The organism is Rhodoplanes sp. P11, from assembly GCF_964266735.1.
GTDB lineage: Bacteria > Pseudomonadota > Alphaproteobacteria > Rhizobiales > Xanthobacteraceae > Rhodoplanes > Rhodoplanes serenus.
On the sequence record NZ_CAXWGY010000001.1, the window covers coordinates 1468763 to 1576898 of the forward strand.

The 108136-nt window shown below is 69.5% G+C and carries 126 protein-coding genes and 2 tRNA genes (2 of these 128 cut by a window edge); 81 read left to right on the plus strand and 47 right to left on the minus strand.

All coding sequences use genetic code 11. The features are described from left to right. The 3 genes from ACFQUV_RS06495 to ACFQUV_RS06505 all read right to left on the minus strand — a co-directional run. A protein-coding gene (locus ACFQUV_RS06495) for a histidine phosphatase family protein (RefSeq protein WP_129609746.1) crosses the window boundary here: on the minus strand, positions 1-305 show its start. It extends 349 nt beyond the left edge of the window; 305 of the gene's 654 nt are visible here — the first part of the coding sequence; it begins with the start codon at positions 303-305; its stop codon lies off the left edge, out of view. Between the two features lie 14 nt (positions 306-319). Then, positions 320-1411 carry an inositol-3-phosphate synthase gene (locus ACFQUV_RS06500; RefSeq protein ID WP_129609744.1) on the minus strand — a complete coding sequence of 364 codons (1092 nt, stop codon included), beginning with the start codon at positions 1409-1411 and terminating at the stop codon, positions 320-322. A 168-nt stretch (positions 1412-1579) separates the two neighbouring features. Next, positions 1580-2545: a glycosyltransferase family 9 protein gene (locus ACFQUV_RS06505; RefSeq protein ID WP_129609742.1), complete on the minus strand. Its 966-nt coding sequence runs from the start codon at positions 2543-2545 to the stop codon at positions 1580-1582. A 114-nt stretch (positions 2546-2659) separates the two neighbouring features. Between ACFQUV_RS06505 and ACFQUV_RS06510 the strand changes: the two genes are divergently transcribed. Next, entirely contained in the window at positions 2660-2941 is a 282-nt protein-coding gene (locus ACFQUV_RS06510; RefSeq protein ID WP_111385346.1) for a hypothetical protein, read from the plus strand. Then, complete coding sequence (locus tag ACFQUV_RS06515) at positions 2938-3267, plus strand: hypothetical protein (protein ID WP_129609740.1); 330 nt, start codon at positions 2938-2940, stop codon at positions 3265-3267. The genes ACFQUV_RS06510 and ACFQUV_RS06515 overlap by 4 nt, the downstream gene beginning before the upstream one ends. A 113-nt stretch (positions 3268-3380) precedes the next feature. Here the strand turns inward: ACFQUV_RS06515 and ACFQUV_RS06520 are convergent, their stop codons facing one another. Then, entirely contained in the window at positions 3381-6920 is a 3540-nt protein-coding gene (locus tag ACFQUV_RS06520; RefSeq protein ID WP_378394406.1) for an FAD-dependent oxidoreductase, read from the minus strand. A gap of 386 nt (positions 6921-7306) precedes the next feature. Between ACFQUV_RS06520 and ACFQUV_RS06525 the strand changes: the two genes are divergently transcribed. Beyond that, entirely contained in the window at positions 7307-8068 is a 762-nt protein-coding gene (locus tag ACFQUV_RS06525; RefSeq protein ID WP_378394408.1) for a GntR family transcriptional regulator, read from the plus strand. Positions 8069-8345: 277 nt separating this feature from the next. Here the strand turns inward: ACFQUV_RS06525 and ACFQUV_RS06530 are convergent, their stop codons facing one another. The 3 genes from ACFQUV_RS06530 to ACFQUV_RS06540 all read right to left on the minus strand — a co-directional run bounded on the left by ACFQUV_RS06530 (position 8346) and on the right by ACFQUV_RS06540 (position 9812). Continuing rightward, on the minus strand, positions 8346-8642 hold the full coding sequence (locus ACFQUV_RS06530) for a helix-turn-helix transcriptional regulator (protein WP_129607869.1): 297 nt from the start codon (positions 8640-8642) through the stop codon (positions 8346-8348). Between the two features lie 331 nt (positions 8643-8973). After that, positions 8974-9156 carry a hypothetical protein gene (locus ACFQUV_RS06535; RefSeq protein WP_129607868.1) on the minus strand — a complete coding sequence of 61 codons (183 nt, stop codon included), beginning with the start codon at positions 9154-9156 and terminating at the stop codon, positions 8974-8976. 77 nt (positions 9157-9233) lie between these two features. Beyond that, entirely contained in the window at positions 9234-9812 is a 579-nt protein-coding gene (locus ACFQUV_RS06540) for an HPF/RaiA family ribosome-associated protein (protein ID WP_129607867.1), read from the minus strand. 195 nt (positions 9813-10007) lie between these two features. Between ACFQUV_RS06540 and ACFQUV_RS06545 the strand changes: the two genes are divergently transcribed. Beyond that, the gene (locus tag ACFQUV_RS06545) at positions 10008-11093 is read left to right on the plus strand and encodes a DNA topoisomerase IB (RefSeq protein WP_129607866.1); all 1086 of its coding nucleotides are present in this window, start codon (positions 10008-10010) and stop codon (positions 11091-11093) included. A 221-nt stretch (positions 11094-11314) separates the two neighbouring features. Here ACFQUV_RS06545 and ACFQUV_RS06550 read toward each other — a convergent pair whose 3' ends face one another. Beyond that, complete coding sequence (locus ACFQUV_RS06550; protein ID WP_129607865.1) at positions 11315-11572, minus strand: hypothetical protein; 258 nt, start codon at positions 11570-11572, stop codon at positions 11315-11317. A 294-nt stretch (positions 11573-11866) separates the two neighbouring features. Next, positions 11867-12313: a hypothetical protein gene (locus tag ACFQUV_RS06555; protein WP_129607864.1), complete on the minus strand. Its 447-nt coding sequence runs from the start codon at positions 12311-12313 to the stop codon at positions 11867-11869. Positions 12314-12910: 597 nt separating this feature from the next. Here ACFQUV_RS06555 and ACFQUV_RS06560 point away from each other — a divergent pair. The 6 genes from ACFQUV_RS06560 to ACFQUV_RS06585 all read left to right on the plus strand — a co-directional run bounded on the left by ACFQUV_RS06560 (position 12911) and on the right by ACFQUV_RS06585 (position 18594). Next, on the plus strand, positions 12911-13687 hold the full coding sequence (locus ACFQUV_RS06560; RefSeq protein ID WP_165363776.1) for a Crp/Fnr family transcriptional regulator: 777 nt from the start codon (positions 12911-12913) through the stop codon (positions 13685-13687). A 131-nt stretch (positions 13688-13818) separates the two neighbouring features. Further along, positions 13819-15060, plus strand: coding sequence for an ABC transporter substrate-binding protein (locus ACFQUV_RS06565; protein ID WP_207211337.1), 1242 nt, complete (start codon positions 13819-13821; stop codon positions 15058-15060). A gap of 237 nt (positions 15061-15297) precedes the next feature. After that, on the plus strand, positions 15298-16167 hold the full coding sequence (locus ACFQUV_RS06570; protein ID WP_111385999.1) for a branched-chain amino acid ABC transporter permease: 870 nt from the start codon (positions 15298-15300) through the stop codon (positions 16165-16167). After that, positions 16164-17165: a branched-chain amino acid ABC transporter permease gene (locus tag ACFQUV_RS06575; RefSeq protein ID WP_129607374.1), complete on the plus strand. Its 1002-nt coding sequence runs from the start codon at positions 16164-16166 to the stop codon at positions 17163-17165. The genes ACFQUV_RS06570 and ACFQUV_RS06575 overlap by 4 nt, the downstream gene beginning before the upstream one ends. After that, a complete protein-coding gene (locus ACFQUV_RS06580) occupies positions 17162-17890 on the plus strand; it encodes an ABC transporter ATP-binding protein (protein ID WP_129607375.1) in 729 nt (242 codons plus the stop codon). The genes ACFQUV_RS06575 and ACFQUV_RS06580 overlap by 4 nt, the downstream gene beginning before the upstream one ends. Next, positions 17890-18594, plus strand: a complete 705-nt coding sequence (locus tag ACFQUV_RS06585) for an ABC transporter ATP-binding protein (RefSeq protein WP_111386002.1) — start codon at positions 17890-17892, stop codon at positions 18592-18594. The genes ACFQUV_RS06580 and ACFQUV_RS06585 overlap by 1 nt, the downstream gene beginning before the upstream one ends. A 45-nt stretch (positions 18595-18639) precedes the next feature. On the opposite strand, the gene ACFQUV_RS06590 is transcribed toward ACFQUV_RS06585, so the two are convergent. The 7 genes from ACFQUV_RS06590 to galE all read right to left on the minus strand — a co-directional run bounded on the left by ACFQUV_RS06590 (position 18640) and on the right by galE (position 24126). Further along, complete coding sequence (locus ACFQUV_RS06590; protein WP_129607376.1) at positions 18640-19347, minus strand: fumarylacetoacetate hydrolase family protein; 708 nt, start codon at positions 19345-19347, stop codon at positions 18640-18642. 91 nt (positions 19348-19438) lie between these two features. After that, on the minus strand, positions 19439-19894 hold the full coding sequence (locus ACFQUV_RS06595; protein WP_129607377.1) for a hypothetical protein: 456 nt from the start codon (positions 19892-19894) through the stop codon (positions 19439-19441). A gap of 175 nt (positions 19895-20069) precedes the next feature. After that, the gene (locus tag ACFQUV_RS06600) at positions 20070-20537 is read right to left on the minus strand and encodes an NUDIX hydrolase (protein WP_244601426.1); all 468 of its coding nucleotides are present in this window, start codon (positions 20535-20537) and stop codon (positions 20070-20072) included. 10 nt (positions 20538-20547) lie between these two features. Next, positions 20548-21552 carry an inorganic phosphate transporter gene (locus ACFQUV_RS06605; RefSeq protein WP_129607378.1) on the minus strand — a complete coding sequence of 335 codons (1005 nt, stop codon included), beginning with the start codon at positions 21550-21552 and terminating at the stop codon, positions 20548-20550. Between the two features lie 10 nt (positions 21553-21562). Beyond that, positions 21563-22210, minus strand: a complete 648-nt coding sequence (locus tag ACFQUV_RS06610) for a DUF47 domain-containing protein (protein WP_111388133.1) — start codon at positions 22208-22210, stop codon at positions 21563-21565. 267 nt (positions 22211-22477) lie between these two features. After that, complete coding sequence (locus ACFQUV_RS06615; protein WP_129607379.1) at positions 22478-23020, minus strand: heme-binding protein; 543 nt, start codon at positions 23018-23020, stop codon at positions 22478-22480. A 119-nt stretch (positions 23021-23139) separates the two neighbouring features. Beyond that, positions 23140-24126 carry a UDP-glucose 4-epimerase GalE gene (galE, locus tag ACFQUV_RS06620; protein ID WP_129607380.1) on the minus strand — a complete coding sequence of 329 codons (987 nt, stop codon included), beginning with the start codon at positions 24124-24126 and terminating at the stop codon, positions 23140-23142. Between the two features lie 155 nt (positions 24127-24281). Here galE and waaC point away from each other — a divergent pair, with 155 nt between their 5' ends. Continuing rightward, positions 24282-25247 (plus strand): lipopolysaccharide heptosyltransferase I, encoded by a 966-nt coding sequence (waaC, locus tag ACFQUV_RS06625; RefSeq protein ID WP_129607381.1) that lies wholly within the window; start codon positions 24282-24284, stop codon positions 25245-25247. Between the two features lie 51 nt (positions 25248-25298). Here waaC and pobA read toward each other — a convergent pair whose 3' ends face one another. Genes pobA through ACFQUV_RS06640 form a run of 3 tightly spaced genes read right to left on the minus strand, consistent with a single transcriptional unit; the run spans position 25299 to position 27817 of the window. Continuing rightward, the gene (pobA, locus tag ACFQUV_RS06630; RefSeq protein WP_378394417.1) at positions 25299-26552 is read right to left on the minus strand and encodes a 4-hydroxybenzoate 3-monooxygenase; all 1254 of its coding nucleotides are present in this window, start codon (positions 26550-26552) and stop codon (positions 25299-25301) included. A gap of 10 nt (positions 26553-26562) precedes the next feature. Next, positions 26563-27405, minus strand: a complete 843-nt coding sequence (locus ACFQUV_RS06635) for a class III extradiol dioxygenase family protein (protein WP_129607765.1) — start codon at positions 27403-27405, stop codon at positions 26563-26565. Between the two features lie 31 nt (positions 27406-27436). Further along, positions 27437-27817 (minus strand): protocatechuate 3,4-dioxygenase, encoded by a 381-nt coding sequence (locus ACFQUV_RS06640; RefSeq protein WP_111385492.1) that lies wholly within the window; start codon positions 27815-27817, stop codon positions 27437-27439. 98 nt (positions 27818-27915) lie between these two features. Here ACFQUV_RS06640 and ACFQUV_RS06645 point away from each other — a divergent pair, with 98 nt between their 5' ends. From ACFQUV_RS06645 to ACFQUV_RS06655, 3 genes are all read left to right on the plus strand, one after another. Further along, on the plus strand, positions 27916-28857 hold the full coding sequence (locus ACFQUV_RS06645) for a LysR family transcriptional regulator (protein ID WP_129607764.1): 942 nt from the start codon (positions 27916-27918) through the stop codon (positions 28855-28857). A 160-nt stretch (positions 28858-29017) separates the two neighbouring features. Next, the gene (locus ACFQUV_RS06650) at positions 29018-32230 is read left to right on the plus strand and encodes a 4Fe-4S double cluster binding domain-containing protein (RefSeq protein WP_129607763.1); all 3213 of its coding nucleotides are present in this window, start codon (positions 29018-29020) and stop codon (positions 32228-32230) included. A gap of 182 nt (positions 32231-32412) precedes the next feature. After that, positions 32413-33399, plus strand: coding sequence for a tripartite tricarboxylate transporter substrate binding protein (locus ACFQUV_RS06655; RefSeq protein ID WP_129607762.1), 987 nt, complete (start codon positions 32413-32415; stop codon positions 33397-33399). A gap of 206 nt (positions 33400-33605) precedes the next feature. Here ACFQUV_RS06655 and ACFQUV_RS06660 read toward each other — a convergent pair. From ACFQUV_RS06660 to gph, 3 genes are all read right to left on the minus strand, one after another. After that, positions 33606-33680, minus strand: a tRNA-Val gene (locus tag ACFQUV_RS06660). A 75-nt stretch (positions 33681-33755) separates the two neighbouring features. Continuing rightward, complete coding sequence (locus ACFQUV_RS06665) at positions 33756-34289, minus strand: hypothetical protein (protein ID WP_155478837.1); 534 nt, start codon at positions 34287-34289, stop codon at positions 33756-33758. Between the two features lie 101 nt (positions 34290-34390). Further along, on the minus strand, positions 34391-35101 hold the full coding sequence (gene gph, locus ACFQUV_RS06670; protein WP_378394421.1) for a phosphoglycolate phosphatase: 711 nt from the start codon (positions 35099-35101) through the stop codon (positions 34391-34393). A 272-nt stretch (positions 35102-35373) separates the two neighbouring features. On the opposite strand from gph, the gene rpiA reads away from it, so the two are divergent. The 7 genes from rpiA (at position 35374) to ACFQUV_RS06705 (ending at position 41932) form a co-directional block, all read left to right on the plus strand. Continuing rightward, positions 35374-36078, plus strand: a complete 705-nt coding sequence (gene rpiA / locus ACFQUV_RS06675; protein ID WP_129607561.1) for a ribose-5-phosphate isomerase RpiA — start codon at positions 35374-35376, stop codon at positions 36076-36078. 15 nt (positions 36079-36093) lie between these two features. After that, complete coding sequence (locus tag ACFQUV_RS06680; RefSeq protein ID WP_165363755.1) at positions 36094-36633, plus strand: DUF2059 domain-containing protein; 540 nt, start codon at positions 36094-36096, stop codon at positions 36631-36633. Then, positions 36630-38021 carry a glutathione-disulfide reductase gene (gor, locus tag ACFQUV_RS06685; RefSeq protein ID WP_129607565.1) on the plus strand — a complete coding sequence of 464 codons (1392 nt, stop codon included), beginning with the start codon at positions 36630-36632 and terminating at the stop codon, positions 38019-38021. Before ACFQUV_RS06680 ends, gor begins: the two co-directional genes overlap by 4 nt. Positions 38022-38164: 143 nt before the next feature. Further along, positions 38165-38419: a type II toxin-antitoxin system VapB family antitoxin gene (locus ACFQUV_RS06690; RefSeq protein WP_129607567.1), complete on the plus strand. Its 255-nt coding sequence runs from the start codon at positions 38165-38167 to the stop codon at positions 38417-38419. Beyond that, entirely contained in the window at positions 38416-38835 is a 420-nt protein-coding gene (locus ACFQUV_RS06695; RefSeq protein WP_129607569.1) for a type II toxin-antitoxin system VapC family toxin, read from the plus strand. Before ACFQUV_RS06690 ends, ACFQUV_RS06695 begins: the two co-directional genes overlap by 4 nt. Before the next feature lie 195 nt (positions 38836-39030). After that, on the plus strand, positions 39031-40419 hold the full coding sequence (locus tag ACFQUV_RS06700) for a class II 3-deoxy-7-phosphoheptulonate synthase (protein ID WP_129607571.1): 1389 nt from the start codon (positions 39031-39033) through the stop codon (positions 40417-40419). Between the two features lie 208 nt (positions 40420-40627). Then, positions 40628-41932, plus strand: coding sequence for a hypothetical protein (locus ACFQUV_RS06705; protein ID WP_129607573.1), 1305 nt, complete (start codon positions 40628-40630; stop codon positions 41930-41932). 195 nt (positions 41933-42127) lie between these two features. On the opposite strand, the gene ACFQUV_RS06710 is transcribed toward ACFQUV_RS06705, so the two are convergent. Continuing rightward, a complete protein-coding gene (locus ACFQUV_RS06710) occupies positions 42128-42427 on the minus strand; it encodes an HU family DNA-binding protein (RefSeq protein ID WP_111388314.1) in 300 nt (99 codons plus the stop codon). A 363-nt stretch (positions 42428-42790) separates the two neighbouring features. Between ACFQUV_RS06710 and ACFQUV_RS06715 the strand changes: the two genes are divergently transcribed. Then, positions 42791-42867: transfer RNA gene (locus ACFQUV_RS06715), tRNA-Asp, on the plus strand. Positions 42868-42959: 92 nt separating this feature from the next. Here the strand turns inward: ACFQUV_RS06715 and ACFQUV_RS06720 are convergent. Genes ACFQUV_RS06720 through ACFQUV_RS06740 form a run of 5 tightly spaced genes read right to left on the minus strand, consistent with a single transcriptional unit; the run spans position 42960 to position 45081 of the window. Continuing rightward, positions 42960-44168, minus strand: coding sequence for a hypothetical protein (locus tag ACFQUV_RS06720; RefSeq protein WP_129607576.1), 1209 nt, complete (start codon positions 44166-44168; stop codon positions 42960-42962). 21 nt (positions 44169-44189) lie between these two features. Beyond that, positions 44190-44480, minus strand: coding sequence for a hypothetical protein (locus ACFQUV_RS06725; protein WP_129607577.1), 291 nt, complete (start codon positions 44478-44480; stop codon positions 44190-44192). After that, positions 44477-44605 carry a hypothetical protein gene (locus ACFQUV_RS06730; protein WP_280176741.1) on the minus strand — a complete coding sequence of 43 codons (129 nt, stop codon included), beginning with the start codon at positions 44603-44605 and terminating at the stop codon, positions 44477-44479. Before ACFQUV_RS06730 ends, ACFQUV_RS06725 begins: the two co-directional genes overlap by 4 nt. Next, positions 44602-44865, minus strand: coding sequence for a phosphopantetheine-binding protein (locus tag ACFQUV_RS06735; protein WP_129607579.1), 264 nt, complete (start codon positions 44863-44865; stop codon positions 44602-44604). Before ACFQUV_RS06735 ends, ACFQUV_RS06730 begins: the two co-directional genes overlap by 4 nt. Positions 44866-44874: 9 nt before the next feature. After that, positions 44875-45081, minus strand: a complete 207-nt coding sequence (locus tag ACFQUV_RS06740) for a hypothetical protein (RefSeq protein ID WP_129607581.1) — start codon at positions 45079-45081, stop codon at positions 44875-44877. On the opposite strand from ACFQUV_RS06740, the gene ACFQUV_RS06745 reads away from it, so the two are divergent. Then, on the plus strand, positions 45080-45400 hold the full coding sequence (locus ACFQUV_RS06745; RefSeq protein ID WP_159373864.1) for a hypothetical protein: 321 nt from the start codon (positions 45080-45082) through the stop codon (positions 45398-45400). The two genes, ACFQUV_RS06740 and ACFQUV_RS06745, sit on opposite strands and share 2 nt — an antisense overlap. A 14-nt stretch (positions 45401-45414) precedes the next feature. Here the strand turns inward: ACFQUV_RS06745 and ACFQUV_RS06750 are convergent, their stop codons facing one another. The 8 genes from ACFQUV_RS06750 to ACFQUV_RS06785 all read right to left on the minus strand — a co-directional run bounded on the left by ACFQUV_RS06750 (position 45415) and on the right by ACFQUV_RS06785 (position 48846). Continuing rightward, complete coding sequence (locus ACFQUV_RS06750) at positions 45415-45735, minus strand: hypothetical protein (RefSeq protein WP_129608016.1); 321 nt, start codon at positions 45733-45735, stop codon at positions 45415-45417. After that, positions 45728-46105, minus strand: a complete 378-nt coding sequence (locus ACFQUV_RS06755) for a hypothetical protein (RefSeq protein ID WP_129608015.1) — start codon at positions 46103-46105, stop codon at positions 45728-45730. The genes ACFQUV_RS06750 and ACFQUV_RS06755 overlap by 8 nt, the downstream gene beginning before the upstream one ends. After that, positions 46102-46503, minus strand: coding sequence for a hypothetical protein (locus tag ACFQUV_RS06760; protein WP_129608018.1), 402 nt, complete (start codon positions 46501-46503; stop codon positions 46102-46104). The genes ACFQUV_RS06755 and ACFQUV_RS06760 overlap by 4 nt, the downstream gene beginning before the upstream one ends. Positions 46504-46508: 5 nt before the next feature. Continuing rightward, positions 46509-46847 carry a hypothetical protein gene (locus ACFQUV_RS06765; protein WP_129608019.1) on the minus strand — a complete coding sequence of 113 codons (339 nt, stop codon included), beginning with the start codon at positions 46845-46847 and terminating at the stop codon, positions 46509-46511. A gap of 129 nt (positions 46848-46976) precedes the next feature. Then, positions 46977-47183 carry a hypothetical protein gene (locus ACFQUV_RS06770; RefSeq protein WP_129608020.1) on the minus strand — a complete coding sequence of 69 codons (207 nt, stop codon included), beginning with the start codon at positions 47181-47183 and terminating at the stop codon, positions 46977-46979. A gap of 478 nt (positions 47184-47661) precedes the next feature. Further along, a complete protein-coding gene (locus tag ACFQUV_RS06775) occupies positions 47662-47886 on the minus strand; it encodes a hypothetical protein (protein WP_129608021.1) in 225 nt (74 codons plus the stop codon). Next, on the minus strand, positions 47883-48200 hold the full coding sequence (locus ACFQUV_RS06780; protein WP_129608022.1) for a hypothetical protein: 318 nt from the start codon (positions 48198-48200) through the stop codon (positions 47883-47885). Before ACFQUV_RS06780 ends, ACFQUV_RS06775 begins: the two co-directional genes overlap by 4 nt. Before the next feature lie 34 nt (positions 48201-48234). Further along, positions 48235-48846 carry an XRE family transcriptional regulator gene (locus ACFQUV_RS06785; protein ID WP_207211385.1) on the minus strand — a complete coding sequence of 204 codons (612 nt, stop codon included), beginning with the start codon at positions 48844-48846 and terminating at the stop codon, positions 48235-48237. 73 nt (positions 48847-48919) lie between these two features. On the opposite strand from ACFQUV_RS06785, the gene ACFQUV_RS06790 reads away from it, so the two are divergent. From ACFQUV_RS06790 to ACFQUV_RS06940, 31 genes are all read left to right on the plus strand, one after another. After that, complete coding sequence (locus tag ACFQUV_RS06790; RefSeq protein WP_159373862.1) at positions 48920-49159, plus strand: hypothetical protein; 240 nt, start codon at positions 48920-48922, stop codon at positions 49157-49159. Beyond that, positions 49156-49317, plus strand: a complete 162-nt coding sequence (locus ACFQUV_RS06795) for a hypothetical protein (protein WP_159373861.1) — start codon at positions 49156-49158, stop codon at positions 49315-49317. Before ACFQUV_RS06790 ends, ACFQUV_RS06795 begins: the two co-directional genes overlap by 4 nt. Next, positions 49314-49445: a hypothetical protein gene (locus tag ACFQUV_RS06800; RefSeq protein WP_280176744.1), complete on the plus strand. Its 132-nt coding sequence runs from the start codon at positions 49314-49316 to the stop codon at positions 49443-49445. Before ACFQUV_RS06795 ends, ACFQUV_RS06800 begins: the two co-directional genes overlap by 4 nt. A gap of 316 nt (positions 49446-49761) precedes the next feature. Further along, positions 49762-50157 carry a hypothetical protein gene (locus ACFQUV_RS06805; RefSeq protein ID WP_129608023.1) on the plus strand — a complete coding sequence of 132 codons (396 nt, stop codon included), beginning with the start codon at positions 49762-49764 and terminating at the stop codon, positions 50155-50157. A 32-nt stretch (positions 50158-50189) separates the two neighbouring features. Continuing rightward, a complete protein-coding gene (locus ACFQUV_RS06810) occupies positions 50190-50618 on the plus strand; it encodes a VRR-NUC domain-containing protein (protein WP_129608024.1) in 429 nt (142 codons plus the stop codon). A gap of 75 nt (positions 50619-50693) precedes the next feature. After that, positions 50694-51470 (plus strand): ATP-binding protein, encoded by a 777-nt coding sequence (locus ACFQUV_RS06815; protein ID WP_129608025.1) that lies wholly within the window; start codon positions 50694-50696, stop codon positions 51468-51470. Between the two features lie 6 nt (positions 51471-51476). Continuing rightward, positions 51477-52046 (plus strand): DUF669 domain-containing protein, encoded by a 570-nt coding sequence (locus ACFQUV_RS06820; protein ID WP_129608026.1) that lies wholly within the window; start codon positions 51477-51479, stop codon positions 52044-52046. 32 nt (positions 52047-52078) lie between these two features. Next, positions 52079-52369: a hypothetical protein gene (locus tag ACFQUV_RS06825; RefSeq protein WP_129608027.1), complete on the plus strand. Its 291-nt coding sequence runs from the start codon at positions 52079-52081 to the stop codon at positions 52367-52369. Positions 52370-52464: 95 nt separating this feature from the next. Then, a complete protein-coding gene (locus ACFQUV_RS06830; protein ID WP_129608028.1) occupies positions 52465-53424 on the plus strand; it encodes an oxidoreductase in 960 nt (319 codons plus the stop codon). Next, complete coding sequence (locus tag ACFQUV_RS06835) at positions 53421-54836, plus strand: helicase-related protein (protein WP_244595254.1); 1416 nt, start codon at positions 53421-53423, stop codon at positions 54834-54836. The genes ACFQUV_RS06830 and ACFQUV_RS06835 overlap by 4 nt, the downstream gene beginning before the upstream one ends. Continuing rightward, positions 54833-55717, plus strand: coding sequence for a DNA cytosine methyltransferase (locus ACFQUV_RS06840; protein ID WP_244601479.1), 885 nt, complete (start codon positions 54833-54835; stop codon positions 55715-55717). The genes ACFQUV_RS06835 and ACFQUV_RS06840 overlap by 4 nt, the downstream gene beginning before the upstream one ends. Beyond that, the gene (locus ACFQUV_RS06845; RefSeq protein WP_129608029.1) at positions 55710-56609 is read left to right on the plus strand and encodes a site-specific DNA-methyltransferase; all 900 of its coding nucleotides are present in this window, start codon (positions 55710-55712) and stop codon (positions 56607-56609) included. The genes ACFQUV_RS06840 and ACFQUV_RS06845 overlap by 8 nt, the downstream gene beginning before the upstream one ends. Further along, entirely contained in the window at positions 56606-56917 is a 312-nt protein-coding gene (locus ACFQUV_RS06850; RefSeq protein WP_129608030.1) for a hypothetical protein, read from the plus strand. The genes ACFQUV_RS06845 and ACFQUV_RS06850 overlap by 4 nt, the downstream gene beginning before the upstream one ends. After that, entirely contained in the window at positions 56914-57111 is a 198-nt protein-coding gene (locus ACFQUV_RS06855; RefSeq protein ID WP_129608031.1) for a hypothetical protein, read from the plus strand. The genes ACFQUV_RS06850 and ACFQUV_RS06855 overlap by 4 nt, the downstream gene beginning before the upstream one ends. Beyond that, positions 57108-58730 carry a DEAD/DEAH box helicase gene (locus ACFQUV_RS06860; RefSeq protein WP_129608032.1) on the plus strand — a complete coding sequence of 541 codons (1623 nt, stop codon included), beginning with the start codon at positions 57108-57110 and terminating at the stop codon, positions 58728-58730. Before ACFQUV_RS06855 ends, ACFQUV_RS06860 begins: the two co-directional genes overlap by 4 nt. Next, complete coding sequence (locus ACFQUV_RS06865; protein ID WP_129608033.1) at positions 58727-58918, plus strand: helix-turn-helix domain-containing protein; 192 nt, start codon at positions 58727-58729, stop codon at positions 58916-58918. The genes ACFQUV_RS06860 and ACFQUV_RS06865 overlap by 4 nt, the downstream gene beginning before the upstream one ends. Beyond that, entirely contained in the window at positions 58915-59232 is a 318-nt protein-coding gene (locus tag ACFQUV_RS06870; RefSeq protein WP_129608034.1) for a hypothetical protein, read from the plus strand. The genes ACFQUV_RS06865 and ACFQUV_RS06870 overlap by 4 nt, the downstream gene beginning before the upstream one ends. Positions 59233-59240: 8 nt before the next feature. Beyond that, positions 59241-61421 carry an AAA family ATPase gene (locus ACFQUV_RS06875; RefSeq protein ID WP_159373857.1) on the plus strand — a complete coding sequence of 727 codons (2181 nt, stop codon included), beginning with the start codon at positions 59241-59243 and terminating at the stop codon, positions 61419-61421. A 199-nt stretch (positions 61422-61620) separates the two neighbouring features. Next, positions 61621-61989: a hypothetical protein gene (locus ACFQUV_RS06880; protein WP_129608036.1), complete on the plus strand. Its 369-nt coding sequence runs from the start codon at positions 61621-61623 to the stop codon at positions 61987-61989. Next, complete coding sequence (locus ACFQUV_RS06885; RefSeq protein ID WP_378394437.1) at positions 61986-62615, plus strand: transcription termination/antitermination NusG family protein; 630 nt, start codon at positions 61986-61988, stop codon at positions 62613-62615. Before ACFQUV_RS06880 ends, ACFQUV_RS06885 begins: the two co-directional genes overlap by 4 nt. A 211-nt stretch (positions 62616-62826) precedes the next feature. Next, positions 62827-63297, plus strand: a complete 471-nt coding sequence (locus ACFQUV_RS06890; protein WP_129608038.1) for a tRNA isopentenyl-2-thiomethyl-A-37 hydroxylase MiaE — start codon at positions 62827-62829, stop codon at positions 63295-63297. After that, the gene (locus ACFQUV_RS06895) at positions 63233-64558 is read left to right on the plus strand and encodes a DNA-packaging protein (RefSeq protein ID WP_207211388.1); all 1326 of its coding nucleotides are present in this window, start codon (positions 63233-63235) and stop codon (positions 64556-64558) included. The genes ACFQUV_RS06890 and ACFQUV_RS06895 overlap by 65 nt, the downstream gene beginning before the upstream one ends. After that, positions 64558-65934, plus strand: coding sequence for a DUF1073 domain-containing protein (locus ACFQUV_RS06900; RefSeq protein WP_129608039.1), 1377 nt, complete (start codon positions 64558-64560; stop codon positions 65932-65934). Before ACFQUV_RS06895 ends, ACFQUV_RS06900 begins: the two co-directional genes overlap by 1 nt. Positions 65935-65937: 3 nt before the next feature. Beyond that, positions 65938-67032, plus strand: a complete 1095-nt coding sequence (locus ACFQUV_RS06905) for a DUF2213 domain-containing protein (RefSeq protein ID WP_129608040.1) — start codon at positions 65938-65940, stop codon at positions 67030-67032. Beyond that, positions 67032-67478, plus strand: a complete 447-nt coding sequence (locus ACFQUV_RS06910) for a DUF2190 family protein (protein ID WP_129608041.1) — start codon at positions 67032-67034, stop codon at positions 67476-67478. Before ACFQUV_RS06905 ends, ACFQUV_RS06910 begins: the two co-directional genes overlap by 1 nt. Before the next feature lie 14 nt (positions 67479-67492). Next, positions 67493-68443: a DUF2184 domain-containing protein gene (locus tag ACFQUV_RS06915; RefSeq protein ID WP_129608042.1), complete on the plus strand. Its 951-nt coding sequence runs from the start codon at positions 67493-67495 to the stop codon at positions 68441-68443. Positions 68444-68446: 3 nt separating this feature from the next. Beyond that, positions 68447-68677, plus strand: coding sequence for a hypothetical protein (locus ACFQUV_RS06920; protein WP_129608043.1), 231 nt, complete (start codon positions 68447-68449; stop codon positions 68675-68677). Positions 68678-68680: 3 nt separating this feature from the next. Continuing rightward, the gene (locus tag ACFQUV_RS06925) at positions 68681-69154 is read left to right on the plus strand and encodes a DnaT-like ssDNA-binding protein (protein ID WP_129608044.1); all 474 of its coding nucleotides are present in this window, start codon (positions 68681-68683) and stop codon (positions 69152-69154) included. After that, positions 69154-69516 carry a hypothetical protein gene (locus ACFQUV_RS06930; RefSeq protein WP_129608045.1) on the plus strand — a complete coding sequence of 121 codons (363 nt, stop codon included), beginning with the start codon at positions 69154-69156 and terminating at the stop codon, positions 69514-69516. The genes ACFQUV_RS06925 and ACFQUV_RS06930 overlap by 1 nt, the downstream gene beginning before the upstream one ends. Continuing rightward, positions 69516-70631 carry a phage minor head protein gene (locus ACFQUV_RS06935; RefSeq protein WP_129608046.1) on the plus strand — a complete coding sequence of 372 codons (1116 nt, stop codon included), beginning with the start codon at positions 69516-69518 and terminating at the stop codon, positions 70629-70631. Before ACFQUV_RS06930 ends, ACFQUV_RS06935 begins: the two co-directional genes overlap by 1 nt. A 10-nt stretch (positions 70632-70641) precedes the next feature. Beyond that, the gene (locus ACFQUV_RS06940; protein ID WP_129608047.1) at positions 70642-71091 is read left to right on the plus strand and encodes an HK97 gp10 family phage protein; all 450 of its coding nucleotides are present in this window, start codon (positions 70642-70644) and stop codon (positions 71089-71091) included. 4 nt (positions 71092-71095) lie between these two features. On the opposite strand, the gene ACFQUV_RS06945 is transcribed toward ACFQUV_RS06940, so the two are convergent. After that, the gene (locus ACFQUV_RS06945; protein WP_129608048.1) at positions 71096-71620 is read right to left on the minus strand and encodes a hypothetical protein; all 525 of its coding nucleotides are present in this window, start codon (positions 71618-71620) and stop codon (positions 71096-71098) included. A gap of 644 nt (positions 71621-72264) precedes the next feature. On the opposite strand from ACFQUV_RS06945, the gene ACFQUV_RS06950 reads away from it, so the two are divergent. The 9 genes from ACFQUV_RS06950 to ACFQUV_RS06990 all read left to right on the plus strand — a co-directional run bounded on the left by ACFQUV_RS06950 (position 72265) and on the right by ACFQUV_RS06990 (position 76865). After that, a complete protein-coding gene (locus ACFQUV_RS06950; protein WP_129608050.1) occupies positions 72265-72720 on the plus strand; it encodes a hypothetical protein in 456 nt (151 codons plus the stop codon). A gap of 139 nt (positions 72721-72859) precedes the next feature. Then, positions 72860-73480 carry a hypothetical protein gene (locus tag ACFQUV_RS06955; protein WP_129608051.1) on the plus strand — a complete coding sequence of 207 codons (621 nt, stop codon included), beginning with the start codon at positions 72860-72862 and terminating at the stop codon, positions 73478-73480. Further along, on the plus strand, positions 73477-73923 hold the full coding sequence (locus ACFQUV_RS06960) for a hypothetical protein (RefSeq protein ID WP_129608052.1): 447 nt from the start codon (positions 73477-73479) through the stop codon (positions 73921-73923). The genes ACFQUV_RS06955 and ACFQUV_RS06960 overlap by 4 nt, the downstream gene beginning before the upstream one ends. Before the next feature lie 384 nt (positions 73924-74307). Beyond that, positions 74308-74763, plus strand: a complete 456-nt coding sequence (locus tag ACFQUV_RS06965) for a DUF2513 domain-containing protein (RefSeq protein WP_129608053.1) — start codon at positions 74308-74310, stop codon at positions 74761-74763. Positions 74764-74924: 161 nt separating this feature from the next. After that, positions 74925-75377 carry a phage tail terminator-like protein gene (locus tag ACFQUV_RS06970; protein ID WP_129608054.1) on the plus strand — a complete coding sequence of 151 codons (453 nt, stop codon included), beginning with the start codon at positions 74925-74927 and terminating at the stop codon, positions 75375-75377. A 72-nt stretch (positions 75378-75449) separates the two neighbouring features. Continuing rightward, positions 75450-75866 (plus strand): hypothetical protein, encoded by a 417-nt coding sequence (locus ACFQUV_RS06975; RefSeq protein ID WP_129608055.1) that lies wholly within the window; start codon positions 75450-75452, stop codon positions 75864-75866. A gap of 11 nt (positions 75867-75877) precedes the next feature. Further along, positions 75878-76294: a hypothetical protein gene (locus ACFQUV_RS06980; RefSeq protein WP_129608056.1), complete on the plus strand. Its 417-nt coding sequence runs from the start codon at positions 75878-75880 to the stop codon at positions 76292-76294. Then, a complete protein-coding gene (locus ACFQUV_RS06985; protein WP_129608057.1) occupies positions 76291-76638 on the plus strand; it encodes a hypothetical protein in 348 nt (115 codons plus the stop codon). The genes ACFQUV_RS06980 and ACFQUV_RS06985 overlap by 4 nt, the downstream gene beginning before the upstream one ends. A gap of 98 nt (positions 76639-76736) precedes the next feature. Next, positions 76737-76865 carry a hypothetical protein gene (locus ACFQUV_RS06990; RefSeq protein ID WP_280176745.1) on the plus strand — a complete coding sequence of 43 codons (129 nt, stop codon included), beginning with the start codon at positions 76737-76739 and terminating at the stop codon, positions 76863-76865. Between the two features lie 7 nt (positions 76866-76872). On the opposite strand, the gene ACFQUV_RS06995 is transcribed toward ACFQUV_RS06990, so the two are convergent. Continuing rightward, positions 76873-77190: a hypothetical protein gene (locus ACFQUV_RS06995; RefSeq protein ID WP_129608058.1), complete on the minus strand. Its 318-nt coding sequence runs from the start codon at positions 77188-77190 to the stop codon at positions 76873-76875. A 68-nt stretch (positions 77191-77258) separates the two neighbouring features. Here ACFQUV_RS06995 and ACFQUV_RS07000 point away from each other — a divergent pair, with 68 nt between their 5' ends. From ACFQUV_RS07000 to ACFQUV_RS07055, 12 genes are all read left to right on the plus strand, one after another. Continuing rightward, positions 77259-80168 (plus strand): phage tail length tape measure family protein, encoded by a 2910-nt coding sequence (locus ACFQUV_RS07000; RefSeq protein WP_129608059.1) that lies wholly within the window; start codon positions 77259-77261, stop codon positions 80166-80168. Positions 80169-80171: 3 nt separating this feature from the next. Then, positions 80172-80546, plus strand: a complete 375-nt coding sequence (locus tag ACFQUV_RS07005; protein ID WP_129608060.1) for a hypothetical protein — start codon at positions 80172-80174, stop codon at positions 80544-80546. Positions 80547-80548: 2 nt separating this feature from the next. Further along, the gene (locus tag ACFQUV_RS07010) at positions 80549-81052 is read left to right on the plus strand and encodes a DUF1833 family protein (RefSeq protein ID WP_129608061.1); all 504 of its coding nucleotides are present in this window, start codon (positions 80549-80551) and stop codon (positions 81050-81052) included. Further along, positions 81049-81465 carry a glycoside hydrolase gene (locus ACFQUV_RS07015; RefSeq protein ID WP_129608062.1) on the plus strand — a complete coding sequence of 139 codons (417 nt, stop codon included), beginning with the start codon at positions 81049-81051 and terminating at the stop codon, positions 81463-81465. Before ACFQUV_RS07010 ends, ACFQUV_RS07015 begins: the two co-directional genes overlap by 4 nt. A gap of 2 nt (positions 81466-81467) precedes the next feature. Beyond that, positions 81468-85379: a host specificity factor TipJ family phage tail protein gene (locus ACFQUV_RS07020; RefSeq protein ID WP_129608063.1), complete on the plus strand. Its 3912-nt coding sequence runs from the start codon at positions 81468-81470 to the stop codon at positions 85377-85379. Beyond that, complete coding sequence (locus ACFQUV_RS07025; protein ID WP_129608064.1) at positions 85376-85576, plus strand: hypothetical protein; 201 nt, start codon at positions 85376-85378, stop codon at positions 85574-85576. The genes ACFQUV_RS07020 and ACFQUV_RS07025 overlap by 4 nt, the downstream gene beginning before the upstream one ends. 3 nt (positions 85577-85579) lie before the next feature. Continuing rightward, positions 85580-86842: a hypothetical protein gene (locus ACFQUV_RS07030; protein ID WP_129608065.1), complete on the plus strand. Its 1263-nt coding sequence runs from the start codon at positions 85580-85582 to the stop codon at positions 86840-86842. Continuing rightward, positions 86839-87390 (plus strand): DUF4376 domain-containing protein, encoded by a 552-nt coding sequence (locus ACFQUV_RS07035; RefSeq protein ID WP_129608066.1) that lies wholly within the window; start codon positions 86839-86841, stop codon positions 87388-87390. Before ACFQUV_RS07030 ends, ACFQUV_RS07035 begins: the two co-directional genes overlap by 4 nt. Before the next feature lie 73 nt (positions 87391-87463). Further along, positions 87464-88789, plus strand: a complete 1326-nt coding sequence (locus ACFQUV_RS07040) for a hypothetical protein (protein ID WP_129608067.1) — start codon at positions 87464-87466, stop codon at positions 88787-88789. Between the two features lie 40 nt (positions 88790-88829). Next, positions 88830-89171: a hypothetical protein gene (locus tag ACFQUV_RS07045; protein ID WP_129608068.1), complete on the plus strand. Its 342-nt coding sequence runs from the start codon at positions 88830-88832 to the stop codon at positions 89169-89171. A 428-nt stretch (positions 89172-89599) separates the two neighbouring features. Then, positions 89600-90469 (plus strand): ImuA family protein, encoded by an 870-nt coding sequence (locus ACFQUV_RS07050; protein WP_129608069.1) that lies wholly within the window; start codon positions 89600-89602, stop codon positions 90467-90469. Continuing rightward, positions 90435-91940: a DNA polymerase Y family protein gene (locus ACFQUV_RS07055; RefSeq protein WP_371851677.1), complete on the plus strand. Its 1506-nt coding sequence runs from the start codon at positions 90435-90437 to the stop codon at positions 91938-91940. Before ACFQUV_RS07050 ends, ACFQUV_RS07055 begins: the two co-directional genes overlap by 35 nt. Before the next feature lie 37 nt (positions 91941-91977). Here ACFQUV_RS07055 and ACFQUV_RS07060 read toward each other — a convergent pair whose 3' ends face one another. Genes ACFQUV_RS07060 through ACFQUV_RS07070 form a run of 3 tightly spaced genes read right to left on the minus strand, consistent with a single transcriptional unit; the run spans position 91978 to position 92857 of the window. Beyond that, positions 91978-92391 (minus strand): type II toxin-antitoxin system HicB family antitoxin, encoded by a 414-nt coding sequence (locus ACFQUV_RS07060; protein WP_129608070.1) that lies wholly within the window; start codon positions 92389-92391, stop codon positions 91978-91980. Positions 92392-92400: 9 nt separating this feature from the next. Further along, entirely contained in the window at positions 92401-92592 is a 192-nt protein-coding gene (locus ACFQUV_RS07065) for a type II toxin-antitoxin system HicA family toxin (RefSeq protein WP_111383927.1), read from the minus strand. Positions 92593-92641: 49 nt separating this feature from the next. Continuing rightward, the gene (locus ACFQUV_RS07070; RefSeq protein ID WP_129608071.1) at positions 92642-92857 is read right to left on the minus strand and encodes a hypothetical protein; all 216 of its coding nucleotides are present in this window, start codon (positions 92855-92857) and stop codon (positions 92642-92644) included. Between ACFQUV_RS07070 and ACFQUV_RS07075 the strand changes: the two genes are divergently transcribed. After that, positions 92856-96281 (plus strand): error-prone DNA polymerase, encoded by a 3426-nt coding sequence (locus ACFQUV_RS07075; protein WP_129608072.1) that lies wholly within the window; start codon positions 92856-92858, stop codon positions 96279-96281. The two genes, ACFQUV_RS07070 and ACFQUV_RS07075, sit on opposite strands and share 2 nt — an antisense overlap. Positions 96282-96704: 423 nt before the next feature. On the opposite strand, the gene ACFQUV_RS07080 is transcribed toward ACFQUV_RS07075, so the two are convergent. The 3 genes from ACFQUV_RS07080 to ACFQUV_RS07090 are packed head-to-tail and all read right to left on the minus strand — an operon-like array spanning position 96705 to position 99363. After that, a complete protein-coding gene (locus tag ACFQUV_RS07080; protein WP_129608073.1) occupies positions 96705-97514 on the minus strand; it encodes an ABC transporter ATP-binding protein in 810 nt (269 codons plus the stop codon). An 8-nt stretch (positions 97515-97522) separates the two neighbouring features. Continuing rightward, positions 97523-98347 carry an ABC transporter permease gene (locus tag ACFQUV_RS07085; protein ID WP_129608074.1) on the minus strand — a complete coding sequence of 275 codons (825 nt, stop codon included), beginning with the start codon at positions 98345-98347 and terminating at the stop codon, positions 97523-97525. After that, a complete protein-coding gene (locus ACFQUV_RS07090; protein ID WP_129608075.1) occupies positions 98344-99363 on the minus strand; it encodes an ABC transporter substrate-binding protein in 1020 nt (339 codons plus the stop codon). Before ACFQUV_RS07090 ends, ACFQUV_RS07085 begins: the two co-directional genes overlap by 4 nt. Positions 99364-99635: 272 nt before the next feature. On the opposite strand from ACFQUV_RS07090, the gene ACFQUV_RS07095 reads away from it, so the two are divergent. From ACFQUV_RS07095 to nusB, 3 genes are read left to right on the plus strand one after another with little or no spacing between them, the layout of a single operon-like run. Next, positions 99636-100259 (plus strand): riboflavin synthase, encoded by a 624-nt coding sequence (locus ACFQUV_RS07095; protein WP_111388176.1) that lies wholly within the window; start codon positions 99636-99638, stop codon positions 100257-100259. A 60-nt stretch (positions 100260-100319) separates the two neighbouring features. After that, positions 100320-100826: a 6,7-dimethyl-8-ribityllumazine synthase gene (gene ribH, locus ACFQUV_RS07100; protein WP_111388175.1), complete on the plus strand. Its 507-nt coding sequence runs from the start codon at positions 100320-100322 to the stop codon at positions 100824-100826. Beyond that, positions 100826-101329: a transcription antitermination factor NusB gene (nusB, locus tag ACFQUV_RS07105; protein ID WP_111388174.1), complete on the plus strand. Its 504-nt coding sequence runs from the start codon at positions 100826-100828 to the stop codon at positions 101327-101329. The genes ribH and nusB overlap by 1 nt, the downstream gene beginning before the upstream one ends. A gap of 31 nt (positions 101330-101360) precedes the next feature. Here nusB and ACFQUV_RS07110 read toward each other — a convergent pair whose 3' ends face one another. Then, on the minus strand, positions 101361-101771 hold the full coding sequence (locus ACFQUV_RS07110; protein WP_378394454.1) for a hypothetical protein: 411 nt from the start codon (positions 101769-101771) through the stop codon (positions 101361-101363). Positions 101772-102080: 309 nt separating this feature from the next. On the opposite strand from ACFQUV_RS07110, the gene ACFQUV_RS07115 reads away from it, so the two are divergent. After that, positions 102081-102662, plus strand: coding sequence for a TetR/AcrR family transcriptional regulator (locus ACFQUV_RS07115; RefSeq protein ID WP_129608077.1), 582 nt, complete (start codon positions 102081-102083; stop codon positions 102660-102662). A gap of 430 nt (positions 102663-103092) precedes the next feature. Here the strand turns inward: ACFQUV_RS07115 and phbB are convergent, their stop codons facing one another. Further along, a complete protein-coding gene (gene phbB, locus ACFQUV_RS07120) occupies positions 103093-103827 on the minus strand; it encodes an acetoacetyl-CoA reductase (protein ID WP_111387689.1) in 735 nt (244 codons plus the stop codon). A gap of 625 nt (positions 103828-104452) precedes the next feature. On the opposite strand from phbB, the gene ACFQUV_RS07125 reads away from it, so the two are divergent. Next, positions 104453-106483, plus strand: coding sequence for a methyl-accepting chemotaxis protein (locus ACFQUV_RS07125; protein ID WP_129608078.1), 2031 nt, complete (start codon positions 104453-104455; stop codon positions 106481-106483). Between the two features lie 96 nt (positions 106484-106579). On the opposite strand, the gene ACFQUV_RS07130 is transcribed toward ACFQUV_RS07125, so the two are convergent. Then, on the minus strand, positions 106580-108136 hold the 3' portion of the coding sequence (locus ACFQUV_RS07130; protein WP_129608079.1) for a hypothetical protein. 477 nt of this gene lie beyond the right edge of the window; only the last 1557 of its 2034 coding nucleotides appear in the window; its start codon lies beyond the right edge, outside the window; it ends in the stop codon at positions 106580-106582.

The window sequence follows — 108136 nt, forward strand, 5'->3', positions numbered from 1 at the left end:
GCGGGATCGCCGGCCAGCTCGTCGAAGCTGCGCCCGGTCCACGTGCCGAAATCGATCTCGTCGAGATCGAGCGACAGCACGACGGGCGCACCGCTTGCAGCGGCAATCGGGCCGGCGGTCTCGCGGGCGCGCTCGCGTGGGCTGACGTGAACGGCGGTCAGACGCTCGCCGGTCAGCCGCAGCGCCACCCGCTCGGCCTGACGACGGCCCTGGGCCGACAGGCCGACGCCCGGCGTGCGCCCGACCAACACCCGGTCGAGGAGGCCGTGAGCGGCATGGCGCACCAGGAAGAACGTCGTGGTCATGAGCGAGCGGATGATCAATCCTCGCCGGCGATGAAGCGGTCGAGACGATTGCGGGCCTCGTGGTCGGTGAACTGGACGGGCGGCGATTTCATGAAGTAGCTGGACGGTGCCTCCAGGGCGCCGCCGATGCCGCGGTCGAGAGCGAGCTTGGCGCAGCGCACCGCGTCGATCACGACGCCGGCCGAGTTGGGTGAATCCCACACCTCCAGCTTCAGCTCGACATTGAGCGCCGTGCCGCCGAAGCCGACCCCCTCCATGCGGATGTGAGCGAACTTGCGGTCTTCCAGCCACGCGACATGGTCGCTCGGCCCGATATGGATGTCCTCGGGGGCCATCGGCACGTCGAGCTGGCTCGTCACGGCGCGCGTCTTGGAGATCTTCTTGGAGTCGAGTCGCTCGCGTTCCAGCATGTTCTTGAAGTCGGCATTTCCGCCGAAGTTGAGCTGATAGGTGCGGGCGAGCCGCACGCCGCGCTCGCCGAACAGGTTGGCGAGCACGCGGTGCACGATGGTGGCGCCCACCTGGCTCTTGACGTCGTCGCCGATCAGCGGCACGCCGCGCGCCGCGAAGCGACGCCGCCAGTTGTCGTTGGAGGCGATGAACACCGGGATGCAGTTGACGAAGGCGCAGCCGGCATCGAGCGCCTGCGCGGCGTAGAACTCGGTCGCCTGCTGGGAGCCGACCGGCAGATAGGAGACCAGCACGTCGGTGCGGCTCTGCTTCAGCACGGCGCCGATATCAGCTTCCGGCTCGGGCGAGTCCGGCACGTCGTCGGTCAGCCAACGGCCGATGCCGTCGAGGGTGCGGCCGCGCATCACGGTGACGCCGAGCGGCGCCACCTCGGCGAAGCGGCAGGTGTTGTTGGGACGCACATGGATCGCCTCGGCGACGTCGCGACCGACCTTGCCGGCATGGATATCGAAGGCGGCCGACACCTCGACGTCACCGATCCGGTAGCCGCCGAGCTCGGGATGCATGAGGCCGGCGATCGGCTCGTTGCCGGAGGCGTCGCGGTAATGGGAGAGGCCTTGCACGAAGGCGGATGCACAGTTGCCGACACCGACGAGGCCGACGCGAACTTTGCGGGAGGACGCGGGACAAGTCATCGGATGGTCCGGGGTCGGGAGGTCCGGGGCATGGTGTCGTCCGCTGGAGGGCTGCGATACGGCGCGAAGCCTGTGTACGGTTCGCCAACGCCGGCCTGGATTGTTGGTTCCCGGAGTCGTGAGACCCACCATGGCCGCGAAGATGATGAAACATCTTCATCTTCTTCTTCATTGCTGCGAAGTCGGCGAGGTGCCGACGGGTCGCATCAGCATGGCTTCGAGTGTCGCCAATGCGTCGGTCCAGCCGCCGCCGGGCGGCACCCGCACCAGCCGCATGGTCGGATACCAGGGTGTGTCGGTGCGGTGTCGCATCCAGCGCCAATCGCTCTCCTGGGACAGCAGCGTGATGCAGGGCCGCCCGAGCGCGCCGGCGAGATGCGCCGCCATGGTGTCGACCGACACCACGAGATCGAGTCCGGCCATGCGGGCAGCCGTCTCGATCACGTCGTCACTGCCGATGTCGTCCGCCGCGAGAGTGCGGCGCTCGTCGTCGGGCAGACCGCGCTGGAGCACGAGGGGCGTGATGCCGGCGCGGGCGAGACGCACGAACAGCCGCGCCATCAGCGGCGTCGGCACCGAGCGGTCCGGGTTCCAGCCGCCGGCCCGCCAGACGAAGCCGACGCGCCGCGTCGCGTTGTCATGCGGCCCGCCATCGGGCAGTGAGGCAGGCCGTGGCGCCGCCAGGTAGGGCACCGGACCGAGCCCCTCGGGCGTCACCCGCAGCGCGTGAGCTAGCTCCATGATCTCGATGTCGACGTCGTAATCCACCTCCGGCGTGCCGTCGTGCAGCGGCAGCACGGCGTCGACGCCCGGAGCGCCGGCGACGAGCTGCGCCAGAGCGGGCTGCACCCAGACTGTGACATGGGCCGCGATGCGGCGCAGCGGCGCCGCGAAGCGGATGAACTGCAAGGTGTCCCCGAGGCCGTGGTAGCAGCGGACCAGCACGCGGCGTCCGGCCAGCGGCTCACCCGTCCACACGTATTGAAGATGGCGCGGCCAGTGCCAGCACGGCTCGCCGCGAGCGCGATGCTCCGCCACCACCGCGTCGCTGATCGCCCAGGCGGCGGCGAAGTCGCCACGCCGCATGGCCGCCATCCAGGGGTCGCGATCGTCATGACAGGACAGCGCCTCCATGGCGGCTCCTCGCTCGTCGCAGCATTGCATCGTCGGGCGTGGAACACACGAGCGCGGCCGACGGTTTCGCAAGCGACGGCGCGGATGCGCCGAACTCGTTTCAGGAGTACTCCGATGTCTCAGGGAAAGGTGACGACCGACCACACGGCGATCCGCCGCTGGGCGGAGCAGCGCGGCGGGCATCCCGCAACCGTGAAGGGGACTGAAAGCGGCGGCGAGCATGCCGGCATCCTGCGGCTCGACTTCGAGCCCAAGGAGGACAAGCTCGATCCGCTGAGCTGGGAGGAGTTCTTCGACAAGTTCGAGGAGGCGGAGCTCGCCTTCCTGCATCAGGACAAGACCGCGGACGGCAAGGTCTCGCGCTTCCACAAGTTCGTCAGCCGGTCCGGCACATGAACGAGGCGGCGCTGCACGACCGGCTGGCGGCCGCCTACAACCTGATCGGAGCGGCACTGCGTGGCGGCCGGCCGGATTTCATCCGACTGACGGACGAACTGGCCGTGCTGTTCGATCCCAAGGGTCCGTTCAACACCCCGACCGGCAACCTCGCGCTGCCGCCCGAGATCGGCCGTGCCGTCGTCGACATCCGCCAGGTGATGGAGCGGTTCCGCGATGCGAGCGCCGAGTCCGGCGAGGACGCGGTGCGCGAGATCTGGGCGGTGCTGAGCCGGCCCACCGTGGTGGCGACGCTGAAGGATCGCGAGGCGTTCAAGCCGGGCTGACCGGCGGCGGCTCGCCGTCCGGGCTGGCGCCGCCGGTCGCCGAGCGGCGGCGGTGCCCGTTCGCTTCGAACGGGCCGCCGCGCGCCGTCATACAAATGCAGGCCGCTTCACATTCAGTCCGCCGTGTGGCCGCGCAGGTCGAGACGGCGCAGTGCGCGGTCGATCCACAGCTTGGTCAGCTTCTCCTGGGTGCCGTTCTGCGACAGCCGGCCGCGCAGGTTGGCGAAGTCGACGTGATCGAGCTCCTGGTCCTGGTTGGCGCAGGAGAACACGATGGTCTCGGTGCCGGTCGCCGGGTCCTTGTGGACCTGGAGGCACTGGGCGCAGATCTCCTTCATCATGCACTGCATCGGCGAGTTGATGGAGCCGATCGCCTTGTGGCCGGGCTTGAGATGCGCCGCCAGCATGCCGTGGCGGGCGCGGGCGACCGCCGCCATCATGCCGTCGGAGCCGATGGCGACGACGCGGTCGACGTCGCCGAGATCGATCGGCCGATCGCCGAGCGCGCCGGTCGCGTAGGCCTCGAGCGCCGCCACCATGTTGCCGACGAACGCCTTGTCCTGCGGCCGCTCGGGCGTGAAGCCGGGCGCCTCGTCGCAGCACCACACGATGGCGTCGGAGGCGCGCTCGATCTCGGCCACCTTGTAGCGGTCGCGCATCTGCTTGTAGCCGGCGAAGTAGAGCACTTTTCCGCCGCGGGCGCGCGCGGCCTCGCCGATCGAGAACAGCACCGCGTTGCCGAGGCCGCCGCCGATCAGCAGCACGGTCTCGCCGGGCTCGATCTCGGTCGGGGCGCCGGTCGGCCCCATCAGGATCACCGGCTCGCCGGGACGCAGCGTGGCGCACAGGTCGGACGAGCCGCCCATCTCCAGCACGATGGTGGCGAGCAGGCCGGCGTCGCGGTCGACCCAGGCGCCGGTCAGCGCCAGGCCCTCCATGGCGAGGCTGGTGTCGTCGACCCGCGTCGCAAAGCTCTCGTAGTTCTGGAGCCGGTAGAACTGGCCGGGCTGGAAGGCGCGGGCCGCCGCCGGTGCCTTCACCACCACTTCGACGATGGTCGGGGTGAGACGGTTGACCTGATGGATCACGGCACGCAGATCGTGATCGAACCCGCCGAACAAGGCGTCGCGCGGCACCGGCGGGGTGTCGAGCCGGTCGAGCAGGCGGGCCACCACCGGGAAGCCCTGCTTGGCGCTCGCCATCGCCTTCACGACATTGCCGGCGAAGGACGGATGCAGGTCGCCGAAGAAGCTGACGGCGCGACCGTCGGCCCGCATCTCGGTCAGCACATGGGCGACCGTCGGCTTGGCGATGCGCTCCGGCGTCACCGTCTCGCCGTCCTCGCTGCGCGCACGGAAGTACTTGCCGTCCAGCACCATGCTGTCGGGCTCCTCGCGCGCCAGCGTGACGTTGGGCTGGGTGCCGGCGGCCACCACGATGGTGCGGGCCGGCAGCACCACCTCGCGCTCGCCCTCGACGTCGCCTTGGCGGTCGAGCTTCAGCGCGGCGGCGTGGCCGGCGGCGTCCAGCACCACCTCGGTGGGGGCGAGGCGCTCCGCGAAGCGGATGCCTTCCTCCATCGCCTTGGCGATCTCCTCGTGGTTCAGCGTGTAGCTCGGTGCGTCGACCATGCGACGGCGATAGGCCACCGTGACGCCGCCCCACGACTGCACGAGGGCGGCGAGCCGCGGCGGCCGGTTCTCGCGCGCCGCGGTCTCGCGCTCGCTGCGGATGGCACGGGCGTGGGCGATGAACTCGTCGGCGATCGCCGCCTCGGCGGGCGTCCAGCCGGCGCGCACCTGGGCCTCGCTGCGCTCGGCCGCCAGCGCCTCGTAGCGAGCCAGGAACTTCTCCACCTGGAGCGGATAGTAGGCCAGCGCCTCGGTCGCCGTGTCGATCGCCGTCAGGCCGCCGCCGATCACCACCACCGGCAGGCGGATCTGGAGATTGGCGATGGAGTCCGGCTTGGCGGCGCCGGTCAGCTGCAACGCCATCAGGAAGTCGGACGCCTGCCGGACTCCGGGCGCGAGGCCGTTCTTCATCGCCACCACGGTCGGCTTGCCGGCCCCGGTGCACAGGGCGACGTGATCGAAGCCGAGCCCGAACGCCTGCTCGATCCCGAGCGTGCCGCCGAAGCGGATGCCGCCATACATACGGAACGCCGCCCGGCGCTCCAGCAGAAGCCGGATCAGCTTGAGGTAATTCTTGTTCCAGCGCACCGTGATGCCGTACTCGGCGACGCCGCCGAAACCGGCCATCACCCGCGTGCCGAGGTTTTCCTCCAACTCGGCGACATCGCGGATCGGGCGGAACGGCACCCGCGTGCCCCTGGCGTCAATGCCGGAGAGGTCGGGCGCCAGCGGCTCGATCTTGAGGCCGTCGATGGCGGCGACGCCGTGGCCGTCGTTCATCAGATGATGCGCGAGGGTGAAGCCCGCCGGCCCGAGGCCGACCACCAGAACGGTGCGGCCGGAGTCGGGCTTCGGCAGCGGCCGGCGCAGGTTCAGCGGGTTCCAACGGGTGAGCAGCGAATAGATCTCGAAGCCGAAGGGCAGCGCCAGCACGTCCTTGAGGGTGCGTGTCTCGATCTGCGGGATGTCGACCGGCTCCTGCTTCTGATAGATGCACGCCTTCATGCAGTCGTTACAGATGCGGTGGCCGGTCGCCGCGCACATCGGGTTGTCGATGGCGACGATCGCCAGGGCGCCGACCGAGTGGCCGCCGGCCTTGACGAGGTTCATTTCGGAGATGCGCTCCTCCAGCGGGCAGCCGGCGAGCGGCACGCCGAAGTCGTTGCGGCGGAAGCTGCCGGTCTTCTCCTTCAGGCCGCGGGCGCAGCTGTCCTTGCCCTGGTTGTGGCACCAGATGCAGTAGTTGGCCTGGTCGAGCGCGCCGGAGAGATCCATGCCGGCGTCGGTGAGGGCAAAGCCCTCGCGGAAGCGCCGGTGATGATCCGGCAGCTTGAACATGGTGACGCCGTCGACGACTTCGGTCTCGACCGGCACGAGCCGCATCGGATCAGTCTTGCCCGGCGCCTTGAACAGCACGCTGCCGTGGTGGCGGTGCTGGCCCGCCGCGGTGTGGGATGCCCACGCGGCATAGCGGGCCGCGAGGTCGAGGGCATCGGCGTTCTCCGCCTCTTGGTCGAGGCGGGCGGCGACGAACGTGGCAAAGCGCAGATCGTCCCACGGGGCGCCCAGCATCTCCTCGACGGCGCCGAGCAGGGCGTCGCCGTCGAACGCCGCGGCGGCGGCCGGGCCGTACTTCTTGGCGGCACGGCGCTGCACGAACAGGCGCTTCACGGTGTAGAGCGGAGCCAGGCGATCGTGGCGCGCCTGGAGGGCACGCACCTCGGCTCCGATCCCGAACAGCTCGGCGACGAAATCCTCCACATGCGGGGCGAGGGCCACCAGGAGATCGGATTCGTCCTTGGCGGTCAGCGCGTCGGGGGTGGCGCGGGCCGTCATCAGACGATCGTGCAGGGCGATATCGGCCTCGGCGAGCCAGGCCACGAAGGCGGCATCGAGCCGGCCGAGCCCCTCGCGCCGGTAGAGGTCCTCGAAGGCGAGGCCGTGGGCCAGGCGGAGCGGGGCGTCGGCTGCGGTGGGCGGGGGGGTGAGCGGGGTCGCAGCGGTGTCGATCGTTGCACTCATGTGGCCGTATCGTCCTGGGCGGGCCGCGCTCCGCGGCCATCGGCAGTGTATAGGGAGAGGCCGCGCCTATAGCACACTTTCGCCGGTGGGAGCGTCCGAACCGCATCACCCGCCCGCGGTGGTAATCCTGGATGGTTCGGTCTCTCCCCCCGTGATAGGACTAATAGCGCGGAAGAAGAATTAGGTGTCTATATGCTCGGCCGAGCAGACGTCCGCGGGCGTTTGCAGCTGGTCTCGGACGCGGGACCCGCCGCCGTTTCGGCGCCACCGAGCGCGCGTCCGGGCGATATATGCGATGAGGACCGCGCGGTCGAAACGTGCAGAACGTGATCACTCACGTCGGCACGACCGATTTAGTTCGGCCGCGGGCCATGCTGGGTCGCCCCATGAACGATACCGAATCCGAACTCTCCTTCGATGTTCCGCCGCTGGTTTCGCTCTCCCGACAGATCGAGGTGCATCTCGAACGCCTGATCCTGCAAGGCACGCTCAAGAGCGGTCAGCGGCTGTCCGAGCCGGACATCGCCAAGCGGTTCCGCACCAGCCGGTCGCCGGTTCGCGAGGCGCTGCGGCGGTTGGAGCAGGTCGGCCTGGTGGTCATCGAGCCGCGGCGCGGTGCCTCCGTGAAGGCGCCGAGCGAGCGCGACATCGCCGACATGCTGGCGATCCGGGAGGCGCTCGAAGGAATGGCGGCGCGGCTCGCGGCCGAGCGCGCCGACGCCGCCGACATCGCCCGTCTCCAGGCGTGCGTGGAGGAGGTGGTGGCGGACGGCGAGGACCCCGGCGATCTGCTGGTCCGTTTTCACGAGGTGCTGGTGGACGCGGCCTGCAACGTTCCGCTGCGGACCATGCTGCGCGGCTCGCTCAACCTGTTCCGCATGGTGCGGGCCACCTCGGCCGACCATCGCGCCCGCCTCGCATTGGCCGCCAACGAGCACTTCACCATCCTGGATGCCATCGTGGCGCGCGACCCGGACGCTGCCGAGAAGGCCGCCCGGCAGCACATCCGCACCCTGCGGCAGCATATCCTCGGGGCGGGGACGATGCCGCCGGCCGACGACGGGGCAGAGGGGACGGGTGGGGCGTGGAGCAACGGCGAGCGGCGCACGGGGCGTTCGTCCGGGATCGAGGCGTCACCGTCCGAGTAAGACGGCCGCCGGCGGCGGGCGTCGCGGCTGGGGGCGCGGTGGGGCATGCGCCCCGTCCTCGGCCGGTACCGGGAGGCTCGTAGCCGGGAGGCTCGTATCCTTGATCGCGTGACTTTCGCCCGGATCGAGCGAAGCCGATCCGGAGGAGTCCTCGCCATGTGGGCTGGGTAGATTCCAGGGTTCGCTCTGCTCGCCTCGCTGGCAGGCTCCCGCCCGCGGGACAATGGCGGTCGGCGTCCGCGCGCCGCACAGGCCCGACGGGCGGTGCTGGCGCTCCTCAGCGGCTGCGGCGCTGGGGCTTGCAGAACGAGCGGTGCAGTGCCGCGATGATCTCGCGCACCTCCGGCCGGGCCAGCGAATAATAGACGTTCTTGCCGTCGCGGCGGGTCTCGACCAGATCGTCGGCGCGCAGCCGCGCGAGCTGCTGGGACACCGCGGGCTGGCGGAGCTTGACGGTCTGCTCGATCTCGCTGACCGACTTCTCGCCCTCGGTCAGCATGCAAAGAATGATCAGTCGCGCCTCGTGCGACAGCGCCTTGAGGAATTCGCTCGCCTCGCGCGCATTGGCCCGCATGGTGTTGAAGTCGACGGCGGGGCCGGAAGCGGGGGCTCGCGTCTTGCGACCGGCCGGAGCTTGGCGACCGATGGGCGTCTGAATGTTCATCGAGCGGTCCTGTCTCGCTGTCCAGGCGGGCCGACGGCTGAGGTCGTCCTCCCGGACCGCGGGGGCGCCGACGACTTCAGCGGCCGCTGATCCTACGGCGCAACCATCTCTCCAAATAACACGGCGAGGCCGGCTTGTCAGCGCATCCCGCGCCGGCGGCATGGAGGCATGCCGGCGACGCAGGGGATGCCCGTCCGAGTTTCCAAACGATCTCCGAGTCGCGTTCTCGCGCGGTCCCGCTTCAGTCGTTGGTCCCGCCCGCCGGTCGGCGCCCGGTCGGCGCCACTTTGTCCTGACGCTGCGTCTGCTGGGACCGCTGCCCGGGCTCCTTCCACGGCTCGCGGGTGCCCTGCTGGCCGCTGCGGTCGCGGTTCTTGGGGTCGGGGTGGGGCGGAGGGCTCTTGGGGTCCTGGTTCTCGCTCACGGCAGCGTCCTCGGTTCGAGCGTGATGTCTCGGACCGTCCCGGCGCCGGAGGGCGCCGGGCGCTGTCGCGGCCAAGCTCAGTCGGGGGTCTTCACCCGCACCTTGGTGGCGATCGGTCCCGAGTCACCAACGCCCTCGACATAGTAGAGTTCGTCGCCGCGCCCGAGTGCGTCGAAGTCGCCCGCCAGAACGCTGTTGCGGTGGAAGTAGAGCAGGCTGCCCTCCGAGGTGACGAGATAGCCGAAGTCCTGGTCCGGCTGCACCTCCGCCACCTGCCCGAGGCGCTGGTTCTGGATGTCGCTGTAGGGCGCGTTGGTGCGGCCCTGGCGCTGCTCCTTGAGGCCGACGAGCTGACGCTCGGCGATCCGGAACGCCTCGGTGATGGCCTTCTGGAGATCGGGGCGCTGATACTTGCGCTGGAGGTGCTCGGGCTCGTGGCTGACGACGAGGTCGGCGCGCCCCGGAATCCCGATCTCGATGCGCACCACCGGCGGGATCGACGTCCCGTTCGACTTGGCGCGTTGGTCGACCCGCACCCGACAGGAGGTGATGCGATCGAACAACCGCTCGAGGTCCGAGACCCGGTTGCGGATCATCGTCTCCGCCCAGTCAGAGGAATCGATGTTGTGGAAGGCGATCTCGACGGGAACTTGCATTGGTCACCTGACCGTCGGTGAGATTGAAAAAAACGGCGAGTCACAATGCTCCAATGTAGGTGGTCCGGAGCCGTATTGCCAGGACGGCAGGGCGTGCGCTGCACGCTCGCCCGGTCGGCCGGGTGTGATCCGCCCGGAACCAGGATGACGCGATCGGCATTGATTTTCCACTAAGAACAACAACCGGGTGGCGTGATGCCCAGCTCTTCCGTGGAAGCCCTCGCGTCGGCCGCCGACGGCGACGTCACCGTGTCGCGTGGTCGCGGCGAACGCCTGCTCGGCCGGCTCGGGCTCGAGCGGGTCGGCGCCGAGGATCTGACGATCCGCCGGGTGCGCTGCGGTCGCGGCTATATCTACCGCACCGCCGACGGCCGGCGCGTGAGGGACCCGGAGGCGCTCGCTCGCTTCGCCGCCCTGGCGGTGCCGCCCGCCTATCGCGACGTGCGTTTCGCCGACAATCCGCGGGCCCATCTCCAGGCGATCGGGCGCGACGACGCCGGGCGGCTCCAGTATCGCTACCATCCCGATTGGGCGACGGTGCGCGAGCGGCGTAAGGCGCAGCGTCTGCTCCGCCTGGTGCAGCGCCTTCCGGTGGTGCGCCGCGCCGTCACCCGCCATCTCGCGGCGGCTCAGCCCTCGCGGGCCTTCGCGCTCGCCAGCGCGGTCGAGCTGATCGCCTGCACGGCGATCCGAGCCGGCGACGAATCCTATGCGCGCCAGCGCGGCACCCGCGGCGCCGCCACGCTGCTGAAGTCCAATGTCCGGGTCGAGGGCGACACCGTCGTGCTCACCTTCCGGGCCAAGGGTGGCAAGCCGGTCCACAAGGAGGTGGTGGCGCCGCGCCTCGCCGCCGCGGTCCGCCGCCTGCTCGGGCTCCCTGGCCGCCGCCTGTTCCAGTACCGGGACGAGAGCGGCGCCGTGCGGATCGTGCGGCGCGAGGACATCAACGCCTTCCTGCGCGAGATCGCCGGCGTGCGTATCTCGCTGAAGGACTTCCGCACCCTGTGCGCCTCCGCCATGGTGCTGGAGATGCTCGCCCGGACGGTGCCGGCGACGAGCGCGCGCGGCCGCCGCCGGCAGGTGCTGGACGCGGTGCGCAGCGCCGCCGATGCGCTCGCCAACACGCCGGCGATCTGCCGCAAGAGCTACGTTCACGAGACGGTGGTGACCGCCTTCGAGGCCGGCGTGCTGGAAGGCTTCGCGGCGACCGTGAAAGGCTGCCGCACGGCGGCGCGGCGCGAGCAGCTCGTGGCCCAGGTGCTGGCCGGGGCGGCGGGCTGATCAGGGCAGGCGGGTTACGGCGGGGCTGAGCGCGGCGGGTCGAATGGCCGGGCGCGCCGGTGCGTCACGGCGAGAGTCGAAACGCCCGTCACGACTTTCGTCAGGATGTGTGTCGGGATGCCAGGCTGGCCCGGTCCGTGACGGGCCGACGAATCGAGCGCAACCTCAGATCGAGCGCGAGCTGAAATCGACGCGACCGCGGATCGAGACGGCGGGGGGCGTCAGGCTTGCCCCTGGTCGGCGATGATGTTGATGCGCTCGGCCGGAATGAGACCGAACAGCTTGCGCGCGATCGCGCCGCGCACCCGGTGCACCGGCAGGGTGCCGTAGGGGCGCCACACGGTGACCTTGGGGGTCAGCCGGCCGTCGCGGCCGTTCCAGCTGACCAGATACTCCGAGATCAAGCCACGCCGCTTGATCGCCTCGAGAAAGCGTACGATCTCGTCGTGTCCGTGAAGCTGATGCTCGCGTACGAACATGGCAGTCTCGCTCGCAATCGCGTTGTGATCCATTACCACACCACAGTTTCGCAGGCGCGCAAAGTCATTTTCGCAGATGCGAAGATTTTCCAAAGGGTGCCAGAGACGTAGCGCTGTCCCCGATGGCGGGAGGGGTAGAATGGCCCGGTGGAATGGGCCGTCGGTGGCTGCCACGGTCAACGCCGCAGCCACGCCGAGGTTCGAGACGCGGCGCACAAAGACGGGCCGCCGGGTGTGTCCCGGCGACCCGTCTCGCGACACGCGAGGAGGCGGAGGACCGCTCTTGGTGGGCCGTCAGACGATGGCCCGGTCGGGTTGCGTGGCCGGGGCGGACGTCTCGTCGGCCGCCTGATCGTGGTGATGCTCCTCGCCAGTCGTCGCGCCGGCCGGGAGCTGGAGCACCGTCGCCGCCTGGCCTTCGCACAGGCGGGTCAGTAGCACCACCTGGCCGCTCGGGAACTCGAGCGCGTCATGATGCTCGTAAGGGTTGTCCATGTTGATCTGGCGGAAGCGGGCGACCCGCTCGCGCAGCTTGCGGCTCGGGAAGAAGCCGAGGGCGTGATCGCACTCGACGTCGTGCTCGAAGGCGAGCTCGGTTCCCGGCAGGATGCAGACGGCCACGTTCGGCACCCCGACCTCGGAGAAGCCCCGGGTGATCGAATTGTTGAACTTGGTCGTCACCAGCTGGTCGCCGACCTTGGCGGCCCGTGTCGCGACATGTTGCAGGCTGTAGTCGCACATCGATGGACACTCCTTTCGAGAGCGGGCGAGGGCGGCTCGCGGGCACGGCCCTCGCGTGAACCGGATCGACGGATCGCGCTGCGGCAAAGACACCGCCGCGCGACGCCTCGGTCCGGTGCGGTCGGCTGGCTGCCGGTCGTCCGGCGAGCCTCCTGCAATCGAAAGTACGGCCCGGCGGGTGCCGTTCCGGGCGCAAAAAAATATCACGACGTTGTCGTGGGTTAATGAATGTTCTTTTTGCGATCCATACCAATGATTTCGATGTCGGACTCGCGATTTCGTGATGTGCGGTCGCGGACGTCTCTTCAAGTCGCGCGTTGCGGACCTGGTTCCTTTGGTCCGAGACTTTGTCGTCACCGCGACCGACCGATTTCGTCTTGGATGTTGTTATCGCGATGCAGCAACATCTGCCGGCATTGCTCGTCGAGCGCTTCGCGACGGGCCGGCCGGCACCGCCGCCCCGGCCGCCTGGCCCGGCGCTCCGGCATCGCCTCGGAACCAGCGGGCGGCCGTGCGGTTCCCCATCGATCGGGGCCGGAGCCCCGCGCCGTCCGTCCGCGCCCGCCGGCCACCGGCGGCCGCGCCCGAAGGATCGCCATGGCCGCTGCCGCCGGCAAGCCGCAGATGGGCGACCGCAGGCCGCACGAGATCCTGTGGCTGCGCTTGTCGAGCTTCGCCCCTCTGTCCGCCGAGGAGCGGTCGATCATCCGCCAGAGCTGCGCGGCCGCCGCCTTCGTGCCGGCCGGAACCGCGCTGCACCGCGAGGGAGAGCCGCTGCACAAGCCGAGTGCGCTGCTCGCGGGCTGGGCCTGCCGGCTGCGCCTCCTCGCCGACGGCCGCCGCCAGATCTTCGACTTCCTGCTGCCCGGCGACCTGTTCGGTCACCCCGGCCTGCTCGATGGCCCCCCGCTCCCGGGCGCCTGCGCGGCGAGCTCGGCCGTCACCCTGACGGCGGTGTCGCTCGCCGGAACCGGCTGCCTGTTCGAGATGGTGCGCGAGCCCGAGCGCTTTCCCGGCCTGGCGCGGGCCTGGGCCGCCGCGCAGGCGCGGCAGGAAGCGTATCTGCTCAACCATGTGGTGCGTCTCGGCCGGCAGAGCGCCTATGAGCGCCTCGCCCACCTGCTGGTGGAGCTGGGCCATCGGCTCGACGAGATCGGTTATCCGCTCGGCTCGTTCGTGCCAATGCCGCTCACCCAGGAGACGCTCGCCGATGCGCTCGGCCTGAGCGTGGTGCATGTCAACCGCACGCTGCAACAGCTTCGACGCGAGCGGCTGATCGAGCTGAAAGCCGCCTCCCTGCGGCTGATCGACCCGCCGGCGCTGGCCGCCATCGCGGATTTCCGTCTGCCCCGCACGCTGTCGTCACCCGGGTGACCCGAGCTGCCGTCGCCTTCGGTCTCGCGGCCCCGCCGCGCCACCGAAGAGGCGCTTGCCCGCCCTCGGCCCGCCCCCTACGATCCGCGCCGAATTCGCAAGAGACGGTCGTTTTCAGGAGGATGGTTCGCATGCGTTCGGAGACCCGGGTCCGGCCCAGCCGGCGGCAAGTGTTGGGCGGCGCCGTGGCCGCCGGGGCGATGCTGGCGGCGCCCGCCGTGGTGCGGGCCCAGGCCAAGGCCCTCAAGGTGGCGGTGCTGCTGCCGCGGTCCGGGCTGCTCGCCGCCGCCGGCCAGGCCTGCCATCGGGGCGCCGTGGTGTCGCCCAAGGTGCTGGCCGATTTCGGCTATGCGGTCGAGCTGATCAATGTCGACTTCGAATCCAATGTCGACGTGGCGCGGACCCAGACCGAGCGGGCCATTGCCGAGGGGGCCAACTGCGTGGTCGGCGCCTTCGAGTCCGGCGCCACCCTGGCGATCGCCCAGGTCTGCGAGCAGCGCCAGGTGCCGCTGGTGATCAACATCGGCTCGGTGCCGCAGCTCACCGAGCAGGGCTACAAGTATCTGGTCCGCAACTTCCAGACCAACCCGCAGCTCGTCAGCGGCGGCCTGCGGCTGGTGAAGGACCTGATGGCGGCCACCAGCGTGCCGTTCAAGAACGCCGTGTTCGTGCACGCCAACGACACCTTCGGCACCGCCCAGCGGGCCGCCATGGACCGGCTGTTCCCGGCCGCCCAGATGCCGTTCCCGCTGCTCGAGTCGATCGCCTACGATCCCAAGGCGCAGGATCTCGCCGTCGAGGTCACCAAGATCCGCGCGCTCGCGCCCGAGCTGGTGCTGGTCACCACCCGCTCGTCCGACGCCATCAAGCTGGTGCGCGACATGGTGCGCCAGCGCTTCGAGCCCAAGGCGATCGTGTCGCCCGGCTCGCCCGGCCTCTACGACGAGGAGTTCTATCAGGCGCTCGGCCCGCTCGCCGATTTCCATCTCTACAATCTGCCGTGGGCGAACCCGAAGGCACAGATGACCCAGGCGCTCGCCGCCGCCTTCAAGACGGCGCATCCGACCAACCGTTTCGAGGTCGACTGCTTCAACGCCGGCTTCACCTTCGAGGGCATCATGGTGGCGGCCGACGCCTTCAAGCGGGCCGGCAGCACCGACGGCAAGGCCCTGATGGAGGCCGTGAAGGCCACCAACATCGCCGAGCATGTGATGACCGGCGGGCCGATCCAGTTCGACGAGAAGGGGCAGAACAACAACATCCAGGCCGCCGTGGTGCAGAACCGCAACCGCACCCCGACCGTCGTACTGCCGCCCGAGATCGCCGTCTCGGCGCCGGTGCTGCCGATGCCGTCCTGGCAGGGACGGTCCTGATCGGGCTGGGCGCCGCCGGCCCGTGACCGGCGGCGCCCGATCGGTTGCGTGGCGTCGGCAGGGCAGGGTGCCCTCCCGGCCGCATTGTCGCTGGCCGCGAACGGAGGTTGCGCGCCGTCACCGACCTGAGGTAACTCGTCGCGATCCGGCACCTGTCTGTGGCGGCGGCCTCCGGCCGCCCGCCCGGGGAGGTGTACGCGCGTCTTCACTCCGATCCGGTGATCCCGTCCACCCCCGATGCTGTCGATCTGGCTCAACGTCGTCGTCCAGGGCGTCCTCACCGGCCTTCTCTACGGCCTCATGGCGCTCGGCCTGTCGGCCATCTTCGGCGTGGTGCGGCTGGTCAACTTCGCCCATGGCGAGTTCGCCGTGGTGGCCATGTACGCGGCCTTCGTGCTGTTCCGGGCGTGGGGCGTCGATCCGCTGTGGTCGATGCTGCCGATCGCGGCGGTGTTCTTCGTCGTCGGCTTCGCGCTTCAGCGCACGTTGATCAACGCCTTCGTGGGACGGCCCGACTATCAGCAGTTCATCCTGCTGGTCGGCGTCGCCATCGTGCTGGTCAACGGGCTGCTGATCGTGTTCGGGCCCGACGCGCAGCCGGCCAATCTGCCCTACGCCTTCGACAGCTACCTGGTCGGGCCGCTGATCATCGACAAGGTGCGCGTCTACGCCGCCGTGGCGGCGCTTGCCGTGTGCGCGGCGCTGTTCGGCTTCTTCCGCTTCACCCGCACCGGCACGGCGATCCGCGCCTGCGCCGACAATCTGGTCGGCGCCGCCGTGGTGGGGCTCGACGTGCGGCGCCTCTATGCGGTGACGTTCGGCATCGGCCTCGCCTGCGTCGGGGCGGCCGGTGCCCTGATGGTGACCATCGCGGACCCGGTGCCGGGCCTCGGGCCCGCCTACACGCTGCTCGCTTTCACCATCGTGATCATCGGCGGTCTGGGCTCGATGGCGGGTGCGCTCGTCGCCGGCCTGCTGATCGGCGTCTCCGAGGCGGTGGCCGGCTTCCTGATCGCACCATCGATGAAGAGCATGTTCTCGTTCGCGCTGCTGATCGCCGTGCTGGTGCTCCGCCCGCAGGGCCTGCTCGGGAAGAAGCCGGCATGATCTCGCTCTGGCGCGACATGAACCGCCGCGGCCAGGTGGTGCTGGTGGTCGCCGTCGTGGCGATGCTGCTCGCTCCCGTGGTGGCCACGCGCTACCTGCTCTCGGTGCTGACGCTCATCCTCTACTTCGTCTATGTCGGGCAGGCGTGGAACCTGATGATGGGCTATGCCGGTCAGCTCTCGCTCGGCCACGCCCTCTATGTCGGGCTCGGCGGCTACGTGGCGGCCGGCCTGTGGGTGCATTTCGGCATCGGCCCGTGGCTCGGTGTGATCCCGGCGGTGGCCATCGCGGCCGCCTTCGGGGCGTTCATCGGCTGGCTCGCCTTCCGGTTCGGCATCGAAGGTGTCTACTTCTCGCTGCTGACCATCGCGTTCGCCGAGTTCACCCGCATCGGCTTCGATCATATCGGCCCGCTCGGCGGCGCCGGCGGCCTGTTCATCCCGTATCAGGAGAGCCGGCTCGGCGAGTGGTGGAATCTGCGCGGCGGCCAGCTCTTCTTCTACTATCTCGCCTTCGTGCTGGCGGGCGCCGCGGTGCTGCTCACCGCCTGGCTGGCGCGCTCGCGCCTCGGCCACCAGTGGATGGCGATCCGCGAGGACGAGACGGCGGCGCGTGCGCTCGGCATCGACGTGTTCCGCGCCAAGATGAAGGCGGTGCTGATCTCGTCCGCCATGACGGCCGTCGGCGGCGTGTTCTACGCCTTCTATTACAACAACCTGTTCCCGGCGCAGGTGTTCGAGATGAGCCGGTCGATCGAGCTGATCCTCGGCCCCATCGTGGGTGGGCTCGGCACCGTGTTCGGCCCGGTGATCGGCGCCTTCGTGCTCACCCCGCTCGGCGAGCTGCTGATTGCCGTCACCGACAAGGTCGGCCTCAATGCGCCCGGCGCCAAGGCGATCTTCTTCGGCCTCGTGTTGATGATCATCATCTACCTGGTGCCCGGCGGCGTGTGGCCCTGGCTGTCGCGCCGGCTCGGCCTGGTGAGGCGCCGCTCGTGACCGCGCTCCTCCAGGTCTCCGACGTCGGCAAGCGCTTCCGCGGCCTGGTGGCGGTGGACCGGGTGTCGTTCACGGTGGCGGCCGGCGAGATCTTCGCCGTCATCGGCCCCAACGGGGCCGGCAAGACGACGCTGTTCAACATGATCGCCGGCGTGCTGAAGCCCAATCAGGGCACCATCGCGTTTCGTGGCGAGCGCATCGACGGGCTGACCCCGGATGCGGTCTGCCGCCGCGGCGTCGCCCGCACGTTCCAGATCGTGCGGCCGTTCCCGGCCCTGACGGTCGAGGACAACGTGGTGATCGGCGCGATCCTGCACCGCACCGACATGGAGGCGGCCCGCCGCCACGCCCGCGACGTGCTGGCGACCCTCGATCTCCACGACAAGCGCGACATCGTCGCCTCGTCGCTGACGCTGCCGGACCGCAAGCGGCTGGAGCTCGCCCGTGCGCTCGCCACCGATCCGAAGCTGCTGCTGCTCGACGAGGTGATGGCCGGGCTGCGGCCCACCGAGACCGACCGCATGGTCGACATCCTGCGTCGCATCAACCGCGAGATGGGCACCACCATCCTGCTGATCGAGCACGTCATGCGCGCCGTGATGGCGCTCGCCGGCCACATGCTGGTGCTGCATCACGGCGCCCCGATCGCGCAAGGCAAGCCCGAGGAGGTGGTGCGCGACGCCAAGGTGATCTCCTCCTATCTCGGCGCGGAGGCCGCTCCCTGATGCTCCAGGTGCGCGATCTCGACGTGCATTACGGCGACGCCCAGGCGCTCGACCGCGTCTCCTTCGACGTCGCCGAGGGCAGCATCGTCGCCATCGTGGGCGCCAACGGCGCCGGCAAGACCTCGCTGATCCGCACCATCGCGGGCATGATCCGGCCGACCCACGGCCGCATCGGCTATCGCGGCGCCGACATCGCCGGCCTGCCGAGCCACCGGGTGTGCAATCTCGGCATCGGCCAGGTGGCGGAGGGGCGGCAGGTGTTCCCCACCCTGACGGTCGCCGAGAATCTCGACATGGGGGCGCTGCTGCCGCGCGCCCGCGCGCACCGCGACCGCCAGCTCGCCCGCGTCTTCGCGATGTTCCCGATCCTCGAGGAGCGGCTGAAGCAGACCGCCGGCACGCTGTCGGGCGGCGAGCAGCAGATGCTGGCGATCGGCCGCTGCCTGATGGGCCTGCCCGATCTCGTGATGTTCGACGAGCCGTCGCTCGGGCTCGCCCCGGCGATCGTCCACGAGATGCTGCGCACGATCCGTGCGCTCAATCACGAAGGGCTCACCTGCGTGCTGGTCGAGCAGAACGTCGCATTGTCGCTCAAGCTCGCCGACCGCGCCTATGTGCTGGAGAACGGCCGCATCACCCTCGCCGGCACCGGCGAGGAGCTGTTGGCCGACGACCGCGTCCGGCAGGCGTATCTCGGCATGTGAGCGGCGGCTTCCCGTCTCCCCGGCGGGAGAGGGAAGCCGGGGGCGTCACCTCAGCGGCTCGCCGATCGTCACGCCGAGCGTGCCGACACCCTCGATCGCGCAGTCCAGCCGGTCGCCCGGCACGGTGGCGGCGACGCCGGCCGGGGTGCCGGTCAGGATGATGTCGCCCGGCGCGAGCGCCACCATCTCGGACAGCTTGGCGATCACCTCGGGAACGTTCCAGATCATCTGCGAAAGGTCGCCATCCTGGCGTAGCGTGCCGTTGCACGACAGGGTGATGCGGCCCTTGCTCGGATGCCCGATCGCGGTCGCGGGCTTCAGCGCGCCGCACGGCGCCGAGGCGTCGAACGCCTTGCCGATCTCCCACGGCCGCTGAATCTTCCGCGCCGCCATCTGGAGGTCGCGGCGGGTGAGATCGATGCCGACCGCATAGCCGAAGACGAGATCGAGCGCCTTGTCGGCGGGGATGTTGCGGCCGCCACCCTTGAGCGCGACCACCAGCTCGACCTCGTGATGCAGGTCGGCGGTCAGCGGCGGGTAGGGGATGGTGGCGCCATCCGGCGCCACCGCATCGGCCGGCTTGGCGAAGAAGAAGGGCGGCTCGCGCTCGTCGTTCCCCAGCTCGCGGATGTGCTCGAGATAGTTGCGGCCGACGCACCACACCCGGCGAACCGGAAACAGCGCGTCCGAGCCGGCGATGGCCAGCGCTGTCTGGGGCGGAGGATCGATGACGTAGCTCGCCTGGGCGCTCATGTGGGATCTCTGCGAGGAGGAGGGTGGGAGGGCCGACCCGACCACGACGGCACGGGCCGAAGATCCGGCCATACCACAGGCGCATCACCCGTCAATGTCGGGTCCCGGGGGCCGCGGCGGGGCCGTCCGGCTCGCCCTGGCGGGACACCTGGCGCAGCCGCCAGGCCAGGAACTCGCCGTAGAGGGCGGCGCGCTCGTCGGCGGTGAGCGGCCGTCCGGCCGGGCTCGGCGCCGCGTGCCTTGCCGGAAGGGGGTGCGCCACCGGGACGAGCGGGTCGGCCGCCGCCGTGCCGGTGGCCGGCAGCGCCCCGGTGGTGTCGGTGGAGCGCGCCGCGGGCTCGCGGTCGCGCAGATACCAGCATTTGCGATTGGTGGCGCGGTCGAGCCGGTAGAACCAGTGGCGCCCGGCGGTCGCGGTGCCGTCGGGGGCGGCGAGGCATTCGGGCGTCGCGGCCGCAGAGCGGACCGGCGAGCCGGCGAGCGGCAGCACCGCGGCCGCGAACATGAGAAGGCCGGCGAGGCCGGCCGACCGGACGGGTCGGACCATCACGAAACTCCGCACACCCGCCAGACCGTAGCGCGACCGCAGCCGGATCGGCGCAGCCGCGGCAGCCCGGCGGTGGCCGGACCCTGGCACCGATCGGGGACGGATCTGCGGCCCAATTGGGCAATCATCTCGGCAAAGGTGGCGCCGCTGCCTCAATCGGCGGCAGCACTGCCCGTCAATCCTCGTCGGGCTCGTCGTCCGGCACCAGCTGGTCGAACTGGCGCAACAGCCGGCGCAGGCCCGTCTCCTCGACGGCCCGGGCCGCCTCCGGCAGGGGAAACCAGCGGATCTCCCGCTGCCCCTTTTCGCGCCAGCGCTTGCGCTGGCCGGTGACGGCGAGCGGAAACACCTCGACCAGGCAGCGCGCCGTGGTGCCGTTCTTGAGCCGCTTGTCGTAGCGGTAGGAGCCGATCGGTTCCGGCCCGGTCTCGCCGACGACGCCCGCCTCCTCCAGCGCCTCGCGGGCGGCCGAGAGGTGCGGCTTGGCGCCCCGAATCGGCCAGCCCTTGGGGACGATCCACCGCCGCGTCTCGCGGGACGTCACCAGCATCACCTCGATCTCGCCGTCCTCGTTGCGGCGATACGGCACCGCCGCATATTGCAGCGAGCGCTTGGGGGCCGGGGAGGAGCGTCGAGTGGGCAATTCGGGTACCTTACAGAAACAGGCCGCAGAGGAGATAAAAGGCGGCGCCGATCAGGCCGGACGCCGGCATGGTGACCACCCATGCAATAACGATGCTGCCGGCAATATGCCACCGCACCGACGACACCCGGCGGGCGGCGCCGACGCCGACGATGGCGCCCGTGATGGTGTGGGTGGTGGAGACCGGGATGCCGAGCCCGGTCGCCATGAACAGCGTGATGGCGCCGCCGGTCTCGGCGCAGAAGCCTTGCAGCGGCGTCAGCCGGGTGATGCGCGACCCCATGGTGTGGACGATCCGCCAGCCGCCGAACAGGGTGCCGAGCCCCATGGCGGCCTGGCAGGTGATCACCACCCAGAACGGAACGTGAAAGCCGCCCTCCATGTAGCCTTGCGAGTAGAGCAGCACCGCGATGATGCCCATGGTCTTCTGGGCATCGTTGCCGCCGTGCCCGAGCGAGTACAGCGAGGCGGAGACGAATTGCAGGCTGCGGAAGGCGTTGTCGACCGAGAACGGGGTCTGGCGCACGAGCAGCCAGGACACGATCAGCATCAGCAGCAGCGCCAGCGAGAAGCCGACCAGCGGCGACAGCACGATGGCGGCGGCGGTCTTGCCGAAGCCGCTCCACACCACGACGCCGGCTCCGGCCTTGGTGATGGCGGCGCCGAGCAGGCCGCCGATGAGCGCGTGCGAGCTCGAAGACGGGATGCCGAACAGCCAGGTGATGACGTTCCAGGCGATGGCGCCCATCAGCGCCCCGAACACCACGCGCGGATCGATCACGCCGGCGTCGACGATGCCGGTGCCGATGGTCTGGGCGACGTGCAGGCCGAAGAACAGGAAGGCGATGAAGTTGAAGAACGCCGCCCAGGCGACGGCGTATTGGGGCCGCAGCACCCGGGTCGACACGATGGTGGCGATCGAGTTCGCCGCGTCGTGCAGGCCGTTCAGGAAATCGAACAGCAGCGCCACGCCGATCAGGCCGATCAGCAGCGGCAGCGCGAGGGTCGCGTCCATCCCGGCGGCCTCACACCTGCTCGACGACGATGTCGCTGATCTTGTTGGCGACGTCCTCGAAGCGGTCGACCACCTTCTCGAGATGGCTGTAGACCTCGATGCCGACGATGAAGGCCATCGGGTCGGATTGCCGGTGGGCCTGGAACAGTGCCTTGCGGCCGTGGTCGTGCAGCTGGTCGGCCCGCTCCTCGATGCGGGTGATCTCCTCGGTGAGCGTGTTGATGGCCGCGACGTTCTTGTCGATGGTGCGCAGCAGCGGCACCACCCGCCGGGTCAGCTCCGCGGCTTGCAGGATGATGGTCCCCATCTCGACCATGGCGGGCTCGAAGCGGTCGACCTCGTAGAGGGTGATCACCTTGGCGGTCTGGTGCATCTGGTCGATGGCGTCGTCCATGGAGGAGATCAGGCCCTGGATGTCGCCGCGGTCGAACGGGGTGATGAAGCTGCGCCGCACCGCCAGCAGCACCCCGCGGGTGATGTCGTCGGCCTCGGTCTCGCGCTCGACGATCAGCCGCACGTAGTGGGGGATGCGGTCGCCGCCCTCGGTGAGCAGCCCGCGCAGCGCCTCGGCGCCGGCCACCACGGTCTCGGCGTGTCGGACGAAGAGATCGAAGAAGCGCTCTTCCTTGGGCATGAGCGCCTGAAACCAGCCGAGCATTCGGAGCCTCGTAGATGGGCGGCCCGGGCGGCCGGCGGGAGCGGTCGGTCCGGAGCGCGCGTCGTCGGGCCGACCCACGACGGTCGGCCTCGCGGGTGAGCTATGGACGCGAACGGCGTGGGAGTCAGCCCAAATATGACAAGGCTGTGACGGCCCGGGAGGCAGAGCGGCGCCGGGCGCGGGGCTCTGTGATGACTGGGTATCTAATCGCAACCTTTGGTTGCGTGACCGCGCCTGCTTGGGAGTGCTGCGAGGCCGCGCCTTGGCTCAAAAGTCGAGCCGGTCGCGGACCGCCTCGATGCCGGCCTTGGCGCAGCCGTCGTCGGCCTCGCCGCTCGGCGCCCCGGAGACGCCGACCGCCCCCACCATGCTGCCGCCGCCCTCGACCGGCACGCCGCCGCCCAGGATGATGACGCCCGGGACGCTGCGCACGCCGGCCTGCGGCGATCCGGGTGGGGTCGCCGCCACGAGGTCGCTGGTGCTGGTGCGGAACGACACCGCGGTCCACGCCTTGCCGGTCGCCGTCGCCGGCGTGTGCGGCCCGGCGAGCCGATCGCGCAGCACCACCTGGGCGACGCCTGCGCGGTCGACCACCGCGACGGCGACCTGGTAGCCGCGCTGGCGGCACTCGGCGAGCGCCGCGCGGGCGAGGTCGAGCGCCGTCTCCGGGCTCATCATGCGGACGGTGACGAGCGCGTCCTGATCGCGCGACGGCTGGGCGGCGGCCGGGTCGGTCGCGGGCGGAGCGGCGATCAGCAGGGCAGCGAGCGGCAGGGTAGCGAGCAGCGAGCGGGCGAGTGGGCGGATCATGATGGCGTTCCCGGCGTGTTCTTGGTTGCAGGACCTCCATCCTAGGTGCCGCGATCGCCGCTGGCCACCCGGTCGATCAGCTCTGGAGGGGCGGCCCGGTGCCGCTCCGCCGAACTCCGTCAGCCGCCGCGGGCCGAGAGCTTGCGCTGCCAGGCGAGCGCATGGGCGACGATCTCGTCGAGATCGTCGTGGCGCGGCTGCCAGCCGAGCCGGGCGCGGATGCGATCCGACGAGGCGACGATCTCGGCCGGGTCGCCCGGGCGGCGCGGTGCCGTGTCGACGCGGACGTCGACGCCTGCGACCCGCTTCACCGTCTCGATCACCTCCAGCACCGAGAAGCCGCGGCCGTAGCCGCAATTGAACGTCGTCGAGGCGCCGCCGCCGCGCAGATGCCGCAGCGCGTCGGCATGCGCCGCGACCAGGTCGGTGACGTGGATGTAGTCGCGTACGCAGGTGCCGTCGCGGGTCGGATAATCGGTGCCGTACACGTCCATCTTGGGCCGCAGGCCGAGCGCCGTCTCGACCGCGACCTTGATCAGATGGGTGGCGTCGCGCGTCGATTGGCCGATGCGCAGCGCCGGATCGGCGCCGGCGACGTTGAAGTAGCGCAGGATGACATGGCCGAGCCCGTGCGCCGCCGAGGCGTCGCGCAGCATGGTCTCGGTCATCAGCTTGGACGCGCCGTAGGGCGACATCGGCGCCGGCGCATCGTCCTCGCCGACCGGAACGCGGGCCGGGTTGCCGTAGACGGCGGCCGTGGAGGAGAAGATGAAGTGCTCGACGCCGCCCTCGACGGCGCATTCGATCATGCTGCGCGAGTTGGCGGTGTTGTTCTTGTAATAGGCGAGCGGCCGGCTGACCGATTCCGGCACCACCAGCGAGGCGGCGAAATGGATGATCGCCTCGACGTCGTGCTCGGCGATCAGCCGCGACACCAGCGCCTGGTCGCCGGTGTCGCCGGCCACGAAGGGCACGTCCTCGGGCACGGCCCAGCGGAAGCCGGTCGACAGATTGTCGAGCACCACCACGCGCTCGCCGGCGTCGCGCAGCGCCAGCACCATGTGGCTGCCGATATAGCCGGCGCCGCCGGTCACGAGAACACTCATTCGCCCCTCCTGGCCGGGACGGACCTGTCCGCCTTCGGACTCGTCCAGCCCCACACCGGCCGGCCACCCGCTTCCTATGCCGGTCTCGCGCGCGGGTGACAACGGTCCCCCCCTGTACTAGAAAACCGCGCCCCGCCGCAGCGATTTCACACCTCATGGTCGACATCCTGTTCATCAAGACCTCCTCGCTCGGCGACGTGGTGCACAACATGCCGGCTGTCACCGATGCGCGCCGTCACCGCCCGGCGGTTCGCCTCGCGTGGGTGGTCGAGGAGGCGTTCGCGCCGCTCGCCCGCCTGCATCCCGGGGTCGACGAGGTGATCCCGGTGGCCTGGCGGCGCTGGCGGCGGCAGCTCGGGCGGGCCGCCACCTGGCGCGAGATCGGCCGCTTCGTGGCACGGCTGCGGGCGCGCTCCTACGACACCGTGATCGACACCCAGGGCCTGGTGCGTACCGCGGTGATCACCCGGCTCGTCCGCGGTCCCCGCCACGGCTACGATCGGCGCAGCGTGCGCGAGGCGCTGGCGAGCGCGAGCTACGACGTCCGCCACGCGGTGGGGCGCGAGCTGCATGCGGTCGACCGCAACCGTCTGCTGACCGGCCGGGCGCTCGGCTATGCGCCGGAGGGACCGATCGACTACGGGCTCGACCGCGCCACGCTGGCGCCGGTCGGCGGGGCAGGGGCGCCTTATGCGGTGCTGCTGCACGCCACCGCCCGTCCCGAGAAGGAATGGCCCGAGGACCACTGGGTGGCGCTGGGGCGGTCGCTGGCGGCGCGCGGGCTCGAGCTGGTGCTGCCCTGGGGCACCGAGGCCGAGGCGGCGCGGGCGCGCCGGCTCGCCGCCGCATTGCCGGGCGCCCGGGTGCCCGACCGCCGGCCGCTCGACGAGGTGGCGCGGCTGATCGCCGGTGCCACCGTGGTGGTCGGCGTCGATACCGGGCTCCTGCATCTCGCCGCGGCGCTCGGCGTGCCGCTGGTGTCGATCTTCGTCGGCAGCGAGCCGATGCTGACCGGGCCGACCGGAACCGGGCCGATCGTGACGCTCGGCCGCGACGGCGGCCGCTGCGCGGTCGCCGAGGTCGAGGCCGCCGTAGCGCGAGTGCTGCCGGCGGGCCGCTGAGGCGGCGTGCCGCCGCAATGGCGTGCCGCCGCGGTGGCGTGCTGCCGTCGCTCAGGTTTCCAGAGGCAGGCCGATATACTGCTCGGCCAAGGCCGCCTGGGCGGTCGGCGAGGCACACAGGTGATCGAACTCGTTCTGATTCACCCGGGTGTCGAAGCCGTCCTGCTCGGGGAAGACATGCAGGAGCCGCGTCAGCCACCAGGACAGCCGCTCCGCCCCCCAGACCCGCCGCAACGCAGTCTCCGAGTAGGAATCGAGCCAGCGATCGTCGCCGGCCTTGAAGTGGGCGACGAGGGCGCGCTGGAGATAGAACACGTCCGAGACGGCAAGATTGAGCCCCTTGGCCCCGGTCGGCGGCACGATGTGGGCGGCATCGCCGGCCAGGAACAGCCGTCCATAGCGCATCGGCTCGGCCACGAAGCTGCGCAGCGGTGCGATCGACTTCTCGATCGACGGCCCGGTGGCGATGCGGTCGGCGAGCGGCTTGGGAAACCGGGCCTTCAGCTCGGCCCAGAATCGGTCGTCCGGCCAGTCGGCCAGATCGGTGCCGATCGGGCACTGGACGTAGTAGCGCGACAGCATCGGCGAGCGCTGGGAGGCGAGCGCGAAGCCGCGCTCGTGCTGGGCATAGATGATGTCGTCGAGCGGCGGCGTCTCCGACATGATGCCGAGCCAGCCGAACGGATAGGCGCGCTCGAAGGTGCGCAGGACGTCGGCCGGGATGCTCTGCCGCGAGACGCCGTGGAAGCCGTCGCAGCCCGCCACGACGTCGCAGTCGATGCGGTGAGCGATGCCGTCCCGGGTGAAGGTGACGAAGGGGGAGTCGCTGGTGACGTCGTGCAGGCGGACATCGGCGGCGCCCTCGACGAGCTCGCCGCCGCGCCTCTCGTAGGCCGCATAGAGATCCTGGGTGATGGCGGTCTGGCCGTACGCCATCATCTTGCGGCCGGTGTGCTTGTGAGTGTCGATGAGGAACGGCGCCCGATCCTGCCAGGCGATCACGGTGCCGTCGTGCGGCTTGCCCTCGCGATCCATGCGGTCGCCGAGCCCGACATCGCGCAGGAGCCGAACGGTGCCCTCCTCCAGCACGCCGGCGCGGATGCGCGACAGGACGTGCGCCTTGGTCTGGCGCTCCACCACGATGCTGTCGACGCCGCCGAGATGCAGCATGTGCGAGAGGAGGAGGCCGGCGGGGCCGCCGCCGATCACGGCGACCCGGGTGCGGCGGCGGACCGCCGCTCCCGTGTGGCGGCGCGATGGTCGCGGGGCGGCCGGGGAGGCGGGGGAGCTGCCGTTCTGCGCCATGGCTGGATCGCTAGGCGGCCGCGAGCGAGATGAGGCCCATGCCGGTCGTCATCGGGGCGTAGTAGTTGAGGTGCTTGCGCTCGACCGCACCGCCCGCCAGGGCGCCGCGCATGACCAGCCACATGATCAGCTCGACCGACTCGGCCCCGGCCGCCGCCATGATCTCTTCGTGCGTCATCCGGCACAGCTCCTCCGGATCACGCGCGATCAGGTCGAGCCAGCGGCGATCGAACGCTTCGCTGAGATGGCCGAAGCGCTCGCCATGGAGCTGATGCGACATGCCGCCGGTGCCGACGACGACCACCTTGAGGTCCTCCGGATAGGAGGCGACGGCGCGGCCGATGGCCTGTCCGAGCCGGAAGCAGCGGCGCGCCGTCGGCAGCGGATGCTGGATGACGTTGACGACGATCGGCACCACCCGAACGGCCCAGTCGGGATCGTGCGAGAACAGCAGCGGCAGCGGCGCCATCATGCCGTGGTCGACCTTCATCTCCTGACAGACGGTCAGATCGAACTCGTCGTAGATCACGGCCTTGGCGATGTGCCAGGACAGGTCGGCGTCACCCTTCACGGGCGGCAGCGGCCGGGTGCCGAAGCCTTCGTCGGCCTGCTCGTAGATGTCGCGGACGCCGATCGCGAAGGTCGGCACGCGATCGAGGCTGAAGTCGGAGCCGTGATCGTTGTAGACCACGATGGCGACGTCCGGCCTCACCGTGTCGCGCAGCCATTCCCTCACGGGCACGTAGCCGTCGAAGAGCGGCTTCCAATCCGGGTCCTCGAACTTGCGGCCGTCGTAGGCGGGGCCGAAGCTCGGCACGTGGCTGCTGCCGATTCCGGCGACGATCTTGGCCATGCCTGGTCTCTCCCTGTTGCTCGCCGGCCGGTCAGCGCGCGCCCTTGGCGCCGCGCGTCTCGAGGAACTGCTCGTAGGTCTCGCCGCGCATCTGCGCGCCCATGTGGTACAGGCCGGAGCCGGTGGCGGCGCCGAGCTTGTAGATGTAGTAGATGTTGCCGCCGTGGTGCTTGGTGAGCGCCAGCCAGTCGCGTCGACGGATCGCGTCCTTCTGGGCCTCCGTCAGGCCGTATCGCGCCATGTAGGCTTCTTCATCCTTCTTGAAGGCTTCCCGGTTCTGCGGGTCCGTCAGCGAGTAGGCGAGCTTGTTCAGCTCGAAGCCGACGCGCGACCGTGTGTGGTCGAAGATGTAGGTGCCGGGAATGCCCCAGTCGCTGAGGCCGTCTTGCGGTCCATCCTTCTTCTCGTCCATCTGCGGTCCTCCGTGAGACGCTGCCCGCGCTTGACAGAAGCCTAACGGCGGTCCCTACACTGAGCCATTCCCGCAACGGAATTCGTCGAATTCTCCTCATGAATGATGGCGACATCAGCCTGCGCCACCTCAAGCTGCTCGCGCTTCTGTTGGAGGTGCGCAGCCTCACCAAGGCGGCCGTCATCCTGGAGACCACGCAGCCGACGGTGAGCAAGATGCTGGCGCGGCTGCGTGCACATTTCGGTGATCCGCTGCTGGTGCGCGTCGGGCTGGGGATGGAGCCGACGCCGCGCGCCGCCGAGCTCGCCGAGCCGCTGCGGGGGCTGCTCGCGGTATCTGATCACCTCAAATCGGCGACCGCTGCTTTCGACCCGGCGACGTCCACCCGTGAGTTCCGCGTGCTGGTCAGCGAGGTCGGCATGGTGCATCTCGTGCCGCAGATCATGACCGCGCTCGAGCGCGCCGGTGGTGGCCTGCGGTTACGCGCGGTTCCGCTCGATGCGCGCCATGTCTCCGCCAAGCTGGAGAGCGGCGAGGCGGACGTGGCGCTCGGCACCTTTCCGGGCGAGATCGGCGGTCTCCAGCGCCAGAAGCTCTATGTCGATCCCTATGTCAGTGTCGTGCGCCGCGATCATCCGCGCCGCGATCTGCTGTCGCGGCTCGATGCCTTCCTGGCGGAGCGCCACATCCTGGTCACCGGCTCCAGCATCGGACACGCGGCGCACCAGCAGCTCGAGCGCGAGATGACCGCACGGCTCGCGCCCGAGAGCATCCGGCTCCGCGTGCCGAACTTCGTGAGCTGTGCGTTCGTGGCGAGCCGGACCGAGGCGATCGGCACCATGCCGGCACGGCTCGCCTCCTATCTGATCGGAGATCTGCCGCTCGCCGTCATCGAGCCGCCGTTCCCGCTGCCGCGCATCGAGATCTCGCAGGTGTGGCACGAGCGCGTCCATCACGACGCGGGGCATCGCTGGCTGCGTGGCCGCATCTTCCAACTGTTCCGGTCGCGCCGCCGCGGCGAGGCCGACTGCGATCCCTGACAATTCCATCCGCGCATTCGATCCATTCCAAACGGCGTCTCGGCAAGTTCGCGGCGCTCGGAAATCATCTCTCCCGCAGTGGACGCGGGCATTGTGCCTATGCGGTCGCCAGCGCGGTGGCGGCTCGCGTCCCGGACCGCGAAGGTCGGGACCAGGATCGATGCAGCTCTTCTCGCATGCGAAGCGTCCGGTGCATCTCGGGCCGTATCCGTCCGAACGGCTCGGCCGCACCACCGAGATGCCGGATCTCGGGCGGGTCGCCGGCGACGGCACGTTGAGCCCGACCGGCGGGGCGGGCGGACTCGCGGACGCGATGAGCGAGTTTCTCTGCGCGCTCGATGCCGTGCGGCAGGGCGACCGCAATGCGGCCGCGGCCGAGATTCCGGACGATCCCGACGAGCGGGCGCGTCACCTCAAGGCGGCCGGCTACTTTCTCGACAGCGCGCTGGTCGGGATTTGCCGCCTCGACGCGGTCCACCGGCTCCCCCGCCGCATCGAGCATCCGGACTTGCGCACCGTTTCCTACCAGGCCTCCGAGGAGAAGCTCCGTCTGCGCTTCAATCCGAGCGCGGTGATACGGCAGATGCAGCGGTCCTTGGTCCTGACCGATGCCGGCATCGCGCATCACACCCACGCGATCGTGTTCATGGTCGAGCATCCGCGCGATCCGGCGGTCGACGAGCCGGGGGCGGAGTGGATCGTCGGCTTGCAGGGCTGGCGCGCCGCCCTGCGCAGCGCCGAGACCGCGACGGTGCTGGCCAACTACCTGCGCATCCTCGGCTACGATGCGTGCAGCCACTCGGCGACGACGACCGATGTCGATCTGAACCGGCTCGCGGTGTCGGCCGGGCTCGGGCGCGTGACGAGCCGGGGCACCGTGGTCAATCCGTTCATCGGCAGCCGCTTCGGCCTCGCCGCCGTGACCACCACGATGGCGCTGGCGCCGGATGCACCATTGCGTCGCCAGAGCCTCGGCGATCGCCTGCGGGCCCAGGGGCCGGGCTGGTGGATCGGCTGGGCGAGCCCGAAGACGGCGCGCAACCGCCTGGAGTTCGCCCGGCGCGCCTTCAAGGACAGCCGCTTCCCGGTGGAGACACTGAAGCGGGTCGATCGTCCGACCACGTTCATCGACGAGGAGCGCATCCCGCGCAGCCCGAAGAGCAGCGAGTTCTTCCTGCGCGCCGCCTTCGGGGATCTGGGCAAGGCGGCGCAGGACGCCTCCAAGGACGGCTTCTCGGTCGCCAAGGCGCCGCTCGCCGCCGCACTGCGGCTCGCCCTCAACGTCTATTCGCTGCTCCAGCGCGGCGAGCCGGCGGGCGCGCCGGCGGCGGGCCACGACGATCCCGTCCGCAATGCCGACACCGTCAAGGCCACCATGCACTGGCTCGGCGCCGACCTCGCCGGCGTGTCGCGTGCGCCCGCCTGGGTCTGGTACTCGCACCGCCAGGACGGGACCGAGATGCCGGTCGCGCATCCGCTCGCGGTCTCGGTGATGATCGACCAGGGCCACGAGACCATGGAGGGGGCCTCCGGCGACGATTGGATTTCCAGCGCCCAGTCGATGCGCACCTACATGCGGGCCGGTCTCGTCTGCGGCGTCGTCGGCCGGCATCTGCGCCGCCTCGGCTTCTCGGCGACGGCCCATTCGGCCGCCGACAGCGACGTGATCCAGACGCCGCTGGTGCTGCTCGCCGGTCTCGGTGAGGTCAGTCGCATCGGCGACATCATCCTCAACCCATTCCTCGGGCCGCGGCAGAAGACCGGCATTCTGACCACCGACTTTCCGATGCGTCCCGACAAGCCGATCGACTTCGGCTTGCAGACGTTCTGCGGCTCCTGCAACAAGTGCGCGCGCGAATGCCCCTCGGGCGCGATCTCGTCCGGCCCCAAGGTGATGTTCAACGGCTACGAGATCTGGAAGGCCGACGTCGAGAAGTGCACGCGCTATCGCATGACCAACATGGGCGGCTCGATGTGCGGCCGCTGCATGAAGACCTGCCCGTGGAATCTCGCCGGGCTGGTCCGCGAGGCGCCGTTCCGCTGGGCCGCCATGAATCTGCCGTGGGCGGCGCGGTGGATCGCCCGCCTGGACGACGCGCTCGGTCGCGGGCGCATCAACCCGGCCAAGAAATGGTGGTGGGACGTCACCAACGACGGCACCGGCAAGATCGTGCAGGCGGCGGAGACCAACCGGCGTGGACTGAACACGCATATCGATCTGAAGTACGAGGACCAGACGCTCGCGGCCTATCCGGCGCCATTGGTGCCGCCGCCGCTGCCGGCGCCGTTCCCGATCGATCGCGAAGCCGGCATCGCCGCCTACCGGCAGCTCCTCAGCCCGCAGGAGCACCAGGATCGGCTCGCCCGCGGCGAGACCGAAGGGCTGGTGCCCGGCCCGCGCCCGCTCGACGGGGCGCCGCCCGTCATCGTCGCCGAGGTCGGCCGTCGCTGGACCAGCTCCGCCGACGGCAAGATCGATCTGTTCGAGATCGTGTCGCGCGACGGCGCGCCGCTGCCGCCGTTCGAGGCCGGCGCCCATATCGACGTGACGGTGACGCCCCAGTACATCCGCCAGTTCAGCCTGGCCGGTGATCCGGCCGACACCAGCCGGTATCTGGTCGGCGTGCTGCGCGAGGATCTGGGCCGCGGCGGCTCGATCAAGATCCATCAGATGCTCAAGCCCGGCACCCCGGTGGTGATCTCGCGCCCGCGCAATCATTTCCCGTTGGTCCGTGATGCGCGCCGTCATCTTCTGCTCGCCGGCGGCATCGGCGTCACCCCGTTGGTCGCCATGGGCCACGCACTGCACCGCGCGGGCGCCGACTTCACTTTATATTACAAGGCGCGGACCCGCGCCCAGGCGGCGTTCGTCGCCGAGCTCGAAGCCGTGCCGTGGGTCCGGCGGGTACATTTCCGGTTCAGTGACGAATGCCGGCTGAACGTCGCCGACGTGCTGACCGGCTATCGGCCGGGCGATCATCTCTACACCTGCGGACCGGCTGCGTTCATGGATGCGGTGTTCGGGGCGGCGCTGGCCCTCGGCTGGCACGAGGATGCGCTGCATCGCGAGTACTTCTCGGTCCCCGAGGCCAAGGCGTACGACAACCACCCGTTCACGCTGGAGCTGAAGCGGACCGGGCGGTCCATCGTGGTGCCGGCCGACAAGGCGGCCACCGCGGCGCTGCGCGAGGCCGGCGTCACGGTCGACGTCAAGTGCAGCGACGGGCTGTGCGGCGTCTGCAAGGTGCCGTGTCTGGACGGGGAGATCGAGCATCGCGATTACGTGCTCAGCAAGAGCCAGCGAGCCACTCACATGATCCTGTGCTGTTCGCGGGCGAAGCAGCCGGACGGAACCATCGTGGTGGATCTGTAGCGGGCGACGGAGGTGAGCGGCGGCGCCTTGGCGCCGCCGAGACATGTCCGGGTCGGTGATCCGGGCGCCTAGACGAGCCGGCGGCGCACGACGCTCCTCTGGGGCGCCGGGCGGGCGCCGTCGTACGGGCGTCGTCGTGACGATCATCGAAAATCAAACAACACTGAAAGGGAGGACTCACGATGACAGCAACGCGGATCTCGAGGCGTCGGTTCATCGCCGCCGGGGCAGGGCTGATGGCGCTCTCCGCCGCGCCGGCAAGGGCTTCGCCGCTCGCCGGCAAGACCATCCGGATCGTCTACCCGTTCGCGGCCGGCAACACCGGCGATGCGGTGGCCCGCATCCTGGCGGACCAGCTCCAGCGCAGCCTGGGTGCGGTGGTGTTCGTCGAGAATCGTGCCGGCGCCGCCGGCCGCACCGGCACCCAGTCGGTGATTCGGTCGGAGCCCGACGGCACCACGCTGCTGCTGGCGCCGCTGCCGGTCATCTCCATCTATCCGCACTCCTACGACAGGCTCGGCTACGATCCGTTCACCGAGCTACAGCCGATCTCCCAGGTCGTGCTGTTCGACATCGCCTTCGTGTCGGGGCCGAAGCCCGGCTTCGACTCGCTGAAGAGCCTAATTGCGTGGGTGCGCGCCAATCCGTCGGCGGCGAGCTACGGCTCGTCGGGCGCCGGTGGCATCTCCCATCTGTTCGCGGTGCTGTTCGCCCAGCACAACAAGCTCGACATGAAGCATGTCGGCTATCGGGGCTCCGCCCCCGCCGTGAACGATGTGATTGCCGGGCACATCCCGTTTGCCTCGGTAGCTTCGGGCGACTGCATCGAGCTGCACAAGGCCGGCACCGTCCGCATGCTCGGGGTCTCCGGCCCGAAGCGCCTCGCCGTGCTACCCGACGTGCCGACTTTCACCGAGGGCGGCATCCCGATCGACGGCACCGCCTGGTACAGCCTCTACGCCCCGACCGGAACGCCGGCCCCGGTCGTCACGGCGCTGCATCGCGGTGTGGCGGATGCCATGCAGGTGGCGGCGGCGCGCGAGCGACTCCAGGCGCTCGGCACGACCCCGGTCGGCAGCTCGCCCGAGGAGCTGGCGCGCATTCAGGTGGAAGCCAGCAAGTACTGGGAGCCGGCCGTCCGTGCATCGGGGTTTCGCCCGGATCACTGAGCCGATTCCGGCTGATCGAATACGCCTCGATGCCGGGGTGTGGCACCCGGATCGGCGCTCGCGCCGTCCGGGATCAGGCGTTGCCGCGAACCTGGATTCAGCAAAATGCGCGTGGACGTCGTCGCCGGGTTGTCGACCGCCGCACGAAATGCGGCGTCCAGCTCGACATGAAACGTTGGCGATTTTGTTGGCGGGCCTGAAAAAAGTGGTGGGCGCTGTAGGGATTGAACCTACGACCTCTCCCGTGTGAAGGGAACGCTCTCCCGCTGAGCTAAGCGCCCGACCGTTGCGGCGAAGTAATGCCCGAAGCCGGGCCTGTCAAGCCGATCCGCCGCCGCGTCGATCAGCCCGGTGGATCATTGCGGCGGCAGCGGGGTCGCCGGCGCCACGGTGGCAGGGGCCGGCGCCGCGGCGGGGGCAGGAGCCGGTGCCGGCGCGGTCCGCGGCGTGCGCGCCGCCGTCGGCTGCGAGGCGCGCGGCCGCTGGGTGTTGGGCCGGCGCTTCTGGGGGGGCGGCGGCACGGCGGCGAGCTCGACATAGACCGGATTCGGCTCGAGCTGCACCGAAGCGGCGGCGAACTCCGGGTCGCCCTGGCCGGACTCGGCCCGCACGGTGCGCACCGGCACGGTCTGCGGCTGATAGCCCGGCAGCGTGAAGGTGACGGCGATCTCGCCGACCAGCGGCACCGGCAAGGCGCACGGCGTGCGGCAGGTGGCGCCGCTCGACAGGCGCGCCTCGGCGCCGGGCGGATCGCTCTCCAGGTTCAAGGCCGCGGTCGCGGGTCCCCCGATGCCGAAGCTCGGGATCTGGAAGCTCGACAGCGATTCGCATCCGGCGAGCAGGATGCCCCCGGCCGCGACCGCCAAAACTCGGTACAACAGGCTGTTCATGGTCCGGCGTCCCCCAACGCCGCCTGCGACATTAGGGACGCCGAGCCCTCGGCGCAACCGCTCCCATTCGGGGAGGTGCCTCGGTGGGTGGGGCGGGGCGGCTAGCCGGAATAGGTGGGGGTGCCGGCGGTCGTGTCCAGCAGGGCCGCGACGGCGTCCGGCAGCTCGGCGTAGTGGCCGATCACCCGGTCGGGACCGAGGCTCGCGATCGGCACCTCGGTGTAGCCGAAGTCGACGGCCACCACCGGCACGCCGCTCGCCCGGGCGGTAAGGATGTCGGTGCCCGAATCGCCGACCATCACGGTGCGGGCCGGGTCGCCGCCCGCCGCCGCGATGGTGCCGAGCAGCGCCTGCGGGTCGGGCTTCATCACCGCGAAGGTGTCCTGGCCGCAGATGGCGCGGAAGCGGCCGGCGAGGCCGAGCGCGTCGAGGAGCTTGCGCGACAGCCGCTCCAGCTTGTTGGTGCACACCGCGAAGCGGCAGCCGGCTCCGTCGAGCGCGTCGAGCGCGTCGATCACCCCCGGAAAGGGGCGCGACAGATCGGCGATCCGCTCCGCATAGGCGTCCACATAGACGGCGTAGAGGCGGTCGATCGCGGCGCTCCCGCAGTCGCGCCCCTGCGCCGCGAGGCCGCGCTCGATCAAGAGCCGGGCGCCGCCGCCGATGAACCGCCGGGCCTCGTCGAACGGCACCGCCGTGATCCCCTCGCGCACCAGGAGGCCGTTGAGGGTGTCGATCAGATCCGGCGCGGTGTCCACCAGGGTGCCGTCCAGGTCGAACACGACGAGCGGGGCGGGGGCGGGCTGATGCATGCGCGATCTCACGGGTCCTGCGATCTCACGGGTCCTGCGCGCTCACGGGTCCGGCGCGGCACGGCCGGCCCTCGCGGGCCTTAGCCCGGTCCGGCGGCGCGGCGCAAGGGACACTCTGGCACAGCAGCTCGGCGGGCGAGTGACGGCTTGCCGGGGGCGGCGCTTGCGACATGGCGGGGCCGGCCACACCGTGCTCGGCTCTAGGCGGAGCGGCGGATCGGGGCTACATAGCGGGCGCGCCCCCTGTCACGAGCCTCCGACGCGCTGCACCCATGTCCGCCGATTCCCTCAAGCGCGAGGCCGCCGCCCGCGCCCTCGATTTCGTCGAGCCCGGCATGCGCCTGGGGCTCGGCACCGGCTCCACCGCCAAGCACTTCGTCGCCCTGCTGGGCGAGCGGGTGCGGGCTGGCCTCGACGTGGTCGGCGTGCCGACCTCGGAGGCGACCCGGGCCGACGCCGAGGCGGCCGGAATCCGGCTCGCCACCTTGGACGAGGTCCCGGCGCTCGACCTGACGGTCGACGGCGCCGACGAGATCGCCCCCGATCTCAGCGCCATCAAGGGTGGTGGCGGGGCCTTGCTGCGTGAGAAGATCGTGGCGGCCGCCTCGGCCCGCATGATCGTGATCGCCGACGAGGCCAAGTGGGTCGACACCCTCGGCCGCTTTCCGCTGCCTGTCGAGGTGGTGCCGTTCGGCCTCACCCCCACCTTGCGCGCCGTCGAGGCGGCCGCGCAGGCCGCCGGCTGCCCCGGCCCGGCGCGCCTGCGGCGCACCGCCGAGGGCCACGCTTTCGTCACGGACGGCGGGCACTTCATTCTCGACTTGGCGCTCGGCCGCATCGCCGACCCGGCCGGGCTGGCCGATCGGCTCGCCGCGGTGCCCGGCGTGGTGGAGCACGGACTGTTCATCGGGCTGGTGCGGCTGGCGGTGATCGCCGGCGCCTCCGGCGTTCGCATCGAAACCGCACCATCGTTCTAGACAGGGGGAACTCCCATGAAGCTCGTTTCGATCCTCCGCGCCGCCGTGGTGGCCGGGCTCGCCGTGGGCGTGGTGGCGGTTGCGCCGGCGCACGCCCAGCAGGGCGGCGCCCAGCCGGCGGCCACGCAGGCGGCTCCCTCGGCCTCGGCGATCGCCGCGGCGCGCGAGCTGATCTCCATCAAGGGCGGCTCGGTGATGTTCGACCCGATCGTCACCGGCGTGATCGAGTTCGTGAAGAACACCTTTGTGCCGACCAACCCGCAGCTCGCCGGCGAGCTCGGCGAGGTCGCCGTGAAGCTGCGCAAGGACTACGACGCCAAGCGCGCCGAGCTGCTCGGCGAGGTCGCCCGGATCTATGCCCAGCGCTTCACCGAGAGCGAGCTGAAGGAGCTGGTCGCCTTCTACAAGTCGCCGGTCGGCAAGAAGATGGCGTCTGACGAGCCCGCCATCATCGACGAGAGCCTGAAGAAGGCGCAGTCGTGGGCCGACACTTTCTCGGCCGAGGTGATGACCCGGTTCCGCGAGGAGATGAAGAAGAAGGGCCACGACCTGTGAGCGCGCCGGACCGCCGCGTCGATCTCTTCGTCATCGGGGCGGGCTCGGGCGGCGTCCGCGCGGCCCGCATCGCAGCCGGCTATGGCGCCCGCGTGATGGTGGCCGAGGAGTATCGTGTCGGCGGCACCTGCGTGATCCGCGGCTGCGTGCCGAAGAAGCTGCTCGTCTATGCGTCGCGCTTCGGCCACGCGTTCGAGGACGCCGCCGGCTTCGGCTGGAGCGTGGCGGCACCGGCGTTCGACTGGGCGACCCTGATCGCCAACAAGGACCGCGAGATCGCCCGCCTGGAGGCCGCCTACACAGCGACGCTCGGCAAGGCGGGTGTCGATCTCGTCAAGAGCCGCGCCGTGCTGGAGGATGCCCATACGGTGCGGTTGGAGGCGACCGGAGAGCGCGTGCGCGCCGAGCATGTCCTGATCGCCACCGGAGCGGTGCCGCATCTCGGCCCGGCGATCCCCGGCATCGAGCATGTGATCTCGTCCAACGAGGCGCTGCATCTGGACACGTTGCCGACCCGCGTGCTGGTGCAGGGCGGCGGTTACATCGCGGTGGAGTTCGCGTCGATCTTCGCCGGCCTCGGCTCGCAGGTGACGCTGGTCTATCGCGGCGAGAACATCCTGCGCGGCTTCGACGACGACGTTCGCCAGCATGTGCGGGAGGAGTTCGAGAAGCGCGGCGTGCAGGTGATCACCGGCAACACCGTGGCGGCGGTCGAGGCGTCGGGCCGGCACTACACGGCGCATCTCTCGGGCGGCCTCCAGGTCGCCGCCGACACCGTGATGTTCGCCATCGGCCGGCCGCCGAATGTGCGCGGCCTCGGGCTGGAGACCGTCGGGGTGCGGCTCGCGCCCAATGGCGGCATCGCGGTCGACGACTATTCGGCCACCTCGGTGCCCGGCATCTGGGCGGTCGGCGACGTGACCAACCGGGTCAACCTCACCCCGGTGGCGATCCGCGAGGGCCACGCCTTCGCCGACACGGTGTTCGGCGGCAAGCCCACCAAGGCCGACCACGCCAGCATCCCGACTGCGGTGTTCACCGAGCCGGAGGTGGGGGTCATCGGGCTCACCGAGGCGCAGGCGCGGGAGCAGATCGGCGACGTCGACATCTACCGCACCCGCTTCCGGCCCATGAAGGCGACCCTGTCGGGCCGTGACACCGCGGTGCTGCTGAAGCTCGTGGTCGATGCCGCGACCGACCGGGTGGTCGGCTGCCACATCGTCGGCGAGGGGGCGGGCGAGATGATCCAGCTCGTCGGCATCGCGGTGCGGATGGGCGCCACCAAGGCCGACTTCGACGCCACCATGGCGGTGCATCCGACCGCCGCCGAGGAGCTGGTGACCATGCGGCAGCCGACCGTCCGCCACCGCCGCGAGGCGGCCGAGTAGGGGGCGGCCGGTCGGCGCTGGAGCGGGCGCGCGCACGGCCCGTTTCGGAGTGTCGGACGCAGAGGGCGATCAATCGAGGTGCAACCGTTGCTGCATGGAGGCCTGCCCCCTACATTGAACGGAGGCAACCGGCGGAGCCGTCCATGGGCTTGAACATCGACACCGACGAGGCGTCCCGCTTGGCCGAGGAGCTGGTGCGGCTCACCGGCGAGAACATCACCGAGGCGGTGACCACCGCGCTGCGCGAGCGGCTGGAGCGGGTTCGCGGCGGGTCCGGCGAGGGGCTGTCGGAGCGGCTGCTGGCGATCGCCAAGGAAACGGGCCCCCTTTGGAAGGAGCCGTACCGCTCGCTGGATCACGGCGATCTGCTCTACGACGAGAACGGATTGTTCAAGTGATCGTCGATACATCCGCGCTGATCGCGATCCTGAAGGACGAACCCGACGCCCGGCGATACACGGATGCGATCGAGGCGGCGCCGGTTCGCCGCTTGTCAGCAGCCAGCTACGTCGAGGCTGGTGTGGTCGCCGATCGAAACGACAATCCCGTCATCGCGCGTCGGCTCGACGAGATCCTGGCTGCTGCGGCCGTTGTTATCGAGCCGCTCACGCAAGCCCAGGCCCGCCTCGCACGCGAAGCTTATCGCACCTTCGGCAAAGGCAGCGGCCATCCGGCGAAGCTGAACCTCGGCGACTGCTTCAGCTATGCGCTGGCCAAGGCGACCGGCGAGCCGCTGCTGTTCAAGGGGCAGGATTTCGCCCGGACCGATATCGCGCCGGCCCTGGCGGGCGGCCCGGTCTCGCAACCCGATTGACCTCGCGCCTGGATCGGATTCCGCCCCAGAGGTCTTTGCGTGTTCGCATTGTCGACGGCGAGCCGGCGCCCACTTTGCCGGACGATCCTCTAACCCCGCTCTGGCCCCGCGCCGCCGGGGTCGTGTATAAGGCCCCCCGCGCGGCAGAACACTCCCCGGGACGACACCCGGCCCGCGCCCGACGAGGACGAGACCATGGCCGAGCGGTGGACCCCCGAAAGCTGGCGCCGGAAGCCGATTCAGCAGGTGCCGGACTACCCGGACGCGGGCGCCTTGGCGGCCGTCGAGACGCAGCTCGCCAAGTTTCCGCCGCTGGTGTTCGCCGGGGAGGCGCGCAGCCTCAAGCGGCAGCTTGCGCAGGTGGCGGCCGGCGAGTGTTTCCTGCTCCAGGGCGGCGATTGTGCCGAGAGCTTCGCCGAGCACGGCGCCAACAACATCCGCGACTTCTTCCGCGTCTTCCTTCAGATGGCCGTGGTGCTCACCTATGCGGGCGCGTCGCCGGTGGTGAAGGTCGGCCGCATCGCCGGTCAGTTCGCCAAGCCGCGCTCCTCGCCGACGGAGACGCGCGACGGCGTCACCCTGCCGAGCTATCGCGGCGACATCGTCAACGACAATGCGTTCACGCCCGAGGGGCGCACCCCCGATCCGCGTCGGCAGATCGAGGCGTACCGGCAGTCGGCCGCCACCCTCAACCTGCTGCGTGCCTTCGCGCAGGGCGGCTACGCCAACCTGGCCAGCGTGCACCAGTGGATGCTCGGCTTCGTCAAAGACAGTCCGCAGTCGCGCCGCTACATGGAGCTGGCCGATCGCATCTCCGAGGCGCTCGGCTTCATGCAGGCGTGCGGCCTCGATCTCGCGCGCCATCCGGAGCTGCGCACCACCGAGCTGTACACTAGCCACGAGGCGCTGCTGCTCGGCTACGAGGAGGCGCTGACCCGGATCGACTCGACCAGCGGCGACTGGTACTGCACGTCCGGCCACATGCTGTGGATCGGCGACCGCACCCGCCAGCTCGATCACGCCCATGTCGAGTTCCTGCGCGGCATCAAGAATCCGATCGGCCTCAAATGCGGCCCGTCGATGAAGCCCGACGACCTGATGCGGCTGATCGAGGTGCTCGATCCGGAGAACGAGCCCGGTCGCCTGACCTTGATCGCCCGCATGGGCGCCGACCGTGTCGGCGATCTGCTGCCGCCGCTGGTGCGCGCCGTGCAGCGCGAGAAGCGCCGGGTGATCTGGTCGTGCGATCCGATGCACGCCAACACGATCTCGTCGGGGTCCGGCTACAAGACTCGGCCGTTCGACCGCATTCTCCAGGAGGTGAAGGGCTTCTTCGCCGTGCATGCGGCCGAGGGCACGATCGCGGGCGGCGTCCATCTGGAGATGACCGGGCAGAACGTCACCGAATGCACCGGCGGGGCGCGGGCGATTTCCGACGAGGACCTCAACGATCGTTATCACACCTTCTGCGATCCGCGGCTCAACGCCGAGCAGTCGATCGACATCGCCTTCCTGATCGCCGAGCTTCTGAAGAAGGAGCGCATCGGCCGTGGCGTGCCGCTGCCGGTCGCGGCAGGCCAGTAGGTCGGGCGTCCACCCCCGGCGGGACGGTCCCGCCGGGCCGCGTCGTGGCGCCTTAATGGTCTCTTAACCGCGCTCGCGAAGTCGCGGCCGACAGCGGCCGGAAACGACAACGAATCGATAACAAGTCGGTTCAGATTGTCTCCGTCCGGACGTGCCGACGGGGGGCCGCGTGTCGAAGGACGGGAGCATCCGCGGACGAGTCGCGGCGATGGCCATCGCCGCGACCGTCACCGCATCGATGGCATCGGCGGCCGAGTGGCCGCGGCTGCCGCCCGACCCGCCCGACGTGGCCACCGTCTGGGACCCGGGCCCGCGCTGGCCGACCCTTCCGCCTGGCCACGACGAGGCCGCGGCGGCCGCCCGAGCGGCGCCGCCGCGACCAGCCCGCCCGAAGACCCGGCCGGCCGTGGAGACCGCCGGTGATCTCGGCCCGCAGTGGCCGCGGATCGAGACGACCGCGACCACCGCCGAGGCAGCCGCGCCGGACACCGACAAGCCCGAGACCACCGGCGCCTTCACGCCGGTTCCGGCTGCGCCGGCCCGGCGCGCCGCCGTGACGCCTCCGGCCGCCGCGGTCCCGGTCTATCGGCCGACCTATCCGGTGCCGGCCGCCGTGGTGGCGCGGCCGTTCGTCATCGAGGTGGGGGGCCGCTACTGGTACTCGAGCGGCAAGGCCGATTTCGGCTTCCGGAACGGCTATCCCGGTTACGGCGATCCGACCTCGACGCTCGACTGGCGTGACACCGCCGGGCACGCCGGCGAGGTGTTCGGCCGCGTCGACCATCGGCCGACCGGCTTCTTCGTGAAGGGGCTGATCGGCGCCGGCACGCTCGGCGGCGGCACCATCGTGGACCGCGACTTCTTCGCCGGGCAGGTCCTGTTCTCCGACACGTCGAGCGACATCCGCGGCGACAGCCTCAACTACGGCATCGTCGATGCGGGCTGGTCCTTCGACGTGCCGGGGGCCCGGTTCCGGGTCGGCGGCTTCGTCGGCTGGCACTACTGGCGCGAGAGCCTGACCGCCTATGGGCTGACCTGCAATCCGGATCAGGTCGGCGGCGTGGTCTGCGGGCCGCCGGGCTCGGTGCAGGCGCCCTCTACGACCGCGGTGCTCGCCTACGAGCCGACCTGGCAGGCGCTGCGGCTCGGGATCGACGGGCGCTGGACGTTCATGCCGGGCTGGTCGGTGTCGGGCGAGGTGGCCTACATGCCGATCGCCCATCTGGAGAACAAGGACAGCCACCTGCTGCGGCAGGACTTCGGCCCCGGCGGGCTCGGGCCTGCTCCCAATATCATCTCGCGCTCGTCACAAGGGCGCGGCGTCGCGGCCGAGGTGTTCCTGAACTACGCGGTGACGCCGGCGATCGAGATCGGTGTGGGAGGCCGCTTCTGGGGGCTCAATGCCGATACGGGCACCGTGGCGTTCGGCCCGAGCTTCGCGTCGCGCTTCGATCTCACCAAGTTCGAGCAGCAACGCTACGGGCTGCTGGTGCAGGCGAAAGGGCGATTCTGAACAGCCCTGAAAAGACGCTCTCGCGTCTCGAAATAACCGCGTCTCGAAATAAGCGCGTCTCGAAATAAGCGCGTCTCGAATAACCGCGTCTCGCACGATCCAGTCTGGCCGTGTCCAGTCGCGTGGCCTCTGCGGCCGAGCCGCCGCCAGCCGGAGCGCGTTGACGCGCCCGGCCGCGCGGCGATCGACGACGTTTCAGATCGCGTCCTTGAGCTCCTTGGCGGCCCGGAAGGCGACCTTCTTGCTCGCCTTGATCTTGATCGGCTCGCCGGTGGCCGGATTGCGGCCCATGCGGGCGGCGCGCTTCTTGACCTGGAGGATGCCGAGGCCGCCGATGCGCAGGCGATCACCCTTCTTCAGGTGCTTCACCGCGAGGGCGACGAAGTCGTTGAGGATCGCCTCGGACTGCTTCTTGGCGATCTCGTGGTTGCCGGCGATGGTCGCGGCGATGTGCTTGAGCGTGACGGTCGGGGTCGGCGTCGCTGCCTTGGCCATCGGAAGTTCCTCCTCTGCTGGAACGATGGACGCTGAAACTGCCCGTCACATAGACGATTCTCGGGTCTTGGAAACCGGCGAATCGGAGAAACGCCCATGTTTTGTGGCTTTCCGGCATGCCAGGTGGCGGATGACCCCGTCCCGCAGGCATTTCGCGCCACTCTTTCGGCCTTGCCCGCGACCGCAGGCCGCGGCCGGACGGCGGGCGTCGGGGTCACGCCGAGGGGGCCGAAAGCGGTTCGAGCCCCATGACATCGGCCTCGGCCGCGGGTCCGTCGCCCACCTGTCCACCGGCCCGCAGGAGCGTGCGAGAGGTGCTTGACTTCGGTCGGGGAGGGCCCTATTGCAGCGGCTCCGAAGTCCGGGGGCGTAGCTCAGTTGGTTAGAGCGCCGGCCTGTCACGCCGGAGGTCGCGGGTTCGAGCCCCGTCGCTCCCGCCAGTCTTTTCAGAGACTTGGCATAATCTCCCTAGACTTCGTGACACTCTTCGCAGCCGAGCCGTGACACTTTCGTCCGGATTTCGTTCGCGGCCTCAGTCCCCTTTCCTCAGCCGTGCCCGACCGAGCGCCCTCGCGTCGTCGACGCGCCGCACGCTCGGCACGTTCACGGGCGTGTAGGTTTTCCGCAGCCGCGCAGAGGCGTGGATGGTGTTCGCCATCTTGTTCGACAGGTCCTCGACGCGGGCGCCGCCGGCGTCGGCCTCGACAGCGCCGGAACGCCGCATGTCGGCGAACTGTCGGGTCTCGCCAAGCCCGAACAGCGCGGTGCGCACGGCCCGGAAATCCTTGTCCGCCTTGTCCTTGGTGTAAGGCTGGGGCCCCCATCGGCGCCCACCTCGCGGTCCCGGCTCGCTACCGGCCGTCCGGAACAGAGGTGCAGTGTCCAGGAGATCGACGCCGAGAGACCGCAGATAGGCCGACAGGATGGCGTCGGACCATTGCGACAGCGTGCCGGCGGCCGCCCGGCCGGTCTTGGCGCGATCGACGAAGAACACGGCGCCGCCCGCGTCCCGGGCCATCTGGCCGGCCGTGAGGCGCCGCGCGTCGCCCGGCGATAGCATCGTGTCCCAGGTCACGGCCATCAGCGCGGCGAGCCCTGGCTTGCCGGTCCGCCACGCCCGCTGGACGAGACGCAGCACCTCCCGATTCGTCCACACCGCCTGGCGGGGTGGCGGCGCCGTGTTGGTGATGGCGAGGCTCGGGTCGGCGTGGATATCGCAATACCCCATGCGCGCCATGCGCTTCCATAGCGCCCGCCAGACCTTAACGACGCGGTGGCGCTCGGCCGCCGACACCCGGTGCTCGATCTTGGGCAGCAGCCCTGCCGCCTCGCCGGTCGCCGGGTCGATAAACAGGAAGTCCTCCGGCTCGATCCTGGCCGGGTTCACGTCGCCGAAGGCGGGGTCGAGCCACTTCCAGGCGCGGGGCCAATCGTCGCGCGCCTCATGGGCGCGATCCCACGCGATCCCTTTCGCCTTGCGTTCCGCCGCCCGCAGCGCCATCGCGCGCTCGTACGCTTCGCCGACGCTGCCGGCCGGATGAATATGCCGCGGCGCCGGCGCGAGCCCCCGACGCACCAGGTCCCAGTCGTCGTTGAGGGCAAGCGCCCGGGCCTTGTCCTCTGCCGTCAGGGCTGTCCCGAAGGTCTCCAGCCGGAAGCCCAGAGACCGCATCTTACGGGTCGGCCGCCAGCGCCAGCGACCGTTCACGAAGACGAGGTATCGCACCTTGTCCTTGCCCATGCCTACGGCGACCCTCGTCGATCACAACCTGGCAATGCGCTCCCGGATGGATGCGCGATCGTTCACCAAGCCCTCCGGGCTGGTCAAGTCGTCGAGCCGGCTGCGCCGGTCCATCCAGGCGTCGATCGCCTTGAGGTCGTAATTCCCGGTCGTCGGATCGGCAGCTGGGAACCCGCGGCGCCGCAGGGCCGGCAGCAACTCGCGGAACCGATCGGGCGTGAGGTGCAGGCGCCGCGCCGCCTTCTCGGGCGGTATGTCGCGCGGGTCGACGCGCATCCGAACCGATGACGCAGCAGGGCGACCCATCGTCACCCACCCCTCATGTGGCGCACCGCCTCGTCGCGCGCCGCGTTCAGCTCGTCAACACGGAGGTCGCGCGCGGCCGCCGTTGCGATCGGCGAGTCATCCAGCCAGGCGAGCGGGTGGGCAGTGGTCATGCCGGCACCGCCGGCTGCACCGCGCCGATCAATTCGCCGATCGTGATCCCGGCGTGCATCAGGTCGTCACGCATCTCGATGCCAAGCGCGTCCTCCATGCCGATCGCGATGTGAAGCAGGTCCAGGTCGTCGGCGCCGAGATCGGACAGCTTCGTCGCGGCGGCGAGCGCCTCGGGCTCGATCGCGATGCCACTCTCGGCGAGGACGTCGGCAACGACGCGGCGGATGCGGCTCTCGATGGTCTCGGTCGCGCGGCACATGCGCCTCTCCTAGGTCGCGCTCGGCGGGTCGGAGTCGGTGTCGTGACGGATCGACCACGACGGCGAGTGCGGATCGATCCGGCGGCTGCGCGCCGGGCGGCGGACGATCTCGACCTGCCGCCGCTCGACGAGCGACACCACGTCGGCGCGGTGGCCGTCGGGCCGGCGCTGCGGCGGCCGGTGCATCGACGACGTGATGAGATGGATGTCAGCCATGGGCGGCATCTCGCTCGTCGGCGGCGGCCGGCTCTGGCTGGCCCGCGAGGGCGGCGCGGGCGACAGCCTGCAAATCCGCATAGAATGCCCACGGATCTCCGATTGGTGTCCCTACGAGCGGCGCTTCAATCGTTTTCAGCGCCGCCCTGAGCGCGTCGCGCTCGGCGGTCAGCCGCTCCAGCCGATCGGCGGCCACGCCGATGGTATCCGCCGCGCCGCGCAGTTCGACCGCGATCGTGTCAGTGTCGCGGCCCGGGAGTGGGCCAATCCTCTGATCAATCTGATCAGCTCGCGCCCGCAGGCGGTCCACCTGTGCTAACAGGGTTGCTCTCATCACCGGCCATCTACCCTGTCAATAGCCGCACGGGCTGCTCGAACGATAAAACGCTCGTCGCTGTTGTCGTAGTTCTCGACCACCATGCGTGCGATCAGCAAGAGATCCGGCGCGCTGGCGATCAGGCGGGCGTTGGCCTGCTGCTCTCCGGCGCCGATCGGCAGATCAAGGTCGTCATGGTCATCAAGATCGTCTCGACACACCATCGCGATGCAGCGCCACTCGTGAGGCTCCTTGCCGGCCTCGACGATCCAGAGGGCTTCGGAGCCAAGCGGATCTTCGGCCGTCCAAGGTCCCGGCGTGTGCATCGTCTCACCCATGATCTGCGTCCCTCTCATTGACGACGTCCGGTTCTGGCCGCCCCGCAAGGGCGGCATACAGCGCCTCGTCCTCATCATGGCCGACAGGGCCGGAGCCCCACACGCGATCGCGATGCCTGACGATCGCGACGCGTAGCGCGTCGCGCTCGGCGGTGAGGCGCTCCATTTCGTCGCGCGCCGAGTCACGTTCGGCTTCCAGCCGTCCCATTTCGATCTGCGCATCGGCGATCTCGTCCTGTGCATCGTCGATCTCGTCGGTCAGTCGCTCCAGCCGCTCGGCGGCGGCGAGCCGCGTCGGCGACGGGAGGGCACGCAGCCGCGACACGATCTCGGCGGTGGTCAGTGTAGTGGTCACGGCGTCATCGCTCATGACCGCACCCTCATCGTCCAGGCGTCGTCGGCCGCGGAGAGTTCGGCCGCCTCCTTGCTCGCGGCCCATGCGAGCCGTTCCCGGATCTCGTCGCCGAGCGCGGCGAACAGGCTCGCCTCAATCCAATCAAACAGCGCGGCCGCCAGAAACTCGTCATGCCGCGGCCGATCCATGTGCCAGCGCTCGAACGCGCCGACCGCGGAGGCGCCGGGCGGATCGATGTGCACGCACACCAGCTCGCCGTCGACGGGATCGTCATTGCAGAGCGCGATGGTGGCGCGCCCCGTGATGCACGACAGCGCCGCACCGGGCGGTGCGCCGCGGACACCGCGGCCGCGGCGGCAGCCGACGGTCAGCGGCACGTCCTCGAACTCGATCTCGATCTCGGGTCGGTACATCCCCATCACTCCGCGGCGAGCCGAGCCCGGTCGGTCGCCGGCAGCGCCGAGGGCTCCAGGTTGGCGAGGTTGGTGAGGCGGACGAACCGCTTGGCCCACGACGCGTGGCGGGGATCGACCCGCAGGACGATCGTGGTGCGCTCGCCGCACGGCCCGACGATGTCGAGATGGACGTTATAGAGCGGGCGGCCAAGCGAGGTTCCGGTGCGCTCCAGCCGCGCCGTGGCGCGCTGGACGTTGCAGATACCGATCGGCATGCGGGTCTCCCGGTGGCGCGGCCGCAGCGCGGCGGCGGTCATGGCGGCTTGCAGGATGGCGTTGGGCGTGCGGCGGTCAGCGGTCATGACCGGCCTCACAGCACGCACAGGGCGATGGCGGGGACGGCGAGCAGGATCGCGATGGTCGGCCGGCGAGCGCCAAGCTGAACGGCGCGCTCGACCAGAGAGGCGGTGCTGGCGAACATGGTGCGATCCTCAGCCCCAGAGCGCCTTGCGCGCCGCCTTCACCTCGGCCCATGCCGAGATGATCGACGCGAGGTCGGTGCCTGCGTCCAGCACCTGCTCCAGGGCGCGCTCGGCGCGCTCCAGGCGGCCATCGAGCCGCTCGGCGATTTCATCGTCGTCAGTGCGCCGGCGGACGGCTCCGGCGGAGGCGTAGGAGATGCGGTCGGTGCTGCTCATCTGCGATCCTCCTGAGCGGGGATGGCGGGGCCGGAGCCCCGCCCCGGTCCTCACTTCTTCATCGCGGCCAGGTCGCGGATGAGCTGGGCCAGGGCCTGCTCGATGCCGAGCGGCTGGGCGGTGTAGGTCGGCTTGGTCTGGGTGGTGGTCATCGGTGTCTCCCCTCGGTTTCGATGAGGAGATGGTACAATACGTACCCAGCAAGTCAAGTACAAAACGTACCCACAGCGGCGAAAATTTGTTATCCTGCGTTGTCAGACCCTGAGACGATGGCTACGGAGAAAGAGGTGTGCGTCAGAATGAGGCTGGCACGATGCCCTCGGCATCAAAGCTGGGGGCAAAGAAGATGCGACAGAACGCCGGCCGAGCTGGCGGCCCTGCCGTTACCGGTCATCAAGGATATTCTCGTCAAGGCTGCCACGAAATGGGCGCTCGACAAGCTGGGGCTGCAATGAAACCGCTCGCGCTCGACTTGGTGCTATTTCCGGGCGATCCAAGGCGGCAGGTCGAGCTTGTCGACCATCTCGTTGATCTCGCGCTTCCCGGCCTCAATCATCGCTTGCTTCACCCCGGCATACGTGCCGAACGCGCGCCCACATCCCTGACAGACGAGAATGTCGTCGTCGTTGGGCGGGTTGTCGCCGTCGACCACGACGGGGTGCTTGCAGTCGACGCAGTGAAAGGTTAGGCGATCGACGGTCATCTTCCTTTCCTTTCCATTTGCTTCTGCATTTCAAGCGCGACTAAGGCTCTGGTATTAAAAACATCTTGGTCCGACGCGCCAGTCAAAGACTGCCATCGCTTCCAATCAGCATTATTCCAACCGGACATAACATTCGCCCTTTGGCGCCAGATGCAATCTTTTAGCGCCTGACCGTCCGTCACTCCTGAATCTCGGCACGCTTTTTCGTAACTGTTAATCGGCTGACTTTCTCTGTCACTGGTTTGTGCAACGATAATCCACGCAACCGTAGCCGCAACTATAACGGCGACAAGAGATTTACGAAGTGATGGCATCGTGCATCTCCATTGATTTCGCCAAATTATAAAATTACCTCGGGACCATATGCTTGACCTTCGCGGCCCACTCAACGGCGACGTCGAGGATTGGCGGCTCAAACTGTGAGATCAGGTGGAAGAGCCCCTTTGTTCGGCTGCGCTGAACCTTTTTGATCAGCACCCGATCGTCAGCTAGGCCGACAACGCACAGCTTCCCGATCAAGTCTGGAGTGATCGGCCGACGCACGTCGTCGTAGAAGACGAGCCATCGATCGAAAAAAGAGCCGAGGCTGTCGCCGCGGATCTCGACCGCGACGGTGTTCGGGCCGGCACCGTCTGGCGCATCGACGCGGTCGAGCTCGCCCTGACTGCCGGCGAAAAAGTACGCCTCAGCACCGGCACCGACATAGCCGACAAGGGGCACCATTACCGGGGCGCGATTGGCGGGAGACTGAGGCTCCTCGCCACTGACCAGCCAGATCCATGAGACGCCAAACGCCTTGGCGTACTCTTTCGCCTCCTCGACGCCGAAATCACGCAGCCCGCCCTCGCGGGCCTTGTAGGTGTTTTCGTTCCATCGGTGCCGCTTCGCGGCCTCCCGTGGGCTCTTCAGCCCAGCGTTTTCGCGCGCCTGCTTCAGGCGATCGGCTCGGTCCGTCTGCATAGACAGTGTGTACCCAATTATCTGGGTACATTTCGTCTTGCAGGACGGTGGGTACTTATGGTACCCATTCGATATGAGCAGCTTTCGTGACCTCATCAACGCCTACGGGCTGGCCGATTTCGCGGACGACGTTGGCGTTCAGCCGAACACTGCGAAGCAGATGCGCCAGCGGAATTCTGTTGCTCCTGAGTATTGGGACGCATGGGTTCGTGGTGCTCGACGCCGAGGGCTGGACATCACCCTCGAAAAGCTCGCGCAGGCGGCCGCCCATCGCCGCTCCCAAGCCCGCGCCACCGAAAGAGCCGCGTCATGAGCTGCATCGACTTCGATTGGCTGCACATCGCGCTCCTGCTGATCGTCGCCGTCGAGACTTGGGCGTTGATCACCGCGATCCGCATCGGTTGGGCGGTCGAGAAGCAGGTCGGCTGGCAATACATCGCCGACGAAGCGAAGAGGAGGGCCGCGCCATGACCGTCGGCCCGAACCCTTGGTCCAATGTCGCTCCGGACCGCGCCACCACGATCGCGCTCACCGCCTATGTGCTCGCGGTCGGCACACTGCTCGCCGTCGCGCTCGCCGTGCTGTGGGGCGCGGCATGATCAATCCGCGCACGATATCGGCGGTCGTGCGTGCCGGCGGCGCCGGTCAGGGCTCCATCCCCGCGACCGGCGCCGCATCCCGTTCTGTTGCGCACCTGTCCCCGTCTCCCTCGGGTGCGCCCGGAGCCGGGCGGCTCGCCGCCGTCCCGCGACCGCTCGGCTCCGGTCTCTTTGTCTCCCCTGTCGTGATCAGCATTTGCTCGTCTCTCTGCAACGGCGCCCGGCAAGGCGCGCGCGTGACCCTCTCGTCGTGGTCACCATCGCAGAGGGGCTTGCGCGAATGCGGTCAGTTTTTGCCCGAAAACGGACAATGCCGATGAACGCCGCGACCGACGTTCTCGACACCACGCGGACCATGGCGACTGAGCTGGTTGCCCGCGCCGAGCGCGAAACCGGCTCGCGCATGACGGCTTATCGCCGCGTCGCAGCTGGTCTCGGCGTGTCTGCCTCCTGGGTGAGGAAGTTCGTCGCTGGCGATCCGGCAACCCGCGTGTCGCTGGTCGCCGGGATCAACATCCTGAACCAGTACAGACGCCTGTGCGAACGGATCGAGGCGAAGGCAGAACAAGAGCGTGCGCGCACCCACGCCCTGCTGGAGGAATTCGATGCGGCTACCGCGCGCGCTCTGGATGTGGTGGCGATGGTTCAGGCGCCGGAAGCGCGCCGAGCGGATGGTGCGGAGCGTGGCCCGAGACAGGGAGTGACGCCGTGACCGCTCGCCGCTCCGCGATGTCCGAGACCACGATGCAACAGCACGTCGTCAAGCTGCTGGAAGCCTACGGGCGGCCGGACATCGAGTGGCATCACGTGCCGAACGGTGAGCATCGTGCGCCGCGCACGGCGGGTCGGCTCAAGACGCTCGGCACACATGCCGGCGTCGCCGACCTGATGCTGACGATCGACGGTCGATCCTATGCGGTCGAGCTGAAGACCGTGACGGGCCGCCAGTCTGCGGCGCAACAGCGCTGGCAGGAGCGGTTCGAGCGCGCCGGCGGTCTCTACTTCGTCGCGCGCGGGCTCGACCAAGCCATCGCCGTATTGACCGGCATCGGCGCGTTCCGCGCCGGCATCACCATCATCTCTGCTCCCGACGGGAGTGGGGTGCGCACGCGGCTCGGGGCCGAGGCCCCGGCCGCCACCCGATCACCAAGAGCGGCCGGGGTGCCCGCGTAGCGGGCCGCGTGGCACCGCCGACTGTCGCCCCGGTCCTCCGGACCAGCCAGGCAGCGGCCCACGAAGGAGACGGACATGGCAATCTCGATCAACGACCTCAGGAGGGTGCAGGCCACACAGCCGCCCCGCGTTCTGATCTACGGTCCGCCCGGCATGGGCAAGACGACGCTGGCGAGCGAGTTCCCTGCGCCGGTGTTCCTCCAGGTCGAGGACGGAACGCCCGGCGACCTGGAGCTTGCCAGCTTCGGCCGCCTGACCAGCCTCGACGAGGTGATGGACGCGATCGGCGCGCTCTACACCGAGGAGCACGACGGCCAGACCCTGGTAATCGACTCGCTCGACAAGCTGGAGCCGCTGATCTGGGCGAAGGTCTGCCAGGACAACAACTGGCAGAGCATCGAGACGCCTGGCTACGGCAAGGGCTACGTGGCGGCCGACAGCTATTGGCGCGATCTCATCGAAGGCGCCAATGCGCTCCGTCGCGACAAGGGCATGGGCGTCGCCTACATCGCGCATTCGACGATCGAGACCGTGAACGACCCGATGACGGCGGCCTACAGCCGCTTCGACATCCGGCTCCACAAGCGGGCGGTGGGCATCTTCCAGGACGAGGTGGATGCGATCCTGTTCCTGAACCAGGACGTGACGATCAAGGCCGACGACCCGAAGGCGAAGCAGGGGGCCGGAACGCGAGTGCGCGCCGACGGCGGCGGCAACCGCTGGATCTACGCGGCGCCGCGGCCGATGTTCGTGGCCAAGAACCGCTACGGCATCCCCGACAAGCTGATGTACGAGCGCGGCAAGGGCTACGCCGCGCTCGCCCCTCATTTCCCCAACACCGCTGCGGAGTGACGCACCATGGTCGAGTTCCTGGAGACGTTCGATCCGAACGAGGTGCCGGAGGACGATCGCAGCTTCGATCCGATCCCGGCCGGCGAATACCTGATGCAGGTGATCGAGTCGGAGATCAAGTCGACCAAGAGCGGCAGCGGCGAGCAGCTCGTCCTGACCCTGGAGGTGGTCGAGGGGCCTTGTGCCAACCGGCGCGTCTGGGACCGGCTCAACATCCGCAACCAGAACGCCGACGCCCAACGCATCGCGCAACGGTCGCTGGCTGACCTCTGTCTCGCGGTGGGCGTGATGTCGCTCCGCGACACGGAGGATCTGCACTTCAAGCCGTTCATCGGCAAGGTCACGATCAAGACGGACAAGAGCGGTCAGTACGGCCCGCAAAACGCGGTTCGCTACAAGCCGCGCGGCGGCCAGCCGCCGGCCGGGAAGTCGGCGCCGCAGGGTCAGAGTGCGGCGCGCCCTTCGTCTGCCCCGAGTGCCGGCAGCGGCCAGTCGGCGGGCCGGACCTCGCTTGCGACGACTGCATCCCCTTCTAGGGCCGCCGCCGGCGGCGGTTCGCGTCCCTGGTCGCGCTGATCCGCTCCCACCACATCCAACGGGAAATCACCATGCCGATCGAGAAGACCACCTTCGTCACCACGTCCGGCGGCGATCGCCTCAACTTCTCCGCCGCCGACGGCGGCAAGCTCAAGGTCGAGATCGTGAGGGGCGGAGACGTCGACGACACCGCCACGCTCGACCGCGACGACCTGGTGGCGCTGCTCCGGGAGTTCTTCCCGCAGCAACGCAAGCCGCGGGAGAAGGCCAGCGCCGTCGCGCCTGCGAACGGCTCGGGCCGCAGGCTCGGTCGTGGGCTGCCGCGCGCCGACATGCCGATCGGCGCCGCCTCCGCGGGCTGACCCGGGCGGGCGGCCCGGACAGGCGCCAACCACGACCGGGCCGCCCATTCCACCCTCCGATCGGATGAACCGCCTTCGGGCGGCACGGGATTATCATGCCTGAGCTCCCGCAGCCAATTTCTCACACCGTCGAGGTGCTCTATGCCGCGCTCGTGGCGCGCGCCCGCCAGGGCGACAGCCGCGGCGTCCCGATGGGCGCCGCCGCCAACGAATGCGACCGGGCCGTGTGGTACGGCCTGCGCTGGGCCGCGGCGCCGGAGCGGCTCGATGGGCCGCGACAGCGCCGGTTCGAGACCGGCCGTCGTGAGGAAGATCGCCTGCTCGACGATCTGGAGGCGGCCGGCGTCGCGGTCGTCCGGCTTGATCCGGCGACCGGCCGGCAGTTCGCCGTCCCGCTCGCCCACGGCTGGCTGCGCGGCAAGATGGACGGCCGCGCCGTCGGACTGCCCGAGGCCCCCAAGACCGAGCACGTGGTCGAGACCAAGTCCCACAACGATCGCTCGTTCAAGGAGCTGGTGAAGCACGCACCCCCGAAAGGCGAGGGGTTGCGCCGCGCCAAGCCGGAGCACTTCACACAGTGCCAGCTCTACATGCACGCGACGGGGCTGCGCCGCGCGCTCTACCTCGCCGTCAACAAGAACACCGACGAGCTGTACGCGGAGCGTGTCGAGTACGACGCCGAATTCGCGCTCCGGGTCGAGTCGCGCGTCGCCCGGCTCGCCGGCACGGACCGAGCGCCGCCGCGCCTGCACGACGACCCCGCCAGCAAGGCGGCGTTCGCCTGCCAATGGTGCCCGGCACTCGCGCTCTGCCATGAGCGCGCTTTCGCCCGCCAGAACTGCCGAACCTGCCTCTCGGCCGCGTTCGAGGACGGCGCGATCGTCCGCTGTGCCCAGACGGGCCGTGAGCGCAGCTACGATGAGCAGCAGGCCGGCTGCTCGGCGCATCTCTACCTGCCCGATCTGATCCCGGGCGAGCAGATCGATGCCGGCGAGCGGTGGGTCAAGTATCGGCTCTCTGACGGGCGCGAGTGGATCGACGGGAGGGTGGCATGAACGACCTCTCCGCCTACCGCAACTTCATCGCGTCGAAGCGGGTCGCCTTCGCAGGTGACGGTCTGAGCGTCGTCCCGCCGCTCAACTCCGCCATGTTCCCGCATCAGGCACACTCGACCGAATTCGCGCTGCGCAAGGGCCGCGCCGCGCTGTTCCTCGACACCGGCCTCGGCAAGAGCCTCTGCGCGCTCGACTGGGGCCGCGTCGTCGTCGAACACACCAACAAGCCCGTGCTCATGCTGGCGCCGCTCGCCGTGGCGCAGCAACACGCCCGCGAGGCCGAGAAGTTCGGGATCGACGCCGCCGTGGTCCGATCGGGCGACGAGGTCGGCGCGAAGCGCATCTACATCACGAACTACGACCGCCTCGACAGGTTCGACGCAGGCCGCTTCGCCGGCATCATCCTGGACGAGTCGAGCATCCTCAAGAACTTCGCCGGCCGGACGTGCCGCGCCCTGATCGAAACGTTCGCCAGGACCCCGTTCCGGCTGGCCTGCACCGCGACGCCGGCCCCAAACGACCATACCGAGGTGGGCACCCATTCCGAGTTCCTCGGTGCGATGCGGCGCGACGAGATGCTGCCGATCTGGTTCATCAACGACACTGCCGACACGGGGACCTGGAGAATCAAAGGCCACGCCCGCGCCGATTTCTGGTCGTGGGTGGCGAGCTGGTCGCGTTGCGTCGGGCGGCCGAGCGATCTCGGCTTCGACGACGCCGGCTTCGCTTTGCCAGAGATCACGATCACCCACCATGAGGTGCGGGCCGATCGGATGACCGATGCCGGCGAGGAGCGCAATGGCAAACTGGCCGGGCAGGGTAGGCTGTTCCGCATCCCGGACACCTCAGCGACGAGCATCCACCACGAGAAGCGCCTGACCATCGAGCAGCGCGCCGACCGAGTCGCCGAGTTGCTCGCCTCCGATCCGACCGAGGCGTGGATCGTCTGGGTCGACACCGACTACGAAGCCGACGCCGTGATGGCGCGGCTTCCCGGCGCGATGGAAGTCCGCGGCGGCATGAAGGTCGAGGAGAAGGAGCGCCGGCTCGTCGCATTCTCGGAGGGGCGCGAGCGGGTGATTGTCACCAAGCCCAGCATCGCCGGGTTCGGCCTCAACTGGCAGCATTGCGCGCTCCAGTGCTTCGCCGGCATCTCGTTCAGCTACGAGGCATTCTATCAGGCGATCCGGCGAAGCTGGCGGTTCGGCCAGCGGAGGCCCGTTCAGATTCACGTCGTCTGCGCCGATACCGAGCGCGCGATCTGGGCCGTGGTCGAGCGCAAGTCCGGCGACCACGAGGCGATGAAGCGAGAGATGGTCGCTGCGATGCGGCGATCGGTGCGCGAAGAGCAGAGCCGGAAGCTGTATCAGCCCGATCAGGAGGCGCGTCTGCCGACGTGGCTCTGCGCGTGACCTACTACAACGAGATCGACCCGTTCGCCGCGGCGTGGCTGCGCAACCTGATCAGCGCCGGTCACATCACTGATGGCGTGGTCGACGAGAGGAGCATTCGCGATGTCAGACCCGCCGATCTCGACGGCTGCGAGCGCGCTCACTTCTTCGCCGGCATCGCCGGATGGGATCTCGCCTTGCAGCTCGCTGGATGGCCAGACGATGCGCCTGTCTGGACCGGATCATGTCCATGCCAGCCATTCAGCTCGGCAGGACGCGGACGCGGCACCGCCGACGACCGCCACTTCTGGCCCGTGTGGTTCGATCTCATCCGCGAATGCCGACCTCCGATCATCTTTGGAGAGCAGGTGGCTGCCGCCATCCGGCACGGCTGGCTCGATCTTGTTTTCGATGACCTGGAAGGAACTGGTTACGCCTGCCGGGCGGCGATTGCCCCGGCTTGCAGCGTCGGCGCGCCGCACATCAGAGAACGGCTGTGGTGGGTGGCCTACGCCGACACGGCAGGACGCCGCGAGCAGCGGCGCGGCGGGCTACTCGACAGAGAGCGGACGGCACAGCGGGACGACGCTGACGGACGCTGCGCGCTTCGCCGGATGGGCGACGCCGGCGGCGCGGGACTGGCGGGATGGCCGCGCGAGCTCGGAGACGATGGAGCGCAACGCGCGACCGCTCAACGAGCAGGCTGTTGGTCTGATCTCGTCTGGCTCCCCTGCACCGACGGAAAAGCGCGGCCAACTCAACCCGGCCTTCAGCCGCTGGCTCATGGGGCTACCGGACGAGTGGGACGACTGCGCGCCTACGGCAACGCCATCGTCCCGCAAGTCGCGGCAGCGTTCATCTCAGCCGCGATCAAGATCATCAACGAGGCCCGCCATGCCTAACGTCTTCGCCCAGGAAATCACCGATCGCTACAGCGCATACCACGCCGACTGCGTCGAGATCGTGTCTGGTCTTCCGACCGAGAGCGTCGGGTTCTCGATCTACAGCCCGCCGTTCGCGCATTTGTTCATCTACAGCGACAGCGAGCGTGACATGGGCAACGTGAAGAACGAGGCCGAGTTCTTCACGCAGTACGGGTTCCTGCTCGCGCAGCTTCACCGCGTCACCAAGCCGGGCCGGTTGACCGCTGTTCACTGCTCGGACCTGCCGCGAACCAAGACGACGCATGGCGAGGTCGGCATCTACGACATGCCGGGCGACATCATCCGTGCGCACATCGCGGCCGGCTGGACGTACCACAGCCGAATCACGGTGTGGAAGGACCCCGTCGTCGAAATGCAGCGGACCAAGGCGCTCGGGCTGCTCTACAAGCAGTTGCAGAAGGACAGCACGCGGTCGCGCCAGGGGATGCCTGATTACGTGCTGGTGTTCCGCAAGACACCGAGCGACGAAAAGTCGGCCGACCCGGTCGGCCAGGACGCCGCGCATTTCCCGGTCACGCAGTGGCAGGACTGGGCCAGCCCGGTCTGGATGGACATCAACCAGACCAACGTCCTCAACGTGCGCGCCGCACGTGAAGACAAGGACGAGAAGCACCTTTGTCCGTTGCAGCTTGACCTGATCGAGCGTGCCATTCGGCTCTGGTCCAATCCCGGCGACGTCGTGCTGTCTCCGTTCATGGGGATCGGCAGCGAGGGTTACATGGCGCTGCGCTGCGGGCGCCGCTTCATTGGCGCCGAACTCAAGGAGAGCTATTTCCGGCAGGCCGTGCGCAACCTTCAGGCCCGCGAGGCGGAGACCTTCGCCGGCGACCTGCTGTCGAGCGCGTCATGACCCGCGCAATCCTTCCCGAGCGGCGCGCGGTCGAGACATTCGACCTAAGGCACGACAGCATGTCGTTCACCGTGTCGATCGGGTTCTATGACGACGGTAGGCCCGGAGAGGTGTTCGTCACCGGCACCAAGGCCGGGTCTGGCGTCGAGGCGGTCAGCCGTGACGGCGCCATCCTGATCAGCTTGGCGCTCCAGCATGGCGTGCCGGTCGACGTGATCAGGCACGCCGTCACGCGGACGGCTGGCGACGAGCCGAGCAGCATCATCGGGGCCGTGGTGGATCGGCTGGTCCAGGAGGTCGGATCGTGAATCCGCTGGAAAGAAGGATCGAGGCCGCACTTGATGCTTGGTTCGAAGGCGAGGGATGGCGCCTGGAGGTGCGCCGCGCGACTGGCGATCACGTCGCGACGAGTTGGTATGAGACGGATGAGGGTGAGGACAGTGGACCGACCGTCAACCTCACCGAGTGCGCACGTCGTGTAGCCGAGGAGGTGGGCCGGTGATCGAATTGCGCCCGTACCAACGTGCCGCGATCGATGCCCTGTGGGATTTCTGGGGGCGCGGCGGCGGCAACCCACTCGTCGAGATGGCGACTGGCACCGGCAAGTCGGTGGTCATCGCCACGCTGGTCCGCGAGCTGATCGAGACCTATCCGGACATGCGGGTGCTGATGCTCGTCCATGTCAGGGAGCTGGTCGCCCAGAACTTTCAGGCGCTGGTGCGGACGTGGCCGCAGGCGCCGGCCGGCATCAACTCGGCCGGGCTCGGCCGCCGCGATCGGTTCTCGCAGGTGCTGTTCGCCTCGATTCAGTCGGTGCAGCGCGACGACTGCCACTCGATCGGCAAGCGCGACATCGTGCTGGTCGACGAAGCGCATTTAATTCCGCGCGCCGGCGACGGCATGTACCAGAAGCTGCTCGGCAGACTTCGGGACGGCGTCCCCGACATGCGGATCGCCGGGTTCACCGCGACGCCGTACCGGCTCGACAGCGGGCGGCTCGACCGCGGCGAGGGGCGACTGTTCGATCAGATCGCCTACAGCTACGGGATCGGTCGCGGCATCGACGACGGTTACCTGTCGCAGCTGGTCAGCAAGGCGACGGCGACCGCGCTCGATACCCGTGGCGTCGCACGGCGGGGCGGCGAGTTCGTCGCCGGCGCGCTGGAGGTCGCGGTCGACAAGGACTGGATCACCCGCGCCGCGGTCGACGAGATCGTGACGTTCGGCGCCGACCGGCGGTCCTGGTTGGTGTTCTGCTCTGGAGTGCAGCACGCCGCGCACGTCGCCGAGGAAATCAGATCGCGCGGCGTCTCGTGCGCCGCGGTGACCGGCGAGACGCCGAGCGGCGAGCGCGACCGGCTGATCGCAGCGTTCAAGGCCGGGCAAATCAGGTGCCTCACCAACGCGATGGTGTTGACCACCGGATTCGATGCCCCGCAGGTCGACCTCGTCGCGATGCTGCGTCCAACCCTATCGACCGGTCTCTACGTCCAGATCGTCGGCCGCGGAACGCGGCTGGCCGACGGGAAAGAGAACTGTCTGATCCTGGATTTCGCCGGCAACGTCCGTCGCCACGGACCGGTCGACGCGGTCGAGCCCGGAGCGGGGCCGAAGGGTGGCGAAGGCGATGGCGAGGCCGAGGTGCGGGCCAAGGAGTGCCCGGAGTGCGCGACGCTGGTGGCGCTCAACGCGCGGGCCTGCCCGACCTGCGGACACGAATGGCCGGTGCGCGACGAGCCGAAGCACGAGGCGACGGCCGATGCCGAGACCGCGATCATCTCGCGCGGCGCACCGGCATGGGTCGCGGTCGACGCGGTCAAGTACTACCGGCACGAGAAGTATGGAAGTCCGCCGAGCATGCGGGTCGAGTATCTGGCCGGCATGACGGTCCACCGCGAGTGGGTGTGCTTCCAGCATGTCGGATTCGCGCGATCGAAAGCAGAATCTTGGTGGATACGAGCAATCGCAGGACACGGGCTGATGTCGCCGCCGCGCACCACCGACGAGGCCCTGTCGCGGCTCGCCGAGCTGCGCTGTCCGGCCGCGATCCAGGTGCGGCCGAGCGGGAAGTATTTCGAGGTGGTCGGGCGGCGCTACGAGCAGCGGGAGAGGGCGGCGTGATGAACGGTCGGCGTTATGGCGATAGGCAGACGCGCCGCCGCGAGGCCGACGAGCGCGCGGCGAAGATCGTCGAGCTGGTGAAGCGCGGCGTCGCACAGAAGGCGATCGCCGAACGCCTCGGTGTGACCACCCGGACCATCCAGGTCGCCGTCGCCGATGCGAAGCTGCGCGGGGAGTTGCCGGCGTGACCATCCCGGCCCACCGCCTCAATTGCCCCGACGTGTGCTTCGTCTGCGCGCGGCGCGCGGCCGGCGGCGGGGTCGGTAGGCCCGGCCGCATCGGCTGGCTCTGCACCGACTGCCCGCCCAAGATCGGAAGGATCGCGATGGCCACCAAGTTCGACATCTACGAGGAGCGCGCCTGCAAGGCGGTCGCCGAGCAGCTCCCGGCTACGAACTTCACCTTCCCGGCCGACGAGTTGCCGGACTTCGTGCGCTGGATCGTGGAAGAGTTCGGCGAGGCGATCCGCCGTGAGCTGGAGAGCGGCGAGCCGCCGTTCTGAGGTGCGATGTGGCCGAGCGCATCGAATTTGACGCGGACGTGGTGCGCTCTCACATCGAGATGCTGCACGAGCTAGCGGCCGGCATCGACGGCATTTTGCCGCTGTGCGTCTATGGCGAGAACCCAGACACCAAGCGCAAGCTCGCCATCGTGCAGCACTTCCTGGTCGGCGACGTCGAGGGCATGACGGCGGCGGCGCTCGCCTATGCCGGTCACCCGGATGCCAACGTCTATGCGCCGCTCGCCGTAATGCGCCGCAATCTCGGCCGCGGCGAGAAGGGGTCGGAGCGCGACGTCATCGCCACACTCGGCGCAGTGACCGATGACGATGCCGACGCCGGGCGCTCGGCTCGGTCGCCGGTCGGGCCAAATTACGTCCTCCAAACCTCTGCCGTGCCGGCGGCGAACCGCCAGGGCTTCATCCTGTTCGATCGCGCCTTGCCGCTGGCCGAAGCCAAGCCGCTCCTGGAGGCGCTGTCCAGAGCCAGCGGCGGCGATCACGGCACCAAGGATGCGAGTCACGTCTGGCGCGTCCCGGGCACCGCCAATTGGCCGAACGCCAAGAAGGTGAGGGAGCGGGGCCGGCCGCGTGACCCGCAGCCGGTGACCGTCCTGCAGCCGTGGGACGGCACCCTGACCAGCGTGGACGATCTGCGGCGCGTGCTCGGAGCGTCGCCCGGTGGAGAAAGACCACAGGCGAACGGCCTCGGTCCGGCCGCACCGGCCCGCGACGTCGCCGAGATCATGTCCAGGCTCGGCGCCGGCCTCCGGAAGTTGATCAAGGCGCCTCCGATCGAGGGGGAGGACCGATCCGAGACGATCGCCTCCGTCATCGCCTCCATGATCCGGGCCGGCCTGTCCGATGCCGAGATCGTCGCCGTGATCGAGGTGCACCCGGAAGGGATCGGCGCCAAGCACGCGGACCGCGACGATCTCGGCAAGGAGGTCGCGCGATGCCGGGAGAAATTCGGCGCCGCCGAGGCGCTCGGCAAGACGCTGACCGAACAGCTCCTGGCTGGCCGCCCCGCTCCGTCAGCGGCGGCGCCGCAAGACGAATTCGACGCCACGCCGTGGACGGCGACCGACCCGAAGCGGTTGCCGCGCCGCCAATGGCTCTACGGCCGGCACTACATCCGCCAGTTCGTCACCGCGACCATCTCGCCTGGCGGCATCGGGAAGACCTCGCTGGTGCTCGCCGAGGCCGTCGCCATGGTCACAGGCCGGCCGATCCTCGGCGTCCCGGTAGAGTCCACGTCGCGGGTGTGGGTGTGGAACGGCGAAGACCCGATGGAGGAGCTGCAGCGCAGGATACTCGCGATCTGCCTGCACTACGGCATCAGCCAATCCGAGCTGGACGGGCTGTTCCTGGACAGCGGACGCAGCCGTGAAATCTGCATCGCCAAGGAGCTGCGTGGCGGCGCCGTCGTCAGCGTGCCCGACTACGACAAGGTCCTGGCGTCGGTCGAGCGGAATCGCATCGACGTGGTCGTCATCGATCCGTTCGTGTCGAGCCATCGCGTCAACGAGAACGACAACAACTCGATCGACCTCGTGGCGAAGGCATGGGCCAGGATTGCCGACGAGGCGAACTGCTCGGTCGAACTCGTCCACCATGCCAGGAAGACGGGGGGCGACGAGGTCACGGTCGAGCACGCCCGTGGCGCCGTCGCCCTGATCTCGGCCGCGCGGTCGGCGCGCGCGCTCAACAGCATGTCCGAGGACGAGGAGGCGAAGATCGGGCACCAGGCGCTCGGCGGCGTGCGGAAGCAGTTCTTCCGGATCGACAACGGCAAGGCGAACCTCGCCCTGCCGCCGAACCGATCGCGCTGGATCAAGATGGAGACCGTGACGCTGCCGAACGGATCGGGCGGGCTGATCGACGACGGTGACGAGGTTGGCGTGCCGACGCCATGGGAGTGGCCGGATGCGTTCGAGGGGGTGACGGCCGATCACCTCGAGGAGGCAAAGCGACGGATCGGCCGTGAGCCGAAGTGGCGAGAGGATGCCCAGTCGTCGAACTGGGTTGGACATGCAATCGGCGACCTGTTCGGGGTGGTAAGCGGGGAGAAGGATGGCCGGAACAAGCTCAAGAGTATCCTGAAGGGATGGATCGCCAGCGGCGCGCTGAGGGTCGTCGAGGCGCCCGACGACATGCGCCACATGCGGCGATGGGTGGTTGTCGGAGATTAGTAATGGCGAATCCTAAGGGCGCGTCACCCTGACGCTTCAAGGTGACGCAAGGTGACGCAGGGTGACGCGGAAAATCGGAAAATTTGCGTCACCTTGGTGGTTTAAGGTGACGCAGGCAAAAATAATTAAAAATCAATTAGTTATACGTTACAAACCGCCGTTTGCGTCACCTTGCATTTCCGCCCCTTTAGGGGGCGGAATGCAGAAGGTGACGCAGTGGCGCAAGGTGGCGCAAGAAAAGCGGAACAGGAGCACGATGAAAATCGCAGCGGTCCAAGCCAACCAGGTCGGGGCTCTGCTCTGCCCCCGATGCGGGTTCCATTGCCTGCATCACGGACGGGTCACGATCTTCGAGCGGCAGCGGGAGGACTCGGACGACCTCGTCATGACGGTCGTCGATCGGTCCGGGACGGCAACGTCCGTCGCTGATGCCAGATCGGACAACCCAAGCGACCGACGCCACGGTCTCGCGATCGCGTTCGAGTGCGAGGGATGCGGCGAAGGAATCGAACTGACCATCGCCCAGCACAAGGGCGAAACACACCTCGCATGGCGCCTCTCCCCTTGACCCCTTCGCTCGCCCTCTGCCACCTTCTCGCCGCGCACCCCACGACCGTCGGGAGCCTCACCGAGAGGCACCCGGCGATGAAGACCAACACCACCGAAATTCCGACGCCTGCGGCAGGCGAGCACAGCCATTGGCTCGTCGCTCTCATCGAGCCGCAGCGCGAACGCAGCGTTCGCGCGTGGCTGTGGGAGCAGTCCGGCATTCCGAGCTGGCTGCCGGTCGAGCGGGTGATCCGTCGGCGCGGCGTCAAGCAGGTCAAGACCGCGATCGATCAGCCGCTGCTCCCCGGCTACCTGCTCATCCCAGCCCTCTATTTCGAGCACGCCACGTTGAGCATGGCCCGCGGCTTTCGCGGCTTCATGCACTACGAGCGCCAGGATGCCACGCCGCGCCTGGTCCTGATCTGTGACGCGCTACTCGGCCCACTCCGGGCGATCGAAACGAACCTGAGCGACCCGACCACCCGGAGAAAGTACCGGCCCGGCCAAGTCGTGGAATGGCTCGAAACGACGCTGCGGGGCTCGCTGACCACCGTCGTGGCGCTGGAGGCTCACGACCACGTCAGGGTCGAGTTCGGCGGGCTCGGCACCGCCGTGGTGCCGGAAGACTTCATCGGGCCGACTTGACCGGCTCGGGTGGACGGGTGCATAAGCGAATCGCTCGTCAGGCGTGGGACATCGCCTCCGAGCCGGCCACGGGCACCGGCTCAGGCACTCGGGATCACCCGAGTAAGACTGCCGCGCACATCAGAAAATCAACAGTTTTGCCCCACATCTGATCGGATGTGGGGCCGATCGCGTTTGGAGCGCTCCCGTGGCCCGGCCGTCGAAGTTCAGCATGGCTGTGGCCGAGGAGATTTGCGAGGCGATCGCCGGTGGCGCCGCTCTGCATCTCCTCGCAGAGGCAAAGACGAACTGGCCGCACGAGCGGACCATCTATAGGTGGCTGGAAAGCAACGAAGAATTCCGCCAGATGTACGCCCGCGCGCGCGAGCGTCAGGCCGACCGACTCGCTGCCGAGATTCTCACGATCGCCGACAATCCGCAGGAAGGCGAGAAGGTCGAGATCACCGACAAGGGTGAGAAGATCATCCGCGGCGACATGATCGAGCACCGGCGCTTGCAGGTCGACGCCAGAAAGTGGGCGGCCGCGAAGCTGGCGCCGAAGAAGTACGGCGATCGCGTCGCGACCGAGCTGACCGGCCGCGACGGCGGGCCGATCGAGACCCAGGATGTGAGCGCCCGTGAGCTCGTCGAAGGCCGCCTCGCTCGCCTCGCTGCCGGCGGCGGATCGGGCGAGGGTTCTTGACGGCCTGACGCCGGCGCAGCTCGACGAGCTGCTGCACGACTGGATGTTCTGGGCGCGGCCCGAGCAGATCGCGCCGCCCGGCGACTGGCTCACCTGGGTGATCCTGGCGGGCCGCGGCTTCGGCAAGACGCGGGCCGGCGCCGAGTGGGTGCGGTCCTGTGTCTGCGGCGCGACGCCGCTCGGCCGGGGCGCCTACCAGCGGATCGCGCTGATCGCCGAGACGGCGGCCGACGCCCGCGACGTGATGGTGGAGGGCGACAGCGGCATCCTGGCCGTCCACCCGCCGGCATTCCGGCCCTGCTACGAGCCGAGCAAGCGCCGCTTGACCTGGCGGAACGGCGCGGTGGCGACGCTGTTCAATGCGACCGAGCCGGACCAGCTTCGCGGCCCGCAATTCGACGTCGCCTGGTGTGACGAGCTCGCGAAGTGGGCCTACGCCCGCGAGACCTGGGACATGCTGCAGTTCGGGCTTCGGCTCGGAACCCGGCCGCGCCAGCTCGTCACCACGACGCCGCGGCCGATCCCGGTGCTGAAAGAGGTGCTGGCGTCGCCGTCGACCGTGGTGACGCGCGGCCGGACGCGCGACAACGCCGCGAACCTTGCGCCGGCCTTCATGGCGTCGATCCAGGAGCGCTACGCCGGCACCCGGCTCGGCCGGCAGGAGCTCGACGCCGAGATCCTCGACGACGTGCCTGGCGCGCTGTGGACGCGGGCCATGATCGACGCGGCGCGAGTCAGGCAGGCGCCGGAGCTGATCCGCGTCGTGGTCGCGGTCGATCCGAGCGGCACCAAGGGCCAGAGCGACGACGGTGACGAGATCGGCATCGTTGTGGCCGGCAAGGGCGCGGACGGCATGGCCTACGTCCTCGCGGACCGGACCTGCAAGCTGTCGCCCGACGGATGGGGGCGACGTGCGGTCGAGGCCTATCGTGAGCTCAAGGCGGACCGGATCGTGGCGGAACGGAATTTCGGCGGCGCCATGGTCGAGCACGTGATCAGGACCGTGGACCGCACCGTGTCGTTCCGCGAGGTGACGGCGAGCCGGGGCAAGGTTGCCCGGGCCGAGCCGGTCGCCGCGCTCTACGAGCAGGGCAAGGTCCGCCATGTCGGCGCGTTCCCCGCGCTCGAGGATCAGATGTGCGCATTCACCCCTGAGGGGTTCATCGGCGACGGGTCGCCGGACCGGGCCGACGCGCTGGTGTGGGCCATGACCGAGCTGATGATCACCGGATCGCACTACGGGATGCTCAGGGCACTCTGATGTGGCTCCGTGACCGCCTCACCAACCTGGTGTCCGCGCTGGGCACCGGGAAGGACAAGAGCATCCACAGCACGTTCACCGCGCCGCTGCTCACGCCGGCCGAGCTGAACGCGATGCATCGCGGCGACTGGCTGGCGCGCAAGATCGTCGACATCATCCCGCACGACATGACGCGGGAGTGGCGCGACTGGCAGGCCGAGGACGACGAGATCGAGGCGATCGAGGAGGCGGAGCGCGCCCTCGGCGTGCAGCAGAAGGTCGCCGAGGCGTTGCAGCGGGCGCGCCTGCTCGGCGGCGCTGGCCTCTATGTCGGCACCGACGACGCCGATGTCGCCGAGGAGCTGCGGCCCGACCGGAGCGGTGCCGGCGGCATCCGCTATCTGCATGTGCTCAGCCGCGAGGAGCTGACGGCTGGCGAGATCGTCCACGACGTGCTGTCGCCGTTCTATGGCCGGCCGGCCTGGTACGAGATGCGGGCGGCGACGGGCACATCGGTGCGCATCCACCCGTCGCGGGTGATCGCGTTCGTGGGCGCGCCGATCCTCGACCGCCTGACCGCCGTGGCGGATGGCTGGGGCGATTCCGTGTTGCAGGTCGTCTACGACGCGGTGCAGAACGCCGCATCGTCGCAGCAGCACATCGCCGGCTTGATCCCGGAGGCCAAGGTCGACGTCATCAAGGTGCCGGGGCTTTCCGACACGCTGTCGACCGCCCAGGGCACCGCGCTCCTCACTCAGCGGTTCGCATTGATGAACCAGCTCAAGAGCACCATCAATGCGGTGCTGCTCGAGGGCGATGGCGAGAGCGGCGAGACATGGGAGCAGAAGACCATCAACTTCGCTCAGTTCCCTGAGCTGATGCGGTTGTATTTGCAGATCGCCGCAGGCGCCGCGGATGTCCCGGTGACGCGGTTGCTCGGTCAGTCTCCGGCAGGGCTCAACGCGACGGGCGAGAGCGACATCCGCAACTACTACGACAATCTGCGGTCCCGGCAGCAGGTCGAGCTGCGGCCGACGCTGGCGCCGCTCGACGAGATGCTGATCCGCCATGCGCTCGGCACGCGGCCGCCCGAGGTCCACTATCGCTGGGCGCCGCTCTGGCAGATGGATGAGGCGCAGCGCGCCGAGATCGCCAGCAAGAAGGCGAGCACCACCAAGGTCTATGTCGACTCGGGCCTGATCCCGCTCGATGCGCTGGCCAAGGCGACGATCAATCAGCTCGTCGAGGACGGCACCTATCCGGGCCTGGAGGAGGCGATCGATGAGAGCCCGGAGGAGCCGGGCGCTTCGCCGAGCGATGAAGAAGCCGCGGCCGAAGAAATGAACGGGCAGCAGCCTGACCAGGCGCAGCCGCAGGGCGCGACCGCGGAGACCTGATCCATGCACCTCACCGATCGTGTGTCCCTCGGAGATGTCCGCATCACCGGGGACGGCTACCTCGTGACCGACGCGCGGATCGCGCGGACCGGCATCCAGATCTACGCCGGCCGCGAGGTCGGGCGCCCCGACCTTGATCGCGTGCGCGTCTACCGGCCCGAGGCGGAGGTCTTCGCCCGCGACGCGCTCGCCTCGCTCGCTCACCGGCCCGTCACCCTCGACCATCCGGATGAAGCGGTCACGGCCAAGAACTGGCGCCGGCACAGCGTCGGGATTACGGGCGACGAGGTGGCGCGAGACGGCACGTTCGTCCGCGTCCCCATGGTGCTGATGGACGCTGCCGCGATCTCGGCCGTGCAGGACGGTAAGCGCGAGCTGTCCTGCGGCTACACCTGCGACCTGAAGTTCGATGCCGGCAAGACGCCCGAAGGCGAAGCGTACGACGCGGTCCAGACCAACATCCGAGCCAACCACCTGGCCATCGTGTCCGCGGGCCGGGCTGGTTCCGACTGTCGCATCGGCGACGACGCGGACGAGGAGCAGGGCATGACCCTCCAGAAGGTGACCGTCGACGGCATCACCGTCGAGATGTCGGACACGGCCGCGCAGGTCGTGTCCAAAGTGCAGAAGCAGCTCGCCGATGCCACCGCGGCGCTGGCCAAGGCGAACACCGACCACGCCGCGGCGATCGCCGCGAAGGACGGCGATCTCGCCAAGAAGGACGCCGAGATCGACGCGCTCAAGGGCAAGGTGCTCGACGCCGCGGCGCTCGACGCCGCTGTGCGGGCCCGAGGCGACCTCGTCGCCAAGGCCAAGGCGATCGCGCCCGGCGTCGTCACCGACGGCAAGAGCGACGCGGAGATCCGGCATGCCGTGGTCGCCGCCAAGATCGGCGACGCGGCGATCAAGGACAAGCCGGCTGCCTACATCGACGCCCGGTTCGACATCCTGGCCGAAGGCGTGAAGCCCGCCGATCCGGTCCGTGATGCCCTGCGCAGCGGCCCGGCGCCGGCCGCCCAGACCACCGACGCCGCCTATACCAGCATGGTCACCGGCCTCCAGGACGCCTGGAAGGGCCAACAGAAAGGAGCCGCGTGATGCCGACGATCCAGAGCAGCTACGCCGCCACGCATGCCGCCGCGGTCGAGGGCATGGTGGCCAATTCCGAGCCCGCCGTCATCGTGTCGCGCCTGGTCGAGACCGCGGCCGGCATCGGCTTCGGCAAGATCGCCCAGCGCGGCACCGCCGACAACCAGATCAAGGTATCGTCGGCCTCGCCGAAATATCTCGGCATCACGGTGCTCGATCCGACCCAGACCGGCGCGACGCCCGACCTCTATCCGCAGGGCGCCACCGCCGCCGTGATGACCAAGGGCGTCATCTGGGTGCAGGCCACGGTCGCGGTCGCGGCGGGTGATCCGGTCTACTTCGTGCCGGCCACCGGCGCGTTCACCAACGTGTCGAGCGGCAACCAGGCGATCGCGAACGCGGTGTTCGACTCGTCGACCAGCGGCGCCGGGCTCGCCAAGGTCCGCCTCGGCTGACAGGAGCACCTGACATGAACATCCTCACCATGGACGCTCCGCAGCGCGCGCTGGCGTTCCTCGTCCAGCAGGCGGCGCTGATCGAGCCGCAGGTCTACGCGATCCGCTACCAGGACATCCAATATCCTGGCCTGATCCCGGTCGACACCTCGGCGCCGGAGTGGATCAACTCCGTCACCTACTTCTCGATGGACTCGGTCGGCGCCGCCGCCTGGTTCTCGGGCAAGGCGCAGGACATCAACAACGTCGAGCTGCTGCGCGAGAAGTTCGAGACCACGGTCAGCATGGCGGCGATCGGCTATCGCTACGACCTGGAGGAGCTGGGCAAGGCGCAGCTCCTCGGCATGAACCTCTCGACCGACAAGGCCAATGCGGCCCGCCGCGTCGCCGAGGAGTTCATCGACAAGGTCGCGATCACCGGCGACGCCGCGAAGGGCCTGACCGGCCTCGTCAACGCCTCGACCCCGACCGCCACCACGGCGCCGGCCGACGGCACCGGCTCGGCCACGACGTTCGCGAGCAAGACGCCGGACCAGGTGCTGCGCGACATCAACGGCCAGCTCACCGGCATCTTCACCGGCTCGCTCGGCACCGAGATCGCCGACACCATCCTGCTGCCCTATGCGGTGCTGCTCGATCTTTCGACCCGGCGGATCGACACGGTCAACCAGACCACCATTCTGGAGTGGGTCGAGCGCAACAACATCTACACCCGCACCACGGGGCAGACGCTCACCATTCGCGGCGTGTTCGGCTATCTCGACACGGCTGGTGCCGGCTCCACCAAGCGCCTGGTCGCCTACCGGCGCAGCCCCGAGGTGCTGAAGATGCACCTGCCGATGCCGTTCCGGTTCCTCCCCGCGTGGCAGGTCGGGCCGATCCTGTACGAGGTTCCCGGCATCTTCCGGCTCGGCGGCGTCGATATCCGGCGGCCGGCCAGCGTGCGGTATCTGGACGGGATCTGAGCCATGCGGATCACCAACACCCAAGCCGGACCGCGCGGCGTCAACACGACGGCCGGCGTCGTTCTCCTCGGCCCCGGCGAGGCGCGCGACCTCGACCTGCCGGACGCCGAGCTGGCGGTGGCGCGCCGGACCGGATGGTTCGCGTTCGGCGAGCCGGAGCCGGAGCCGGAGCCGGCCGCGCCGGCCGCGGCCGCCCCGCAGCATGGCGGCGACAAGAAGCCCCGGAAGAGCTGACCCATGGCCTACTACGGCACCGAGGCGGGCCTGGCGGCGTATGCGGCATTGGTCGGCGCGAGCGTGCCGGCCGGCGCCGTACTGCCGGCCTTGGTGCGCGCCTCGGCCTACATCGACGGCCGGTACGGGCGCCGCTTCGTCGGCATCCGGGCCGGCGGTTACGCGCAGGCACTGGCCTGGCCGCGCACCGGAGCCGTGACCCGCGAGGGCTTCGCGGTGCCGGACGGCGCCGTGCCGCCGGCGGTCGAGAACGCCGCCTACGAGGCGGCGCTGCGCGAACTCGCCGCGCCCGGTTCGCTGTCGCCGGACCATGTCGCGGCCGAGCAGGTGAAGCGCGAGAAGGTGGGGCCGCTGGAGACCGAATACCGCGACGTCACGGCGCTCGGCGCCGACGCGATCCGGCCCGTCGTCACCATCATCGACGAGATGCTGGCCGACCTGCTCTTCACGCCGTTGCCTGGCGTCCTGGTCATCTGATGGCAGCCTTCGACTACGCCCGCAGCCGCGCCACCGCGGATCGCCTGATCGCGCGGTTCGGCCAGGCTGGCGCCGTTCGCCGCTCCGGCGCGCCGTCCGGCGATCCGTGGAACCCGACGCCGGGACCGGCGACCGATCACCCCTGCACACTCGTCGTGCTCGACTACGAGGCGCGGGAGATCGACGGCACGCTGATCCGCGCCACCGATCGCAAGGTGCTGGTCGCGGCCGGCGGCCTCGCGGTCGAGCCGAGCGCGGCCGACCGGATCGTGATCGCCGGCACCGCGCTGGAGATCGTCCGGGTCAGCCCGCTCGCGCCGGGCGGGACCATCGTGATGTACGAGATCCAGGCTCGCGGCTGATGGCCAGCAACAGAGGCATCGAGGCCCTGGTCGAGCAGTGGGACCCGGTGTTGCGCCGGGCATTCTTGGCGGCCATTGCCGCCATTCAGGACCGTGTGCAGGTCTCGCTGGTCGCCGAGCTGCTGGAGCGCGGCGACATCATCGGCGCGATCGAGACGGTCGGGCTCGACCCGGTGGCGTTCCGGCCACTCGATGCCGCGATCATGCAGGCGTTCGAGGCGGGCGGTTCGGACACCGCAGATCGCATCCCTGCGCTGCGGCAGCCGAGCGGACATCGCCTCCAGGTCCGGTTCGATGTGCGCAACCCGCGCGCCGAGACGTGGTTGCGCGAGCACTCGTCGGCGCTGGTCACCGAGATCATCGCCGACCAGCGGCAGGCGATCCGGCAGCACCTGACTGCCGGCATGGAGCGGGGCGACAACCCGCGCACCGTCGCGGTCGACCTGGTCGGCCGGATCAATCCGGCGACCGGCCGTCGCGAGGGCGGGGCGATCGGCCTCACGGCCGCACAGGAGGAGTGGTGCCGGCGCTACGCGGCCGAGCTGGCGAGCGGCGACCGGGCGGCGCTGACCCGGGCTCTGCGGGATCGCCGGTTCGACAGGACGGTCGAGAAGGCGCTGCGCGAGGGCGCGCCGCTCGATCCCGGCACGATCGCGAAGATGGTCGCCGCCTATCGCAACCGGGCCCTGAAGTACCGCGCCGACGTGATCGGGCGGACCGAGGCGATGCGGGCGCTGCATCGCTCTCAGATCGAGGCATTCGAGCAGGCGATCGGGCTCGGCCAGGTCGACGAGGCCGCGGTCACGAAGGTGTGGCGGTCGTCGTCCGACGCGCGGGTGCGCGACAGCCACCGGGCGCTGCACGGCAAGGCGGTCGGGTTTCGGGCGGCGTTCGTGTCGCCCTCCGGGGCGCGATTGCAGTTTCCGGGCGACCCGGACGCGCCGGCGAGCGAGACAGTGCAGTGCCGCTGCTGGATGAGCGTCAGGATCGATCACCTTGCTGCTGCGGTGGCGGCGGAGCGGGGCGGGGTAGAGCCGGTGGCGCCCGCGGCGCCGGTCGGTCCGCGCGCGATCGTCGGTGCCGACGGCACTCTGATCGGCATGCGGCCAGAGTAATCTGCCTCTCATGACCGTCCAGAACCTCAACTTCGCCGCCGAGGTGTCCGCCTGGGTCCGCGAGACCGAGGCGCGCATGACGGCGGTGTTTCGCCAGTCGGCGCAGGAGGTCATAGAGGAGATGCAGACCCCGGTGGGCGAGGGCGGCCGGATGCCGGTCGACACCGGGTTCCTGCGGTCGAGCCTTCAGGTGTCGCTCAACGCAGATCCCGTGCCGGCGACCCGCGAGAACCCCGGCGGCATCCACGGCGCGCCCGACGCAGCATCGCTGGTGATCGGCGGTGCGGAACTCGGAGACCGGATCGTGGCGTCCTACAGCGCCAACTATGCGCGTCACGTCGAATATGGCGCGCGCGGCCGCCCGCCCCGCGGCTTCGTGCGGGGCGCCGCTCAGCAGTGGCAGAGCATCGTCCGTCGGGTCGCCCAGCGCCTCAAGGATCGGGTGGCAGCCGGTCGGTAGGCCGTTAACGCTTCGTCTTGCGGGTCTTCGGCTTCTCTGGCGCAGGAGGTTCAGCGGGCGTTGGCGATGCTGTCAGTCGGAGGAATGCCACAACGACGCTCGTCACTCCGGTCCCGAGGAATAAGGCGGCAATGTACGGGTATTGGAGCCACAATGAGAAGATGGCACAGCCGAGCTGCGCAGCGATCAGAAGTCCGCCAATGACGAGACCAAGGATGCGAAATCGATCATTGCGATGTCGGCAATCATCGACATTGCGGATCATCGCTTCTTGTTCGTTCTCGACGAGCTTGAGAAATCGATCGGCTGCCCCTGGGTGGTTCTTTTCCCATCCCGCAACGACAGGCCATGGCGGGATCGATCCAGAATACTCGACGCTGAGGGATGCGGCGACCTCGATGGTCTGCTCTTTGATGTCCGGAGGAAGCCGACGAACTTGCTCCGGAAGGCGCTCTTCAATTGCCTTCCGGAGTTCTGCGGGCACGCTAGGGAGTCGGTCTGAATTCGGCGGGTCAAGCGGCTCGTTCATGTGCGGGTGCTTTGGTATGGACCACCCGGCGCATATGGCCTCCGACGTTCCGCCACGCCTGTTCCGTTGACGCCCCGAAATCCTGGTGGCGCAGCTTCGGCGGCTTAAGCGTGAACAGAAGCGGCGACGCCATACCGGCGTACAGCCCCGCCAAAAATGCGGAGACCAACGACTGGTGGAGGTCTCGAAGGTCTTCGCCTTGCATGGCTCGATTGATGGCTCGCTTCATAGCAGCGCTCCGGTTGCGGCTAGATTGCCATCGAAGATTTACGGAACATTGCACCTCGGCATGTACACCGCAAGTGCGTCAGATCAGCATCGGTTCCGTCAATTGGTCCGGCAGCTACGGTATCGTTCGACTCATCTGCCGATTTTGGGCTTCAACGCCTGTTCGAGCAACCGCCGGATCGCCTCGGGTCGGCCCGGAAGATCGGGCTGAACGCGGCGCCAAGCGTCGAGGGCGGCGAGGAAATCGGGCTGAAGACGAACAAGGACAGGCTCTCCAGTGGAAGCCGGTCGCTTTCGTCTTGATTTCGTGATTTCACCAGTTGACTTCATGGTGCGATCTTGATATCACGAAATTAGCGGGCCGCCAAGGTGCTGGAACACCAAGGCGGCCCTGACCCGAACCACGGAGCGATCCCATGGCCCAGGCTGCGCCTTCTTTACGCCTTTCGACCCTGTTCTGCGACCCCTTCGTCGCGTCGGCCTTCGCCCGCGCCGAGCGCGACGGGCACGAGCCGGCCGCCGCGGTCACCAAGCCCGCGCCGATCCTGCCCGATGCCGGCGACCGGCTTCGGCCGATGCCGGTCACGGCCGACAACATGGTCCCGACGCTGGACGTCAGCGACTTCGTGATGGTCGCGCCGATGGACGGGTTCGCCGGCAACGGCATCTACGTGCTGGACATGCTCGGTGCGCCGAAGTTGTGCCGCATCACGCGCGTCTCCAGCGATCGCGTGCTCGTCAGCCACGACCACCAGAACTACCCGAGCAGCGAGGTATCGCGCGCGACGATCGATGCGCTGATCATCGCCAAGGCCGTCTGCAAGATCGAGATGCTCGACCGGATGGTGACGCCGGACGCGCTGGTGTTCTGACCTGATCTGACAATTCGAGTTCCCCCGAGGCCAAGGGGGTTAGGCGCGATCAACGGGACCTCCTTCGGCCCCGGTGTTCGCGAGAGCGACCCACTGCGCCTGTGGCTTGGCCGGCCGGGCGCCGAAGGAGACTGATCAGATGAGTGACGCAAGAACGGTGGTGATCCAACCGCCGAAGTTCGAGATGGCCGACATCAGGATCGTCGGCGTTAGCCCATACGTTCAGAACAAGTTCGGCCACAAGATGCTGCAACAGATGGCCGAAAAGCAGCGTGCCGGCTCGCAGGCGAAGAAGGGCAGGGCGCGCGAGGCGAAGGACTTCCAAGCCACATACGAGGCGGCGATCCATCGCAGCCGCGATGGCTGGATCGGCATTCCCGCGCCATCGTTTCGGAACGCGATGATCTCGGCGTGCCGCATCATCGGCTTCAAGATGACGCTGGCGAAGCTCAGCGTGTTCGTTGAGGCCGACGGGTTCGACGCCGAGGATGGGACGCCGCTGGTCAAGATCATCGGCGAGCCGCGCGTTCACGAGGGCATGGTTCGCAACGCCACCGGCGTCCCGGACATCCGCTGGCGCCCGATGTGGGAGCAGTGGGCCGCGACGGTGCGCGTTCGGTGGGATGCTTCTCAGTTCTCGGCGCAAGACGTCGTCAATCTCCTCGCTCGCGTCGGCGCTCAGGTCGGCATTGGCGAGGGGCGCCCCGACAGCAAGAACAGCGCTGGCATGGGCTGGGGTCTCTTCGAGGTGCAGGCATGACAACGCGCGCTCAGAAGGAGCAGCTTCAGCGTGAGCTGGATCTGATCCGTGGCAACAAGGAAATGCTCGATCCGAAGGATGTGGTCGAGTGGGCCGAGAAGAACCCCGACTCTGCGCTGTATGCCAGTTTCGAATGGCGCGACGACGAGGCGGCGAAGCAGTATCGGCTGTGGCAAGCGCGTCGCCTGATCGCGCTCCACGTCGTCACCGAGACGGGAGAGCGGAAGACGGTGTCACTGACCGTCGACCGCTCGAACGGCGGCGGCTATCGGCAGATCGAGGACGTCGTGCGCGTTCCGGCGCTTCGTGAGACGATGCTGCGTGACGCTCTCTCCGAGCTTCGGCGTGTGCGAGCGAAGTACGAGAGCCTCGTCGAGCTGGCGGCGGTGTTCGCCGAGATCGACAAGGTGAACGAGCAGTTCGCCACCAAGGACGTGGCGTAACGATTGAGTTTGGCACGGCAGGCGAGGCACGGAAACGCAGGGCTTGGCATGGTGAGGTCAGGCCCGCTAAGGCAGGCGTGGAATGGCGCGTCGGCGCGCGGAGACGCATGGCGGGGCGAGCTACGGCATGGTGTGGCGGAGTACGGCACGGCCCGGACTGGCTTGGTCAGACAAGGCAAGGCAGGGCAGGCAAGGCAGGTGAGGCACGGCACGGAATGGCGCGTCGAGGTGCGGCTTGGCTTGGCGAGGCTCGGCAGGCAAGGCAGGCACGGCCCGGAATGGCTCGGCATGTCGCGGCTAGGTGAGCCGTGGATTGGATCGGCTAGGCCGGCATCAGGAGAGGTCAGGTTGTCCTGACCTCTCCATCTTCCATTGAGAAAAACGATGACCGATTCCGCTTCCGTTCGCGTTGCCGAGACTGGCGACGTCTATACGATTTCCCTGGATACGCTCCGGGGGATCAAAGTGCGGCGCGACATGGAGATGGTGCGGAAGGTCATGCTCGCCATCGAGGCGAAGACCGACCTCACGCCACGCGAGATCAAGATCGACGGTGAGGACGATCTGGTTGTTGGGCACCATATCGAGCTTCTGTTTGCCGCGGGAATGATCGACGGACTCGAGAGTCGGGTCATTGGGCGGCCTTACGCCTTCATTCTCGTGCGCGATCTGACCTGGGAAGGTCACGACTTCGTCGCGTCACTCAAGAACGACACGGTCTGGAATCAGCTCAAGACGAAGCTCTCTGCGGCCGAGCTGGCGTCGCTGCCGCTTTCCGTCATCAAGTCCGTCGCGACGGCGGCTGTGGAGCATTGGGCGAAGACGAGGCTGGGGCTGTAGAGCCCTCCTTCTCCTCCTCCCTCACCATCGCAAACACGAGACCGGCTTGCAGCAGCCGCAGCGCCTTCCTCGCCGCTTCAAGCGCGGTGCGACCGCGCACGGTCGTGGCGTCGCGCTCCCCCAATGCTTCGATCGCGGCGTGAAGCGCATCGTGAACTTGGTTGTCGGACAGCTTTTCGGACATAGCCGCGGACCGTAGCACGATGGCGAACCATCCGGAAACGATCATCGGCCTTGCGCTGTTCGACCGCCTGCGGACCATGCCGGGCGTGCTGCCGATCGCCTGGCCGAACGTGCCGTTCACCCCACCGGACGACCAGCGTTATCTGCGGGTCTACGTGCTGCCCGGCCAGCCAGAGGGCATCGACCTGAGCGGCCGTCACATCCGCCGCGGCGGGATGTTGCAGGTCTCGGTGTGCTGGCCGGCCGGTGCCGGCATCACCGCCCCGCGAGAGGTGGCCGGAGCCATCGCCGATCGGTTCGCGCTCGGCACCATCATCGAGCGCGGTGGGCTGCGCATCCGGATCAGTCGGCCGCCCCGCATCGCTGGTGAGCTGATCGAGGACGTGGTCGTGCAGGTGCCGATCACGGCTCATTACGACGTTTTGTCCTAACCCCTCAAAGGAGGCGACGAAATGGCCCTGCAATCCGTTGCGGGTTCGCGGTTCTATATCGGGTCCGCGCCCATGGAGCCCGCGTCGAATCTCAATGCCGCGAGCTTCTCCGGCGTGACCTGGTCCGAGGTCGGCAAGTGGAACACCGCCGGCCCGCTCGGAGAGGAGTCGTCCGCGATAACCTACGACCTGATCGGCGACGACATTCAGCAGACCGTCGCCGGCACCGAGACGCCGCCCGCGATCGATCAGACCTTCGGGCTCGACTACGGTGATCCGGGGCAGGTCGCGATCGTCGCGGCGCGCAAGTCCAAGGCCAACTATCCGTTCAAGGTGACCTTCGGCGACGGAACGACGACCCCGACCACGCGGCTGTTCGTCGGCATCGTGCTGACCGCCCGCGAGGAGATGGGCCAGAGCAACAGCGTCAAGCAGCTCGTCACCTCGATCCGCCGCAATTCGAACCTCGTCCGCGTCGCGGCGACCTGAGGAGCCACATCATGGCCGACATCTCGATCACCGCCACGGCCGTCGTCGCCGGGTCCGACGCCGTCACGGCGCAGGGCACGGCCGGTGCCACCATCACGGCCGGGCAGGCGGTCTACATCGACGCCAACGGCGTCCTTCAGCTTGCCGACTGCGACGCCGGCACGGCCGGCAACATCGCGCGCTCGCCGGTCGGCATCGCGCTCAACGGCGGCGCGACCGGCCAGCCGATCGTCTACATGAAGGCCGGCGATCTCACACTGAACGCCGCGCTCACCAAGGGTGCCCGCTACTACCTGTCGGCCACGGCCGGCGGCATCGCGCCCGAGGCCGACATGACCGGCAGCGGCAAGGACGTGGTGCTGCTCGGCATCGCCCGCTCGACCACCGTGCTCGCGGTGCGCATGCTCAACTTGGGGATCACGCTGTGAAGGACTCTCGGATCACTGCCGGCGAGGTCGGCATCACCCTGGCCGGCTCGCCTGCGACGCTGCGGCCCACGCTCGGGGCCGGCATCGCCATCAACCAGATGTTCGGTAACCTCCAGGAGGCGCACCGCCGGGTGCAGGCGCTCGACCTGGAGGCGACAGGGTTCATCGTCGCCAAGGCGATCGGTGCCCGCGACGGCGACATCAAGTCCGTCACCGAGAAGGTGTTCGCGACCGGGTTGCAGGACCTGCGCCTCCCGGTGATGCAGTACATCGCGATGCTGACCAACGGTGGCAAGCCGATCAATCCGGAGCCCGACGAGGGAAACGGCGAGGCGACGAGCTGACGTTCGCGCAGTACTGCGAATGGCTGTTCGGCGTCGCCACCGGCTGGCTCGGATGGACGCCGGACGCCGCGCTCGCCGCCAACATGGAGCACATCCGGATGGCCCACGACGGCCGTTACGACATGCTCAAGGCGATCTTCGGCAGCGAAGAGAAGGTCGAGACCAGGAGAGCCCAGACGCCGGTGTCGGAGCTGACCGCCGAGACGTTCGACGCTTGGATGGGGTGAGAGGCGTTCAGCGCGTCATGGAGATTGGGACGATCGACACGGGTTTTCCCGGCATGTGAATGCACGCGAAGAAAGCTTTAGCGTGTTGACCAGCGGCGTTGAACTCGATCTCGACTCCGAGGGCTTCTGGACCGCGGTTGTCGACCTTCATTTCTTTTGGAAGTTCGGCAATTCTGCTCGATGTGACTACTAGACCTTGCACTCGCGGTAGTTGTTCGGCTGCGGAAAGAATACAGCGAAGCTGACCGTCGTATGGCGGTCTGTCCTGCGCAAATGCAGCGCATGAGCAGATCAATGCAGCCAAGAAAACGGTCGCCCTCAGCATCGTTTCAGCTCCCAAAAGAGCGCCAAGCCTAACTCCTCTCGCCAGCTCTCGCAACGTCAGGTAGCCCAATGGACAATGTGGCCAGCCTCGGCCTGTCGATCGAATCCGGCCCGGTCCGGAGCGCGACCGCCGATCTCGCCAAGTTCGAGCGATCCGGCGTCGCCGCCGCGGCCGCCGCATCGGCGTTCGAACGCGCGATGGACAAGGGCGGGCAGGCGGTCGATGGCTGGGCCAGGAAGGCGCAGCAAGCGGCGAGGCTCGCCGACGAGATCAACCGCAAGCTCAGCGTCAAGGATTCGTTCGGTGGCGCCGCCAGGGCGGCCGACATCGCCGCCTATGGGTCCGAACTCGACCGGCTCCGGGCCAAGTTCAATCCGCTGTTCGGCGCGCAGCAGCAGTATCGATCGGCGCTCATCGAGATCGGGCAGGCGGCTCGGGTCGGTGCGATCAGCGAGCGTGAGCGTGCTGCGGCGATCGAGCGGACCAAGGCAGCCTTCGCCGCGCAGGTCGTCGCGATCCGCGGTGTTGATCAGGCGACCACGGGGCTCGCCCGGTCGCTCGGCCTGAGCCGTGGCGCGATGCAGCAGCTCACGCCGCAGATCAACGACATCGTCCAGGGGCTGATGCTCGGCGTCTCGCCGATGCAAATCATGATGCAGCAAGGGCCGCAAGTCGTGCAGGCCCTCCAGATGAGCGAAGGCGGGCTGGCGCGGTTCGGCAAGGGAATGCTCGCGCTGATCACCCCGGCCCGTCTCGCGGCTGGCGGCATCCTCGCGATTGGCGCCGCAGCGGCGACCGCGGCGGTGCAGTGGGGTGAGGCGCAACGCTCGATGTCCCTGGCGCTGGTCGGAGCCGGCCGGGCGTCGGGCGCGACCATCGGCGGGCTCAGCCAGCTCGCCAACGACAACGCCTCGCTGTTCGGCCTGTCGGTGAGCGAGGCGCGGGAGCTTGCAACCGCTCTGGCCGCCACCGGCAAAGTTGGCGCGGCAGCGATCGGACCGATCGTGAGCCTCGGACACGACATCGCGAAGGTCTATGGCATCGACGCGAGCGACGCGGCGAAAATGCTGGCCAAGGCGTTCTCTGACCCTGCTCAGGGGGCCAACCAGCTCAACCAGCGCCTCGGCTTCATGGATGCGGCGATGCAGCGGAACATCGCGAACTTGCAGGCGCAGAACCGCCTCTTCGACGCGCAGATGATGCTCTATGCCGGCGTGAAGTCGGGCCTCGATGGCGTCGGGCAAAGCATTTCGACCAGCACGAAGTTCTGGACCGCGCTCGGGAACACGGTCAGCAATGCGTGGGGCAAGCTCGGTGAGTTTGCTGCCCGCACGACCGGCATCGGGCTGACTCGCGGGCTGGATGAGCAGATCGACGCCACCAAGGCGCGCATCGCAGAGCTTGAGGCTCTGATGGCTCGCCGATCTGATGCGGTGAACCGAAAACTCGGTACGGTCAGCGCGCTCGAACGCGAGCGTAAAGAGCTGGAACGGTTGACCGGCGAATGGCAACGGTACTGGCAGAGCGTCGAGGACGCTCAGTCGCGGCGAGACTCGCTTGTGACGATTGGTGCCGTGAATCGACTTCGTCCCGAGATTGCGCAGCTCGATCAGCTTCGTAACGATCACCTCGCGCTCGCGCTCGCCATGAAGGCGGTCAATATGACAGGAGGTGAATCTTCGACGAAGCTGGCCGAACTCGGGCGCACTTACCAGCAGTTGACCCAGGATGTGGCGGACGCCGCGGCTAAGGTGGTCGGATTCAAGTCTGCTACCGATATGGCGCTGGCACAGGCGCGCTTGCAAATCGAGGCGGTTGGCGCCCGCTCCCCCTCTGCTCGCGCGGACATTGCTCGGCGTGAATCGCTGATTCAAACAGGCGATACGGCAGAAGGTCGTATCCTCGCCGAAGCTCGCGCGGCGCTAGCCCTCAAGCAAGCCCAGCAAGGCATCACCGACGCGATGAACGCCCGCCTCCTGTCGGCGCAGCAGTCGACCGAGATGGCGCGGCTCGAACTCGATCTCGTCGGTCGGTCCGTGGGCGAGCAGGAACGGATGCGCGGTGCCATGCAGGCCCGCCATCAGCTCGAACAGGATGCGTTGCAGAACTACGGCAGCCGCGACGCCTACGACAAGGCGCATCTCGCGGCGCTGACGGAGCAGGTCGCGAAGCAGGCGCAGCTCAAGCAGCTGCTCGCCGAGCAGCAGTTGATGCGTGACGTCCAGTTCGACACGGCGACGCTCGGCATGTCGTCCATAGATCAACAGATCGCCAGCCGGCTGCGCCAGACCTACGGCGACTCCGGTTGGCAGTCGCAGATGAATGGCGCTCTTGCGGCGCAGATGCGCTTCAACGACACGTTGCGACAAGCCAGCCAGCTCGGCAGCGACTTCGCCACCGGCTTCGTGTCAGACCTGCGGAACGGCGTGTCGGCGATCGACGCGCTCACCAACGCAGTGAACCGTCTGGCCGATCGCCTGATCCAGATGGCGTTGGACACCGCGATCAAGGGCCTGCTCGGCAACCTGGCGGCGGCGTTCGGTCCGGCGGCCGGCGGTGTCGGCTCGACAGCGTTCAGCGGCTACAACATGACCGGCCTTCCCGGCGCCGCCACCGGCGGCTACATCACCGGCCCCGGCAGCGGGACGTCGGACTCGCTCGTGGCCCGTGTCAGCAACGGCGAGTACGTGGTCAACGCCGCGGCGACCGCGCGGCATCGGCCGATGCTCGATGCCATCAACTTTGGCGTTCCGCGCTTCGCGGCTGGCGGCCTCGTTGGGGCAGCGAACAGCAACGGTGGCGGCGCTCCCATGCTGAACGTCGTCGTCAACGAGGCGCCAGGCACGCGGGCGCAAGTGAGCCAGGGCGACGACGGCGGCTTGGTTGTCGACGTCATCACGCCGCTCGAAAACGCCCTCGGCGAGCGCCGGTCGCGCGGCCGCGGCGCGCTCGCCAAGCCACGGCAGTTGCGAGGCTGATCCATGGCGCTTCCTACCTGGCCCTCGACGGTGCCGCACGTCCCGGAGCGTGAGCCCTTCGCAGTCGTCGAGTATCATCGAAAGCCGGTCGCCTCGGAGGTGGAGGACGGCCCGACCATCATGCGAGTGCAGTCACAGACCCGCCTCAAGAAGCTCTCCTATGCGATCCGGATGACGGCGGCTCAGCTCGCGACACTGGAGACCTTCCTGGAGGTCACCTGCGCGCAGTCCACCCAGCACTTCACGATGCCGGTGTTCGTCGGCGGCGAGACCGCGATGACGCGCCGCTGCTATGTCGACGGCGCGGAGTGGCGTTCCGAGGCGCTGGCGCCCGATCTGTGGCGGGTGTCCTTCACCCTCTGCGTCTTCCCGGCCTGACCATGACCCTGACCGCGGCGATGCAGGAAGCCTATGCGGCCAATCCCGGCGGCGAGATCGTGATCGAGACCCTAGAGCTCGACCACGTCACCTTCGAGGCGCCGGTCCGGATCGCCGCTAATGTCGAGGATGACATTTCCTTGCCGCTGACCACCGGCGGCCCGACGGTTGCGTTCAAGGCGCTCGCCGTTTCCGTGACGCTGCCGGGCGTCTCCGAGGACGGCCCGACGCCGATGCGCATCCGGATCGACAACGTCTCTGGTTATCTGCTGCCCTATCTGCGAGCCGCGATCCAGTCGACCGCGCCGATCGGCGTCATCTACCGGGCCTACACGTCGATCGACCTCTCGGCGCCCGGCGACGTGATCGACGGCTTGCAACTGCGGTCCGTCGACCTGACGGCGACCTCGGCCGAGGGTGCGGTCGGATTCCGCGAGATCGAGATGGAAGCGTTTCCGCGGCGTACCTACGATCAGACCTTCTATCCGGCACTGAGCAACCTGTGATCGACTCTGCCCCCTACGTCTCGGCGCTGATCAATCAGCCATGGGCACGCGACGGTCGTCACTGCTGGCGGCTCGTCGCCGAGGTGCAGCGCGACCTCTTTGGCCGCGAGCTGCCGCCCATTCTCGACGCCGGGTGCGGAGGCGGAGAGGGGCGGCGCTATCGCCGCGGCCTGTTCACCGACCACGCCGAGCGCGGCCGTTGGAGCCAGATCGCGGCGCCCGTCCACGGCGCCGTCGCGCTGATGCATCGCCGCGCCGCTCCGGCCGGAGACTACGAGCACGCCGGGGTCTGGCTCGATTTCGACGGCGGCGGCGTGCTGCACACCGACGCGCCGCATGGCGTGGTGTTCGATTCACCGCGCGATCTCGGCGCCCGCGGCTGGGTGCCCTCCTGGTTCGTTCCGCTGACCTGACCATGCACGCACCCCTCCAAGAAGCCCGCGTCCGCAAGGCGCGGCGCCCCGGCGCGACCGTGCTGCGGCTCAACGTCGTCGGTCGCGAGATCGCGCCCGCCGTCGCGCTCGACCGGCGGCGCCGGCGGCTGACGTCTCTGGTCCGCCAGCACGCCGACCCGCGGCGGTCGTTCGTCGTCAGCGTTCATCAACGCGGTGAGGTGCTGCGGCCCGAAGACCACACCATCCGGCTGCGCAAGGACTGGTCGAGGACGCTGGTCGAACCCGGCCATGTGGTGGTGATCACCTATCTGCCCCTCGGGGGCGGAGGAGCGGGGGGAGGCCAGAGCAGCGGCAAGCAGATCGGCATGGCGGTGGCCATGATCGCGTTGGTCGCGGCAGCGGCCTGGGCCGCTCCGATGATCGCCGGTGGGCTCGTCTCGGGCGCCAGCGGCGGTCTGTTCACGACGGCCTCGGCCGGTCTCACCTCCGCGGTGCAGGCTGGCCTCGTGATCGGCGGCGCGGCCGCGCTGAGCCTCGCGACCCGGGCCAAGGCGAACAGCCAGGACAGCGACACGCGGCCGGTCTACGGCGTCTCTGGTGGCGGAAACCTGCCGCGACGCGGCGACCGCATCCCGGTCGGGTACGGCCGCTTCTGGTCGCAGCCCGATCTCACACAGCCCGATTACACCATCTATGATGGTGAGGATCAGGTGTTGTTCAAGCGGCTGACCCTCGGTCTCGGCGCGTATGACGTGGAGGAAATCCACGTCGGCAAGTCCGTCCTGTGGACCAGGGCCGGCGGCGTGCGGCCGCCGTTCGACGCCGTGCCGGGCGGCGGTGGCGGGCGTGGCGGCCCGCGTGACGTCGGGGCGCGGGGCGGCGACGGCGGCGCTAATGCGGGGCTGACCGCGGTCGAGATCATCCCGCCCGGCGGCACGTCGACGCTCGTGCCGGGCTCGGTCTACAGCCACCCCAGTGTCGTCGGAATCGAGCTGCCGCGACCGCCCGACACTCCCTCTTGGAGTGGACCGTTTGCGGCGTGCGAGCCGGGCCGGACGACAGCGCGCATCCAGCTCGACTACGAACTTCCGATGGGCACGGTCGACAACACCGTCTCGCCACCGGGGCCGGGCTACTGGTCGGTGCGGTTCGAGTATGCGCCATGCGACGCGGACGATGTTCCGACGGGGCCGTGGGCGTTTCTGCACTACAATGGTGGCCGGCTCTACGCGACCCGCGCCGTGCGCTTCACGCGGTTCTTCGACGTCCCTGCTGGTCGCTATCTGATCAGGGGACGGACCGACAATCTGTATCATCCACAGATTCCAAACTCGGTCGTCTGGTCCGGGTTGAGATCGCACTTTCCGGACGTGCTTGTCCGCCCGCACGTCACCGAGATCGCGCTGAGGGTCCGCTCCGGCAAGGCGCTCGGCGTCACCGCGTTTGCCGACGTATGGGTCGAGGCGACGCGCATTCTTCCGGTCTGGACCGGCTCCGCTTGGGTCGAGCAACCGACACGCAAGGCGGTGTGGGCGTTCGCCGATATCGTCCGCAACGCCGACTATGGTGCGGCGCTGAGCGACGGCCAGGTCGACATCGACCGCGCCAGGCACTACGCGGACCTGCTCGACGAGCACGACACCTATGATGGCGTGATCCGCGGTCCCGTGTCGGTGTACGACGCCGCGTCGGTGGTGTTGAGCGCGCTGCGAGCCGAGCCTGCCAGCTTTGGCGCGGTGTGGTCGTTCAACAGGGACGAGTCGAAGTCCGTCAGGAAGCACACGTTCACCCGCCGCCAGATCAAGCAAGGCTCGACGGCCGCGAGCTTTTCAATCGCGCGTGACGATGGTGGCGCCGACGTGATCGCCGAGTATTATGCGGGCGGCGATCCCCGCGTTCGACGGGAGGTGCGCGTCACATTCGGGGCGCAGACGCTGACGCCTCAGCGTCGCCAGCTTCAGGGTGTCACCAGCCACCAGCATGCTGCCCACCTCGCGACCTGGATTGCGGCCTGCGCCTATTTTCGGCGCGAGCGGCGACGCTTCGCGGCGGACCGGCAGGGCCGACTGGTCACCCGAGGTGACCCCGTGCGCGTCGACTCGTGGTTCATGTCGGACGCCCGTGCGGGCGGCGTGTTGTCGCGTGTCGGGCTGACCTTGACGCTCGACACCGAGATGGAGGCCGCGGCCGGCCGCTACGCGATGCTGCGGGATCGCCAGGGCCGCGAGTGGGGGCCGTGCGCCGTCACATGGCCCAACGCCGGAGAACCTCACATCGTTGCGCTCGATGCGGCCGACGTGGCGGCCAACGAGAGCTTCCACGGCGTGACCTTTGACGCTGTGTTCGCGGCCGACGACGAGGACATGACGCCCGTTCTGGTCGGGCCGCTCGCCGAGTTGCGGGATCCGTTCCTGGTCGCTGCCGTGGCGCCGCAGGGGCGCGACAACGTCACCATCGAGGCCGTCTACGACCACCCTGGCGTCTGGACCGCGCTCGCCGAGCCGCTGCCGCCGGAGCCCGTGGTGCCGTCGATCGGCGACGCCGCCGATCCCGCCTATCCGACCGTGCCATGGGTGAGGGCACGCTGCGTGGCCAAGGCGGCCAACCTCGCGATGGAGTGGGCTTGCGGCACGGCGCGCGGCGCGGCGAGCTATGTCGTCATGCTGAGCTACGACGACGGCGCGACCTGGGAGGAGGTGTCGGACGGGCTCGTCACGTCGGGGAGCTACCAGATCCGCCACGAGCCGGGCGCGCAGGTCAAGGTACTGGCCTACGCGATCGGCACGGCCGGGTCGCCCGGGCCGACCGTGTTCACGACGTTCACGACACTCGCCGGCACAATCACGCCGGAGACGATGAAGGATGGGCTGCGGGAGTATGTCACGAGAGAGATCGAGGACGCGCGTGCGACAATTGCGCGGGTCACCCAACTCCTGGCCTCGGTGGCGGCCGAGACCGCGGCAGCGGCGTGGACCGACCGCAAGCAGATCAGGACTGATCTGCAATCGCAGTCTGAGTTGAGCCATGCTGCGATATCTCAGGTCTCTACTGTTGCCACGTCGGCGACTGCCGCTCTCGCATCGCTGACGACATCGGTCAGCGCACGGTTCGCTGGCACGGCAGAAAGTGGGCTGCTGACGTCGCTGACCGCTCTATCGACGGAGACGAGCGCGCTGGCGGCAAGCGTGTCGACGCTTTCGACGACCGTCAATGGCCACACGTCGAGCCTTTCGACATTGGCGGCGAGCATCGATGGCGTCAAGGTGCAATACGGCATCGTCGGCACGATCGACGGAGTGACCGGCGGTTTCGTCCTCACCGGAGCCAAGAAGCTGGACGGCACGGTGAGCTACACGCTTGCGATCGACGCCGATGTGCTGATCGACGGCAGTCTGGAGGCGAAGAAGATCGCGGCGCGCACCATCAACGCCGACAAGATCTCGATCGGCGGCGTCGACCTGATCAACATCGTCGAAGGGGCTGTCACTGGGACGGCGGCGCAGTCGGTGCCGAGCACGACGTTGACAATCGTCGGGATAGGGGCTGGCGCTGGGGCTTACACAGGGTCGCAGAGCGTAACCATAGCGTCCGTATCTCTGACGGCCAAGAAGGGTGAATTCGTTATAGATGCCTCGTTCTTTGCCGACATCCGGAGGCCTGTCAATCCGACTTTCCCGAGCGGTGTTGCTGTAGAAATAAAGGTCGACGGGGTCGTGCGTCTCAGCACGTCGATTATTGAAATCCAGAACGCATACGATGGGTCATGGGCAATAACAGGAACATACATTGTTCCGCATGTTGTCAGCGGTCTCTCGTTGAGTTTGCATACGGTCTCTCTCGTGCTTCGGCTCCCCGCAAACCATCCTGGAATCGGCAATCAGACATTCCCCGTAACAAACGCACTGCTGCGCGTTATGGAGCTGCGTCGATGAGCGCTCAGTACCTGATCTATGATCGATCGACGGGCAGGGTCATCGCTCACGGCTCCTGTGAGCCTGGGTACGAGTGCGACCAGGTCATCGACCCATCGTCGCAGGATTATCTCTGCATCGACGGGCTGGTGCCGGACCCTGAGACGGTGCGCGTGGTCGATGGTCGGCTCGCTCTCATCGACCAATCGGAGATCTGACTCATGGCGCTCGGCGGAGTTTACGCGACGGGAACGGCGAGCTTCACGGCCGGGAGTACGGCGGTCACGGGGGCAGGCACGCTGTGGGCGAGCGCCAACAACGTCCTGGAGGGCGACTGGATCTGGTCAGCTGGACAGATCGGCATCGTAGCCGCCGTTCCCAGCAACACGACGCTGGTGTTGCAGGACGGATGGACCGGCTCTTCCGCAGCCGGTGCGGCCTACCGCATCGTCAAAATGTCGTGGTTGCGGTACGACACCTACACGATCTTCGAGAATCAGAATCGACTTTTGACCGCTCTCGACGCTGGCCTGTTGCCGTCCGGTGCGACGCGGCCACAGAGTGTCGCGGGCGGCGGGCTGTGGCGCAAGATCGTCTCGGCGACGGCGCATCAGATCAACTATCACGACGGTGCCGACGACATTGCGCTGCTGACGGTCGACCCCGTCGCCAACACGGCCAAGCTGCCGGCAGCCGCCGCGCCGCGCGAAGTGTTGACCGCAAATCGTACCTACTACGTCCGCACGGACGGCAGCGACAGCAACACCGGGCTCGCCAACACTGTCGGTGGTGCGTTCCTTACGATCCAGCGCGCAATTGATGTGGCATCAGCGCTCGATCTGTCGATTTATAATGTCGTCATTGTCGTGGGTGCGGGGACATATACGGGAGCGCTGAGGTCGCAAAGCCTCGTCGGCTCTGGGATGGTGTTCATCGTCGGTGACGAGGCCAATCCGGGAAATGTGCTGATCAATCCAGGGGCGATCGATGTCATCTCTGGAGAGAATGTTCGCGGCATCTACGCATTCAGAGGTATGAAGATCACCTCATCTGGAGGTGGCAGCGGAATTCGTGCGGTAGGGTCCACCTTCTTTCGCTTCCGCAACATCGATTTTGGTGCTTGCGGGGTCGTGCATATTTACTCCCAGTACGGCGGTCGCATCGATGCGGAGGGCGATTGGCGGATCAGCGGCGGCGCCACCTACCACCTCCTAGCTGACGGTGGGTTGATCGCGGCAGGTGGCCGCACTGTGACGCTCACCGGAACTCCCAATTTCGTCGGGTGCTTTGCGCTCGCCCAGAAGGGCACAGGCATCATCGATGCTGCGCTGATGACGTTCGTCGGCGGCGCAACAGGGACGCGCTACGTGGCCCAATTCGGTGGACAGATCGCGACGGCCGGCGGTGGCGCAAACTACTTCCCCGGCAACACTGCCGGAAACGGCACCAATTTCGGCGTCGCGCCATATGGGATGTACTCATGATCTGGACCCCGCAGGACCACTACTGGATCGTCGCCGGTGACGAGACGCGCGTGTGGTCGAGCGCTCGCGGCGACTACGTGCCGACGAATGACGCGCCCTATACGGCCTGGCGCGAGGCCGGCGGCGTGGCCACGCGGATCTCGACAGAGCAGGATCTGACAGACGTGCTCGCGCTCTACGGGCTGCGGGGGCCGCATGTCGACCTCGCCGCCTACGCGGCCGACGCGCGATGGCGTCGCGAGACTGGCGGGACGACGTGGAGAGGCTGGCCGATCCACACCGACGCGACCAGCCAGACCAAGTATCTGGCCGAGTTGCAGGCAATCTCACTCGGGGTCCGCGACGACGGCGACGGCTGGAAGTTCGCCGATGGCGCATTCCGTGCCGTCAGCAATGCGGACTTCTCTGCGCTCGCGACGGCGGCGCGCGCACATGTGCGCGCCTGCTTCGCGGCTGAGGCCGCGGTGCTCGCAGGCATCGCGGCCGGCACCATCACGACGCCAGCCGAGATCGACGCCGCCTTCGCGGCGGTCGGCGCAGCGGAGTAGGGCGCCGCAACCAATCCGGCACGATCCGATCACGACGAGAGCCGGCCGCGCGCCGGCACGATGGAGCACGAGCATGGCACCGACATTCGAGGCCGCGAGGAAGGGCTACGCCGCGATGTGGGCGGCGGCCACGGTCAAGACCGACCGCCGATCCGCGGCCGAGACGGTGGCCCGGCGCATCATCGCCGGCCGGGCGCGGTACGAAGCCGTGCAGCGCGCCACCGGCGTGCCGTGGTGGTGGATCGGCGCGATCCACGATCGCGAGAGTGGCGGTGACTTCCGCGGCGTCCTGCACAACGGCGAGCGCATCATCGGCGCGGGCCGCAAGACGCGGCTGGTGCCGAAGGGGCGCGGCCCCTTCTCCACCTGGGAGGAGGCCGCAACCGATGCCCTCAAGCTCAAGGGCCTCCAGAAGATCACCGATTGGTCGCCGGCGCGCATGCTCTACGAGGCCGAGCGGTTCAACGGCTTCGGCTACGTGTCGCGCGGCGTCAACTCGCCCTATGTGTGGGCCGGCACCAACCACCAACAGCGCGGCAAGTATGTCCGCGACGGCGTGTGGTCGGCGACCGCGTGGGATACCCAGCTCGGCGTCGCGGCCGTGTTACGCGCGCTCGTCGACGTCAGCCCCGAGGTCGCGGCTCGGATAGCCCCTGCCGGGCCGGCGAAGCCCGCTGGCGCGCCGCGGGCAGCCGCCCCCGCCGTCACCACCGTCCCCACGCCCATCGCGCTGCCGGACCGGCCGGGCCTGTGGCGGACGCTGCTCGGCGCGCTGGTCGGTCGGGACCCGCCGGTGGCGGCGCCGCCGGCTCCCGTGGCGCGGCCCGGGCTCGCGCCGCAGGGCGACCCGGCGCTCTACGATCTCCAGGTGATGCTGGCTGCGCGCGGCTGGACGATGGTCGGCCGGCCGGACGGGCTCGCCGGCCCCAACACCGCGGCGGCGATCAGGACGTTCCGCGCCGAGCGCGAACTGCCGGCCGGCGACCATGTGGACGACGAGCTGCGGGCCGCGCTCGCCAAGTCCGGGCCGCGCGAGATCGCGGCGAGCCGCGCCGCCGCCACCGCCCGGGATCTGCGACAGCAGGGCTCCAGCCAGGTCGCGACGCTCGACAGCATCGGGTGGCTCGGCCGGGCGCTGGGGCTCGGCGGCGTGGTCGGTGGCATCGCGGAGTCTGGCGTGCTCGATCAGGCCCGCGAGACGCTCCAGGGCGTGCAGGACACCGCGGCCGCGATCGGCTCGATCGCCACCACGGTGATCGGCGTCGTGCAGTGGTGCGTCTCCCACTGGTGGCTGCTCGCCATCGCGGCCGGGCTGTGGCTGGTGTTCCGCGCCGCCACCGGCGTGCTGCGGCTCGTCGTGCTGTTCCGCCAGGGCGTGCTGACGCGGGCGGACCAGTGAGGGAGGCAACCAAGTCGCGGTTCCAGCAAGGATAACCGACATGCCGGAATGGGCATCCGCGGCTGTGTCTCTCGCCAGCCTGATCCTCTCGGCGGCGCTCGTCGTCGCGAATAACCTACGCCAGGCCGCGCGCAATGCCGAGAAGGTCGATGGGACGCTCCGGCTCGCCGGGGAGGCCAAGAAGATTGCCCTGGACGCCCACACGCGCATCGAGACGGCCAATGCGGCGGCGAGCCTCTACCGCGAGATGATCGCGCGCGAGATGGTCGGAAAGGTCGAGGTACGGGAGATGGAGGCCCGGATCATGGCCGCGATCGACAAGCTCGGCGAGCGCGTGGACCGGGTCTACGAGGCGGCCCGGCACCCGCCAGCAACGCCGTAGGCGATAGCCGCTCGACACGGGCCCGCCGCTCCACTCGGGGCGGCGGGCTTTTTTTGCGTCAGCGCCTCGCTCCCTTGACTCCGGCCGAGGGGCGAGGCTTCATAAGAACAAATAAAGAACATCGGGTTGTCCAACCGCCGGAGCAGACCGGAGTGGCCCAGGAGTGATTCATGCGTGCGTCGCCATCATCCGTGCCGGGATCGACGGACGGGCCCCGGAGTCTGCCCGATGTCCCGCCTCCGGCGGTGGGGCAAAGCGGTAGGGAGGTGCCGACGCCACGGGCTTTGCCGTCGCCTCGGGCGGTGCTGTCGCCTCGGGCGGTGCTGTCGCGGCTCCTCGCGGCCGGTCTGCCGGTATCGTCCGGCCGGCCTGCCGGCTGTCCGGGGTCGACCGGATCGTGGGTGGCGCCTGGGGCGTCCGACCCCGACGTGGCCGCTTCCTTCCAGCCGGCACTCGCGTTCCCCCGGCCGGCCGTCGCGCGGGCGAGCCCCGGTGCCGCCGTGGTGGCCGGTCCGCTCGCCCGGGAGCCGGCCGGCCTGTTCGCCCTCGGCGATCCGGCCCTCGACGACCGCCTGGGCGGCGGCCTGCCGCGCGCCGCTCTGCACGAGATCTACGCGGCTGCCGACGCCGACATCCCGGCGGCGACCGGCTTCGCGGCGGCACTCGCCCTGCGTGCGGTGGCGACAGGACCCGCGGCGGGCCGGACCGCCGGGCGGGCCGGGGCAGGGCGGCTCGTCGTCTGGGTCCGGCAGGACGTCCTCGACCTGGAGGCCGGCGGAGTCTACGCCCCCGGCCTCGCCGAGCTCGGCCTCGATCCCGCCGACCTCGTGCTGGTGCGCGGCCGCACCCTCCGCGACGTGCTGCGGGCGGGGGGCGATGCGGCCCGCTGCGGTGGCGTCGGGGCGGTGCTGATCGAGGCATGGGGCGAGGCGCGGGCGCTCGACCTCACCGCCACCCGCCGCCTGCTGCTCGCCGCCCAGGCGTCCGGCGCCCCGACCCTGCTGCTGCGGGCCGGGGCGGAGCCGGCCCCGAGCGCCGCCTGGACCCGCTGGCGGGTGGGCGCCGCCCCGTCGCGAGCGCTCGCCGCGGCGGCGCCCGGCGCTCCGGCCTTCGCGCTGACGCTGCTGCGTCACCGCGAGGGCATCGCCCCGCACGACTGGCGCGTGGAGTGGAACCGTGACCGGAGATGCTTCCAGGAGCCGCCGCCGCGGCGGGACGCGCCGCTATCTCGCCCTGTGGCTGCCGTTCCTGCCGACCGACCGGCTGCGGCGGGGGCCGGCCTCCGCCGTGCCGGCTGAGACGCCGCTGGCGGTGGTCGAGACGGAGCGCGGCGCCTTGCGTCTGGTGGCGGTCGACCCGGCCGCGGCGGCGCTCGGGCTCGCCCCCGGCCTGACGCTCGCCGACGCTCGGGCCCGGCTGCCCGACCTGATGGCCCGGCCGGCGGCGCCGGCCGCCGATGCCGCGGTCCTGCTGCGGCTCGCCGCGCTGTGCGATCGCTTCACCCCGCTGGTCGCCGTCGATCCGCCGGACGGTCTGGTGCTCGACATCACCGGCTGCGCCCATCTGTTCGGTGGCGAGGGCGGCCTGCGCGACGACGCCCGCGGGCTGCTCGCCCGGCACGGCTTCATGGTGCGGGCGACGCTCGCCGGCACTCCCGATACGGCGCGGGCGCTCGCCCGCTTCGCCCGCGTCGCCGTGGTGCCGCCCGGGCAGGACGAGCGCCACGCCCGCGCCCTGCCGGTGGCGGCGCTCGGCGCCGGGCCGGAGGTCGCCCTGGCGCTCGGCCGGGCCGGGCTGCGCAGCCTCGGGGATCTGGCCGACCGCTCCTCCACCATCCTGGCGGCCCGTTTCGGCGAGGCGACGACCCGCCGGCTCGCCCGCATCCTCGGCCGCGAGGACGTCCGCGTCACGCCGCTGCGGCCGCCGCCGGACTGCTGGGCGGAGCGGCGTTGCGCCGAGCCGCTGACCCATCTGGACGGCGCCCTGGCGGCGCTCGGGGAGCTGATCGACGACATCGTGGCCCGGCTGGAGGCGGACGGCGCCGGCGGTCGCCGCTTCGAGGCGAGCTTCTTCCGCACCGACGGGGCGGTGCGCCGCGTCGCCGTGGAGACCGGCCGGCCGCTGCGCGACGCCGGGGCGATCCGCCGTCTGTTCCGGGAGCGCTGCGACGCGCTCGCCGACCCGCTCGATCCCGGCTTCGGCTTCGACTTGCTGCGCCTCGCCGTGCCGGTGGCCGAGCCGCTCGACACCCCGCAGCTCCGCCTCGACGGGCGGGCCGAGCAGGACGACGACGTCGCCGACTTGATCGACCGGCTCGGCGCCCGGCTCGGCCCCGACCGGGTGCTTCGCTTCGCGGCCCGCGACACCCATCGGCCCGAGCGCGCCGCCGTGGCGGTGCCGGCGATCGGGGCGGCGGCCGCCGCCGATGCCGCCGCCGCCGATGCCGCCATCTGGGCGCCCGAGCCGGGCGAGCCGCCGCGTCGGCCGCTCCAGATGTTCGATCCGCCGCAGCCCATCGAGGTGATGGCCGAGACCCCGGACGGGCCGCCGCTGCGCTTCCGTTGGCGACGGGTGCTGCACGAGGTGGCGCTCGCCGAAGGACCGGAGCGCATCGCCCCCGAATGGTGGCGGCGCGATGCCGATCCGGCGGCCCGCGACTACTACCGCATCGAGGACCGCGAGGGCCGTCGCTTCTGGGTGTTTCGCCGCGGCCTCTACGGCGACGCGCCGGAGCCGCCGCGCTGGTTCCTGCACGGGCTGTTCGCGTGAGGCGACGATGAACGCGCGGCGTGTGAGACGACAGACGTTACAGGCCGGCGATCTTCTCGCGCGCCGCCTGGGCCAGGAAGGCCGAGCGCGTCAGGCCGCGCGCCGCCGCCGCGTCGTCGATCTGGTCGACCAAGCCCTTGTCGAGCGATACGTTGATGCGCACCGTGCGGCCGGCGTCGCTGAGCAGCGGCACGGCGATCAGCACGGCGCCGGCGGTGAGCGCCTCCCGCACGTCAGTGTCGACGCGGACCGCGTCGAGGGGGCGCGCGGGCGGCACCGTTCGGCCGGCGCTCTCCAGCGACTCTGCATGCTGGCGCAACGCCACCGCGGCGTTGGCGGCCGCCTCGGCCAGCGTCTCGCCGGCCGAGAAGCAGCCCTCGATATCCGGAAACCAGACGCCGAAGGCGCTGCCTGGGTCCTTCTCGACGATCGCGACATACTGGGCCGTCATGGTGCGCCTCTAAGGTCTCCATCCCGCCAGCTTGTAGATCCGCCGCACCAGACCGACCGGCAGATCACGGCGCGGATGCGTGACCGTGATCAGGAGCGGTCGCTCCGGATGCTTGAAGGTGTGGTGATCACCGTTCACGCGATCCCGCACCCAGCCGTCCGTCTCCAGCATCCTGATCAGCTTGCGGCTGTCTGTCTCCATCGTGCCACGGCTCCAGTGTGGAGGCCGCTCGCTTGGCCTGCGCCGCGGCCTATTGAAATGATCGATCCCGGTGGACGGCCGCTGAAAAGCGGCCGGAATATTCCACCAGGCGTCCCTTCAATGAGGCCGCGGCGGTGAAGCCGCGGAAGACTGGCGTCGATGGGCAGCCGGGCCAGTTGTCGACGAACGTTACCGAGGCCGCGGCGGTGAAGCCGCGAATGATGCGCAAATAACTACACACAATGGAGTTCGATTTCAAGGCCATGACCGCCTACGCCGAGCTCGTCGCCGCCACCAACTTCTCGTTCCTGCGCGGCGCCTCGCATCCGCCCGACATGGTGCTGGCCGCCCTGCTGGCCGGCCAGTGCGGGCTCGGCATCGCCGACCGCAACTCGGTCGCCGGGGTGGTGCGCGCCCATGCGGCGCTGCGCGACATCCGCGAGGGCGGGCTCGTCGCTCCCGCCAAGGTGCGCGAAGGCTCCGGCCCCGGCGAATATGCCTGGCGCGACCACCCGCGGGTCGGCGACCTCCCGTCGCCGGAGGCGTTGGCGGCCCGCGCCCGCGACTTCCGCCTGGCGGTCGGGGCCCGACTGGTGTTCGCCGACGGCACCCCCGACATCGTCGCCCATGCGGCGACGCGGGCCGGCTGGGGCGGGCTCTGCCGCCTGCTCACCGTCGGCAACCGCCGCGCCCGCAAGGGCGAATGCCTGCTGCGCCTCGACGATCTCCTGGCTCACGCCGACGGCCTCCTGCTCGCGGTGCTGCCGGACCGCCGGACGGAGCCGCTGCCGCGGCTGCTCGGCCGCCTCGCCGACGCGGCGCCCGGCGCCGTCTGGCTCGCCGCCGCCCTGCACCGGCGCGGCGACGACCGCCGCCGCCTCGCCCTGCTGCACCGGACCGCCGAGGCCGCCGGGGTGCCGCTGCTCGCCGTCAACGACGTCCTCTATGCGACGCCCGACCAGCGCGATCTCCAGGACCTCCTGGTCTGCATCCGCGAGGGCGTCACCATCATGGAGGCCGGCCGGCGACTCGAGGCCAATGCCGAGCGCCACCTGAAACCCCCGCACGAGATGGCTCGCCTGTTCCGTGATGCTCCCGAGGCGGTGGCCGAGACCGGCCGGTTCCTCGATCGTGCCGCCTTCTCGCTGGCCGACCTGCGCTATGAGTATCCGGACGAGCCGGTGCCGCCCGGCTGGGCGCCGCAGGCTTGGCTGGAGACGCTGACCTGGGACGGCGCCGCCGTCCGCTACCCGGATGGCGTGCCCGACAAGGTCGTCCGGCTCTTGCGCGACGAGCTCGCCCTGATCGCGCAGCTCGACTACGCCCGCTACTTCCTCACCATCCACGACATCGTCCGCTTCGCCGAGGCGCGCGGCATCCTGTGCCAGGGGCGGGGATCGGCCGCCAACTCGGCGGTCTGCTACGTCCTGCGCATCACCGCGGTCGATCCGGCCGAGCACGATCTTCTGTTCGCCCGCTTCATCTCGGCCGAGCGGCGCGAGCCGCCCGACATCGACGTCGACTTCGAGCACGAGCGGCGCGAGGAGGTGATCCAGTACGTCTACGAGAAGTACGGCCGCCATCGCGCCGGCATCATCGCCACCGTGATCCACTACCGGCCGCGCAGCGCGGTGCGCGACGCCGGCAAGGCGCTCGGCCTCACCGAGGACGTCACCGCCCGGCTCGCCGCCGTGCAGTGGGGGAGCTGGGGCAGCGACATCGGCGATGCCCGGGTGCGCCAGGCGGGGCTCGATCCCGACAATCCGATCATCCGCCGCGCCGTCGGCTTCGCCATCCGGCTGCTGTCGTTCCCGCGCCATCTCTCCCAGCATGTCGGCGGCTTCGTGCTGGCGCGCGGCCGCCTCGACGACATCGTGCCGATCGGCAACGCCGCGATGCCGGACCGCACCTTCGTCGAGTGGGACAAGGACGACGTCGACGCGCTCGGCCTGATGAAGGTCGACGTGCTGGCGCTCGGCATGCTCACCTGCATTCGCAAGAGCCTCGATCTGATGCGGGCGCACGGGATCGCCGACCACGGCCTCGCCGACATCCCGCAGGAGGACCCGGCCGTCTACGACATGCTGTGCCGCGGCGATTCCATCGGCGTCTTCCAGGTGGAGAGCCGCGCCCAGATCAACATGCTGCCGCGGCTGAGGCCGCGCCGCTTCTACGATCTCGTCATCCAGGTGGCGATCGTGCGGCCGGGGCCGATCCAGGGCGACATGGTGCATCCCTATCTGCGCCGGCGCGCCGGGGTCGAGCCGGTGGCGTTCCCGTCGCCGGCGCCGCCGCACGATCCCGACGAGCTGCGCCATGTGCTCGGCAGCACCCTCGGCGTGCCGCTGTTCCAGGAGCAGGCGATGAAGCTCGCCATGGTGGCGGCGGAGTTCTCGGACGTCGAGGCCAACCAGCTCCGCCGCGCCATGGCGACGTTCCGCCATGTCGGCACCATCGGCCGCTTCGAGACCCTGATGGTGGAGCGCATGGTGGCGCGCGGCTACGACCGCGGCTTCGCGCAGCGCTGCTTCGAGCAGATCAAGGGATTCGGCTCCTACGGCTTCCCGGAGAGCCACGCCGCCTCCTTCGCCAAGCTCGTCTACGTCTCGTCGTGGATCAAGTGCCACCACCCGGCGGTGTTCGCCTGCGCGCTACTGAACGCGCAGCCGATGGGCTTTTACGCCCCGGCCCAGATCGTCCGCGACGCCCGCGAGCACGGCGTGCCGGTTGAGCCCGTCGATGTCGGGCACAGCGACTGGGACAACACCCTGGAGCGGACCGCGACGGGCGCGCTCGCCCTGCGGCTCGGCTTCCGCCAGGCCGACGGTATCCACGAGGCGGAGGCCCGCCGCCTGGTGGCGGCGCGCGGGGAGGGGTTCGGCTCGATCGAGGCGCTGGCGGCGCGCTCCGGCCTGCACGGCCGGCCGCTGCGGGCGCTCGCCGACGCCGATGCGTTCCGCTCCCTGGGGATCGACCGCCGCGCCGCGCTGTGGGCGGTGCGCCGGCTGCCCGACGACGAACCGCTGCCGCTGTTCGCGGCCGCCCGCGCCGCCGAGCTGGCGGCGGAGCCGGACGCTGCGCTGCCCGCGATGGGGCTCGCCGAGCACGTCGCCGCCGACTACCAGACGGTGCGCCTGTCGTTGAAGGGCCACCCGATGGGGATGCTGCGCGACGTTTTCGCGGCCGAAGGTGTCCTCACCGCCCGCGAGGTGAGTGCGAAGCCCGACGGCGCCGCCGCCCGCACCGCCGGGGTGGTGCTGGTGCGTCAGCGGCCCGGCAACGGCAACGCCCTGTTCGTCACCCTCGAAGACGAGACCGGCATCGTCAATCTGGTGCTGTGGGCGCGGCTGTTCGAGCGGTTCCGCCGGGAGGTGATGGCGGCGCGGCTGATGGCGGTGGAGGGGCGGGTGCAGAAGAGCCCGGAAGGCGTGGTGCATCTGATGGCCGAGCGCATCATCGACCGCAGCGCCGAGCTGGCGCGGCTCTCGGAGGCCCACCACCCGGAGGTGACACTGTCGCGCGCCGACGAGTTGGTGCGGCCCCAGCATCCGCGCGGCCGGGGGGACGAGGCGACGCAGGGAGACGGATCGGACGGGCGCGACGCGCTCGGACGCCGGCTCCGGGACAACTATATCCGGGACCCAAGGGGCGGGAGCGGGATCAAGATTACGACGCGAAATTTCAGATGATGGTCCCGCCACGGCCTCATCGAAGCGGAAGAGAGCCGAGGAAGGTCGGCCAGTGCGGCGACCGCGCCGAAACCCGCAGGTGCGAGTCTGCCGGCCGTGCGGGGCCGGGCTATCCTGGCGGGCCGGGAAGGGCCGGCCGGGACCGAATCGCCGGCGGCAGATGTGGAGGTGGAGCGTCGTTTACCTGCGGCTCGCATCGACCTCCCGACACCCAGGCGGGGCCGGGCGTGACACTTTCGCCTGTTTGGCCCCAGTTCGTCGCATCTGGAATAGCCGTAAGTATCTCTAATTGCTTCTACAGCGCCGGCCTGTCACGCCGGAGGTCGCGGGTTCGAGCCCCGTCGCTCCCGCCAGTCTTTTCAGAGACTTGGCAAGTGGCTCTCGTCTCGGTTCATCGAGACTTTTAATCAGACCTGACCACTCTCAGACCAGGTCGACGGCGGTGTCGTCGATCGCGAGCGCGCGCGCCACGGCCGGGTCGGCGACGAGCCGCGACACCTCGGCATGAACGGCGCCGTCGTGGCGTCCGGCCGCCGGCAGCGTCACCTCGCGCACCGCCGCGACCGTCGCCGGACGCGCCGACAAGACGACGATGCGGTCCGCCATCCGCACCGCCTCGGCGAGATCGTGGGTGACCAGCAGCGTCGTCAGGCCGCGGGCATCGATCAGCCGCCGCACCAGCGTCTGCATCTGCCGGCGCAGGCCGACATCGAGAGCGGCGAACGGCTCGTCGAGCAGCAGCAGGTCCGGCTCGATCGCCAGCGCTCGGGCGAGGGCGACGCGCTGGCGCATGCCGCCCGAGAGCGCCTGCGGATGCTTGTCGCCGTCCGCCGCCGTGAGGCCGACGGCCTCGCGCAGCGCGTCGGCGCGCCGTTGCCGCTCCGCCCGTCCGAGCGGCAACGCTTTCAGGCCGAACGCGATGTTGTCGCGGGCGGTGCGCCACGGCAGCAGGCACGGGTCCTGGAACACGAAGGCGGGCCGCCGGAACGCGCCGGCGATGCGGCCACGGGCCGGCGTGAGGAGCCCGCCGACGAGCGCCAGCAAGGTGCTCTTGCCGCAGCCCGAGGGTCCGACGATCGCCCCGACCCGGCCGGCCGGAAGCGCGAACGAGATGTCGGCCAGCACCGGCTCGGCCGCGTAGGCATGAACCAGGCCGTCGACCACGAGGCCGTCGACCACGAGGCCGTCGACCACGAGGCCGTGGACTCCGTCGGCCGCTCCGCTCTCCTGCATGACCGAACTCAGAGATCGGGGGCGGCGTCGCGCCGCGCAGTGCCGTGCCGCGCGGCGCCGGGCAGCGCCTGCCGCCAGCCGAGCAGCCGGCGCCGCAGCGGATCGAGCAGCAGCATCTCCAGGGCGAGCAGCAGCGCCACCACGGTGGCGATCCAGGCCATCGCGGCGACGGTGTCGACCTGGGCGCGGGCGGCGGCGAGCCGGTCGCCGATGCCGCCGACGCCGCCGAGCAGCTCGGTCATCACCGCGACCTTCCAGGACAGTGCCAGCGCGGTGGCGACCGCCGGGAAGAGATGCGACAGCATGTGGGGCAGGTAGACGTCCCACACGAGCACGCGGCGCGGCACCCGGAACGCCCTCGCCATCCGCCGCAGGTCGCCGTCCAGGCTGCGCACGCCCTCGGCGGCGCCCGCATAGACGATCGGCGCCACGGTGATCAGCACGGTGAACACCACGGCGCCGCCGCCACCACCGAACCACAGCAGCGCCAGCACCACCCAGGCGATCGCCGGCACCCCGAGGGCGAGAGTCGCGAACGGCTGGAGCAGCCGCCCGGTCGTGTCGGAGAGGCCCGCCACCGCACCGAGCCCGGTGCCGAGCAGCACGCCGGCCGAAAAGCCCGCCAGCGCCCGGCGCCCGGTTCCGGCCACGGCGGGCCACAGGCTGCCGTCCACCGTCATCCGCCACAGCGCCAGGGCGGTCTCGCGCGGCGACGGCAGCACCAGCGAGCCCCAGGCGGCGTGTCCGGCCTCCCACAGGCCGAGGAGCAGCAGCACGCCGGCGGTGCTCGCCGCGATGGCGCCGAGGCCGGTCCGGCTCCGCGGTGCCGTCATCCGGTCCGGCCCCAGTAGAAGCGGTCGTCCGGCAGGCGGCCGCCCACGATGCCGGGCGACATCGCGATGAGCTCGGAGAAATAGCGCTCGAGATCGCCGCGGGCGTCGGCGGCCGAGACCACGTCCAGGCGGAAATGCGGGATCGAGCGCGCGATGGTGGCGGGGCCGAGATCGAGCAGCGGAGCGCCCAGGCGGCCGGCGGCGTCGGGATGGTCGAGCATCCAGCGCGCCGCCGTCACACAGCCCTCGTGGATCGCCTCGACCACGTCGGGGTACTGCTGAAGAAACTCCTCGCGGACCGCGAGCCCGGCCTGGGGAATGCGCGCCGGCTGGCCGGCGAGCCGCCCATACACCTCGGTGAGGTCGACGGTGCGCCGCAGCGAGACGCCGGCCTGAACGGCCCGCACCTCGGCCGCGGTGGCGGCCGGCTCGGCCAGCACCGCGAGCGCGGCGCGGCCGGCGAGCAGGAGCTGAGCCGCCTCGCTGGGCGATCCCACATACTGGAGGCGAACGTCGCGTTCGGGATCGAGCCCGAGCCGACGCAGCACCAGCCGGAAGATCAGGTCGGGCGCATCGTGACGATACGCCACCAGCACGGCCTGGCCGGCGATGTCCTCGATGCGCTCGATCGCCGGGTCGCGGCTGAGCAGGTAGAGAAGGCCCCAGGTGAGAACGTTGACCTGCCGCACCGGAACGCCGCGGTTGAGCAGGTTGGCGCAGGTGTAGGTCGGTGTCCCGAACACCTGCATGTCGCCGGAGACGACGCCGGTGCGCATCTGGTCGGCATTGCGCCAGATGCGGAGTTGCGGCCGGTCGGTGAACGGCGCCAACGCGCCGGCCTCGATCAGGCGCTCGATGACGATCGACGGGGTCGACGGCATGCCGTGGACGACGAGCTGGGCGAGGCGGGGCGGTGCGGCCCGGCTCGGGTGGGGCGCGAGCGCCGCAGCCCCGAGAGTGCCGATCCCGCAGGCGGCCAGCAGGGCCAAGATGTCGCGCCGATCCGGCCGAGGCATGCCGCATCCCCCCTTCTGGTGGCGCCGACGCCGGCCGTGGTGGGCGGGCGCGGGCGTCGCGATCTCGGCCCGCGGTCGATCCGCGACACCGGGCCGGGCTCTGGTTCTTCGCGAGCGCAGGTGGAATAGGCGGTCTGCCGCGCGAAGTCCAATCGCCTTACCACCGAGCCACTCGGGCACTGCCGCCGGCCACGTCGATCGTCGGCCGCCGGGGCGGCCCGAACCGCGCCGTCCGGCTTGCGAACCGGGCCGCGGCGGCCTAAGCCTGGAGCATGTTCACGGGCATCGTCACCGACATCGGAACCGTCGTCGCGATCGCGCCGCGTGCCGCCGATCTGCGCCGCCTCACCCTCTCGTGCAGCTACGACCGCGCGGGCATCGCCGACGGCGCCTCGATCGCATGCAGCGGCACCTGCCTGACCGTGGTGGCGGCGGGCGTGGAGCACGGCCGCACCTGGTTCTCGGTGGACGCGGCCGCCGAGACCCTGCGGTTGACCACGGTGGGCCGCTGGACGGTGGGCACCCGGGTCAATCTCGAACGCGCCCTGAAGATCGGTGACGAGCTCGGCGGCCATCTCGTCACCGGCCATGTCGACGGCCTCGCCGAGCTGATCGCCCGCCGCGATCTGCACGCCGCCAGCGGTAGCGGCGAGATGGTGCGCATGACCTTCCGGGCGCCGACCGCGCTCGCCCGCTTCATTGCCACCAAAGGCTCGGTGACGCTCGCCGGCGTGTCGCTGACCGTCAACGAGGTGGCGGGCGACACCTTCTCGGTGCTGCTGATCCCCCACACGCTCCAGGTGACCACCCTCGGCGATCTCGCGGTCGGCGACCCGGTCAACCTCGAGGTGGACCTGATGGCCCGTTACGCGGCCCGCCTCGCCGAGGCGGTCTGACGCCGTCGGGGTTGCGATCGGTCGGGCCGGCTTGCTATCGACGGCGCGACCGAGGACATCATGGCCGGACCGAGCACCACCACCCGCATCACCGAAGAGCCCCTGCCGGGGGCGCGCATCCTCATCGTCGAGGCGCGCTACTACCACGACATCGCCGACGCCTTGCTGGAGGGCGCCCGCCGGGTGCTCGACGCCGCCCGCGTCGAATGGGACATCGTCAGCGTGCCGGGTTCGCTGGAGGTGCCGCAGGCGGTGGCGATCGCGCTGGAGGCGCCGGTGCACACCCGGCGGCTGCCGTTCGACGGCATCGTGGCGCTCGGCTGCGTCATCCGCGGCGAGACCAGCCACTACGACATCGTGGCGGGCGAATCCGCCCGGGCGCTGATGGACCTGGCGGTGCGACACCGGGTGCCGATCGGCAACGGCATCGTGACCACCGACACCCACCTCCAGGCGATGACCCGGGCCGACCCCGAGCAGGGCGACAAGGGGGGCGTCGCGGCCGCCGCGGTCACCTCGCTGATCCGCGTCAAGCGCCACTTGCAGAGCCCGCGGAGCGACCGCTGATGCGCGCGCCCGAGCCGAAGCCCACCCCGAAACCCCTGCGCAAGGCCAACCGCCGCGGCGCCGCCCGGCTCGCCGCCGTGCAGGCGCTCTACCAGATGGACATCGCCGCGACGCCGCTGCACGAGATCCTGGCCCAGTTCGAAAGCCATTGGATCGGCCGCGAGGTCGAGGGCGACCAGTATCTCCCGGCCGAGGCCGGCTTTTTCCGCGACATCGTCAACGGCGTCGTCCAGGGGCAGCGCAAGCTCGATCCGCTGGTCGACCAGGCACTGGAAGCGAGCTGGCCGCTGAAGCGGGTCGAGGCGATCCTGCGCTCGGTGCTGCGGGCGGGCGCCTGGGAGCTCGACAAGCGCCGCGACATCCCGGCCCGGGTGGTCGTCTCCGAGTATGTCGACGTCGCCCATGCGTTCGTCGACCGCGACGAGACCGGCATGATCAATGCCGTGCTGGACGAGATCGCCCGCCGGTTGCGGGCCGAGGAGTTCGATCGGGCGCCGGGCTGACCGCGATCCCGGCGCCGACGTGACGGCCCCGTCAGCGCCAGACGCAGCCGGGGCCGGCCAGGCAGGCGGTGCCCCACACGGCGGTGGCGGCCGGATACACGTAGGTCGGGTAGGCATAGACCCGGCGCGCGTCGTCGGCATAGATGGTGCCATCCTGATAAGGCGTCACCCAGCCGACCGGGCCATAGGCGCCATAGGGCACCGGGCCGCCGACCGGCACGAAGCCGGCGCGCGCCGGCAGCCGCGGCCGGTAGGCCACGTACCAGCCGTAACCGGGCCGCCAGGCGTAGCCATAGTGAGCGTGGCCGGGAGGGGCGTGACGGTGGGCCCGGTGAACGGTGGCGCCGCCCGCCCAGGCCGGCCGCGTGTCGAGGGCGGGGGCGAGCATCACCACCGCCGCGGCGGCGAGCCCGGCCGCGAGAGACTTGCGCATCCGTGTCATCGCTCGGTCCTTTCTCTCGGAGGATCGTCGTCCCCGCGCCGCGGTGGGGCAGGGCGGGGGATCGTGCCGTTCTGCCACCGAAGACTGAAGGCCGAGATAACGCCGCCCGTGCCGGGTGGCGGCGCATCGCTCCCGGCGCCGCTGCGGCAGCCTCATTCCTGCGCCGGGCGCGGCAACGTGCCTCGGGTTAAAAAGGCGTTAAGTGACAATTCATATTCCTTCTTCGTGCAAACGATCTAATGTGGCCGCACAATTCTACACCTGGATAGGTCCGCACGGCGGGCTGTAGATTATTGTCGGAATCCGAAAATGGCTCGCAAGTACGAGCTGAAGCGTCGCGCTATTCGCCAGGACGCGACGCGCCAGAAAATCGTATCGGCCGCGGTTGATCTGCATTGCAGCGTGGGACCGATGCGGACCAGTATCCTGGCCATCGCCGAGCGCGCCGGTGTGGAGCGCCCGACCGTGTACCGGCATTTTCCGACCCTGGACGCGCTGCACGACGCGAGTGCGGCGCGGTTTCGAGCCGCCAACCCTTTTCCCGATCCCGGCCTGTGGAGCGAGATCGCCGATCCGGAAGCCCGGCTGCGGCGCGGGCTGAGCGAGATTTACGAGTTTTTCGACCGGCTCGCCCCGGCGCTGTGGAACATCCTGCGCGATATCGAGGACACGCCGTCCTTGCAGCGGATCTGGGCCGAGCACGCGGCCGATTGGGACCGCATGCGCGAGACCCTGGCGGTCCCGTTCAACGGATCGGGCGTGCGGCGTGAGCGTCTCGATGCGGCGCTGCGGCACGCCGTGGACTTCTTCGCCTGGCGGGCCTCGCGCCGCCACGGGCTGTCCAACGACGACATCGTCGACCTGATGGCCGGGATGGTGCGGGGCCTGTAATCGGCGTCGCGTGCATCGTTCGGCCGCGCCCATCGTTCGGCGGGGTGGACCCGGCTCGCCGCCGGCCTCTCGAGCATGAGCCCGCGGGATCGACCGTCCTCGCCTTCAGGACGCCGCCGTTGGCGGCCCTCGGGGCGAGGACGGCGAGAGGTTGCTCGACCGCGCGGCGGTCTCACACGAGATCCGGCTGATCGACGAGAGCGGAATCCGATTCAACTGGATCGGGCTCCGCTCTCGAAGGCCTTGTCAATCGCATTTTCGACGGTGAACCGGAGTCCACTTCGCCGGAAAATGCTCTAGATGGCCATTCCGGAAGCCGCGAAGCGGCTGTCCGGACTCCAGCCGAGAGCTCCGGGTTTGCCGCTGGATTCCGGGTTCGCGGCTTTGCCGCGCCCCGGAATGACGGCGCCCTGATCACCCGACGACAAGATCACATGTACTGGCCGCCGTTGGCGGCGATGTCGGCGCCGGTGATGTAGCCGGCGCTGTCGGATGCGAGGAACGCGATGATGTCGGCGATCTCCTCGGGCGAGCCCAGCCGGCCGACCGGGATCAGCGGCAGGATCTTGGTGTCCATCACCTCCTTGGGCACCGACAGCACCATCTTGGTGCCGAGATAGCCGGGCGACACGGTGTTGACGGTGACGCCCTTGCGGCCGACCTCGAGGGCGAGCGACTTGGTGAAGCCGTACATGCCGGCCTTGGCGGCCGCATAGTTGGATTGGCCGAACTGGCCCTTGGCGCCGTTCATCGACGACACGTTGATGATGCGGCCCCAGTTGCGCTCCAGCATGCCCTCGATCACCTGCTTGGTCATGTTGAAGACCGAGTACAGGTTGGTGCGCAGCACGGCGTCCCAGTTCTCCTTGCTCATCTTGCGGAACATGGAGTCGCGGGTGATGCCGGCGTTGTTGACCAGCACGTCGACGGGACCGAGCTCCTTGGTGACCCGGGCGATGCACTCCTGGCAGGAGTCGAAGTCGGCGACGTCGACCTGGTAGGCCTTGAACTCGCGGCCTTCCTTCTTCTGGTTCTCCAGCCATTCGTCGACGATCTTGTTCCCCGGCGAGCAGGTGACCGCGACGCGGTACCCGGCAGCGTGCATCTTCACGCTGATCGACTCTCCCAGTCCCCCCATCCCGCCAGTGATGACAGCAACACGCATGGCCCGAATTCCTCCTGGTTTGAAATCGGCGTGACCTCGGTCCCGCCCCCGCTCGACAATCGGGATGATCGGCGATCGGGATGATCGTGCCTTCGTTGTCGGGTGCCGTTCGCACGGGCCCCGGCTTGTCGTCGGCGTTCATCCTCGCGTCGGCCCGCGTCTGCGGTGCCGGCGTTCGGACGTTGGGTGGCGCCGTCGGGGGTCGGACCGGCGCGCACCGACAATGCAATTGCGATTATGACGGACGCGGGCGCGATCTTGGGCGATTGCGGCGCCTCTCGCAAGGTGCCGGTCCGGGCCGCGGCGCCGGTTTCGCGCGCCGCCCCTGCGACCTGATGCCCAGGTCCGCTCCGCCGTCCCGGGCGTGCGTGGCCGGTGGGACGAGCCTCCGACACGCCACGGAACAATCACACGCAAAGCACCCGATGGTGGTCCGGTATCAGCGGTTGGGCGAGCCCCGGGCGAGCTGTTCGGCCGGGTGCGCGCGCCGCGTTCGATCCGCGTTTTTCTCCACCGTCGTATGCGCAGTCGACAACACGCCATTTACCCGGCTTCAAGCCTTCCTTTCGTACTAAGCCAAAAGGCTAGGGCTAGAAGCCTGGAACGCCGGAGTGGAGAACTGGACATGCGAGGATTGCGTCTGCGGGTCGGCGCCAAGCTGGCCTTGTCGGCCATCGTGGCGATCGTCCTGGTGTCGGCCATGGTGGTGAACGTCGTGCTGGACGCGCGCCGCACCACCGCGGCGACCGAGTCGGCCCTGCGGAGGCAAAAGCTCGCTCAAGATGTCGGTCAGGCCCATGTCGATGTCGAGCGCATGCGGGCGGCCTATCGGGCCATCAAGACGGCACGCGGCATGGATGAGGTCGATCAGGCGGTCGCCGCCTTCCGCACGCATGCCGCGGACGCGGCCGGCCATCTCGCCGACATGCGCGCCGTGGTGAACCGACAAGAGAACCGCGACCGGCTCGACAAGGCGACCAGCCTGCTGCCGGCCTATCGCAATGCCGTCGACGAGATTGCGGCGCAGCAACGTCGGATCTTCGAGCTGTGGGCGGCGCGGGACCAGGTGCTCGATGCCTGGAACAAGCGGTTCACCGCGTTTGTCGGCTCGCCCGCGCTGGCAGCCCAGCCGAACGCAGCGGGCGTCGAGGCACTGGTGCGCGAAGCCGACTCGATCTCCAAGACGGCCCGCATCGTGTCCTGGCGCTACGACGCCACCGAGTCGGCCGATCAGGCGGCCCGCATCCCGCCGCTCCAGAAGAAGGCCCAGGAGATGCTGCGGCGCGGGCGCGAGCAGATCGCCGACGACGGGCTGCTGGCTGCCCTCGATGGGCTGGAGGCCGAGCTCGGCCGCTTCACCGAGGTGATCGCTCGCACCGTCGAGGCGCGCTCGGCGCAGACCCGGGCGTTCGAGACCCGGATGCAGCCGCTGGTGGCCGAGATCGACGGGCTGCTCGGCGCCGTCTCGGCATCCACCTCCGAGGTGGTGCGTGAGGAAGCCCGTCTGCTCATCACCGGCATCGATCGCACGTCGGTGCTGTCGCTCGTGCTCGGCCTTCTGATCGTCGCCGTGATGATCGGCTCGGCGGTGTTCGGTGCGCTGAACATCGGCCGTCCGCTTCGCCGCGTCGGTGCCGTGCTGCATGACCTCGCCACGGGCGACCGGGCGGTCGAGATTCCCTACACGGCCCGCTTCGACGAGATCGGCGAGGCGGCCCGCGCGGCGGTCGCGTTCCGGGACAACCTGGTGCGGATCGACGAGCTGGAGGCGCAGCGCCGTCTCGACGAGCAGCGCACCGCGGAGGATCGCCACGCCACGCTGGCCCGGCTGGCCGGCGACTTCGAGGCGGCGATCGGGCCGATCGTCGAGCATGTCTCGGTGGCGGCCCGTGATCTGGAAGCGGCCGCCGGCGCCATGGCGGGCACGGCGGAGACCACGCAGGGGCTGGCCGGCAGCGTCGCGTCGGCCTCCGAGCAGGCGTCCGCCAATGTCCAGAGCGTCGCCTCCGCCACCAACCAGATGACCTCGTCGGTCGGCGAGATTGGCCGCCAGGTGCAGGAGGCGACGCGCATCGCCGGCCAGGCGGTCGCCGAGGCGCGCTCCACCGACGAGCGGATGACGGTCCTGTCGCAGTCGGCCGGCCGCATCGGCGACGTGGTGAAGCTGATCACCGCCATCGCCGAGCAGACCAACCTGTTGGCGCTCAACGCGACCATCGAGGCGGCGCGGGCCGGGGAGGCCGGCAAGGGCTTCGCCGTGGTGGCCCAGGAGGTGAAGGCGCTGGCGGCCCAGACCGGCAAGGCCACCGGCGAGATCTCGGGCCAGATCGCCGGGATGCAGGAGGCCACCCGCGACTCCGTCGAGGCCATCAAGGCGATCGGCGGCACCATTGGCCACATCGCCGAGATCGCCTCCTCGATCGCCGCCGCCATCGAGGAGCAGGGCGCCGCGACCGCTGAGATCGCCCGCAACGTCCAGCAGGCCGCGCAGGGAACCGGGGAGGTCGCCCGCCACATCAGCAAGGTGAACGAGGGCGCCGGACAGACCGGCGTCGCCTCCGGCCGGGTGCTGGCCGAGGCCCAGGCGCTGGCCAAGGACGGCCAGCAGTTGCGCGACGAGGTCGGCCGCTTCCTCGCCGCCGTGCGGGCCGCCTGAGCGGCGCTACCTCGATCGAGAGGAACGGACGGAAAGGGCGCCCGGTGGCGCCCTTTTTCGTGCGGTGATGCGCGTCCGTGCCGACGCACGGCAGGCTCAAGCGGCGGGCAGAAGCCTCGCCGGGAAAGCCATATCGGTCGACAGGAACGAGGCCGCCATGTCGCGCAGCAGCAACAAGCGTTGGGGCGGCGCCGGTGCATTGGTGTTGGCGAAGTGATCCACCAGGAGCCGCAGTCGCGCCGCGCCGCCGGTGCCGATCTGGTCCAGCGGGAACGGCTCGACGCGACCTTCCATCGCCGCGATCGCCTGGCCGGCCAGGACGCCGTCCAACGATCGCGCCCGGCGGATGAGGGCGCGCAGCGCCTCGGTCGAGCCGGTCCGCGCCGCGGCCTCGAAGGCGAGCGCGAAGGTGGTGGCAACCGGCGCCGGCCGCGCCATGGTGCGCTCGCCCACATAGGCCAGATAGGCATCCGGCGAATGGTGGTCGAGCAGGGCCTTCACATCGTCGAGGCGGGACAGCCCCTGCTCGAAGCGGAACAGCACGCGGCGGGCGGCGGCGGTCGGCAGATCGAGGGTCGAGGAGGCGGCGGCCGGCCGAGCCGCCGGGGGCGGCGCCGGGGCGGCGCCCCGCGGCCTGCTCCGCTGGAGCCTATGGAGGAGGGACGTCGTCAGGTCGTCCGCGGCACCGGCGTGCTGCGCCGTCCGGAGCACCTCCAGGGCCTCGTCCCGACGGCCGAGACGATCGGCGAGGAGCTTGGCGAGCTGGGTCGGCGCCTGCGCGTTATCAGGGAACAGCCGGATCGCGTCGCGCAGCAGCGGCACGGCGTCCCAAGGACGGTCGAGCGGCTCGGCCAGCACGGTGGCGAGCTGGGTGCGCCGGTGCGGGTCTTCGGGGAAGCGCCGGATCGACTCCCAGCCGACCAGCTCGGCGTCGCCGGCCCGGTCCGCCGTTTGAAGGCCGCGCAGCAGCAGGCCCCAGGGGAAGGGGTCGATCGGGCTGTACTCGAATGACAGCGCCGCGAGCCGCACCGCGGTCTCGCCTCGTGCCGTCCGCTCCTCCGGCGGGCCGCGCTCGATCAGCCGCATTCCGATGTTGCAGGCGGTGCGCACCAGATAGAAGACGTCGCCGGTGGCGTCGGCGTAGGCGCGATGGTCGGCGACGAGCCGGTCGAGGGTGGTCCGGAAGCCGTCCAAGGGCTGATCGACACGGCGCAGGATCTCCTCCCGGCGCTCGCGGGCCGGCGGCTCGGCCGCGCGGGACGGTCGACGCTTCATCGTTATCGGTCGCGCCGGGGCGCCGACATCCTCGCGCCACCAGGCGGCGGCCGGGAACGTCTCCTGCGCGGCGGCGGTCTCCTTGGTCCGCTCGGACAGCTCCCGCTCGGTCGCCGCGATGGTCGCCTCGACCCGCGCCGGCCAGAAGTCGGCCCCGTGCGGATAGTCGCCCTTGAGCACATGCCACTGGCGGAGGAAGTCGCGCTTCTGCGGATTGCGCCAGGCCGCCCAGCGGGCGAGCCCGTGCAGGACGAAGTCCTCGTTGGAGCTCAGCGCGGCGCCGAGCGGCAGCCGCCGCAGGCCGAGCAGCGCGACCCGCAGATAGCTCTCGTCGTACTGCCCCGACCCGCCGCTCTCGCCGCAGACCGCGAGCCACAG

Coding starts and splice junctions, on each gene's coding strand:
- ACFQUV_RS06500 (WP_129609744.1), bottom strand. CDS start 1,411: ATGACTTGTCCCGCGTCCTCCCGCAAAGTTCGCGTCGGCCTCGTCGGT.
- ACFQUV_RS06505 (WP_129609742.1), bottom strand. CDS start 2,545: ATGGAGGCGCTGTCCTGTCATGACGATCGCGACCCCTGGATGGCGGCC.
- ACFQUV_RS06510 (WP_111385346.1), top strand. CDS start 2,660: ATGTCTCAGGGAAAGGTGACGACCGACCACACGGCGATCCGCCGCTGG.
- ACFQUV_RS06515 (WP_129609740.1), top strand. CDS start 2,938: ATGAACGAGGCGGCGCTGCACGACCGGCTGGCGGCCGCCTACAACCTG.
- ACFQUV_RS06520 (WP_378394406.1), bottom strand. CDS start 6,920: ATGAGTGCAACGATCGACACCGCTGCGACCCCGCTCACCCCCCCGCCC.
- ACFQUV_RS06525 (WP_378394408.1), top strand. CDS start 7,307: ATGAACGATACCGAATCCGAACTCTCCTTCGATGTTCCGCCGCTGGTT.
- ACFQUV_RS06530 (WP_129607869.1), bottom strand. CDS start 8,642: ATGCGGGCCAATGCGCGCGAGGCGAGCGAATTCCTCAAGGCGCTGTCG.
- ACFQUV_RS06540 (WP_129607867.1), bottom strand. CDS start 9,812: ATGCAAGTTCCCGTCGAGATCGCCTTCCACAACATCGATTCCTCTGAC.
- ACFQUV_RS06545 (WP_129607866.1), top strand. CDS start 10,008: ATGCCCAGCTCTTCCGTGGAAGCCCTCGCGTCGGCCGCCGACGGCGAC.
- ACFQUV_RS06550 (WP_129607865.1), bottom strand. CDS start 11,572: ATGTTCGTACGCGAGCATCAGCTTCACGGACACGACGAGATCGTACGC.
- ACFQUV_RS06555 (WP_129607864.1), bottom strand. CDS start 12,313: ATGTGCGACTACAGCCTGCAACATGTCGCGACACGGGCCGCCAAGGTC.
- ACFQUV_RS06560 (WP_165363776.1), top strand. CDS start 12,911: ATGGCCGCTGCCGCCGGCAAGCCGCAGATGGGCGACCGCAGGCCGCAC.
- ACFQUV_RS06565 (WP_207211337.1), top strand. CDS start 13,819: ATGCGTTCGGAGACCCGGGTCCGGCCCAGCCGGCGGCAAGTGTTGGGC.
- ACFQUV_RS06570 (WP_111385999.1), top strand. CDS start 15,298: ATGCTGTCGATCTGGCTCAACGTCGTCGTCCAGGGCGTCCTCACCGGC.
- ACFQUV_RS06575 (WP_129607374.1), top strand. CDS start 16,164: ATGATCTCGCTCTGGCGCGACATGAACCGCCGCGGCCAGGTGGTGCTG.
- ACFQUV_RS06585 (WP_111386002.1), top strand. CDS start 17,890: ATGCTCCAGGTGCGCGATCTCGACGTGCATTACGGCGACGCCCAGGCG.
- ACFQUV_RS06590 (WP_129607376.1), bottom strand. CDS start 19,347: ATGAGCGCCCAGGCGAGCTACGTCATCGATCCTCCGCCCCAGACAGCG.
- ACFQUV_RS06595 (WP_129607377.1), bottom strand. CDS start 19,894: ATGGTCCGACCCGTCCGGTCGGCCGGCCTCGCCGGCCTTCTCATGTTC.
- ACFQUV_RS06605 (WP_129607378.1), bottom strand. CDS start 21,552: ATGGACGCGACCCTCGCGCTGCCGCTGCTGATCGGCCTGATCGGCGTG.
- ACFQUV_RS06610 (WP_111388133.1), bottom strand. CDS start 22,210: ATGCTCGGCTGGTTTCAGGCGCTCATGCCCAAGGAAGAGCGCTTCTTC.
- ACFQUV_RS06615 (WP_129607379.1), bottom strand. CDS start 23,020: ATGATCCGCCCACTCGCCCGCTCGCTGCTCGCTACCCTGCCGCTCGCT.
- galE (WP_129607380.1), bottom strand. CDS start 24,126: ATGAGTGTTCTCGTGACCGGCGGCGCCGGCTATATCGGCAGCCACATG.
- waaC (WP_129607381.1), top strand. CDS start 24,282: ATGGTCGACATCCTGTTCATCAAGACCTCCTCGCTCGGCGACGTGGTG.
- pobA (WP_378394417.1), bottom strand. CDS start 26,552: ATGGCGCAGAACGGCAGCTCCCCCGCCTCCCCGGCCGCCCCGCGACCA.
- ACFQUV_RS06635 (WP_129607765.1), bottom strand. CDS start 27,405: ATGGCCAAGATCGTCGCCGGAATCGGCAGCAGCCACGTGCCGAGCTTC.
- ACFQUV_RS06640 (WP_111385492.1), bottom strand. CDS start 27,817: ATGGACGAGAAGAAGGATGGACCGCAAGACGGCCTCAGCGACTGGGGC.
- ACFQUV_RS06645 (WP_129607764.1), top strand. CDS start 27,916: ATGAATGATGGCGACATCAGCCTGCGCCACCTCAAGCTGCTCGCGCTT.
- ACFQUV_RS06650 (WP_129607763.1), top strand. CDS start 29,018: ATGCAGCTCTTCTCGCATGCGAAGCGTCCGGTGCATCTCGGGCCGTAT.
- ACFQUV_RS06655 (WP_129607762.1), top strand. CDS start 32,413: ATGACAGCAACGCGGATCTCGAGGCGTCGGTTCATCGCCGCCGGGGCA.
- ACFQUV_RS06665 (WP_155478837.1), bottom strand. CDS start 34,289: ATGAACAGCCTGTTGTACCGAGTTTTGGCGGTCGCGGCCGGGGGCATC.
- gph (WP_378394421.1), bottom strand. CDS start 35,101: ATGCATCAGCCCGCCCCCGCCCCGCTCGTCGTGTTCGACCTGGACGGC.
- rpiA (WP_129607561.1), top strand. CDS start 35,374: ATGTCCGCCGATTCCCTCAAGCGCGAGGCCGCCGCCCGCGCCCTCGAT.
- ACFQUV_RS06680 (WP_165363755.1), top strand. CDS start 36,094: ATGAAGCTCGTTTCGATCCTCCGCGCCGCCGTGGTGGCCGGGCTCGCC.
- ACFQUV_RS06690 (WP_129607567.1), top strand. CDS start 38,165: ATGGGCTTGAACATCGACACCGACGAGGCGTCCCGCTTGGCCGAGGAG.
- ACFQUV_RS06700 (WP_129607571.1), top strand. CDS start 39,031: ATGGCCGAGCGGTGGACCCCCGAAAGCTGGCGCCGGAAGCCGATTCAG.
- ACFQUV_RS06705 (WP_129607573.1), top strand. CDS start 40,628: ATGGCCATCGCCGCGACCGTCACCGCATCGATGGCATCGGCGGCCGAG.
- ACFQUV_RS06710 (WP_111388314.1), bottom strand. CDS start 42,427: ATGGCCAAGGCAGCGACGCCGACCCCGACCGTCACGCTCAAGCACATC.
- ACFQUV_RS06720 (WP_129607576.1), bottom strand. CDS start 44,168: ATGGGCAAGGACAAGGTGCGATACCTCGTCTTCGTGAACGGTCGCTGG.
- ACFQUV_RS06730 (WP_280176741.1), bottom strand. CDS start 44,605: ATGACCACTGCCCACCCGCTCGCCTGGCTGGATGACTCGCCGATCGCA.
- ACFQUV_RS06735 (WP_129607579.1), bottom strand. CDS start 44,865: ATGTGCCGCGCGACCGAGACCATCGAGAGCCGCATCCGCCGCGTCGTT.
- ACFQUV_RS06745 (WP_159373864.1), top strand. CDS start 45,080: ATGGGCGGCATCTCGCTCGTCGGCGGCGGCCGGCTCTGGCTGGCCCGC.
- ACFQUV_RS06740 (WP_129607581.1), bottom strand. CDS start 45,081: ATGGCTGACATCCATCTCATCACGTCGTCGATGCACCGGCCGCCGCAG.
- ACFQUV_RS06750 (WP_129608016.1), bottom strand. CDS start 45,735: ATGGGTGAGACGATGCACACGCCGGGACCTTGGACGGCCGAAGATCCG.
- ACFQUV_RS06755 (WP_129608015.1), bottom strand. CDS start 46,105: ATGAGCGATGACGCCGTGACCACTACACTGACCACCGCCGAGATCGTG.
- ACFQUV_RS06760 (WP_129608018.1), bottom strand. CDS start 46,503: ATGTACCGACCCGAGATCGAGATCGAGTTCGAGGACGTGCCGCTGACC.
- ACFQUV_RS06765 (WP_129608019.1), bottom strand. CDS start 46,847: ATGACCGCTGACCGCCGCACGCCCAACGCCATCCTGCAAGCCGCCATG.
- ACFQUV_RS06770 (WP_129608020.1), bottom strand. CDS start 47,183: ATGAGCAGCACCGACCGCATCTCCTACGCCTCCGCCGGAGCCGTCCGC.
- ACFQUV_RS06775 (WP_129608021.1), bottom strand. CDS start 47,886: ATGACCGTCGATCGCCTAACCTTTCACTGCGTCGACTGCAAGCACCCC.
- ACFQUV_RS06780 (WP_129608022.1), bottom strand. CDS start 48,200: ATGCCATCACTTCGTAAATCTCTTGTCGCCGTTATAGTTGCGGCTACG.
- ACFQUV_RS06785 (WP_207211385.1), bottom strand. CDS start 48,846: ATGCAGACGGACCGAGCCGATCGCCTGAAGCAGGCGCGCGAAAACGCT.
- ACFQUV_RS06790 (WP_159373862.1), top strand. CDS start 48,920: ATGAGCAGCTTTCGTGACCTCATCAACGCCTACGGGCTGGCCGATTTC.
- ACFQUV_RS06795 (WP_159373861.1), top strand. CDS start 49,156: ATGAGCTGCATCGACTTCGATTGGCTGCACATCGCGCTCCTGCTGATC.
- ACFQUV_RS06800 (WP_280176744.1), top strand. CDS start 49,314: ATGACCGTCGGCCCGAACCCTTGGTCCAATGTCGCTCCGGACCGCGCC.
- ACFQUV_RS06805 (WP_129608023.1), top strand. CDS start 49,762: ATGAACGCCGCGACCGACGTTCTCGACACCACGCGGACCATGGCGACT.
- ACFQUV_RS06810 (WP_129608024.1), top strand. CDS start 50,190: ATGCAACAGCACGTCGTCAAGCTGCTGGAAGCCTACGGGCGGCCGGAC.
- ACFQUV_RS06815 (WP_129608025.1), top strand. CDS start 50,694: ATGGCAATCTCGATCAACGACCTCAGGAGGGTGCAGGCCACACAGCCG.
- ACFQUV_RS06820 (WP_129608026.1), top strand. CDS start 51,477: ATGGTCGAGTTCCTGGAGACGTTCGATCCGAACGAGGTGCCGGAGGAC.
- ACFQUV_RS06825 (WP_129608027.1), top strand. CDS start 52,079: ATGCCGATCGAGAAGACCACCTTCGTCACCACGTCCGGCGGCGATCGC.
- ACFQUV_RS06830 (WP_129608028.1), top strand. CDS start 52,465: ATGCCTGAGCTCCCGCAGCCAATTTCTCACACCGTCGAGGTGCTCTAT.
- ACFQUV_RS06835 (WP_244595254.1), top strand. CDS start 53,421: ATGAACGACCTCTCCGCCTACCGCAACTTCATCGCGTCGAAGCGGGTC.
- ACFQUV_RS06845 (WP_129608029.1), top strand. CDS start 55,710: ATGCCTAACGTCTTCGCCCAGGAAATCACCGATCGCTACAGCGCATAC.
- ACFQUV_RS06850 (WP_129608030.1), top strand. CDS start 56,606: ATGACCCGCGCAATCCTTCCCGAGCGGCGCGCGGTCGAGACATTCGAC.
- ACFQUV_RS06880 (WP_129608036.1), top strand. CDS start 61,621: ATGCAGAAGGTGACGCAGTGGCGCAAGGTGGCGCAAGAAAAGCGGAAC.
- ACFQUV_RS06890 (WP_129608038.1), top strand. CDS start 62,827: ATGGCTGTGGCCGAGGAGATTTGCGAGGCGATCGCCGGTGGCGCCGCT.
- ACFQUV_RS06900 (WP_129608039.1), top strand. CDS start 64,558: ATGTGGCTCCGTGACCGCCTCACCAACCTGGTGTCCGCGCTGGGCACC.
- ACFQUV_RS06905 (WP_129608040.1), top strand. CDS start 65,938: ATGCACCTCACCGATCGTGTGTCCCTCGGAGATGTCCGCATCACCGGG.
- ACFQUV_RS06910 (WP_129608041.1), top strand. CDS start 67,032: ATGCCGACGATCCAGAGCAGCTACGCCGCCACGCATGCCGCCGCGGTC.
- ACFQUV_RS06915 (WP_129608042.1), top strand. CDS start 67,493: ATGAACATCCTCACCATGGACGCTCCGCAGCGCGCGCTGGCGTTCCTC.
- ACFQUV_RS06920 (WP_129608043.1), top strand. CDS start 68,447: ATGCGGATCACCAACACCCAAGCCGGACCGCGCGGCGTCAACACGACG.
- ACFQUV_RS06925 (WP_129608044.1), top strand. CDS start 68,681: ATGGCCTACTACGGCACCGAGGCGGGCCTGGCGGCGTATGCGGCATTG.
- ACFQUV_RS06930 (WP_129608045.1), top strand. CDS start 69,154: ATGGCAGCCTTCGACTACGCCCGCAGCCGCGCCACCGCGGATCGCCTG.
- ACFQUV_RS06935 (WP_129608046.1), top strand. CDS start 69,516: ATGGCCAGCAACAGAGGCATCGAGGCCCTGGTCGAGCAGTGGGACCCG.
- ACFQUV_RS06940 (WP_129608047.1), top strand. CDS start 70,642: ATGACCGTCCAGAACCTCAACTTCGCCGCCGAGGTGTCCGCCTGGGTC.
- ACFQUV_RS06945 (WP_129608048.1), bottom strand. CDS start 71,620: ATGAACGAGCCGCTTGACCCGCCGAATTCAGACCGACTCCCTAGCGTG.
- ACFQUV_RS06950 (WP_129608050.1), top strand. CDS start 72,265: ATGGCCCAGGCTGCGCCTTCTTTACGCCTTTCGACCCTGTTCTGCGAC.
- ACFQUV_RS06955 (WP_129608051.1), top strand. CDS start 72,860: ATGAGTGACGCAAGAACGGTGGTGATCCAACCGCCGAAGTTCGAGATG.
- ACFQUV_RS06960 (WP_129608052.1), top strand. CDS start 73,477: ATGACAACGCGCGCTCAGAAGGAGCAGCTTCAGCGTGAGCTGGATCTG.
- ACFQUV_RS06965 (WP_129608053.1), top strand. CDS start 74,308: ATGACCGATTCCGCTTCCGTTCGCGTTGCCGAGACTGGCGACGTCTAT.
- ACFQUV_RS06975 (WP_129608055.1), top strand. CDS start 75,450: ATGGAGCCCGCGTCGAATCTCAATGCCGCGAGCTTCTCCGGCGTGACC.
- ACFQUV_RS06980 (WP_129608056.1), top strand. CDS start 75,878: ATGGCCGACATCTCGATCACCGCCACGGCCGTCGTCGCCGGGTCCGAC.
- ACFQUV_RS06990 (WP_280176745.1), top strand. CDS start 76,737: ATGGCCCACGACGGCCGTTACGACATGCTCAAGGCGATCTTCGGCAGC.
- ACFQUV_RS06995 (WP_129608058.1), bottom strand. CDS start 77,190: ATGCTGAGGGCGACCGTTTTCTTGGCTGCATTGATCTGCTCATGCGCT.
- ACFQUV_RS07000 (WP_129608059.1), top strand. CDS start 77,259: ATGGACAATGTGGCCAGCCTCGGCCTGTCGATCGAATCCGGCCCGGTC.
- ACFQUV_RS07005 (WP_129608060.1), top strand. CDS start 80,172: ATGGCGCTTCCTACCTGGCCCTCGACGGTGCCGCACGTCCCGGAGCGT.
- ACFQUV_RS07010 (WP_129608061.1), top strand. CDS start 80,549: ATGACCCTGACCGCGGCGATGCAGGAAGCCTATGCGGCCAATCCCGGC.
- ACFQUV_RS07020 (WP_129608063.1), top strand. CDS start 81,468: ATGCACGCACCCCTCCAAGAAGCCCGCGTCCGCAAGGCGCGGCGCCCC.
- ACFQUV_RS07025 (WP_129608064.1), top strand. CDS start 85,376: ATGAGCGCTCAGTACCTGATCTATGATCGATCGACGGGCAGGGTCATC.
- ACFQUV_RS07030 (WP_129608065.1), top strand. CDS start 85,580: ATGGCGCTCGGCGGAGTTTACGCGACGGGAACGGCGAGCTTCACGGCC.
- ACFQUV_RS07035 (WP_129608066.1), top strand. CDS start 86,839: ATGATCTGGACCCCGCAGGACCACTACTGGATCGTCGCCGGTGACGAG.
- ACFQUV_RS07040 (WP_129608067.1), top strand. CDS start 87,464: ATGGCACCGACATTCGAGGCCGCGAGGAAGGGCTACGCCGCGATGTGG.
- ACFQUV_RS07045 (WP_129608068.1), top strand. CDS start 88,830: ATGCCGGAATGGGCATCCGCGGCTGTGTCTCTCGCCAGCCTGATCCTC.
- ACFQUV_RS07060 (WP_129608070.1), bottom strand. CDS start 92,391: ATGACGGCCCAGTATGTCGCGATCGTCGAGAAGGACCCAGGCAGCGCC.
- ACFQUV_RS07065 (WP_111383927.1), bottom strand. CDS start 92,592: ATGGAGACAGACAGCCGCAAGCTGATCAGGATGCTGGAGACGGACGGC.
- ACFQUV_RS07075 (WP_129608072.1), top strand. CDS start 92,856: ATGACCGCCTACGCCGAGCTCGTCGCCGCCACCAACTTCTCGTTCCTG.
- ACFQUV_RS07070 (WP_129608071.1), bottom strand. CDS start 92,857: ATGGCCTTGAAATCGAACTCCATTGTGTGTAGTTATTTGCGCATCATT.
- ACFQUV_RS07080 (WP_129608073.1), bottom strand. CDS start 97,514: ATGCAGGAGAGCGGAGCGGCCGACGGAGTCCACGGCCTCGTGGTCGAC.
- ACFQUV_RS07085 (WP_129608074.1), bottom strand. CDS start 98,347: ATGACGGCACCGCGGAGCCGGACCGGCCTCGGCGCCATCGCGGCGAGC.
- ACFQUV_RS07090 (WP_129608075.1), bottom strand. CDS start 99,363: ATGCCTCGGCCGGATCGGCGCGACATCTTGGCCCTGCTGGCCGCCTGC.
- ACFQUV_RS07095 (WP_111388176.1), top strand. CDS start 99,636: ATGTTCACGGGCATCGTCACCGACATCGGAACCGTCGTCGCGATCGCG.
- ribH (WP_111388175.1), top strand. CDS start 100,320: ATGGCCGGACCGAGCACCACCACCCGCATCACCGAAGAGCCCCTGCCG.
- nusB (WP_111388174.1), top strand. CDS start 100,826: ATGCGCGCGCCCGAGCCGAAGCCCACCCCGAAACCCCTGCGCAAGGCC.
- ACFQUV_RS07110 (WP_378394454.1), bottom strand. CDS start 101,771: ATGACACGGATGCGCAAGTCTCTCGCGGCCGGGCTCGCCGCCGCGGCG.
- ACFQUV_RS07115 (WP_129608077.1), top strand. CDS start 102,081: ATGGCTCGCAAGTACGAGCTGAAGCGTCGCGCTATTCGCCAGGACGCG.
- phbB (WP_111387689.1), bottom strand. CDS start 103,827: ATGCGTGTTGCTGTCATCACTGGCGGGATGGGGGGACTGGGAGAGTCG.
- ACFQUV_RS07125 (WP_129608078.1), top strand. CDS start 104,453: ATGCGAGGATTGCGTCTGCGGGTCGGCGCCAAGCTGGCCTTGTCGGCC.